This is a genomic window from Glaciecola petra (assembly GCF_031846345.1).
In the GTDB taxonomy this organism is placed as follows: domain Bacteria; phylum Pseudomonadota; class Gammaproteobacteria; order Enterobacterales; family Alteromonadaceae; genus Glaciecola; species Glaciecola petra.
Genome location: NZ_JAVRHX010000004.1, coordinates 115343 through 230685, shown reverse-complemented (window position 1 = coordinate 230685; position 115343 = coordinate 115343). Strand labels below are relative to the sequence as shown.

General features: G+C 41.2%; 87 protein-coding genes and 1 tRNA gene (1 of these 88 cut by a window edge). 59 read left to right on the top strand and 29 right to left on the bottom strand.

Annotation, left to right across the window (positions count from 1 at the left end):
• A protein-coding gene (locus tag RM552_RS13915) for an acyltransferase family protein (RefSeq protein ID WP_311369463.1) crosses the window boundary here: on the top strand, positions 1 to 1640 show its 3' portion. Its footprint begins 250 nt before the window's first position; only the last 1640 of its 1890 coding nucleotides appear in the window; the start codon falls outside the window, past its left edge; it ends in the stop codon at positions 1638 to 1640.
• A 10-nt stretch (positions 1641 to 1650) separates the two neighbouring features.
• Here the strand turns inward: RM552_RS13915 and RM552_RS13910 are convergent, their stop codons facing one another.
• Positions 1651 to 2691 carry an acyltransferase family protein gene (locus RM552_RS13910; protein ID WP_311369558.1) on the bottom strand — a complete coding sequence of 347 codons (1041 nt, stop codon included), beginning with the start codon at positions 2689 to 2691 and terminating at the stop codon, positions 1651 to 1653.
• Positions 2692 to 2774: 83 nt separating this feature from the next.
• Positions 2775 to 3902 (bottom strand): O-antigen ligase family protein, encoded by a 1128-nt coding sequence (locus tag RM552_RS13905; protein WP_311369462.1) that lies wholly within the window; start codon positions 3900 to 3902, stop codon positions 2775 to 2777.
• A 423-nt stretch (positions 3903 to 4325) separates the two neighbouring features.
• Between RM552_RS13905 and RM552_RS13900 the strand changes: the two genes are divergently transcribed.
• From RM552_RS13900 to RM552_RS13885, 4 genes are all read left to right on the top strand, one after another.
• Entirely contained in the window at positions 4326 to 4958 is a 633-nt protein-coding gene (locus RM552_RS13900) for a hypothetical protein (protein ID WP_311369461.1), read from the top strand.
• 206 nt (positions 4959 to 5164) lie between these two features.
• Positions 5165 to 6433: a lipopolysaccharide biosynthesis protein gene (locus tag RM552_RS13895; RefSeq protein WP_311369460.1), complete on the top strand. Its 1269-nt coding sequence runs from the start codon at positions 5165 to 5167 to the stop codon at positions 6431 to 6433.
• A gap of 8 nt (positions 6434 to 6441) precedes the next feature.
• Positions 6442 to 7566 carry a polysaccharide pyruvyl transferase family protein gene (locus RM552_RS13890; protein WP_311369459.1) on the top strand — a complete coding sequence of 375 codons (1125 nt, stop codon included), beginning with the start codon at positions 6442 to 6444 and terminating at the stop codon, positions 7564 to 7566.
• A gap of 189 nt (positions 7567 to 7755) precedes the next feature.
• On the top strand, positions 7756 to 10185 hold the full coding sequence (locus tag RM552_RS13885; protein WP_311369458.1) for a M12 family metallo-peptidase: 2430 nt from the start codon (positions 7756 to 7758) through the stop codon (positions 10183 to 10185).
• 85 nt (positions 10186 to 10270) lie between these two features.
• Here the strand turns inward: RM552_RS13885 and RM552_RS13880 are convergent, their stop codons facing one another.
• Both RM552_RS13880 and RM552_RS13875 read right to left on the bottom strand, forming a co-directional pair.
• Positions 10271 to 11683 carry a mannose-1-phosphate guanylyltransferase/mannose-6-phosphate isomerase gene (locus RM552_RS13880; RefSeq protein ID WP_311369557.1) on the bottom strand — a complete coding sequence of 471 codons (1413 nt, stop codon included), beginning with the start codon at positions 11681 to 11683 and terminating at the stop codon, positions 10271 to 10273.
• Between the two features lie 186 nt (positions 11684 to 11869).
• Positions 11870 to 14227: a bifunctional diguanylate cyclase/phosphodiesterase gene (locus RM552_RS13875; protein WP_311369457.1), complete on the bottom strand. Its 2358-nt coding sequence runs from the start codon at positions 14225 to 14227 to the stop codon at positions 11870 to 11872.
• A 218-nt stretch (positions 14228 to 14445) separates the two neighbouring features.
• Here RM552_RS13875 and moaB point away from each other — a divergent pair, with 218 nt between their 5' ends.
• From moaB to RM552_RS13855, 4 genes are read left to right on the top strand one after another with little or no spacing between them, the layout of a single operon-like run.
• A complete protein-coding gene (gene moaB, locus RM552_RS13870) occupies positions 14446 to 14991 on the top strand; it encodes a molybdenum cofactor biosynthesis protein B (protein WP_311369456.1) in 546 nt (181 codons plus the stop codon).
• Positions 14988 to 15473 (top strand): cyclic pyranopterin monophosphate synthase MoaC, encoded by a 486-nt coding sequence (moaC, locus tag RM552_RS13865; RefSeq protein ID WP_311369455.1) that lies wholly within the window; start codon positions 14988 to 14990, stop codon positions 15471 to 15473. Before moaB ends, moaC begins: the two co-directional genes overlap by 4 nt.
• 23 nt (positions 15474 to 15496) lie before the next feature.
• Entirely contained in the window at positions 15497 to 15745 is a 249-nt protein-coding gene (locus tag RM552_RS13860) for a MoaD/ThiS family protein (protein WP_311369454.1), read from the top strand.
• Positions 15745 to 17988 (top strand): tetratricopeptide repeat protein, encoded by a 2244-nt coding sequence (locus RM552_RS13855; protein WP_311369453.1) that lies wholly within the window; start codon positions 15745 to 15747, stop codon positions 17986 to 17988. Before RM552_RS13860 ends, RM552_RS13855 begins: the two co-directional genes overlap by 1 nt.
• A 177-nt stretch (positions 17989 to 18165) precedes the next feature.
• On the opposite strand, the gene RM552_RS13850 is transcribed toward RM552_RS13855, so the two are convergent.
• Entirely contained in the window at positions 18166 to 21198 is a 3033-nt protein-coding gene (locus RM552_RS13850) for a TonB-dependent receptor domain-containing protein (RefSeq protein WP_311369452.1), read from the bottom strand.
• Between the two features lie 406 nt (positions 21199 to 21604).
• Here RM552_RS13850 and RM552_RS13845 point away from each other — a divergent pair, with 406 nt between their 5' ends.
• Positions 21605 to 23002 carry a 2OG-Fe(II) oxygenase family protein gene (locus RM552_RS13845; RefSeq protein WP_311369451.1) on the top strand — a complete coding sequence of 466 codons (1398 nt, stop codon included), beginning with the start codon at positions 21605 to 21607 and terminating at the stop codon, positions 23000 to 23002.
• 17 nt (positions 23003 to 23019) lie between these two features.
• Here the strand turns inward: RM552_RS13845 and RM552_RS13840 are convergent, their stop codons facing one another.
• Complete coding sequence (locus tag RM552_RS13840) at positions 23020 to 25302, bottom strand: winged helix-turn-helix domain-containing protein (protein WP_311369450.1); 2283 nt, start codon at positions 25300 to 25302, stop codon at positions 23020 to 23022.
• A 328-nt stretch (positions 25303 to 25630) separates the two neighbouring features.
• On the opposite strand from RM552_RS13840, the gene RM552_RS13835 reads away from it, so the two are divergent.
• From RM552_RS13835 to RM552_RS13820, 4 genes are read left to right on the top strand one after another with little or no spacing between them, the layout of a single operon-like run.
• On the top strand, positions 25631 to 32131 hold the full coding sequence (locus RM552_RS13835; RefSeq protein ID WP_311369449.1) for a Calx-beta domain-containing protein: 6501 nt from the start codon (positions 25631 to 25633) through the stop codon (positions 32129 to 32131).
• A gap of 11 nt (positions 32132 to 32142) precedes the next feature.
• The gene (locus RM552_RS13830; protein WP_311369448.1) at positions 32143 to 35427 is read left to right on the top strand and encodes a hypothetical protein; all 3285 of its coding nucleotides are present in this window, start codon (positions 32143 to 32145) and stop codon (positions 35425 to 35427) included.
• A complete protein-coding gene (locus RM552_RS13825) occupies positions 35427 to 39752 on the top strand; it encodes a PKD domain-containing protein (RefSeq protein WP_311369447.1) in 4326 nt (1441 codons plus the stop codon). The genes RM552_RS13830 and RM552_RS13825 overlap by 1 nt, the downstream gene beginning before the upstream one ends.
• Complete coding sequence (locus RM552_RS13820; protein WP_311369446.1) at positions 39752 to 43102, top strand: hypothetical protein; 3351 nt, start codon at positions 39752 to 39754, stop codon at positions 43100 to 43102. Before RM552_RS13825 ends, RM552_RS13820 begins: the two co-directional genes overlap by 1 nt.
• 23 nt (positions 43103 to 43125) lie before the next feature.
• Here RM552_RS13820 and RM552_RS13815 read toward each other — a convergent pair whose 3' ends face one another.
• The 4 genes from RM552_RS13815 to RM552_RS13800 all read right to left on the bottom strand — a co-directional run bounded on the left by RM552_RS13815 (position 43126) and on the right by RM552_RS13800 (position 44936).
• Entirely contained in the window at positions 43126 to 43551 is a 426-nt protein-coding gene (locus RM552_RS13815; protein ID WP_311369445.1) for a type II toxin-antitoxin system VapC family toxin, read from the bottom strand.
• Entirely contained in the window at positions 43548 to 43781 is a 234-nt protein-coding gene (locus RM552_RS13810) for a type II toxin-antitoxin system Phd/YefM family antitoxin (RefSeq protein WP_311369444.1), read from the bottom strand. The genes RM552_RS13815 and RM552_RS13810 overlap by 4 nt, the downstream gene beginning before the upstream one ends.
• A 92-nt stretch (positions 43782 to 43873) precedes the next feature.
• A complete protein-coding gene (locus RM552_RS13805; protein WP_311369443.1) occupies positions 43874 to 44773 on the bottom strand; it encodes a DMT family transporter in 900 nt (299 codons plus the stop codon).
• An 86-nt stretch (positions 44774 to 44859) separates the two neighbouring features.
• Positions 44860 to 44936, bottom strand: a tRNA-Ile gene (locus RM552_RS13800).
• A gap of 214 nt (positions 44937 to 45150) precedes the next feature.
• Here RM552_RS13800 and RM552_RS13795 point away from each other — a divergent pair.
• The 7 genes from RM552_RS13795 to RM552_RS13765 all read left to right on the top strand — a co-directional run bounded on the left by RM552_RS13795 (position 45151) and on the right by RM552_RS13765 (position 50607).
• Positions 45151 to 45480 carry a hypothetical protein gene (locus RM552_RS13795; RefSeq protein ID WP_311369442.1) on the top strand — a complete coding sequence of 110 codons (330 nt, stop codon included), beginning with the start codon at positions 45151 to 45153 and terminating at the stop codon, positions 45478 to 45480.
• Positions 45437 to 45874 (top strand): CidA/LrgA family protein, encoded by a 438-nt coding sequence (locus RM552_RS13790; RefSeq protein WP_311369556.1) that lies wholly within the window; start codon positions 45437 to 45439, stop codon positions 45872 to 45874. The genes RM552_RS13795 and RM552_RS13790 overlap by 44 nt, the downstream gene beginning before the upstream one ends.
• Positions 45875 to 45876: 2 nt before the next feature.
• On the top strand, positions 45877 to 46578 hold the full coding sequence (locus RM552_RS13785) for an LrgB family protein (protein ID WP_311369441.1): 702 nt from the start codon (positions 45877 to 45879) through the stop codon (positions 46576 to 46578).
• Positions 46579 to 46659: 81 nt separating this feature from the next.
• Positions 46660 to 47652 carry a response regulator gene (locus tag RM552_RS13780; protein WP_311369440.1) on the top strand — a complete coding sequence of 331 codons (993 nt, stop codon included), beginning with the start codon at positions 46660 to 46662 and terminating at the stop codon, positions 47650 to 47652.
• Position 47653: 1 nt separating this feature from the next.
• Complete coding sequence (locus RM552_RS13775; protein ID WP_311369439.1) at positions 47654 to 48154, top strand: PAS domain-containing protein; 501 nt, start codon at positions 47654 to 47656, stop codon at positions 48152 to 48154.
• Between the two features lie 102 nt (positions 48155 to 48256).
• Positions 48257 to 50065 carry an Lcl C-terminal domain-containing protein gene (locus tag RM552_RS13770; RefSeq protein ID WP_311369438.1) on the top strand — a complete coding sequence of 603 codons (1809 nt, stop codon included), beginning with the start codon at positions 48257 to 48259 and terminating at the stop codon, positions 50063 to 50065.
• The gene (locus tag RM552_RS13765) at positions 50062 to 50607 is read left to right on the top strand and encodes an Lcl C-terminal domain-containing protein (protein WP_311369437.1); all 546 of its coding nucleotides are present in this window, start codon (positions 50062 to 50064) and stop codon (positions 50605 to 50607) included. The genes RM552_RS13770 and RM552_RS13765 overlap by 4 nt, the downstream gene beginning before the upstream one ends.
• Positions 50608 to 50897: 290 nt before the next feature.
• Here RM552_RS13765 and hemW read toward each other — a convergent pair whose 3' ends face one another.
• From hemW to srmB, 3 genes are read right to left on the bottom strand one after another with little or no spacing between them, the layout of a single operon-like run.
• Entirely contained in the window at positions 50898 to 52076 is a 1179-nt protein-coding gene (gene hemW, locus RM552_RS13760; RefSeq protein ID WP_311369436.1) for a radical SAM family heme chaperone HemW, read from the bottom strand.
• Between the two features lie 16 nt (positions 52077 to 52092).
• Positions 52093 to 52704, bottom strand: coding sequence for an XTP/dITP diphosphatase (locus RM552_RS13755; protein ID WP_311369435.1), 612 nt, complete (start codon positions 52702 to 52704; stop codon positions 52093 to 52095).
• Positions 52704 to 53933 carry an ATP-dependent RNA helicase SrmB gene (gene srmB, locus RM552_RS13750; RefSeq protein WP_311369434.1) on the bottom strand — a complete coding sequence of 410 codons (1230 nt, stop codon included), beginning with the start codon at positions 53931 to 53933 and terminating at the stop codon, positions 52704 to 52706. The genes RM552_RS13755 and srmB overlap by 1 nt, the downstream gene beginning before the upstream one ends.
• A 174-nt stretch (positions 53934 to 54107) precedes the next feature.
• On the opposite strand from srmB, the gene RM552_RS13745 reads away from it, so the two are divergent.
• Both RM552_RS13745 and RM552_RS13740 read left to right on the top strand, forming a co-directional pair.
• Positions 54108 to 55031 (top strand): ExeA family protein, encoded by a 924-nt coding sequence (locus RM552_RS13745; RefSeq protein WP_311369433.1) that lies wholly within the window; start codon positions 54108 to 54110, stop codon positions 55029 to 55031.
• Positions 55024 to 56253: a general secretion pathway protein GspB gene (locus RM552_RS13740; protein ID WP_311369432.1), complete on the top strand. Its 1230-nt coding sequence runs from the start codon at positions 55024 to 55026 to the stop codon at positions 56251 to 56253. The genes RM552_RS13745 and RM552_RS13740 overlap by 8 nt, the downstream gene beginning before the upstream one ends.
• A 13-nt stretch (positions 56254 to 56266) precedes the next feature.
• Here RM552_RS13740 and RM552_RS13735 read toward each other — a convergent pair whose 3' ends face one another.
• The 7 genes from RM552_RS13735 to RM552_RS13705 form a co-directional block, all read right to left on the bottom strand.
• The gene (locus RM552_RS13735) at positions 56267 to 57466 is read right to left on the bottom strand and encodes a cyclic di-GMP phosphodiesterase (RefSeq protein ID WP_311369431.1); all 1200 of its coding nucleotides are present in this window, start codon (positions 57464 to 57466) and stop codon (positions 56267 to 56269) included.
• A gap of 101 nt (positions 57467 to 57567) precedes the next feature.
• Positions 57568 to 58167 (bottom strand): 3-isopropylmalate dehydratase small subunit, encoded by a 600-nt coding sequence (gene leuD / locus RM552_RS13730; protein ID WP_311369430.1) that lies wholly within the window; start codon positions 58165 to 58167, stop codon positions 57568 to 57570.
• 10 nt (positions 58168 to 58177) lie between these two features.
• Positions 58178 to 59581, bottom strand: a complete 1404-nt coding sequence (gene leuC, locus RM552_RS13725) for a 3-isopropylmalate dehydratase large subunit (protein WP_311369429.1) — start codon at positions 59579 to 59581, stop codon at positions 58178 to 58180.
• A gap of 40 nt (positions 59582 to 59621) precedes the next feature.
• The gene (gene leuB, locus RM552_RS13720) at positions 59622 to 60716 is read right to left on the bottom strand and encodes a 3-isopropylmalate dehydrogenase (protein WP_311369428.1); all 1095 of its coding nucleotides are present in this window, start codon (positions 60714 to 60716) and stop codon (positions 59622 to 59624) included.
• A complete protein-coding gene (gene leuA / locus RM552_RS13715; protein WP_311369427.1) occupies positions 60717 to 62270 on the bottom strand; it encodes a 2-isopropylmalate synthase in 1554 nt (517 codons plus the stop codon).
• Positions 62271 to 62614: 344 nt separating this feature from the next.
• On the bottom strand, positions 62615 to 63565 hold the full coding sequence (locus RM552_RS13710; protein ID WP_311369426.1) for a LysR family transcriptional regulator: 951 nt from the start codon (positions 63563 to 63565) through the stop codon (positions 62615 to 62617).
• Positions 63566 to 63764: 199 nt separating this feature from the next.
• Complete coding sequence (locus RM552_RS13705; protein ID WP_311369425.1) at positions 63765 to 65366, bottom strand: isocitrate lyase; 1602 nt, start codon at positions 65364 to 65366, stop codon at positions 63765 to 63767.
• A 309-nt stretch (positions 65367 to 65675) separates the two neighbouring features.
• Here RM552_RS13705 and RM552_RS13700 point away from each other — a divergent pair, with 309 nt between their 5' ends.
• Entirely contained in the window at positions 65676 to 67076 is a 1401-nt protein-coding gene (locus tag RM552_RS13700) for an alkaline phosphatase (RefSeq protein WP_311369424.1), read from the top strand.
• A gap of 152 nt (positions 67077 to 67228) precedes the next feature.
• Here the strand turns inward: RM552_RS13700 and RM552_RS13695 are convergent, their stop codons facing one another.
• Genes RM552_RS13695 through RM552_RS13685 form a run of 3 tightly spaced genes read right to left on the bottom strand, consistent with a single transcriptional unit; the run spans position 67229 to position 70187 of the window.
• Complete coding sequence (locus tag RM552_RS13695) at positions 67229 to 68314, bottom strand: DUF2855 family protein (RefSeq protein WP_311369423.1); 1086 nt, start codon at positions 68312 to 68314, stop codon at positions 67229 to 67231.
• A 24-nt stretch (positions 68315 to 68338) separates the two neighbouring features.
• Entirely contained in the window at positions 68339 to 69082 is a 744-nt protein-coding gene (locus tag RM552_RS13690) for a VC0807 family protein (protein ID WP_311369422.1), read from the bottom strand.
• Positions 69083 to 69131: 49 nt separating this feature from the next.
• Entirely contained in the window at positions 69132 to 70187 is a 1056-nt protein-coding gene (locus tag RM552_RS13685) for an ion channel (protein ID WP_311369421.1), read from the bottom strand.
• A 418-nt stretch (positions 70188 to 70605) separates the two neighbouring features.
• Here RM552_RS13685 and queA point away from each other — a divergent pair, with 418 nt between their 5' ends.
• Positions 70606 to 71649, top strand: coding sequence for a tRNA preQ1(34) S-adenosylmethionine ribosyltransferase-isomerase QueA (gene queA, locus RM552_RS13680; protein WP_311369420.1), 1044 nt, complete (start codon positions 70606 to 70608; stop codon positions 71647 to 71649).
• Between the two features lie 59 nt (positions 71650 to 71708).
• On the opposite strand, the gene RM552_RS13675 is transcribed toward queA, so the two are convergent.
• A complete protein-coding gene (locus RM552_RS13675; RefSeq protein ID WP_311369419.1) occupies positions 71709 to 73403 on the bottom strand; it encodes a dipeptidyl-peptidase 3 family protein in 1695 nt (564 codons plus the stop codon).
• A 394-nt stretch (positions 73404 to 73797) separates the two neighbouring features.
• On the opposite strand from RM552_RS13675, the gene RM552_RS13670 reads away from it, so the two are divergent.
• The 4 genes from RM552_RS13670 to RM552_RS13655 all read left to right on the top strand — a co-directional run bounded on the left by RM552_RS13670 (position 73798) and on the right by RM552_RS13655 (position 79984).
• Positions 73798 to 75081 carry a hypothetical protein gene (locus RM552_RS13670; protein ID WP_311369418.1) on the top strand — a complete coding sequence of 428 codons (1284 nt, stop codon included), beginning with the start codon at positions 73798 to 73800 and terminating at the stop codon, positions 75079 to 75081.
• A gap of 390 nt (positions 75082 to 75471) precedes the next feature.
• Complete coding sequence (locus RM552_RS13665; RefSeq protein WP_311369417.1) at positions 75472 to 77079, top strand: alkaline phosphatase; 1608 nt, start codon at positions 75472 to 75474, stop codon at positions 77077 to 77079.
• Between the two features lie 11 nt (positions 77080 to 77090).
• Positions 77091 to 79037: an alkaline phosphatase gene (locus tag RM552_RS13660; protein WP_311369416.1), complete on the top strand. Its 1947-nt coding sequence runs from the start codon at positions 77091 to 77093 to the stop codon at positions 79035 to 79037.
• Positions 79038 to 79219: 182 nt separating this feature from the next.
• The gene (locus tag RM552_RS13655; protein WP_311369415.1) at positions 79220 to 79984 is read left to right on the top strand and encodes a hypothetical protein; all 765 of its coding nucleotides are present in this window, start codon (positions 79220 to 79222) and stop codon (positions 79982 to 79984) included.
• 162 nt (positions 79985 to 80146) lie between these two features.
• Here RM552_RS13655 and RM552_RS13650 read toward each other — a convergent pair whose 3' ends face one another.
• Both RM552_RS13650 and RM552_RS13645 read right to left on the bottom strand, forming a co-directional pair.
• Positions 80147 to 81370 carry a DUF1501 domain-containing protein gene (locus tag RM552_RS13650; protein WP_311369414.1) on the bottom strand — a complete coding sequence of 408 codons (1224 nt, stop codon included), beginning with the start codon at positions 81368 to 81370 and terminating at the stop codon, positions 80147 to 80149.
• A gap of 1 nt (position 81371) precedes the next feature.
• Positions 81372 to 82760, bottom strand: coding sequence for a DUF1800 domain-containing protein (locus RM552_RS13645; RefSeq protein WP_311369413.1), 1389 nt, complete (start codon positions 82758 to 82760; stop codon positions 81372 to 81374).
• Positions 82761 to 83160: 400 nt separating this feature from the next.
• Here RM552_RS13645 and RM552_RS13640 point away from each other — a divergent pair, with 400 nt between their 5' ends.
• The 11 genes from RM552_RS13640 to RM552_RS13590 all read left to right on the top strand — a co-directional run bounded on the left by RM552_RS13640 (position 83161) and on the right by RM552_RS13590 (position 92206).
• Positions 83161 to 84189 (top strand): catalase family peroxidase, encoded by a 1029-nt coding sequence (locus RM552_RS13640; protein ID WP_311369412.1) that lies wholly within the window; start codon positions 83161 to 83163, stop codon positions 84187 to 84189.
• A gap of 98 nt (positions 84190 to 84287) precedes the next feature.
• Entirely contained in the window at positions 84288 to 85400 is a 1113-nt protein-coding gene (gene tgt, locus RM552_RS13635) for a tRNA guanosine(34) transglycosylase Tgt (protein ID WP_311369411.1), read from the top strand.
• Positions 85401 to 85435: 35 nt separating this feature from the next.
• Positions 85436 to 85777 carry a preprotein translocase subunit YajC gene (gene yajC, locus RM552_RS13630; protein ID WP_311369410.1) on the top strand — a complete coding sequence of 114 codons (342 nt, stop codon included), beginning with the start codon at positions 85436 to 85438 and terminating at the stop codon, positions 85775 to 85777.
• Between the two features lie 70 nt (positions 85778 to 85847).
• Positions 85848 to 87692, top strand: coding sequence for a protein translocase subunit SecD (gene secD / locus RM552_RS13625; RefSeq protein WP_311369409.1), 1845 nt, complete (start codon positions 85848 to 85850; stop codon positions 87690 to 87692).
• A 10-nt stretch (positions 87693 to 87702) separates the two neighbouring features.
• Positions 87703 to 88650 carry a protein translocase subunit SecF gene (gene secF / locus RM552_RS13620; protein ID WP_311369408.1) on the top strand — a complete coding sequence of 316 codons (948 nt, stop codon included), beginning with the start codon at positions 87703 to 87705 and terminating at the stop codon, positions 88648 to 88650.
• A 19-nt stretch (positions 88651 to 88669) separates the two neighbouring features.
• Positions 88670 to 89458: an SDR family oxidoreductase gene (locus tag RM552_RS13615; protein ID WP_311369407.1), complete on the top strand. Its 789-nt coding sequence runs from the start codon at positions 88670 to 88672 to the stop codon at positions 89456 to 89458.
• 158 nt (positions 89459 to 89616) lie between these two features.
• Positions 89617 to 89868, top strand: a complete 252-nt coding sequence (locus RM552_RS13610) for a hypothetical protein (RefSeq protein ID WP_311369406.1) — start codon at positions 89617 to 89619, stop codon at positions 89866 to 89868.
• A 44-nt stretch (positions 89869 to 89912) separates the two neighbouring features.
• A complete protein-coding gene (locus tag RM552_RS13605; RefSeq protein WP_311369405.1) occupies positions 89913 to 90542 on the top strand; it encodes a YceI family protein in 630 nt (209 codons plus the stop codon).
• A 53-nt stretch (positions 90543 to 90595) separates the two neighbouring features.
• Positions 90596 to 91171 carry a cytochrome b gene (locus RM552_RS13600; RefSeq protein WP_311369404.1) on the top strand — a complete coding sequence of 192 codons (576 nt, stop codon included), beginning with the start codon at positions 90596 to 90598 and terminating at the stop codon, positions 91169 to 91171.
• On the top strand, positions 91158 to 91739 hold the full coding sequence (locus RM552_RS13595; protein WP_311369403.1) for a YceI family protein: 582 nt from the start codon (positions 91158 to 91160) through the stop codon (positions 91737 to 91739). Before RM552_RS13600 ends, RM552_RS13595 begins: the two co-directional genes overlap by 14 nt.
• 2 nt (positions 91740 to 91741) lie before the next feature.
• Complete coding sequence (locus tag RM552_RS13590) at positions 91742 to 92206, top strand: GNAT family N-acetyltransferase (protein ID WP_311369402.1); 465 nt, start codon at positions 91742 to 91744, stop codon at positions 92204 to 92206.
• A gap of 161 nt (positions 92207 to 92367) precedes the next feature.
• Here the strand turns inward: RM552_RS13590 and suhB are convergent, their stop codons facing one another.
• Both suhB and RM552_RS13580 read right to left on the bottom strand, forming a co-directional pair.
• Positions 92368 to 93165 carry an inositol-1-monophosphatase gene (gene suhB / locus RM552_RS13585; RefSeq protein WP_311369401.1) on the bottom strand — a complete coding sequence of 266 codons (798 nt, stop codon included), beginning with the start codon at positions 93163 to 93165 and terminating at the stop codon, positions 92368 to 92370.
• Positions 93166 to 93231: 66 nt separating this feature from the next.
• Positions 93232 to 94299 carry a phosphotransferase gene (locus RM552_RS13580; RefSeq protein ID WP_311369400.1) on the bottom strand — a complete coding sequence of 356 codons (1068 nt, stop codon included), beginning with the start codon at positions 94297 to 94299 and terminating at the stop codon, positions 93232 to 93234.
• Positions 94300 to 94811: 512 nt separating this feature from the next.
• On the opposite strand from RM552_RS13580, the gene trmJ reads away from it, so the two are divergent.
• The 19 genes from trmJ to RM552_RS13485 all read left to right on the top strand — a co-directional run bounded on the left by trmJ (position 94812) and on the right by RM552_RS13485 (position 114211).
• Complete coding sequence (trmJ, locus tag RM552_RS13575; protein WP_311369399.1) at positions 94812 to 95579, top strand: tRNA (cytosine(32)/uridine(32)-2'-O)-methyltransferase TrmJ; 768 nt, start codon at positions 94812 to 94814, stop codon at positions 95577 to 95579.
• Positions 95579 to 96394: a serine O-acetyltransferase gene (gene cysE, locus RM552_RS13570; RefSeq protein WP_311369398.1), complete on the top strand. Its 816-nt coding sequence runs from the start codon at positions 95579 to 95581 to the stop codon at positions 96392 to 96394. Before trmJ ends, cysE begins: the two co-directional genes overlap by 1 nt.
• Before the next feature lie 132 nt (positions 96395 to 96526).
• Complete coding sequence (iscR, locus tag RM552_RS13565; protein ID WP_311369397.1) at positions 96527 to 97006, top strand: Fe-S cluster assembly transcriptional regulator IscR; 480 nt, start codon at positions 96527 to 96529, stop codon at positions 97004 to 97006.
• 38 nt (positions 97007 to 97044) lie between these two features.
• Entirely contained in the window at positions 97045 to 98268 is a 1224-nt protein-coding gene (locus tag RM552_RS13560; RefSeq protein WP_311369396.1) for an IscS subfamily cysteine desulfurase, read from the top strand.
• Between the two features lie 47 nt (positions 98269 to 98315).
• Positions 98316 to 98696, top strand: a complete 381-nt coding sequence (gene iscU, locus RM552_RS13555; RefSeq protein WP_311369395.1) for a Fe-S cluster assembly scaffold IscU — start codon at positions 98316 to 98318, stop codon at positions 98694 to 98696.
• 22 nt (positions 98697 to 98718) lie between these two features.
• Positions 98719 to 99042: an iron-sulfur cluster assembly protein IscA gene (gene iscA, locus RM552_RS13550; RefSeq protein WP_311369394.1), complete on the top strand. Its 324-nt coding sequence runs from the start codon at positions 98719 to 98721 to the stop codon at positions 99040 to 99042.
• A gap of 75 nt (positions 99043 to 99117) precedes the next feature.
• Entirely contained in the window at positions 99118 to 99639 is a 522-nt protein-coding gene (gene hscB, locus RM552_RS13545; RefSeq protein WP_311369393.1) for a Fe-S protein assembly co-chaperone HscB, read from the top strand.
• Positions 99640 to 99642: 3 nt separating this feature from the next.
• A complete protein-coding gene (gene hscA / locus RM552_RS13540; protein WP_311369392.1) occupies positions 99643 to 101529 on the top strand; it encodes a Fe-S protein assembly chaperone HscA in 1887 nt (628 codons plus the stop codon).
• An 11-nt stretch (positions 101530 to 101540) separates the two neighbouring features.
• Entirely contained in the window at positions 101541 to 101879 is a 339-nt protein-coding gene (gene fdx, locus RM552_RS13535) for an ISC system 2Fe-2S type ferredoxin (RefSeq protein WP_311369391.1), read from the top strand.
• A gap of 99 nt (positions 101880 to 101978) precedes the next feature.
• The gene (gene ndk / locus RM552_RS13530; protein ID WP_311369390.1) at positions 101979 to 102410 is read left to right on the top strand and encodes a nucleoside-diphosphate kinase; all 432 of its coding nucleotides are present in this window, start codon (positions 101979 to 101981) and stop codon (positions 102408 to 102410) included.
• A 103-nt stretch (positions 102411 to 102513) separates the two neighbouring features.
• Entirely contained in the window at positions 102514 to 103692 is a 1179-nt protein-coding gene (gene rlmN / locus RM552_RS13525; protein ID WP_311369555.1) for a dual-specificity RNA methyltransferase RlmN, read from the top strand.
• 151 nt (positions 103693 to 103843) lie between these two features.
• Positions 103844 to 105106 (top strand): type IV pilus biogenesis/stability protein PilW, encoded by a 1263-nt coding sequence (gene pilW / locus RM552_RS13520; RefSeq protein ID WP_311369389.1) that lies wholly within the window; start codon positions 103844 to 103846, stop codon positions 105104 to 105106.
• Positions 105099 to 106196, top strand: a complete 1098-nt coding sequence (locus RM552_RS13515) for a RodZ domain-containing protein (protein ID WP_311369388.1) — start codon at positions 105099 to 105101, stop codon at positions 106194 to 106196. The genes pilW and RM552_RS13515 overlap by 8 nt, the downstream gene beginning before the upstream one ends.
• Entirely contained in the window at positions 106196 to 107341 is a 1146-nt protein-coding gene (ispG, locus tag RM552_RS13510; protein ID WP_311369387.1) for a flavodoxin-dependent (E)-4-hydroxy-3-methylbut-2-enyl-diphosphate synthase, read from the top strand. Before RM552_RS13515 ends, ispG begins: the two co-directional genes overlap by 1 nt.
• Positions 107342 to 107432: 91 nt before the next feature.
• The gene (gene hisS / locus RM552_RS13505) at positions 107433 to 108713 is read left to right on the top strand and encodes a histidine--tRNA ligase (RefSeq protein WP_311369386.1); all 1281 of its coding nucleotides are present in this window, start codon (positions 107433 to 107435) and stop codon (positions 108711 to 108713) included.
• Between the two features lie 42 nt (positions 108714 to 108755).
• Positions 108756 to 109478, top strand: coding sequence for a YfgM family protein (locus tag RM552_RS13500; RefSeq protein ID WP_311369385.1), 723 nt, complete (start codon positions 108756 to 108758; stop codon positions 109476 to 109478).
• Entirely contained in the window at positions 109456 to 110709 is a 1254-nt protein-coding gene (gene bamB / locus RM552_RS13495) for an outer membrane protein assembly factor BamB (protein WP_311369384.1), read from the top strand. Before RM552_RS13500 ends, bamB begins: the two co-directional genes overlap by 23 nt.
• Positions 110709 to 112154: a ribosome biogenesis GTPase Der gene (gene der / locus RM552_RS13490; protein WP_311369383.1), complete on the top strand. Its 1446-nt coding sequence runs from the start codon at positions 110709 to 110711 to the stop codon at positions 112152 to 112154. The genes bamB and der overlap by 1 nt, the downstream gene beginning before the upstream one ends.
• 215 nt (positions 112155 to 112369) lie before the next feature.
• Positions 112370 to 114211, top strand: a complete 1842-nt coding sequence (locus RM552_RS13485) for a choice-of-anchor I family protein (protein WP_432277229.1) — start codon at positions 112370 to 112372, stop codon at positions 114209 to 114211.
• A gap of 25 nt (positions 114212 to 114236) precedes the next feature.
• Here the strand turns inward: RM552_RS13485 and RM552_RS13480 are convergent, their stop codons facing one another.
• Positions 114237 to 115313: a hypothetical protein gene (locus RM552_RS13480; RefSeq protein WP_311369381.1), complete on the bottom strand. Its 1077-nt coding sequence runs from the start codon at positions 115311 to 115313 to the stop codon at positions 114237 to 114239.
• Positions 115314 to 115343 lie beyond the last annotated feature (30 nt).

Sequence of the window (115343 nt, the reverse complement as noted above, 5' to 3'; positions counted from 1 at the left end):
TGACTATCTTAGGTTTTATATTCCTTAATTTAGTTGATGCTAGTCAATTAGCAACACATGCTGCTAGTGCGATTTCGTTTCTGTCTAACATTGTATTCTGGTCGGAGTCGGGTTACTTTGATGAGGCATCGAAGTACAATTGGTTATTGCATACTTGGTCGCTATCGGTCGAATGGCAATTTTATATGATTTACCCTGTAATAATGTTGCTTGCGGCTAAAATATTTCCGTTAGAAATGTTCGCAAAATTGACATTATTGATGGCTCTTATATGTTTTGGTTATAGTATTTGGGCATCTACAACGATGCCTTCTGCCGCTTATTTTTTGTTCCCAACTAGAGCATGGGAGTTGCTTATAGGAGGGCTTGCTTTTTTCTATCCTTTGCGCGCGAGTGTTGCTTATTCTGCTCGAATAGGGCTGGAGCTATTTGGGGTTCTGTTGATAGTAGGTTCGACAATTTGGTTAAACAAAGATTATTCTTGGCCAGGTACTTTTGCGCTAATCCCTGTTCTAGGTGCTTTGTTGGTTTTACTCGCTAATAATCAAAAAAGTATACTAACTGGGCGAGCTATTGCACAAAAAATTGGGACCTGGTCGTACTCAGTTTATTTGTGGCATTGGCCATTAGTTGTGCTTATTAAATATTTTGAATTGCCAACTTACACATGGTTTGCAGGTATAGTGTTTAGCTTTATCTTGGGCTGGTTAAGTTATACATACATTGAAACTCGATTTGGGAAACAGGCTATTCCCAAAATAAAATATGGTCCAAAAACCATATATTTAGTTTTTGGCATATCGATAAGTGTTCTTGGGTGTTTTGTATTCTATAAAGGTACTTTATGGCAGAAAAATATAGAAAAAATAGAACCGTTCTTGGCTGGGCAAAAATATTTTGAAGGACGTCATGTAAGAGATGCTTCTGGAGGAAAAACCTATTTTCTTAATGGTGCAAGACAAGATGAATTTGACTTTCTTGCCATTGGTGACAGTAACCTTTCGCACTATGTTTATGGTATTACTAAAGCGAAGACGGCACGTGTGATTTTAAGTTGGGATGGTGCGTGTTTAAGCCTACCAAACTATATGACAAAGCCAACAGAAACCTTTATGAATATTAACTGGCAAGAATACTGCAAAAACAATATAGAGAATATTGAACGATATCCAAACAAACCTATTATATGGGCGCAACAATGGCAGCCTCGGGAAATGATTTGTACAAAAATACCTTGCGAAATTGTTCCGATTAAAGCGAATTATTTTGATATGCTTGAAAATCAAATCAAGGCAATGATCAACATAATAGGTAATGATCGTCAATTAATCCTAATTGGACAGGTGCCTGCTCCCACAAATAGCGTTTATCGTTGTATGAAAGGCTTCAATACTGATATATGCGCAAGGGTTTCAAATGAAAATGCGAATACTCGTATAAAAGTTAACCAGTTTTTGAGAAGTATGACGAGCTTATATCCCAATATACAATTTATAGATCCTTATAGTTTCAATTGCGACGAAGCTTTTAATTGTCGAAATATAATAGATGGCAAAAGTATATTTTATGATGAGGGTCACCTCTCTGCGTTTGGTTCTCATATGTTTTGGAAAGCAATTTCAAATAAGTTGGTCAATTGAGTGGAAAAGCTTATTCACAACAAGGCTTTCTTTTTTTACCCCACAGAAACATTTGCAGCAATGGTGTGGATGGAGCGATTGATTTATATAAAATAACAACAGTCATAAAGGTAAAAAATGGAGCGGACAAATAAAATACAATGTAGTACTCAGTTAGTTCTTTACCAAAAAACAATTGCCAAGCTCCCCAAAATATTGTCATCATGAAACTATGTGTTAAGAACAAAGGAAAGCAATAAACGTCAAAACGGCATATTTTTTTACCAATATTTGTTTGAGCTAGGTAAAAAGAAATAATCAAGAAAATCACAGCACAGGCTAACATAAAGAATGTCTGTTTGACCATAACCTCTCGGTACATTCCATTAATCAAATATTTAGAAATTAAAAGAGCTCCAACAACCGCTATCCCTATTTTGATAAAAGAAATTATTTTTCCTTTGAAAGTAGCGGGTGCATATAAAGATAAATAAACACCTATAGAGAAAAACATTAGTATTGATGGCCTAAGAATCAATGGTTCAAACCCATATGTGAAACCCAATAGCCAGATAAGAAAAATACTAAATACATTCAAGGTGCTCACAAAGATCCTAATTAAAGGGAAAAGTATTGAACAAACAAAAATATCTCTAAGAAAGTTAAGTGGTTCGGTTAGTGAACCGTATTGAAGAGCGAAAATATAATTAAAAATATTTGATAACGAAAAACTATTTTCTGTAAGTGTTCTAAACTGGCTTGTTTCCCTAGATGCAATCAAGAAAATCACAAGCGATAGTAAAATAATAAGAACATTCCATGTTAGCATTGGTAAGATAAGTGCTTGAAATTTTGATTTGAAAAGCGAAAACCAATTAGTTTTACGTTTATAAGCATTCCATGCAAGATAACCACTTATTAAGCTCAATGCCGGAACGCTACCCCTTCCTAATATGTCAGCTAAAACATAGTTTACAAGCTCAAGTGCTCTAGAAATATCTCCAGTCCAAGACGCTTTACCGGGGTTAATATGAACGAATGTCATTAAAAATATACATAAAAAGCGACAGATTTGTATTGTTTCAGATTTGATTTGGGGGATTTTAATATGCCTCAGTAATTCTGATTAAGAGATAACATGAATTACCAATATCTTTATTCACCTCTCGCTTCCAACCTATTATAAGCAAGAAAAGCACCTATGAAAAACCAAAAATACCAGTTGAATACTAAGTAATCAAAAACATTATCTGAGTAATGTATTAAACAATAGGCTAAGAATAAGGCGAAAACAATAATATTTTCGGGAGCTAGACGCCGAAGTTCCAATAGTTTTTTTAGAATAGGTATTAGCAACCACAAAAATGCTATAAATCCAATTATACCAATTTCGAAAAGCAACTGAACATATGTATTGTGTGCACCTGCGCCTTCATCTGATTCAATAACAAAAAAAGCACCAGAATAATATGTAAATCCTTCATATCCGAAACCCCACCAAGGTCGTTCCCAAAACTGCTCCATTGCGCTAGCCCATATTACTTTGCGCCAAGCATATGAGTTTAGTGCTTCATAATCATTTACAAATGCATCAACATCGTTACCCTGAAACAAGTCTAAAACTCTCTCTTGAATGCTTGGCACCAGCAAAGCTATTGTTGATGCAAGGGCAAGATAAGCTAAATAGCGTTTTTCAACGAATAGGCCATAAACTAATACTAATAAGCCCACAACTGCCCATGCTGATCTGGTTTTTGTGCCTAGAATGCACACTAAGCTAAACAACATGATAATCCAACACAGTCTTTTGAATTGAATTTCATATTTGAACATTTCACTTTTGATTGCAAAAAAACAAACACTGACAACAGTAACTAAATAAAATGCAAATATATTCGGGTGGGTAAAGGTAGAAAATAATCTAAATCCGTTTCTATTTGTGCTTCCTTCGGGAAAAGCGAACTCATAAAATACGGCGAGTAAAGGAATAAAAGAGGAGTAGACTATAATTTTTAAACATTCCATGAAGTGCTGTTGTGATTTTACAAAATGAAATGGAATCAAAAACATTGCCATATATGTGATAACGACTAATAAACTTCTTAAACCTAATACCGGATAAGGTGTGTATGCAATAGAAATAAGCATTATTAGAATGAGGGGAATCCATAGCATACTCATTCTATGAATCTTAAATCGTGTATGGTTATAAACTGCAAACAATACAACTAACATAAACAGATTCATCACAGCACCGAAACCAATACCTCCAACTTTAAACATGTTTAACAGAGGATCTAAAGAAGCCCTAATAAACAATATTGCCAATAAAATTGGGCTGTATATATATAGTCTGGGGAGAAATTGCATACAAGCACTGGTAAAAAAACTGTACCTTAATATTAACAGAACAATATTGTTAAATTAAGAAAAAGCTCAAATTATGTTATTCCTTATAAGACATAAAAATAGTATCATCAAAGTGTTTCAGTCGTGATCAAAAGATTAGTTTGGTGATCAGGGCTATATAGAGTGTCGCAAATTAGCACTTATTCATTTTGACACTGTCGCAAATTAGTGTCAGTATATTTTACATCAATATGCTCCTTTATAATATTTATTATTATATTCAAGCACTTAAAAGTTGGCACGAGTTGTGCTTTATTGATTCCAGCAGGGTAAATTTTTAATTCTTAAGGTGAGACAATGAGTAAAATGTTTAAAACGATAGCTGCTTTTGTAATGTTTAGTTGCATAGCTTCGGTAAACGCATCTGTAATTACAAACGCTGATATAGACGGTGGTGTGGTTGTAACACTACCTAATGGTTGGGTTCAAGAAAACGCAATTAGCCTTTTTGACGGCGTTGACGCTAATATCAGAAATGATAGATCTTCTGTTTTTAATACAAGAAGCGACAGATTGGACCCTGAAGGCGACCCACTTTCAGATACTAACTTCATTAGTATCGCTGGAAGCTTTACGACTTTGATTGATATCACAGCGTTGGGTTTAGCGAATGATTGGGGTTATTTGACGCAACAAGAGCTTAGCGATTTAAGAGTTATATTCACTGACGTGTCAAATAATGTTTTATTTGACCAAGAATTTAACGGCCTTAACGTAAACTCCTTTGCAGTTCAAAGTTTAGCAAGTAACTTGAATATTATAGGTGCTATGAACTTTGAATTTAGGCTTGTTGGGTCTGAAAACGTAAGTGTAGAAATACGAGAGTTTGTTATAGAGGCGTCAACTTCTATGTTGATGGTCCCAGCTCCTGCTATTTTCGTTTTAATACTTGCTGCTTTCGGATTTGTATTTGCTAGAAAACAGTCTTAGTAGTATCGCTAACATACTAAATTTAAAAACGGACCATTAAGTGGTCCGTTTTTTATTTAACATAAATAAAATCGAAAATATTCCCTCAATTTATCTTGTCACTATATTAGCTGGCCGTCATGTCTGGTAATATTTCTCCTAATACTCCAGCTGCCATTATTTTTTAATAATAGCGATATACTCCATTTCGGTTTTTGGAAAATTTAGTGCCAAATAATAATAGTTTGCTTAGAAACATACTTGTATTAGTAATGGGTTCAGGTACTGCAAAGCTAATTGGCTTTGCTAGTGTATTAGTCTTAACACGCCTTTATACTCCAGAGCAATTTGGTATGTTTAACGTCTATCTTTCTTTGGTTTTGTTGATAGGACCTCTTGTAGCGTTACGTTATCCACTTGCCATTCCTTTACCCAGAACCAACATAGCTGCGTCTAACTTGCTGATTCTATGCGTTTCGTTAGCAGCCGTTTTATCTTGTTGTGTTTTTTTACTTTTCAATTATGCGAAGCCCCTACAGCAACTCTTGAGCCTGAGTAGTTTTGATAGTACTTTTTTTATAATCTTATCTATTTCAATTTTTATTTATTCAATTCATGAAATTTTAGTTTCGTGGAATATTCGGAATAAAAGTTTCAAAAAAGTAGCTATTGCAGAAGCGCTTGTTTCTTTTTCTGCAGCGATTGTAAAAATAAGTATACCTTTTATTGGCTTAGGAATTACTTTTGGTTTGGTCTATGGGCATATATTAGGGGTTTTACTTGGTTTTCTGTTTTTACTGATCTCTTTGAAGATAAATAGCACAGCGGTGACAAGAGTATCGATGAAAAGAGTCGCTAAGATGTATTCTGATTTTCCCAAATTTCGACTTCCTTCACAATTTCTTATGATTTTATCTGCTCAGCTGCCAATACTAGTTTTCAATCATTATTTTGGTAAAGCTGAAACTGGGCAGTTGGGTCTTGCAATTTCTGTGATTGCAGTGCCGATGATGTTGATCGCAAATACGGCCTCTCAAGCTTATCATGGTGAAGTTGCGAAGATAGGGAAAAAGAAACCAGACGAAATTTATAAAGTGAGTTTGAATTTATGTAAAAAAATGGCATTGATTGGTATAGTGCCAGCGCTATTCCTTACTATAACTGGGAAGTATCTTTTTGCATTTTTCTTTGGTGAGATATGGTCAGATGCGGGAGTCTTTGCTTCGATATTATCAGTAATGTTGTTTTTCCAGTTTATTGCTAACCCTATTGGCCACGCACTAAGTGTGTTCAAACGAAATGATCTATTTTTAATATTGAACTTTATGCGAGCCTGCATGGTTGTTTCTTGTTTTTTAATGGGTTCTTGGTTAACGTTTACGCCCTTTGAGTTAATTTTGTTGTATTCAATTGCATTGGGTACTTTTTATGTAATGTATGCCATTTTCGTTTTGATATTCTTAAAGAAAGAGTCTAAGCGTATAGCAAAATCATAGAGGATGTAATGAAGAATATTATTTGCGTTGAAACGGTCACACAATTTGAAAATGCGGGTGACGAGTTGATTAATTTAGCATTAATAGATCTTATGCGGGTTCATGGCAATATCGTTTTGAATGATAGGCAAAGTCCTAAATGGTATTTAGACAGACTTATGTCGGAAGGTGACCAATACTATTCTGATTTCAATGGGCATGGTGGTTTTTATTTTGGAATACTGAAGCGCCAGTTTAAGCAGTTGTTCAGTGCAAAGACAGAGCAGTATTATATAGCCTTACCTCCAGGACATTTCAGTCAAAAAGGTAAAAAAGCAGCGATAGACATTTCAAAACTATTCATAAAACTGATTATGCTCAGGTTAGTTGGTGTAAGAGTGATGCGCGCAGGCTTTTCTATTGGGCCATTTGATAGAGCGAATCAATTAGCACAAAAAATTGGAAGTTATGCTTTTCATCTTTATGGTTTGCGTGACACTGTGACTTTGGAATATTCTAAAAAAATCGGGATTAATAAAGCAACACTTTTTCCTGATATGGCTTGGGCTTTAGATATAAGTAAATATGAAAAAGCATCACAAAATGAAAATAAAATTGTTATTTGTTTTAGATCTAATGCTTACGGAACTGAGCATAGTGAAACTTATTTACAGCCATTAATGCAGTCACTCAGCGCCATGTTAAGTGCGCCAGAATTTGCAAAGTCAAAATTGGTATTTTGTTATCAAGTTGAGTTTGATAAGGCAGCTTCAACTTATTTGTATAACAATTTAAAAGATAAATACAATTGCACAAATATTGAATATCGTTTAGGTATTTCAGAAGCATTTACTCTATATTCTGGCGCTAAGACGGTTATTAGTAACAGGCTTCATGTCCTATTGCTTGCAGCACAAGCGAGTTCTTTGCCATTGGCTTTAGTCAACAAGAAAGATAACGTGAAAATAACATCGATATTTAATGATAATCAACTTGGTGATTGTATTTTAGATCTTGATTTAAACGATAAAGAATTGAAAGATTCACTTGAGCACGTACTTAAAGTGAAATCAAATATACTGTCGACATTTAAGCAAAAACGCGAATCCAATTTTAAGGCAATGAAAGCGCTATTTTCCAAAGCATTTAACTAGTCGTAAGTTGCACCTTACATTACTGAATAATCTTTAACGATACGTCGCGAATTTAATACGTTGGTAAGATGGCAAAGTAGCTATTTTGAGACACTAGTAATGTGTATAAAATTAGTCTATCTTTTGCGTTAGAGAAAATACCAAAAAGCCGATAGAGCTTTTATAACATACACAACAGGATAGGCATCAATGTTTAACATTTTGCAAAAGTACAAGATTGCGTTAATCCCGATGGGTTTGACACTTATATTTGGGTTTAGCATAGCAGCTTATGCACAAGTCAATAATTCACAGCTTCATGATGGTCACACTCATGCTGTTATAAATAGCCTTCAAGTCTCTGATTCATTAGAGCTTACAATAAATCGAACTGACTCAACTGCCACTTTAAATTTGCAAATAGAGGGGAGACTATTATCTTTCGAATTAACAGAAAATGTAGAGTTGTATGAAAACGGCTCCGTAGGTTCACAGTTAGCAGTTGCATACTCTGGCACTTTGAATGGTTCAGAAGGAACATGGGCACGCTTTGTTAGCTTCAATAACAAAATCAAAGGGGCTTATTATAATGGCGAGAACTTGTTTATTGTTGAACAATTCAGTCGTGTTAGGCAATCAGTCTCGCCTTCGGCCATGAATAATTTGCCTAGCTCAATAGTTAACAGTCACCGCCTCGACAATGCTGTTGCCATATTCGCACTTGAAGATGTTGACCACAATGGTACATGCGCAGCCGAAGCACATGGTTTAACCGCTAATACAGGCTACCAAGCACTGGTTAATGAATTGCAAACATCATTGGCAGGTACAGCGTCGAAACAAATTAATATCGCATTAGTAGCGGATACGGAATTTGTAGCACAAACAACTAACTCTTCAGGCGATAGTGAAGCTTCAGCCGCTATGTTGAATGACCTAAATATTGCAAGTGGTATCTTTGAAAATCAATTTGACATCCGCATTAGTGCAACAATAGTCACTGAGTTAGAGTCGAACGTGCTTGCAGATGGTGTGAGTCTAGAATCAACAGATCCTGAAATACTAGTCAGAGCACTAAGAGATACTGACGCGATTCCTAACCCAGGTTTGCGTCATTTGTTTACAGGAAAAGATCTCGACGGGAATACCGTAGGAATAGCCTTTGTCGGTTCACTTTGTCGTAACTCTTCGGCAGGTATAACACAGCTCTTCGAACCTGTGACGTCAATTATTCTGGCGCATGAACTAGGTCATAATTTTGGTGCCAGACACGACACAAATACAACAGAATGTTTAGCACCAGATGGCGGCCGTTATATTATGTTCCCTTCTGTAAGTTCAACTGTTGTTCCTGAATTTTCTGCATGTTCCGAACCAGATATTCAAGATCAAATTGACAGCCAATTTAGCACCTGCATTGTTGATATTGCTGTTAATCCTCCAGTAATAAGTTCAACTCCAAATACTGAAGCTGAGGTAGGTGTCGCTTATGCTTATGACACTGATAATACAGTCGACGTCGATAATTTAGGCAGTGCTACTTTTGTGCTTGAAATTTCACCCCCTGGCATGTTGATAAGTTCAGAGGGTGAAATTACGTGGACACCAAGCGGAAATGACCTTGGAACTGTGACGGTACAAATACGAGTGGAAAATGCCGATGGCAGCGATACTCAGTTTTTTGAAATTGAAGTTAGCACTGACTTCATTAATATCGAAGCATTAGGATTAGATTCTTACGGCAGGAACCAAGATATTACCGGCGGCGCCAGTTTAGGCTCTCCACTAGAAGCAACGTTAACGGGTAACACTTGGAAGAGTATTCCTTTTGATTACTCGGTAACCGAAAATACTATTATTGAATTTGAATTTTCCAGTAGTGTAGAAGCTGAAATTCATGGAATTGGCTTTGATAATGACAACGAAATTAGTCAACAAACCTTTTTCAATCTTTATGGCTCGCAAGGGTGGGGGCGAACAACATTTGAATATACTAGAGCGGGTGAGACTCAATTAATTAGTATTCCTGTAGGTGAAATATTCACAGGTAACTTTAATCGCTTAGTGCTTACAACTGACAATGACAGGAATATTCCAGATGCCAATTCTACATTTTCAAATATAAGAGTGTATGAAAAAGATGTACCTGTTACTCCTGCATCGGCGATCGATTTTTCAACGCAGATTATTACTCCTTTCTTACCTGGCGCTCAAGATACAACTGGAACGGTAGAAATTTCTGGTGACGGTGCTTCGCTTGAATTGAATGGAAATAAATGGCAAAGGATTATCCTAGAAGGTGTTAATGTATCGCCAACAACGGTTTTAGAATTTGAATTCAGAAGTACCTCGGTTGGTGAAGTACATGGTATTGGATTTTTACCATATAATAGCGTTCAAAAGTCACGAACATTCCAGGTTTATGGCATACAGCGTTGGGCAATCCAAGACTTTATTTACACGCAAGTGGGTGAATATCAACAGTTTGTGATACCGGTTGGAACATATTTTACCCAATCTACAGACGCAAATGTAGTATTTATAATGGATGATGACAGGCCTGAGCCTAGCGGCAATAGCAGCTTCAGAAATGTTATATTACGCGAGACTGCGGTCTTAACTGCCACGCAGCAAGACTAAACATTTGTTAAAGCATCAATAAACAAAAGGCCTTCAATAGAAGGCCTTTTTTATTCGTGCTATCAGTTAATCACTTATCAAAGCTTTACTTTACCCGCCCATAACGGTCTGAAAACCTTACGATATCATCTTCACCCAAATAACCGCCTGACTGGACTTCAATTAATTCAAGTTGAATCTTGCCAGGGTTTTCCAGTGCATGCACTGCTCCAATAGGTATGTATACAGATTCATTCTCTGTGAGTAATTGCGTTTCGTCACCAATGGTGACATTGGCAGTGCCACTTACAACAATCCAATGTTCTGCTCGATGATGATGCATTTGAACCGATAGTTTTTCGCTGGGTTTAACGGTAATGCGCTTAACCTGATAACGTTCGCCATTATCAATTGAATCGTAACTGCCCCAAGGCCTAAACACTTCTCTATGAAACTCAAATTCACTGCGATGTTCAGCCTTAAGTTTATTAACCACGGCTTTTATGTCTTGCACTTTGTGTCGATTAGCAACCAGGACTGCGTCTTTAGTTTCAACAACTACTATATCATCGAGGCCGATAACCGATATCAAGCGTTCTTCAGAGTTTATATAACTGTTGTTAACACCTTCTAAGATCACATCACCTATGCAAGCATTGCCGTTGGCGTCTTTATTTTCGTTTGTTTCCCACAAAGAGCTCCATGAGCCGACATCGTTCCAACCTGCATCTAAAGGCACCATGCACGCGCTCTCTGTTTTTTCCATAACGGCATAATCAATTGAGTCATCGGGGCACTTTTCAAATGCTTCCTTTTTGATTCGTAAAAAGTCTAAATCACTTTCTAGTTCAGCAATTGAAGCTTCGCAAGCTTGATAAATCTCTGGATTAAACTTTTTAAGCTCAGCTAAATAAACACTGGCTTTAAACATAAACATACCGCTATTCCAAAAATGCTTTTTGCCTTCAAGGTAACTTTGAGCAGTAGGTAAATCTGGTTTTTCAACAAACTCAGCAACTTCAAAACCTACACTGTTGTCAATTGCGTTGCCAGCCTTGATGTATCCGTAACCGGTATGTGCTTCGTTCGGTACAATGCCAAAAGTGACCAGTTTGTCTTGTTCTGCTAAGTTCTTAGCGTGCGCAATGGCTGTCGCAAATGCATCATGATCGCCAATTAAGTGGTCAGCCGCAAGCACCAATAAAATACTGTCTTGTTCGGTTTTTAAGGCAATCATAGCTGCCACCGCTATTGCGGGCGCAGTGTTTCTGCCAACAGGCTCAAGCACTATGCCTGAATGTTCGATGTTGGCAGAGCGCAGTTGCTCCGCTGCCAAAAAGCGATGATCTTCATTGCAAATAAGCATAGGCGCGCCGCTTAAATCTTTAGGTAAGCGCGTTATGGTGTCTTGCAACATGGTATGTTCGCTGGTCAGTGACAAAAACTGTTTGGGCAATGCCGCCCGAGATTTTGGCCATAATCGGCTACCAGTGCCACCCGCCAGAACAATAGGCTTGATCATCTGTTGTTTTCCTTAAAACCGTTAAGTTAATAGCTTATTAGTTTATCAGCTATAAATTGAATGTATTACTAAAAAGTCAATTGGACGGTAAATAATCCAAATATGTTTACACCTAGTTAACACATTTAAAATCTTGATAAAATAGGACTAATCGCATCAAACAATGACCTTAATACAATAATGTTAGGTCATTGGAGAAAATGTTTTATGATGCCAGTCTTTTACCCACAACACAAAATCGTCCACAGGAATTGGGCGGCTTATGTAGTATCCTTGCGCATACTGACAGCCCCATTTTCGTAGCGTAGCGAGGGTCTCTTCGTCTTCAACGCCTTCAGCGGTAACCAGCTTTGAAAAACTGTCTGCCAGATTCAGTATTGCCCTACATATTGCCTGCTCACCTGTTTGGGTGGCAAACGGCATGACAAAACATTTATCTATTTTAATAATGTCACAAGGTAATTGTGTTAAATAAGATAAAGAGGAATAACCCGTACCAAAGTCATCAATGGAAAGAACAAAGCCTTGGTTCCGTAATAATTTCATGTGCGCGATTGCTTTATCGGCATCTTTAACTATAACGCTTTCTGTTAATTCAAGTTCTATCGCGTTGTCAGGTACATTGTTACTGCGCAACAAGTCTCTAGCTGACATAACAAAATTTTCGTTGAGTAAATCTTGAGCTGAGATATTGACTGCTACACAAATCTCAATATCATGCTTTGCAAAAACCTGTAGGTCACTTATGACCTGATTTAGTACCCACTCAGTAACGGAGTTAATAATACCCGCTTGTTCTGCAATATTAATAAACTCATCTGGTGGCACAAAACCAAGTTCTGGGTCGTTCCATCTAATTAAAGCTTCTGCATGATCCACTTGGTTATCTTGTAAATTAAGCTTAGGTTGATAATGCAATGATAAATGCTTAGAATTCCCTATTAGCGCTTGTTTCAGCTTATTTACAATTTTCAGGTTTCTTAAATATTTGTCTTCTAGGGCATTATTGAAGCTTACGATCATTGGCAAGGTTTCTTGAGCCTCATCAATAATGATACTCATTCTTCTAAATAGGTCTTCAGCGTTTGCTGTGTCTAATGGACCATCTATAATGCCCAAAGCGACTTTCATCGGAATTCTATTATTTTCAATAATAATATTGTTTTCTAACTCAGCTTTTATCCCAGCGATTTCGGGTAAAGTAAGTGAGTCCTCCGGCAACCATAATATTTCTCCGCCAGAAACACGCGCGGCTTTGCCACCTTTTGCAGTTATTCTATTGGATAATTGCATTAAACACATGTCACCGTATTCATAGCCAAAAATATCGTTTAAATTCCTAAATTGAACAATATTGATGCCAATTGCTTGAAATGCGATGCCTTTATTTAAATGATTATCGATAACTTCTTTGATGTAGTTTCTATTGTACAATTGCGTCAACATATCTCGCTGGGCTTGGAACACAATTTCGCTTTCACGCATTTGCACACCCGCTTGCATCGACGTGAATGCACCAAAGAGTTGGTCGATTTCGCGAGTGGAACTCTCTAATTTTACATCTTCACCATATTTGCCATTGGCTATTTCTTCAGCGTAGAGGGCCAAGCGCTCAATAGGCTGAGTAATTTGACGGGCCAATAAACGTGCCGCTAGAATTGCAAGAATTAATGCTACTAGGCTAATAATCGCGACCGTTATTTGTAAACTTAAAAAGTCACTTTTGTGTTTGCTTGCATTAACAGACACATAAACTGAACTCTTAACAGAACCTTCAGCTGGAAGGGTAAATTTTTGGCTAAATAGAGTATTTGTATTGAACAAAGGATTTAGATACAACAATGGATTCATTTGGTTATCGAGCAAGCTGGCTTCAAGATAGGCAAGGTTTTTTGGCGTATTTTCAAGACTTGAACGAATAAAAAACGCCTCGCTCTCTACTGCCATACTTACCTGTGCACCAACAAGGGCACTCAGATGGTCCATATACTGGTCGTTAAGCTCAAATCCGGCGGCTAAATACGAAGTAGATTTTTCGCCATTGTAATTAACAGGCAACCAAAGCATCCATACCAGTTTTTGATCAAACGTTAATAATTCTGAAGCTTGCCCATTGATGCGAACTTGTTCGATTTTGCTTGCATATTTTTTGTTAGAAATGGTGTTTGCTAATAAGCCGCTACTGGCAATAGTACTTCCGTCAAGTGCATTTAAACTTACAAAGGCAGCAGTTAGTTTTTGCTTATAGTTTGCTAAGGCTGAAGCAACATCTGCTTTGGCATATTGGTCGTTATTATAGTTGGCGATAACGCGTTGGAAGGAATAGTCGTTAACCAGAAGTTTGGCGTTTTGTACTAGTTCAAGTTGCCTATCAATCAACTCATTGTTAATAATATTTTCAGAAACCTGCAAAGTATTCACAATATTTTCGTGATAGCTTTTGCTGATGTTATTCCACACAACACCAAGCAAGACTAGTGTAATGATCAACACAATAGCCGCTATTAGTTTAAAAATTTTGTTGTTAAGGGTTTCGTTCATTAAATTTGCAAATCGCCAATAAAAAAGCATCCGTTCTAGTACTCCTCTTTATATCGGAAGTAAAAGCAGATTCTTTACTGGTTATATGCGGTATTAGGAATTGTTTTCTTATACAAACTTTACTATATGCCAATCTCGTGGATTATACTTAAAGGCATTTTTTGCTAACATAGCGTTTATACGCAACTTTTCACATAATTGAACGACGGAAGCCCTATATGTCAAGTCAACAACAAAGTGACTTCGTAAAGCTAAATATTGCGGTGTTAACCGTGTCAGATACTCGAAACGAAAGTAATGATACCAGCGGTGGATTTTTAGTCCAAGCTGCTCAGCAAGAAGGCCATAACATCGTAGACAAGGTTATTTTAAAAGACGATATCTATGATTTACGTGCTCAAGTATCGGCGTGGGTTGCGTCTAAGCATGTGCAAGCGGTATTGGTTACTGGGGGAACCGGTTTTACCTATCGAGATTCAACGCCTGAAGCGCTATCTGTGTTATTTGACAAACAAGTAGAGGGTTTTGGTGAATTGTTCAGAGCGGAATCATTTAAAGAAATCGGTAGCTCAACAATACAATCCAGAGCGCTTGCAGGGCTGGCCAACAAAACGGTTATTTTTTGCTGCCCGGGCTCAACAGGTGCATGTAGAACTGCCTGGGAAATTATTCGCCCGCAACTTGATTCTACTCATCGCCCATGTAATTTTGTTTCTCAATTAAAAGTAGCGCTGCTACCACAAGAAAGTATGGAGAAGCAATGACATCATTGACTCATCTTGATGCTGCAGGAGCTGCTAACATGGTCGACGTAGCAGAAAAAAAAGTCACTAGTCGTGTTGCTACAGCAGAGGGAAAAATTTCATTAAATGCCAAAGCAATGAGCGAAGTGCTGTCGCAACAAAATAAGAAAGGTGATGTGATATCTGTTGCTAGAATTGCAGGTATTATGGCGGCGAAACAAACCTCAACCTTAATTCCGCTTTGTCATACTTTGTTGCTAAGTAAAGTCAAAATAGAATTTGATGTACAGCCCCACAACGGACAGATTCTGGTTAGTTCTATGGTCAAATGTGAAGGAAAAACCGGTGTTGAAATGGAAGCACTAACGGCTGTTTCAGTGGCATGTTTAACCCTTTTCGATATGTGTAAAGCGGTTGATCCAAACATGATTATCAGCGACATTAAAGCGCTTACTAAACAAGGTGGTAAAAGTGGCGACTGGCAACACAAAAATGAAACTTAAGCATAGTAAAAAATATCAGCATTATGATTACCATTAAATTTTTTGCTTTTTTGCGTCAGCAGGTTGGTCAAGAGCAAACTACAATGGCCTTGGAAGCGCCTACAACCATCAAAGCTATTAAGCTAAAATTAATGGAGCAAGGAGAAGAATGGGAACTAGCATTGGGAGACGGTAAAGTATTATCTGCGCTCAACTTTGATATGGTTGATGACTCAACTATAGTAAATAATGGTGATGAGCTTGCCTTTTTTCCTCCAGTAACAGGTGGATGATGCGCTTATTAGTATTGTGCGTTGTTTGCGTACCGCTGCTATTAAGTATACAACTGATCATTACTAGCTTATTTTTAGGTCAAGTTTTTGCAACTCAAAGTAGTGAACATTCATTACCTCTAACCCAAAAAACATTTACTTCAACCGATTGTATTGGCTGTCACCAAGCACAAACTGATGACTGGCATAAATCGGATCACGCTAAAGCAATGTCTTTACCTAATGAAAGGAACGTGTTGGCCAATTTTAGTCAGCAGTACGCTCGACACTTTTCTCAGCTCGCATATTTTTTCACTGAAAATGGCCAATTCAAAGCAACCATTAAAGATAATGAAGTTGCCAACGGGCGTAATCTCGAAGGTGGGGAAACATTTACGGTTATATATACGTTTGGTCATTATCCGCTTCAACAATATTTGGTCGAAACCGACCCTGGACGATTACAAGTATTGCCGTTTGCGTGGGACGCGCGAACAAAAGAAGAGGGTGGGCAACGCTGGTATCATATATACACAGAAGATATTAAAGCCGAAGATCGACTGCATTGGCGCCAGCCTCTGCAAAATTGGAATGGCATGTGTGCCGATTGTCACTCTGACGAACTGAAGCGCAACTACCAACAAGATACCAATAAATTCACCTCTACATTTACTGGCATAAATGTGGGCTGTGTGTCTTGTCATGGTACAAAAAATAACGAAATTCATGCGCTTGATGCAACGGATAAAGCAGCTTCTTCCGGGCTATATGAACAAGTCTTATGGAAACTTGAGCCAGGTGATAAAACAGTGTCTTGGAGTGGGCCGGCACGTGATAATACTTTTATGGATGGTTGTTTTGCTTGTCACTCATTGCGTTCACCACTTACTGACGGTTTTGCTGCGAATACTCCCTTTTTAGATAACTTTAGTCCCCAGTTAATCACGCCACCCTTGTACCATCCCGATGGGCAAATTAAAGAAGAGGTTTATGTGTATGGTTCGTTTTTACAAAGTAAAATGTATGAACAAGGAGTGAACTGCCTTGATTGTCATGACCCTCACACCATGAAAATAAAGGTAGAAGGAAATGGTTTGTGCTTGCAATGTCATACTGCACAGTCGTTTGATACACCCAAACATCACAAGCACCCCGTAAACACTGCGGGAGCACAATGTGTAAACTGCCACATGCCTAGCGAAACATATATGGGTGTAGATGCTAGACGTGATCATAGCTTTAAAATTCCTCGCCCTGATTTGTCTGAGAGTTTTAACACACCCAATGCTTGTATTGCTTGTCATAAAGATGAATCGAATCAATGGGCTGCCGCTGCTTTAGAGAAGTGGAATGGTGCACCCAAGGATTTGAGTCAGACTCGTCAAACCCTATTGAAGCTCAGACACGGACAAGCTGTTAGCTTGCAAACCCATTTGCTTATTGGACACGATAGCAGCATAGACACTATTACTCGCGCAAGTGCCATTGAAATGCTCAACCGTTCTACCGACCACTTGTTACCCACGCAGTTGACAAGCTTTATAAATCATGAGGAAGCGCTCATTCGTCTGGCAGCGGCTAGGGTTGCTAACTTGGTGCCAGCGCAAGAGCGTACAAGTTTGCTGCAACCTTTATTAAATGATGCTGTGCGTGCCGTTAGAACTGCTGCAGTACAACAATTGGTTTCACTTGATATAGCACAAGCCGATATCAACGTTTATGCAGCAGCATTTAAAGAAATGCTAACAGCAAACGAAAATGTCGCTTGGCGCGGCGAAGGACGGGTTAATCAAGGTAACATCGCCCTACAAGAAGGGGATCAAATAGGCGCTGAAATAGCCTATGAGGGAGCGGTTAACATAGATCCTTACTTTCCAGTTGGCTACATGAATTTGGCAGATTTTTATCGAGCAAAACAGCGTGAAGATCTAGTCTCTGAAGTGCTAAAAAAGGGCTTAGAAAATCTACCCTTGTCAGCAGATATCGCCTATTCATATGGTCTACATATGGTTCGTCAGAAAAACTTACCCCAAGCCATTCAATACTTTTCTAAGAGTGTTTCTCTCGATCCGGCCAATCCACAACTAGCATATACCTATGCGCTTGCCATAGATGGCAGTGGTGACACTCGCGCAGCTATTAAGGCCTTAAAAACCCTAATGCCAAACTACCAAAACAAGCAACAACTTGTCGAACTTGGCATGTATTTGTCGCAAAAAGCAGCAAACCGCCGCGATTTTGATTGGTTTCAACAACTTCAGTAAGGTTATTATTTTTTGGCTGTTGTGTGGCGTATCTATTCCTTCGAAGGCTGTTGAGTAAATATTCATGCTTGATGAACAACAAGTTTTAGATATAAAGCAATACAAAAAAAACCGGTTTGAAATCATAAGACTTCAAACCGGTTTGTATAGATACTACTAATGTTTAACTGTTAATGCTTAGAAGCTTACAGTTACACCAGCGAACATGAATCTACCACCAGCGTCATAAACACCTGCGATAGTATTCGCTTCTACGTTAGTACCAGTACCTGGCTGACCAAAAGTAGTTACGATTGGTGGATCTTTGTCTAGCAAGTTATTGGCACCAGCTCTTAGTCTTACATTCTCTGTTAAGTCATAGAAGAATGTAAAGTCTAAATAGCTAACTGCATCTAACTCAGTAGAGATACCTGGGTCTGCTTTAGTAATGCTACCGTCGTCACCGTCAGCGATGAAACCATTTTCGATGCTACCAACTAAGTCAGTGCTACCGAATAGACGCCATACTAAAGATGCGCTGTAGTCAGAACCTGAATCCCAGCTAAATACCATATTATGACGATATTCTGGATTCGGGTTACCACATGAAGAACCATACCAGCCAGCACAATCAAATGAAGCGGTACCAGGAAGTGTGATTGTGTCAAGCGACGTTAAGAACGTTGCATTGTAGTTAACCATCAATTCGCCGTAATCACCAAAGTCATGAGTGTACATAACCTGAGTGTCAAGACCTGTGGTAGCAAATTCAGCGATGTTCGCATTAGTTGCTGCAATAAAGGCTTGCTCTCTTGGGAAGAACGTCAATGAACCGTCTGGACCACGCTGTATCAAGTTACAGAACGCTGGGTCACCATTGTCTAAACACTGTTGTAAAGTAGTTGCAGTAGGTACTGTTCCAATAGCGTCTTCAACACTAATGTCAAAGTAATCTAATGAAATAGTTAAGTTCTCTACAAAGCTAGGCGTCCATACTACACCAAAAGTAACAGTATCTGATTCTTCTGGTTGAAGGTCTGGGTTACCACCAGTAAGTGTATTCAACTGACCTGAATCAGGCGGTACACTACCATAAAGACCGCTAGACAAACCGGTGTTAGCACACGCTGCTGCTGATGCAGTTGGCGTAGAACCAGAACATGGGTCAGTTAATGAAGTTAGACCACTGTTTTGAGGTGCAAACAATTCATTAATGTTAGGAGCACGAGAAGCTTTTTGGAACTGAGCTCGTACGCGTACATCTTCGGTTGGAACCCAAGCTAAACCAATTGCATAGGTGCTTGAATCAAAAACACCACCAACAGTGTTGGTAAGCGCATTTTCTGACTCATAGTCAGAGTAACGATAAGCTGTTGTTAAGTTTAACTGCTCAATTCCAGGTGCGTCTGAAATCAAAGGCATTTGCGCTTCAACAAAAAACTCTGTTACGGTTGTTTCTGCGTTTACTGGCGTAGTTGCACCACCAGAACCTACCAAGTCACCAGCTGCTGCTATACCGTCAGCTTGTTGGAACAGTTCATCGCGACGCATTTCAAAACCAGCTACAAATGAAATACCTTCATCAGCCATTGGGCTCTTAATATCAAACTCACCCAAATCTGCACTGATAGTACCACCAACGATGGTTTGTGCGCCTGTACCTGTGGTAAGGGTAGGAGTATCAACATAAGAAACTAGTGCAGGATCAGATGGAATACCAATCTGATACGCAGAAGTAAATGGAATACATGCTGAATCACTACCGTCTACTACTGAACGACATGTAGGATTACCTGTAACTGGGTCAGTAACAATATCAAGTGCATTTTGTAGGTTAGACAATGTAACCTGATTAAACTGTACACGTGATAAACGAGTCTCTGAGTACTGAGCAAATAAGTCCCAATCCCAAACATCGTTAATCACACCACGAACACCAACGATGCTCATGAAGTTAGTTCTAGTTCTATCATCAGTTCTACCACCACCTTCTACGAAGCGACGACGAACGTTAGATTGACCATAGTAAGCGCCATTTGGATCTAAAGTAGCGCGTGGGAATGGACCGTTAATATCAGCGTTTCCACAAATTGCGTCTCTTAAGGTATCAAGTAACACAGGGTTGTCACAGTTAACTCTGTTAATTGTTGAACCGAATGCCGCTGAAGGAGCAATGATTTGTGGTGAACTAGACGAAGTGAAGGCAAAATCAGCATAAGCTGTTACGTCTTCGGCAATGTCATAGTAACCTTTGAAACCAATGTTGAAACGTTCTGTTGCACGTCTAATTGGGTTGAAAGGGTTAAAGTTATATGCGTTAGTAAACCCATCAGTAAGTGTGTCGTCAGTTTCTAAAGAGAACGTACCTACGTCAGTTACTACGAAAGTAGTAGGATATGGCCCCTGGTTCGAACCAAGACAGATTAAATCGTCTTCGCCCGTAGGGAATGTAGCACACTGTGAGAAATCACGATTAGCTTGCTGAATACCATTGTTTTTTGCATAGTTGAAGTAAGCAGTTACGTTACCTCTTCCATCATCAAAGCCAGAGCCCATGATCATGTTAACTTGCACAGTTTGGTTATCAGTCACTGAGCTAGCAGCAGGAGTCTCACCAATTGCTTCTAAACGCTCAGCCCAAAAACTATCTCCATTTGAGCTTTGGTTGACACCGTATTGAACGTCAACTTCAACGCCTTCAAAATCTTTACGAGTAATGAAGTTAACAACACCACCAATCGCGTCAGAACCATAAACCGCTGAAGCACCACCTGTTACCACATCAACTCTATCAACAAGTTGCGGGGCAATTAAGTTCAAATCCTGTGCGTAAGTCGCCAAAGGACCACCAGGAGGTAGACGTTTACCGTCAACAAGAACCAATGTACGTATTGCTCCCAAACCACGAAGGTTGGCAGTTGAAGTACCCGTTGCCCCGTTCGCAAACGCAGTTGTTTGTGAAGCAAAGAACGAAGGTAGAGTGTTTAATAAGTCAACAGTATCTGTCGTACCGCGAATATCAAACAATTCAGACTCGATTGTTACAACCGGGCTTGATGATTCAACGTTAGCGTTTTGAATACGCGAACCCGTCACCTGGATTTTTTCAACTTTCTCTTCAGTCTCTTCACTATCTTGTGCGAATGCAGCACCCGATAGTCCAAGGGTCGTCAAAGAACCGTAGGCAAGCGCTAAAGTAACCGCCCTAGCCAGTTTGTTTTTGATAAGCATTATATTGCTCCCATAAGTGTTTATAATTATTTATCTGCCGTCTTGTTTTTTGTAAAAATAAAGGGACGACTGCATCGATCTAATCATAAATGGGGGCTTTGGTCAATAAGTATATTAGTCCGACAAATCCTAGTATTTATCTGATAGACAAGCACATTAATGCGATGTTTTTTGATTGATTATAATATCGGTTTTATGTTGCTTATTTCATGACGCAACTATATTTGTAAATGAATTGTAAAATGCTAACTTAATAACTGAAGTATGCAGGCCATTTTGAAAATGATCATAAGTAATAATTGTGAATAAATCATCATAACTGGCTGGTATCTTAGTTTGTTTTTAGTTAATTTATCAGTGCTTAAAACTTTCCATATTTTGTGGGAATATGGCAAACAGGGTGGAAATGTCCTTGCAAAAAGACTTAGTAAAAACAGCACTTGAATATAGAAAAAAAGGCGATAACGAAACCGCTATCAGCCTGTTGAAACAGCATCTTGCCAGTCAACCGAATGACCATGTTGCTAAACACAATTTAGCCGCCGCATTGGGTGATATTGGCGAGCATCTTGACGCGGTAAAAGTGCTGAAGAGCGCTATTAACAAGGGTCTGAATAAAGCACCTTCTTGGTTAGTTTATGCAAGGTCTTTAGCCCAAATTAATAAATATGAACGCGCTGTACAAGCGTATAAAAAAGTCCTTTCCTCTCACCCAACAGATGCAGATGCACAACGAGAATTAGCACAGCTCATTTGGATGTCACAAGGAGATTATGAAAAAGCATTAAGCGGATTAACCCAAGCAATCTCCAAGCATCCCAGCGCTTTAAATTTAAAAATACTTCGAGCTGAACTGGCAGGGCAAATGGAAAATCATGAAGATAGGTATAAATGGTTAAAATTATGTTACGAAGCATCTGACAAACAAGCGTCTATTCAGTTTTATATGAGTAAAGCAGCTTTGGCTATTGGCAAATACGATGAGGCCCTTCATCTTGCAGAAGTTGCCGCGCAAGCCTTCCCTACAGATATAAATTGCGGTATTCATACCGTCAACTGTTATTTAGCCAAGTCATTTCCCGAAAAAGCAGTGCCACTTATTGAACGAATGCTGACCACTCATCCTACTAATCAGCATTTGATTGCCTTGTTATCTACTTGTTGGCGATTGCTGGGAGACGCCCGTTACGAAGAATATTATGATTATGATCGATTTGTTAAACAACTACCTTTGGGGGTACCCAAAGGCTGGGAAAACCTCGATTCATATATCCAAGATTTAGAGTCTGGACTTGAAGAGGCGCATCGTTATAAGGAGCATCCCTTCTTTTTATCAGTTAGACACGGTAGTCAAATTCCCTCAATCACCGGGTCGATAAACCCTGCAATGCGTGCTTTCACGGAGGCTTGTAAAGAGCCACTTCAAACATATTTGTCTGGACTTTGTTCAGGCACTTCTCCGCTATTGTTTAGAAATACCGGGAGCGCTAAATTATTTTCATCTTGGTCTGTAAAACTTCACAAAACCGGTCATCACGTGAATCATGTGCATCAGGAAGGGTGGTTATCTTCTGCCTGTCACATTCGTCATGCTCAAACGAGCAATAATAAAGGCGATAAGTCAGGATGGCTTAAACTAGGAGAGCCTGGCTCTGTTTGCGCACCAAAACTAAAAGCTGAGCGATACATTCAACCGCAAAGAGGGATGATCGTGTTTTTCCCATCATATATGTGGCATGGTACTGTGCCTTTTACAGAAGACACAAATCGATTAACGGTAGCTGCTGATTTTCAACCTATCTAACATCCAATCATTTATGCTCAATTGTTGAGCGCAATATTACTTGAGTTTATTGCACTTAAAATAGGATCTTCTTTAATTAACCATTTTAGTTGCCAGTTAGAGGCTCGCAATTTTGCAAGCAAACGCTCAGCTTGTTCGACATCGCCTTTGACCATAGCGGTTTGCGCTGCGGTATATAAAAAACCACCAATATTCTGTGAAGTCTCAGGTATATTGCCAATTACTTTTTCAGATAGTGCAACACTAGTTGCATGTTTGTTTGCCAGTCCTTCCTGTTGATAGCAATAAGCCAGCATTGCCGAATAATTATAAGCAGTAACCAGTGCCTCGAGTTCTTCGAACAAATGCGGCCTATATTTTAATACTTTCTCAAATGTTTCGATAGCAGGTTTGCATTGCTGATTATAATACGCGCTCACAGCATAACTTAAGTGCACCGACACATTTGCTTTGTTGTCAGTGTTATTTGCTAAGCGTGTTTCTAATCGCTTAGTCCAGTCGTCTATTTCATTTAGCCATAGCTTGAGTGTAGGCATGCTCAATACAAAATCATTATTTAAACCATACTGCGAAATCATATTTTCGTAATTTGTATTGGCAGCTTCAAAATTACCTTGCCACAAATTGTGAAACCCAGTGATTGATTGAAACCAAAAGTCGTCAGGGTTAGCTAAATCGGAGAGCTTTACCAATATCTTGTCAGCCTCTTTACTTTTATCAGAAAGACGCAACGTATAGGCATACCCATAATGACAATTTACATGGTCGGTTAGCAACGATATACACTGTTTGTATTGGTCTACACTGTCCTCCAAACGGCCTAACCTTAATAACACGCTACCCAAACCCCATTGAGCTGCACCCGACAATGGTGCTACTTCTTTGGCGCGCTCATAATGCGCTAGCGCATCTTGATAACGAGAAAAATTACGAAAGAAATTGGCATAGTTGATAAGGGCTAAATAAAGGTCGGGATTTATCTCAAGCGCCTTTTTAAAAGCACTTTGTGCGGCATCAATTTGGTTATTCATTTGATGCATAACGCCTTTTGCGGCATAGGCTGAATCTAAATTAGGGTCTAATTCTAGCGCTCTAGCTATCGCCTTTGTAGCGTGCTCCATCGCGTCTTCTTTTTTGAGTCGATTTTGCTTGATCAATAACAAATAGCTCACACCTAAGTTGACATAAGCGTCAGCATATTCGGGCTCTAACAAAGTAGCCATTAAAAACTCATCTCTGGCTTGAATATGAGCGTCGGGTGTACCTTTTTGATTCAATTTCCTGCCTTTTAATACTCTTAAATAGGCTTCACTTGAATTAGGAGCAAAAATTCGTTTTTCTAAAGGGATCTCTATAAAAGATGCGTCGATACTGTGGGCGACTTCGGTAGAGATTTCATGTTGAATACTAAATCGGTTTCGTTTGCTAGCGGTAAATACTTTAGACCAAACATGGGTATCGTCCTTTGCTTTTATCAGCTGCAAGGTAACACGCATGGTGTCGCCCGCTTTTCGAACCGAGCCTTCCAAGACGTATGACACATCAAGTTTTTCAGCAATGTCGGTTAGCGGTAGGTCTTTGTCGCGAAAATAAAATGACGATGTGCGAGAAATGACCTTTAAGTTTTGCAAAACCGTGAGTTGGTGAATGATTTCTTCAGCTAAACCATCTGCGAAATACCCAATGTCTTCATCGCTATCAAACACGTCAAATGGCAAAACCACAATAGATGGACTAAGTGTTTCTTTTGATACTTCGGTGTTTGACCACCACGTAAAAGTGGCAAACACTATTAAAACAATTGCTATAGAAGGAATTAAATAGGACTTCTTCTTTGTGTTTTTGACTGTAGTATTGCCCGCGACTACTTGTTCGCTGCTATTTGATTGCAAAGTATTCGTAGTGGATGACGTGCTATTGCTCTCAACAGATTTATGAGCTTTTGCGCTTGGCTCTTGACTTAAGCTTTCATCAATAAACTCACAAACAGGTGCAATAAGTTGATACCCGAGTTTTGGTTTAGTGGCAATGTATGCTTCTGGTGTGCCTTTCTCATTTAAGTGTTTGCGCAAGCCCGAAATAAGATTGTTAAGTGCATATTCGGTTACCACTCTATCTTTCCACACCACATCCATAATTTGTTTACGGGTAACTAAGTCACCTTTTGCATGCGCTAAAAGTAAAAGCAATTCCATGCTTTTAGGTTCTAAATGTATCGTTTTTTCACCATCAAATAATTCACAAAGATGCGGAGAAAGCGTCCACTTACCGACTTTTATTTTACTGTCCATTTTTTCCATTATTAACTCATCACAGAGCAATCAAAGCAAAATTATATGTTGTTAACGCAGAATACAATTTAAGCACTGACAGGTCAATTTGCCTATGTAAATCGTCACAAAAAGAGTATCAAAGGTGTAAAAATATATGGAAATATATTTTTTATATATGGTTTTTGTGAATCCATTTATTTTCTTTTATTCACTCTGTAGTTTAGCGGCATCTCATTAAGTTTTTAAGGTGGCGCTTTGTATTTTTGGATGGCTTGTCTGTTATAAAATACATTGCCAATAGAGTATGGAAACACTAAAAATATTAACAAGAAAAACGAAGGACTTTTCCTTCCAAATGTGCAAACTGTTATGCATTACACTGGTTATTATCTTGAGTGCCTGCTCGTCGGGGGATGACGACAGTGCACCTAGCAACCCTCCGCAGCCACCACCCGAACCGCAAATAACAATTAGCGGAAAGGTACAAAAAGGAGAGTTTAATGACCTCCAAGTAGACGTTTATCCTATTGACGAAAATGGCCAATTTGGTGCGCCATTATCTGCACAAATTAATGGCAGCGAATATAGTTTTGAGTCACTGCCAAACCAAATAGTGAATGTGCGAGCGCACGGCACTTATGTTGATGAAATTTCGGGAGAAGAGAGAATTGTTCCTGTTAGTCAGCCCTTACAAAGTATTTTCGAAATCAATGCTGAATCTCAAAATACACCGCACAATGTAAATATTCTGACCACAATAACAACTCAGTTATGGCGACAAAACGAAGGACAAAATAATAGTGCAGCAAGTAATGTCATATCGGATTATGAAGCACAACAAAGTAACTTGGCACAAGGTTTAGGGTTTGCACCAGAGCAAGATTTTGCTCAGCTTGATATTACCAATGTCGAATCAACTGACGATCCTTCTTTTACCCTATTAATGCTAGGTGGCGCACTTTTACAACAAGATCCTAATGGGCAAAATTTGCCAATAGCACTGACAAATGTTTTAGATCTGATTGAAACAGGAGTGCCTTTACAAGAAACCTTAGATGTTTTCAATGGTATCGATGTTGGTGCTGTATATAACGCTATTCAAGATGCTAACATTATTGCCGACTTGCCTGAATTAACTATCAGTGACGGCTCTATATTCTTGTGTGAGCCCTTATGTAACATAGTGGTAGATTTGTCTCCTTCCGTAACCATCAATAATATGTATGTTTACGAAGGTCAAGGCAAGGCTTATGTTCGTTTAACTCGTACCGGAAATAGTTTTTCAGATCTTACCGTAAATATAAGTGTCAGCGACATGAGTGCTGAGCTCAACAAAGATTTTGCAAGCATAGAGACATCAATTACATTCAGAGGTGTTAATCGGTCTGTCGATATTGAAATTGATCCTATTATCGACAACATTACAGAAGGCGATGAGCAACTCACAATTACTCTTTCACTACCTGAGGGTTCTAATTATGCACTGAGGAGAACTAGCGCTACAGTAACCATCAAAGACGGTATGCCAGCATCGGCCAGCCTTCCCGAGCAATTAGCCTTAACAAGCTCAGGCTGTTTTGTGGCTATTGGTTTACCTACTGAACTGCTGCAAAACAACTCTGAACTAGCTTGTGCCAGTAGTATTGACCAGGGGCTGGCCATAAATCCTGCGAATAGTGATAGCGCTAATGAAAGCAAAGAAGCATTGCAGTTTTTAGCGATGGTCGATGCTGATTGTAGCGATAATGCCTGCAATGGAGGCCAGCTTTGGCCATTTGATGTTGTACTAGAAGCCGTAGATACACTGAACAATACTGTTGCTGATTCTGAGCGCCTTGGACAGTTGTTATACGACATTAATCAAGTCGCTGCTAATGATGAAGATGTTATTTCACAATCACGTTTTGCTAGGGTGACAGCCGATATAATCAATAATTTTATTGGCACAGCCACTGCGAACAATCATGCCTTAAGGTTGCGTTTGGTCGCACCAAATAATATTACGGCGAACCTTAACCCTGAAAATATAGATTTGCCCAAGCTGGCACCCGCGGGTGATATCCGATTTGGTGAGACTGACTTTGAACTTTTAGCCGGCGCAATATTGACCGATGGTGATACTTGCCCTAATGAAGGTGATGTTCGTATTAATGGCACGTATCAGCAACGCACCACTATCGAGGGTGTAGAGTTGGTGTCAGATTATTCTGGCGAAGTTTGTGCTGCATATGTCCAGAGCGCCGATGGTGGCAATTGGCAAGTTACAGAAAGTGATATTGACATTACTGGCGAAGACGCTGTATTGCCAGAGGGCGCTTACTTTTTTGCCGAAGTATCGAACAGTGCAGGGCAATCACAACGCATTACCAGCGCGTTACCATTAGTGATTCTTGGCAGTGTGGCAGTAACACCAGAATTCACCTTAGATGCTTTCATCACTTCAGACGATTTACCCTTTGGTTTTCGAATTAATGGTGCTCGCCTCACCGAAAATGGTTTGCTTGTTAGTTATGACCGAACCACACTATTAGAGCAAACAAGTTTTGAAGCAAGCGATCCACGCATTCAAAATACCGAGTCAAACACCAATATTTACAGTAATGTCAGCCCTGGTGAGTTAATGATAAGCAACTTTGGCTTGTCAGGGACACTCAATATTGCAAATGGCAGCGCAAAAACGGCGTGGCCAAGAGGAGACATAAACTGGCAGAGTTTTTCTATTGAGCTTATTGACGGTCAACTACAAGATCATAACGTACAGATTGATTTTAGTATGGAGCAAAGCCTTGATTGCACAAGCGTTGCGTGTAGCCAAGGTAATAAGCAAATACACGAAGTTTCAGGTGTTTTACATGTTGATGCACAAGGTACGGGTATTGGTGACACCCAGTACTCAACAACAAGCAGTTTATCTTGGGGTGCATTTGCGGCAAACAACGGCGATACAGCCAATGCGTGGGAGTTACTAAGTGCGCTTGAACAAAACGCTGAAGCGATAGTAGTACTACCAGGCTTTATTCAACGTTATTTGCCCAATACCGCCGAAAATGCCGCTGATGGATTAATTGCACATCGTCGTCAAAGTGCTTTCATTCACAATACGTTTGGGCCAGAAAGTGACGAATTTAAGCTCGGAAACTTCTTTGCAACTGGGATTAATATTGGACCAGAGTTATATGTTGATGGCAGCGGACAACCTCAAACATTAGAGGGTGCATCCTTGGCGGGATTGGATTTTGCGTTAAAAAATGGACCATCACAAACAAGCCTGCAAAGTGTCACCTCGCATGAGGCGACCAAATTTGTGATTCAAAACGCAGGTGTTAGTGGCGTAATTAATGCTGACCCTAGTGCAATGCCCAGTGCTTTTAATGCTTCTGGCTTTAGTATTGATTTAGACCGTTTTGCTTTGCGAACTCAAAGTAATACCAACGACAGTTTTAACTGGATAGACGGTAGCTTGCGCTTAGAAGGTGATGCCAAAATAGGTATGGCGTTTAACAACTTGGCGTTATCCTGTGATGGCAGTTTAAGCGATGCTCAAATGCTGACAGAAGCATGTGGAGAGCAGTGTCGACTAGACAGTTGGCGCGCTGACATTAATATATTTAATTTTGGGTTTTCTGATGCTAGTGGCGAAGCCTTAGCATGTTCAAGTGAGCAAGCAAACCTTAGCCTCGAACACGATATTAGTTTTAAAGCGCTCGATAAAAACATAGCCATGCGCACGCGCTGGAACACACAGGGCCAACTCCAAAATTCATCTGCCAATGGGCAAACTCAATATCGCCTTGATTCTCGCGATACTAAAGCGGGGTATCCGATTATTGTTGATTCGGTCGCACTTAAAGCACCAATAGACCTAACAGAACCTGAAATAATTAGGTATGGCACGCTAGAAATGAGCGCAGATATTGGCGTACCGTTTTGGCTAGCACTTGAGTCAGATTTACGACTTGCCAATACTACCAGTTTTGGCAATACCGTAGCAGAAGCAACAGTAGTAGTGCCGCGAGCGACTTTTGATACTGCCTCATACCAAGCTTTAGAGGCGTCTTTAAACTTTGAATTGCAAGCACAAATATTAGAAGACGAACAGTTTGATTTTGATGCTAGATACGAATGGGGCAGAACAGGGTTTGGTTTTCAATTGCCGGTATTTTACGATGTTGCGCTTGCTAACCAAGAAGTCAGTTTTCTGGGACGACGCCAAGAAATTGATTTATTTGTACTTGACGCAGGTGCGGGTATCGATTTTATCCAACCTGATCGCACAAAACTGAGCTTTGGAGCCAGTGCTGACTTTGCGGCACTAAAAAAAGTACGCTTTCAAGTAGATCTTACCAACACCGATGGCTTGGCCAAAATCGATGAGTTGTTGGTACAAGCAAAGATTGTGCAAGAGCCTATTATCACGCCCACTTTTGAAAATATTGCTAATGCGGTGTCTTTCGTTAACGACATAGCAGGGCGCGGACTAGACCCAATCATGGAAAAACTCTTACTCGACGCAGTAACAAATGTGGGTATTGCCGCTATTCCAGCTATGCCAAACCAGCGAGACCCTTTCGATACACTTGCTGACACTATGGCTGAGATAAAAAATTTCCCTAATCATTTGATTGCGCAAACCGACCAAGTGGTTTTTGATCCAATCAATCATTTACTTGATGAACAGGAAACCTTTTTACGAGCTGAATTATTGAGTATTGTGCAAGACGTTGAAGCACTTGATCCCGGTGAGCAATTACAGGCGCCTTTACAGCAAAAAATCGAAGAAGTTGGCAACTTGATAGCACTTGCTGAAAACCAAATAAATAGCGTTTTTAATCCTGTTGATGAAGTACTAACGAATATAAGCACGCAAGTCACTCAAATTGACGAATCGGTTGAGCAAGTGCAAGCCGCCCGAAATGAAGTAGAAGCGATATTTAACGAAGTAACATCTGTAGTCGCAACACAGTGCGGCATTCAGGGATCAGTTATCGGCTCAGAATCAGCCGGTTATTTACAAGCGGCTTTCCAACAACTTAACGACATTAAGGGTTTAGTTGAATTGCTCTCAAATAGCGATGCTTTGGGCGTTTTAGCGGATTTAGTAGTTGACGACCCAATGGTTAAAGAAACCATTAACGATACTCAAGATACCCTCCGAGAAGGCGCTACAGCATTACTCACAAAAGTCGCTGAAGCCGAAGTCGCGTTACGTGACAGTTTGTGTCAACCAGGCTTAGCCTCTTTAACCGACCAGGTAAGGACACTATTGCAGCAAATAGACAGCAATATTGCCCAGATGGATCAACTTATTATGCGAGTCGACAACGACATCAGAATTGTTCAAGCCGACGTGAAGAACCTGAAAGCAGTTATTAGTGAGCCTCTTGGTGATATTCAAGCTCTGGTCAATGATATAGAAAGACAAATAAATGATAGAGCGGCAAACGTGAATGGCACCGCAATAATAGAAGCAATTAATGAGAGTTTGGCCGATATTCCGCAGAGTGAAATTACTACGCTAGTTGCAAGGCAAGCATCAGACACTGATGTGTTTAATGTCAGCTTTGATTTTGTGCGAGAAAAGCTAGTCGTTATAAGAACCACATTAGTTGAACAACTGAAACAAGAAACAGACGGCTTATTTCCCTATGGAGATGTTAGCGCCGATCAGTTACGAAGGCAGTTAGTAAACTTAGTAATGGCCTCAGAACCAGTCAGTGCATTGCGTGAAGAATTAAATACTAATCTTGTTGAGATTATACGCCAAGCCAATAGTCAAGTATTAGTAATTACTGACCAAGCAAATGCCATTGTGCAAGAGGCACTGGCTAAAGTAGAAAACGAAGCCAACAAAGTACTCGAGGATGCAACTGCGCCAATACGCGATATTCCCCTTGATAGTGGCAAATTAGATGGCTTTGCAGTAATTGCTGGTAACGAACTTGAACGAGCTCATGTGGGTGCTGAATGGACGATGAGCTCAAGTGATGAAAGTGAGCCAGGAAATACATTTGGTGCTGCCCTGGATGCAGTTAGCTGGGCCGCTAATGGAAAAGCCGAGGGTTGCTCCGCGCCGGGTGCAGAGTCAAACCTTGATGTGACCATTTCGGCCTTAGGTATTCCTGCCAAAATAGGTCAGTCGGAAATCACCATTAAGAAGGTTTACTTAGGATTTACGCTAGGAAGTGGAGAAGATGGTTTTGCGTTTAAACCAATTGGTGTAAACGGAGGTATCTCGACGACCGGCAACATCGGGTTTACTGAATTTGTAATATACGACCCTGCTTTTGCCGCTGGGATTGGTTTGCAAGAAGTGTACTTAGGTGCCGCCGCAGGCGCAGTATTTAGCGATATTCAAGCAGAGGTTGCCTTTTTAGTGGGTAAAACCTGTAATCAAGATGTTTTATTAGAGCTCGACCCTAAAGTGGCTCAATACATTCCTATACCAGAAACCGGGTTTACCGGAGCATACGTGAGAGGTGCAGCTTCTGTACCCGTTTATACAAATGGTTGCCCATTAACAATAGGTGTTGCAGCAGACATTGGTGCTTGGATATTGAAAGGGCCACCAGTCACCTTAGGTGGATTAGTAGGTGGTGGCGCATACGGCAAAGTTGGATGTGTAGGTGCTCTGCGCGGACAAATAAGAGCCTTGGGCCAAGTCAACACAGATGGTGATATTACCTTTGTTGGAGAAGGGTTTGGCATAGCAGGTCTTGGTTTGTGCGAGCCAGCCGGGTGGACTTCGGTTGAACGGAGTCGACAAGATACGTTTTGTGGCACGGCCGACGCAATATTTACCGCCGGATATATCGATGGCTGGTCGGTATTTAATTTATCTGTTAGCGCTATTCATTAAAGGGACGTTATATGAAAATTTTAAATTTATTGAATCAAAAAATAGCCTTAAGCGCATGTAAGAAGCTTTTAAGCTCGCTTAAAAAAACGGTTTCACATTTCGCAAGGCATGTACTTACCTTAGCTATATTCACCACAAGTTTTTGCGCTAGCGCTAACCAACCTTTTTACTTTGTTGCCAAACAAGCACCTGAAGGTTCGTTAACCTTACAAGGCTCGCAAAATCAAGTAGTGTATTTACGTTGGGATATTTTAGAAGGTAATATCCCAAGCGATATTACCCAATTTAATTTGTACCGTGACGGCACATTGATAGGGCAGTTTTCCGCCCAACAATTACTCACTGCGCAAGACCTTACCGCCTTGTATCAGGGGCAGTCGCAATCACGCAGACTGTTAGAAACCATAAGCTTGTTGAAAGAAGAGTCTGTGCTTGATCCAAACTTGGTCGAAATTGACGCGAATAATTATGGGGCAGAAATCATTGCTCGCATAGCGCGTGATAATTATTGGGCTCAACTCGCATCAAAACGTGATTTTAATGTTGCTATCGCCCGCAACCGTGGCGCAATTGATAAACCCGGCACAGGCGTATTTAGTTATGAATTGCGGGCGCTTAACAATACAAATGAGATGCGCAGAATTGGCTTGGTAAGTGTTGACACCAGACAAACTCAAGCTTTACTGCCAATGCTTTCATTTGAGCAACTTTCCTTGTCACAATGTGATGTTCCTGACATTAAAGATCATTATTCAGTTGCCCTAAACTGGGCGGGCGCAGGTGAACAAAATATGGCTGATAGAGTAGCCAACCAATTATTTGTGGGTGGATATGACCTCTATCGAAGCAAAGAAAACATTGCAGATAAATTATCAGATGCGCCATTACGAGACTTGGCCAAGGAAGCCGCTTCACTGGGTTTTAACAATAAAGGGCAAATTGATTTTACAGATCTTGAACGCGTCAACGATACCTTAATTACTGTATCGGCAGATTTTGATCCAAACACACCAGAATGGCTAGAAACCCATGCCGACCTCGATGCAGCTGGCCTTGTTCCTGGCGATCGCAGAGCATATTACCTTGTCGCCCGCGATTTTACCGGTAATTTTGGCCCAACTATTGGCACTATTGTAACAGTGGGAGATCTTTCAAGGCCACCAGCACCTTGGGATATTGACGTATATTTGTCGGAAGAAAACCAACAAGTAGAGCTCAGTTTTGAAAAAATAGATCAAGACAGTTACTTGGAGAGTTTCGGCAATTCAAAGCGTGTTTGTGGCGTGAGTGAAGATGGCACGATAAGTTTTGTTGCGCGTAATGAGTCCTGTGCCGAGCAACGTCATAAAATGATACAAACTAATGTGAGTGATTATTTGCTCTATCGCTTTGACAACTTTGCTGACGCCTCACGCTTTAAAGACAGCGACGGGGACGGGTTTAGCGACCGCCTTGAGCGTCCAAATAATTTGCAGTGTCGAGCTGCTGCGCAAATGGGTGGAAGCATCGTAGAATCTGAGTTTAATGCGCTAGAATTAGACAATCACACTCGTATTATAGTGGCCGATAAACAACCTGCTTTGCAAAAAGGAGATATTTATTGGTATAGATTAGCCGCAAAGAGCAATGCCGGTCGTTTAAGCTTTTTATCAGAACCTGTAAGAGTTAATTTTCCTGACCGAGACTTACCTGAACCGCCTATCGTAAGCGTTTCTTACCCAGGTGATGGCACTGAGACTTGTGGTTGCGAACTTGATTACCAAGCCGCTAGTACCCCATGGTCATTCGCGGTTGAAAACGGTTTACCAAATTCAGTGAATTTTACATGTAATGGCACTGACTACTCATTGTCTAATAAAGATATCGTCGACAGCAAAGCGGCTGCTTGTCGGGCCGATTATCCTCCGGGCAAATTGGCTAGTGATTGTGCATTAGGTGGTCAAATAAGCGCCAATACAAGTGGTTTTTCATGTAGCGATAGTATTCCAGCAGGCACAGACTTTTGTGGCAGTGGCACATTAACCTTAAAAAAATTAGCTTGTGACAGTGTGCCTGCACCAGCTGGGGTTTTAGTAGGGCCTGTCACGCACACCGTACAAACTGAAAATCCTGACGAATGCGTGAGTATTTATCAACAGGTAGCGGGTGATTTAGTAAAAGTGTCATCTAGTTGTGGCGAGGAGAATAGCCAAACTCACACCTTCGTAGTTGAAAAAGGCGAATTTTGTGGGCAAGCAGTAAGCCACGATTCAAACAACAATGTGTCGGTTGCAACACATATTGATTGCCGCCAAGTGATTGAAAATATTGACAGAGACAACTTGCTAGCGCCGCGCATTAATAATGTTGCATTGGGAACAGACTTTGCGTCCGTGAATATTTCATTGCCAACTCAGCAGCAAAGTATTGTAGAAGTTGAGTTTTACAGAAAGCTACCAACACAAAGTGAGGTAAGTATTTCGCGTACGGGCATTGCTAGCAATGCAGATGAGATATCGACCATAAACTTTGATTTACCTGCCTTAGTAGGAGCAAATGATCAATGGTGTGCCCGCGCCCGAATTCATGGTGCGAGCGAAAATGCAGGCTCTCCCGACTTATCTTCTTGGTCAAAACAAATATGTGAAGTGCGCGCAAGTTCACCCGCAACTGAACCAAAATGGTTAAGCTGGCCCGGTTTAAAAACCGCTAACCAAGAAAGCGATTTAAGTATTCAGCAAAATGTTGATTTTGGCTTTACCCCCACTAGTTCCCCTATTAGTGCGGGCCTTCATATTCCCTTAACAACAGCTGAAACCCAATGCACGGTTACACCCAATAGCATTACCGTATTTGGTGAAGTGACGCAACAACCCCTTATTCAAGGTGCTGCTTTGGTTAACCTAGACTGTAATGCCAGTGACCGAACTCAGTTAATTGGTGAATACTCCTCAGAGCTTGGTTTTATGGTGTTTAGACAAAGCCGACAAGACAATATCATTTCAAACTTTAAGCAGGTATCGCCGTTTATTGATTATGCCCATTGGGTGGAAACCAGCAACAGTAAAAATGAATTACGTTTTGTGTTGAAAGACCCTTACATTTGGGCATCGGTAGATAACATAGCTACACGTTCACAAGTAAACTTTAGCTATGTGGACCGTTCTCCTTTGCTAGTCGGAAGAGAATACCGCTATCAGTTGGTTTATTTTAATGCCAAGCACGAGGTGGTGAGCTGGCGACAAACGCCATGGATCGATATTGGCAGTGCTTCAGGTAACGCTGTTACTCAGCAAATTGTAAGAGGAGCCCGCTAATGACTCATATAATATTCGCTGTATTAACATTAACTTTTTCAATATGGAAGTCTTTGAAGTCTTTGGCTAACCGAAGCATCATAATTGTCTTGGCATGTTGCAGTGCTAACCTTAGTGCATCTTCTATTTTTTCTGACCAGTTTATTAATGTTTGGGTGGTGGACCCCGAGACACAAGCGGTGACCACATACTCGGTAGGAGACTGGGTTAAACAATACGGTGATTTACAAGGTTTTAATGTGGCTTCACCTTTGCAAGTATTGGTTAATGGCCTGCCTGATAGCTCTTTACCGATGACGCCTATGCAAGCTGGTGTATCTATTGTCGGATTTGGTCAGGCCGACCGTAGCGACTCCTCTTTTAGTGGCACTTCTCAGTTGTATCTATTACCAGGGTCGTTGAGTAGCAATGACACAATCGAAGTCCTCATGCAGGTCGATGCAGACATTGTAGCGCAAGGACAAGCGCAGTTAAGTTGGCAAATAAACGGTGGGGCGATAGAAGAGTTTAGCTTTTCAAGCGAGCAAAAGCCAGATGCCAACGGACTGTATAGTAAACGCATTTATTTGATAGAAGACGGCGTTTATGAGCTAGTAGTCAGCCTCAATCAGGCCGGTCAGGTACTAGGTGAACAACGCGCTACCTACAATATTACTAACACCGACCCATTGAAAGAAAAGCGAGATTCTGACGGCGACGGCGTACCTGATATGGTAGAAGCGGCTATTGGCCTTGATCCACTTAATTCTGAACTATTTACAGATACAAACGGCGATGGTTGGAGCGAATTTGATGTATGGCTCAGATGCGAAGAACTTGATATCGAAAATTGCAGTATACCCAACGATACAGACGGTGATGGGTGGAGTGACTTTGACGAAAACCTTCGTGGGACCCGGCATGACGACATTGTGTTAACTGTTCCTAGTGGTGAACTGCCAGATGACGAAGCATATAACGAAAACAAACTCCTGCTACAACAAAAACCAGCTGCGCGTCGCTTATACGAAATAGAGTATACCTTTAGAGATAAATTAGGCGTCGATAAACTTGAAAACATTCAGGCTGCGCAGCTTGACGGTACCAAACTATTTGAATTAGATGATTTAGTTGGCGAAGACGATTTACTGACAATGTCGGTAGAGCCATCACTTTTGGCACCGGCAATATTGCGCAGTAATGCGAGTAAAAGTATGGAGGCATCACAATGGCCAGAAATACGAGTTGCTGCTGGCAAAACTTTAGCTGTTCGTGCAAGTAAAACGGTTAATGTACCAAGTGATTTAATTAATGAGCTTGGCAACCCAAGCCAAGAAATCTCATTGTTATTATTTGAGGGTAAGGGTGACGTCAATATCCAAGATTTCCCGACAACCCATAGCGGACAATGGCAAGATATTGGCCAGTGGCGCAGCTTACTCATTGATTGGCTTGAGGCTAAACTAGTGATTGAGCAACAGATACCGTTTAGCGACGATAAATCTTTAGCGGCACTATTATTTGAAAGCTCGTTACGCGAAGAAGCTCGCATAGCCGGAGAAGACGAAGCAGTGCGTTTGGGTGTTGAACGTTTACCTGCATCTTGGATTAACGTGTTGGAGCAGTCAATGATGGACCGCGAGCAACGTAGTTTGTTCGACTGGTACACAAGTATTGGTAACACCTTAAATGAAAATCCTAGTTATGTTGGTTTGTCGCTAATAGGAGAGGTATTTATTGGAGCCTTGCCAATGAGTGGCACTAGCACAAGTGAGTGGTTAATTGAACGTTTACGCATGCCGGTCATTTTAGAAGAGCAAGGTTGTTTTATTAGTTCTGCCGATTTGGCGGTGATCCAAGCTGATGCCGACTATTTTGCCCAGTGGCAACGAGATTGCCCAAACTATTACACCGATGTTGAACTTGCACAATGGCAAGCGCAAGCCAGTGACCTGCGTTATTTATTGCGAATGACAATATTTGCTGAAGGCGCACAACGCATTGCACAAAATGACTCGTTAGCCGATTTTTCACAAGATACAGACAGCGATACTTTATCTAACCTAAGCGAGACCTTACAGTCCCCTTTTGATACATCTACCTACCCATGGCTCGAAGACTCCGATGGAGATAGTGTTAGCGACTCAGTTGACGAATGTCGCAACGACCCGCTTAACTTATGCGCAGGTGACCCAATCGAGCCTTTATTAGCGCTTGGCTCTGATATTAGTGTGAATGTTGGCAATCAGGGAGGTATTGCATTTCTTGAGCTTGTGCTGAGCTCGCCTGCCTTGCAAGAAATAAGTTTTAATTATTTCTTGGAAGCGGTTGAAAGTGATGGTGACAACGCAGTTGGCGGTGTCGATTTTGAAGCACTAAGCGGTTTTTTGACTTTTATACCGGGTCAACAATCGATGATCATTCCGGCATCTTTGCTAGCGAATGATGTGGCGGGTAATACTCGTTTTCGTTTACGCATTGAAGACTTATTAGGGGCAACACTTGCCGCTAGTGATAACGTGCAATTAGTGAATATCAATCGTTCGGTGTCTAGTCCGCCTAACATAATGTTGGCGGCTGATGCTTATACAATAGACGAAAGAGCGCAAGTATCTTTTGACGCTTCGGCTACTACAAGTGGCATTGGTGACCCTAGTGTGACTTATGCTTGGGTGCAAACTTCAGGAACTTTGGTAAATATTAGCGGCGCCAATACTCCTTCTCCCATCATTGTGGCTCCCGTGACCATTAATATTGCCAATTTGTCATTTGATGTGACTGCCCAAAATGCGGAAGGAGCCGTATCGACGGCCAGTGTCACAGTAACGGTCAATCCAGTTGATGATCCACCTGTCATTAATGGAATGCCCAGTTACACCGTTGCCCAGGGTGAAAACCTATTGATTGGCTACGACGAGTTACTCACCTTTATTGAAGAGCCTGACGGCGAGACATTACGGTTGACTCAAGTAGTGCAAACAACCGACAGCGGTACACTTATCGAAAGTACCGAGGGTTACGATTATACTCCTGAATTGGCGTCTGGTAGAGAAGTTTTAGCGCTCGAAAATGACCCTCTTGATATTAGGCCTTGGAAAGATAACGGTGTGGCATACAGGACAGCCAATTTTAATGCCGACCCCCGCGTTTATAAAATCCATACATGGACACCTCAAGAAGGTAGCCAAGTGATTGACGAAAATTCCACAGGTTACTCGGGTATCGTGACCAGTATTGAACAAGAAATCATTTATTACAGTTACACTAATCAAGACACCAGTTCTACCTTTATCAAATGGCAATTGCCCGATAATACTTTTGGTGAGATTGACACCGGTGGCTTTGCAAGTTTGTTTGGCGCCCAAGTGAATGAAAGCAATGGCGTGCTGTATCACTGCATGGATAGCCAATGGGAAAGAATCGATGTAAAAAACAATGAAGCAGTTAGTATTTTGCTCTCTTGTGACCGATTTAGCGCAGGGCAAGCCACGATAGATGGACAATTTTGTTTAACCGGTGGGGATGGTCTTTATTGTAGCGCAAACGGTTTTGACTTTGAGCAAGTGTTTAGGCTGCCTGTGAGCTTTGCCAGAATTGATAGGATCTTCTCTAGCGAAATTGGTACTTTGGTGCTCTACAACGACATTACTAATCAATTTATTGCACATGTAGACGGTCAGCCCAATGGACAGCTTTTATATACCCTAGACAATTACTTCAATTCTATTCAAGGTTTATGGATAGAAGATGCCTTTTACACCTTGTTGCCGGTAAACGGCGAGGGCAACAACGAGGGCGTACAAATATTCATATGGAAAAATGGCGATACTGAACTAACGCCGGTGGGCGAACCTGATTTATTTTCTGATCAAATTAGCCGAAACGAGCTCAATCAGCTCATTCCCCTGGGTGACAACTTGTTGTGGTTTGGTCAAAAATCACTGTTTGGCAACGCTAAATTTCTTATCAATAGAGAGACGGGAGATTTTACTCAAGTAGGTGATGATATTCCAGACAATAGAACACTATTCGCTTGGCGTGATACGGCCTTATTTAGCAGTGCACGTTTGGAGTCATTTTGTCAGTGGTTTGAATTGGGTTTGGACGGACAAATTCTTGATATTAATTCGCCAGAACTGCCAATGGCCGGTTGTTTTGGACAAATAGTGTATGGCGATACTCTGGCCTATACCTTGTTTGACTCTGACAGAGGTTTAAATGAGTTTTTTGTCAAATACGGCACATCTGGCCCAACGCAAACTCAATTTACAGTGCGAGTGGAAGACGAAAATGGTAATGGAGTTGACCTTGTCGTCACAATAAACATCACCGAGGGAGTGAACTGATGATGATTAACACGAAAACCACGAATAGCTTATTTAAGTCTGCTTTGCTATGCACTGTGGCAGCTACCTTGCTAGTTGCTTGTGGTGGCGGCAATAGTGATACCGCGGCGCCAGCCATTCCTGCGGCACCAGCCGAACCGACAGGCGAAGCGTCACCACCGTCGGTTGCCACAGACCAAACGCAAATTGGTAAAAGTGTGATGAGTGCTGACTTTGATGAAGCCACTTTTCTTCAAGACCAAGACAAAGATGGCTTGAACGATACAATAGATAACGACCCATTTACGCCTCTGCGTAAGGTGAGTGGCGAAGGTGTTTTGTCTCTCGCAATGGTGGCAAGCGATATTAATGGCAGTCTTCAAAACAATGTTGTGATTACGGGTAATACTGTTACCGGTAGACTCGACAATAGCCACAAATATAGCCCGCCCTTTTATTTAATGTGGCACGGTCAAGCTGGCATTCAGGCACAAGAAATTGCAGTGGATGAGCATGGCGGATTTGTGACATCCCTGAACGAGGCGCTACCTACCGGCGTTTCTGTTGCGGCGCAGGGAATTGAAAGTGAAGCTCTCATTGTACAGGCATACACAGCCCATTCACCCATACTGTTTAAACATCAAACACCCATTTACACGGGTGAGCAGGCAGTATTGGAAGGTGTGCATTTGGAGGCAATCAGTGAATTGTTTTTAGGTGATGTTGCGTTAAATTTTAGTGTAGAAAACAAGCAAATTGTGACTCATTTACCGCAAGTTACTAGTTCGAACGTATTGAGCTGGAAAACCGACACAACAACATCGTCAATAGTGTTACCTTTAATGCGCGAAATTGAACTTTTTGCCACTAATTCACTGGAAGTGCCGAGTGAATGGTCAGCACTGAGTGAGCAAGGTAAAATTGTGTTGTCAGCGCCACATACTGGTGTCATGGCGCCCGTGACAATATCACTACCGGTGAATAATAAACCCTCTTATTTACGTTTTTATCATGCCAACAACAGAAGCGTAGAAGCGGTTGTTTGGCCACATTCTCAACGAATTGAATTAGGTGTGCAAAGCACCTTGGAAAGCTTGATGGTAAAACGCTTATCGGATTCATTGCCTCTAGACCAACAATCGTCAATTAAAAACTTGATTGACTATTCTTTTAGTCTTGACGCAGGTGAAGATTCTCTTGCCCGCATCAGTGAACTACATGAATATGCCTATTCACTAGAAAGCGAAAACAAGCTAATACAAGAAGTCGACAAGATGCTGGCTGTTTTATCAGCTCAAAGCGACGCCATACAATCGCGTTCATTTAATTCGTTTGTTGTAAACAACCAAAGCTCATCTAGCCTATTTGATTACCTCGACGATACATTTGCCGCTGTTTTTGCTGGTGATGTAATGTACGAACCTATATCCAAAGTTGTTGGATTTAAAACTGAGTTCGGGGCAAATTCATATTCGGGCATGAAAATTAGTTTCTATCGCGACGCTTTTACTTGTTTAGGCCTAGAATCAGTCAATAAGCCCGCTGGTATCTGGCCTTCTGACTTGTGCGCTCGAAATGAAGGCGTTTATTTTGCCAGCTTGCAAGTGACTAACGCTTTAACCAATAAAGTACTTAAAAGTCACGCAAAAGAGTTTTTAGATACTGGCATGATAGGGGCCTCGGGGTGGGGGCTTCTTAGCCTTGACCAAATTGCTTATGTGGCCTCTGACAGCGGCGCACCTTTATGTCATATGCAGGTGTGTAAGCTTGAGTTTTTAACCGGCGGTCTTGGCGTAGGCACTAACGTAACTTTGACCAAAGCGCAGCAGAAGGCGCAAAACATAGTGCTAGGACGCACCATGCTGGAGCGAGTAGTGTTGCCTATTGTTGGTTCTTTGCTAGGACAAGCCAATGTAGATGGAGCAACGGGCCAATGTTTAGCGAAGTTTATTGCGACCAGTGCGCCTACTTCTTTAGTGAGTTATGGCACCATGGTGGCCGAATTTAAGAAAAAGATTGATGCTGCAAACAACCCCGTAGAAATTGAAAATATTGTGAAAGAAACCATAGCTAAATACGCATACGATATCGCAGGCAGTATGTTGGTCACAAATAAATTGCCTGATTGTTTGCCCAAGGCATTAAGCGATAATTTTTTTGCTAGTTTAAAAGAAAAAGTCAAAGACTTTGCAGAAAAAGCCGCTATTCCAATCCGTGTTGCCAGTATCGCTACCAATGCGTTTCAGGGTTTTCAAGCCGTATACACACCAGAAAAGTTTACTTTTGAGGTGGCACCAAGAGCATCGATTACACGCATTAGTACAAGTAATAGCGGTATTGACGATGATATTCCCGAGCTCTTTTCTACCGTTGATAGTAATAAATTATTTATACGCGGTACCAAGTTTGTTTATCTGCAATCTGATGGTGAAAACTATTGGCCGAAACTGCGCTTAACAGATCGCTTTGGTAACAAACAAACCTTGCAATTAAACGAATCCCACAAAATTGATATTTCAGACCTTTCGTGGGTGGATATTGGCATTCCTATTAGTGATTTAGCCCCACTAATGAAAAAGTTAAGAGGGGAAATTATAAATGTCAGTATTATTATGGATGACAACGACTATTCTGACTTTTCTAGCGAAGGCTTACCTTTGCCTGGTCGCGACATTCGCTGGGTGGGACAACCTAAGATATTTAAAGCGACACCGCAAAATGCAAGGTTAGGGCGCTTGATCACTATTCGCGGAGAAAACCTACAGTCTTTTGCTGCTCGTTACGACTTAAAGCTAAAGCTCATTCAAGTTAACGATGCAAGTAAAACTGGCGAAATATTTAAGGTTGAGTCAGCCACAGACAGTAAGATTAAGTTCCGGTTGCCACGAGCCTTACCATTGAATTTTTATAAACTTAGGCTTGAAACGTCTGATCCAAATGTACAATTAGAGGTGCCAGACGATATTAAAATAGGCAATGCAACGGGCGCGCTTAATGTGATACCCAACGATGCTTCTTTGGTCGAATTGTATGATTCAGGTGCGAAAATTGATGACGCTATCATTATCTATATCGCAAATGCCGATGGAGATTTAATAAGCCAAAGCAATGATCTCCTGCGCTTAGAATTATTGGAAAATAACCCTTTACCGGCAGTAAGTATGTGGTGGAACAAAGATAATCTGTCGGCTCAAAACGGGGGTACTACAGTGCCTGGACAAGTGCTGATAACCTGTGACAGTGGCGGTACTGACCAAATATGTACATATCGTATAAAAGGTGAAGTATTGGTTGGCACTAACTTTAAGACCATTAACTTTCGTGGAAAGTTAGAAACAGGTGAGGACAGAGTGCATGTTATTCCTCAGTAGAAGGCGTCTTTAAATGACCTAGTTTAAGCATGATAAAGCGCTACTCCATGACTTTTACATGCTTTCATTAGGTTTTTATCGAGGGTTGCTAGAGGAATACTATGTCGTGCTGCTAATTCGAGATAAGCAGCATCGTAACTGCTTAATTTATATTGTGTGGCTAAATTGTAGGTATCACCAAAGGCGTGAATGTTTGTAGTATTGTCGGTGCTAATGGGCAGCAACTGTAATTTTTGCATAAAGGTTTTAGCGAGGCTATTTTCAAGACCAGATTTACACACTGCATTGAGAAATACATTCGCGACTTCTAAGTGCCATAAATTAGGCACCAGTGCGCTATTATTATTCAAGGATGTAAGAACTCTAGCGGCGTAGTCTTGATCTTTTGCTTTCTCAGTAGGTAACAACCAACACATACACACAGAAGTATCTAATATGAATCGCATCATTTTTTACCATCTTCTTTGTAAGCTCTCAACTCATTACTTGTTAAATACTGACCCCGAAGCTCTTGTATTTCATTGATAATCTGCTCTGTCGCTTTTTCTTCTTGCACAGGCACTATTTGCGCTACAGGTTTACCTCTGTTGGTGATCGTAAAACTTTCACCGCGTTCAGCCCTTCTAAGTAATTCAGGCAATTTTGTTTTTGCGTCGTAAGCGCCAATTTCAGTGTTCATAACACCCTCCTTATTAGACTGGTTTAATAGACTGGTTGTAACTTGCAAGGGAGAATTACTACGAATAGAAAAGAAGAAGGCTTACTTTGAAACTAAGCCTTGATGCTCAAAAGCGAGTTAAGTTTACCCATAGCAATTGCGTTACCTATTAGCACAATAAACACGCCTATTACGGCCAAATAAGTCCATTGATAGCCTTCAAAAACTGTTGAAATAGCGAGCGCGACAATTGGGTAAACTAAAACGACATAAGCGGATTTATCAGAGCCAATCTGCTTTAATAAACGCATATAAGCACCAAAGGCGATAACAGAGCCAAACACACTTAAATACAACAAGGAGGCATAATAAGAAGTGTTTGAAGGCAAGCTTACACTGGCCCCGCTCAAAAATGCGATACAGCTTGTAATTACCACACCATAAGACATACACCAAAAATTCATTTGCATCACCCTAACAGGCCCCTGCAGTATTTTTTCAGATACTACGTTGCCAAGTGCTGCTGATAAAAACGAAGCGGTAGCAAACAATAAACCTACAATAATGCCTTGTTGTAGACTAAATGCTTCAAACTCGGGCAAAAATATTAGTACAATACCGATTAACCCTATCGTTGCGCCCAGCACAACCTCTAAGCGCATTGGCACACCCATTATTAAGCGCCTAAGCACCACATTAAAATAGATAACACTGCTGCTGAGCACTGCCAATAGGGCGCTAATCATATGTGCTTGGGCGGCATATAAAAAAGAGTAATCTAAGGTATAGAGCAAAATACCGGCCAAGAAAAACCATTTGTGAAGCCGTATATCTACCCTAAGTGTGATCCCTTTTACAACACAAATGCCACCGATAATAAGCGCTGCTATCGCAAATCGTAAGGCGACAGAGAGCATCACATGCATTTCGCCCACTTGGTAAGTAACCGCTATCCAAGTTGAGCCCCACACCAATGTGCAAATTAAAAATAGAAAAGTGTTAGAGGAAAACAAAAGGCGATCCGAATGGTGATGCTTGATGCCGAGTATTTTGATAGCTTGAAAGGTAAAAAGCTAGGTATTTTTTGATAGCGTAAAAATGGTGGCCCGTCCCTGACTTGAACAGGGGACCTACCGATTATGAGTCGGGTGCTCTAACCAACTGAGCTAACGGGCCACATATGAAGCGGAGCGCAGTATAAATAGTTTTTGATGTAATGTCATTAGCGCTTTAGCTATTTTTTTCGATTTTTATACAAATTTACACCTTAAGTCCTTGCTTAAATTAAAGTTTGGCGAGTTTCTGCCGTCAACCACTATAGAAGTGAATTAATGACTTTGCTGAGCAATGCATCGGCAAGTGGACCAACGACAAAGGTTGAAAAGAAAGTATGAAAGAAGATCCGTATATTTTAAGTGGTCGTAACACAATCATTCATAAAACGCGCAAAGTAGATTTAGTGCTTGTGAATAGCCGTCAAGATCCGGTGCTTTTAATTATGCATAACGGAATCGAAGAGTATAAGGGACCCGTACCCAAAAATAAATTAGAAGCAAAACGCATGGACGTTTGTATCGTCGATATTGCGTCATCTGACAACTTTGGTGATTTTAAAAGCTTACTTTTTGTGCAGACTCTGAATAACAAAGAGTATAAAATAGACTACACAAAAAAGGATTCGAACTATTTCGTTACTACCCATCAAGAGAGCACATTTTAATTTAAGTAATATAGGCCAGGCTCTTGTTGGCCTGCTTATTCTTGTTAGTGTTTTTTCTGTTGCGGTTTATATAAGTAATCTATTTTCACTGCGCACGCCTCCTGCATTATTGGGGATATTAGGCATATTCCTTGTTTTTATTAGCTTACAATGTGTGCCCAAACCTATCGATAAAGTAGGCAAGTCACTCACTAAGCACATGTCGCTTTTTTTTGTTCCCGCAATTGTCGCGATTATAGAATATTTTGATGTGATTTTGGCTAACGCCTATGCCATTTTTGGAGCAGTGATTGTTAGTACTATGTTGAGCTTAGCGATTACTGCTTGGTTGAGTCAAAAGTTGTTGTATGCGTTAAATCCCCGCAAAAAACCTTCTTCTGAAAGTACTTCCTAATTATGTTGGGCTACTTAAGTGAATTTATAAGCCTACCAGCACTGCTTTGGACATTAACCAGCGTGGTTTTTTACTTTATCAGTTTGCGCATTTATGACGTTTGCAATCGTTTAGCTTTGCTACACCCTTTAATTCTTACTGCGTCACTTTTAATTAGTCTACTTTATTTGTTTGACCAGTCATTAACGCAGTTTCAAACCAATACACAGGTGTTAAGCATGTTACTCGGGCCTGCCACTGTCGCACTGGCCATCCCGCTTTACTCACAATTGAAAGTGCTACTACAAATGAATTGGCGGGTATTATTACCAGTCATTGTTGCGGGGATAATCGCTCCATTGCTTTCATGGACGAGTTTGTATTTACTAGATGCCCCTCTGGATTTACAAATGACTATTTTGGTGAAATCTATTACCGCACCATTGGCCATGGATACCGCACATTCAATTGGCGGATTGCCAGCTCTTGCCGCGGTGTTAGTAGTAAGTACTGGCATTGTGGGCGCAATTGTTGGGCCTTCTATATTTCGGATTATCAAGGTAAACAACGAGGCAGCGCAAGGGCTAGCAATGGGCAGTATAAGTCATGCAATTGGCACTGCGCGTGCTATTAGTATTAGCGAACAATGTGCTGCTTTCTCAACCTTAGCCTTGTGCATTAATGGTATGGTTACGAGCATCGTATTGCCACTTCTATTTACCTAGGGTTTTACCCTAAAGAAACAAGCCAATTCTCCGATACCTTTATATACCTTTAATACCTCGCTTACCGGAGAATTTTCTTTAATGATATCTGTGCTGATTTGTGACGATTCGCTAGTGGCTAGAAAGCAGGTTGCAAAATGTTTGCCCCAAGACATAGAAGCTTCGGTGCACTTTGCTAAACACGGTGAAGAAGCACTCAGCGCAATTAAAGATGGAAAGGGTGACGTGTTGCTGCTCGATTTGAACATGCCCGTGTTAGATGGCTACGGTACGTTAAAAGCGATTAAAGAACAAAACTTGCCCATAAAGACGATTGTTATTTCAGGGGATATACAGGAACAAGCAAAAACTCGCGTACTAGCACTCGATGCAATAGATTTTATTCAAAAACCGGTTAGTGCAGAAGAATTAACCGGCATATTGCACAAGCATAGTCTTTTTAGTCAAGAACCACAAACACCAGCGCTAGCAAGCGAGCTTGATGAGTTAGTAAGAGATTGCTACCAAGAAGTTGTCAATGTTGCCATGGGGCAGGCAGGTGACCACTTGTCGCGAGTAATGGACGTGTTTGTGCAATTGCCTATTCCAAACGTGAATTTAATAGAAGTATCAGAACTTCATATGATGTTGTCGGATTTAGCCGATACCGAAAGTACCTCAGGGGTTTGCCAAGGTTTTTTAGGCGATGGTATAAGCGGTGAGGCTTTATTTATATTGAGCGATTCTAGCTTTGCCGATGTCGCAAAGATTTTAAAAGTAGAAGGCGAAATTGACGACAGATTGCAGCTCGAAATGCTAATGGATGCTGCTAGCTTATTAATTGGCACTTGTTTAGCAGGTATTGCAAACCAACTCGATATGAAATTCAGACAAGGCCATCCGGTTGTGTTAGGGCAACATCAAAGCGTGCAAGAATTGATTAAAGCAAATAAAAATTCGTGGAAGAAGACCTTAGCTATCGAAGTCAGTTATGGCTTAGAAGGATTTAATATTCAATGTGACTTAGTTTTGTTATTTACTGAAGAATCAATGGGTATGATGAACGCAAAATTAGCGCATTTGATGGAAGATTAAAATGACCAAAACAATCAAAAATGAAGTGGTTGAAGAATTATTAGAATTTCATTGGATGATGGACATGATCCAGACAGTGGATGTGGGGATTGTGGTTTTCAATCGTAAATTTGAAATTAAAGTCTGGAATGGCTTTATGGAAGCGCACTCCGGCTTACTGCCTTCGGATGCAAGAGATCAATCGCTATTTTCTTTGTTTCCAAGTATCAACAAAAAGTGGATAACGAACAAAACCTACCCTGTGTTCCATTTAGCAACGCGTGCTTTTGTGACTTGGGAACAGCGACCTTATCTTTTTAAGTTCAGAAATTACCGACCTATTACCAGCAATGCTCCATATATGTATCAAAATTTGGTTTTTTCTCCATTGGTATCGGCAACTGGCTCGGTAGAACATGTATGCATGATGATTTACGACATGACTGATGCAGCGACCGCTAAAAAACAGTTATTATCCTTACAAGTCTCACAAAATGAGATAAATGAAAGAGCAAACTTTTAGGCAATTATTTTCTCTTCACAACTTATAAATTTGGTATAGCTTTTGCTATCTCTTTAACAACAGGTATGAATGTTGTGATGAGGAAAGGTTTTTAAATTAGCTATGCGTGAACATATTTATTTTGTATTTAAATATTGGAAATTCATTTGTTTAGTGGCGCTCACTATGCTCATCTTGACCGGCTGTGGCGGTGGTGGTTCGGATAACGGCGAAGAAATTACGCCACCATCAGCTCCCGTTGATCCCATAATTGTTAATGCAGGCGCCAATATTTCGTTGAATGAACAAGAAAGTGTCGCTATTTTTGGCGGTAGTAGTGGCGGCAATGGCGCAATCACTTACACATGGCAAGCATCCTCTGAAATAAGCATAGACCACCCTGATACTAGCGTCACAAATGCAACTTTAACTGCCCCTATTTTGACTCAACAAAGCGATTTCGAAATAAGCTTAATCGCCACCGATAGTGCGAATAATCAGCAGTCTGACACCTTCATACTGACGGTTAGTCCGGTTAATTTAGATCCAACGGCAATCGTCAGTGTCAATCAAATACCAAATTATGATATTGCTAGTTTTCCAGTTACCAGCTCAATTGTTTTGGATGGTAGCGCCAGCAGTGATGCTGATACACCTGATGGGCAAGCGGCGATAAAAGGCTTTTTGTGGCAACAAATTACCGGTCCAAATTTAATAGCTGGCATAAATAGCAATTTGGCAACGCTTTCGCTTACTGCTCCTTCATTAGACACGAGCCAAGAAGCCGTTTTTAGACTCACCGTTACCGACCAAGAAAACGCCACAAACTCTATCGACTTTAGCATAAACTTGCTTGCAGAAAGTCAAACAAAACCTGAAGTCACGGTGGCAGCAATCAATAATGTTTTTGTGGGTGAGCGTGTTGTACTCAAAGCGAATGCAACTAGTTTGTCGAGCGCTGCTGACCCTTTTACCGTGCTTTGGCAAGATGTATCTGCCACCAATATGAATATTCACATTAATGACAATGCAAACTTTGACACCTTCGCGGTCGCGACCAATACAAGTCAATCAAATGCAACTACTGAAATAACTATCCAAGCAAGCGTGACTGACAGTTTCAGAAATACTGTATTGGGCACGACGAGCGCACAAATATTCCCGGCTATTACGCCGCGGCTTAATGATACTGGCGTACTTGATTTTGCCCAAGCGGGGCTAATTGGAGAAGACTACCAGTCAATTTATGCCGGCCAAGACGCCGATTATGGTGCCGACCGGCAATCCATAGAGCAAGTCTTAAATAAAGTGGGTAGTGGACAGCAAGGTTTTGATTTTAGCAGTTTAGATGGCAATGGTAATCCAGTCGATGATGTTCAAAACGCTAGCTGTATTCGAGATAATATTACCGGTTTGATTTGGCAAAGCCAAACTTTCAATCAAAGCATTTCGGTCGACCCTAATGATCAGCAAAATAGCGATTTAAATCAAAGTAATCAGTTATTTACGTGGTATTTTGAAGAAAACACCGGAGGATTTAATGGTGAGATAAATGCCAATAGTGCCTCTTGTAATATCGACAGCGGTCAATGCAATACCAAAGAATACATCGACGCGATAAATACTCAGGGTTTATGTGGATTTTTTGATTGGCGTCTGCCTAGCCCCGAAGAATTGCAGTCAATAATCCATTACGGGAAAAAAGAGGGGGCGATGGTTGACGATATTTATTTTCCGCAGATGGCCGCGACTACTGCAGGTGGAGGTATGCAAACCTCAGAGCTTTGGTATTGGACATCACAAGCAAGCGCCGACGGCATAAGTAACGACCAGGCACAAAATGCATGGGCGATAGACTTCAGCTCAGGTGAAGACGGTTTTTTGCTTAAATCACAAGCTTTACGGGCAATTTTAGTGAGGGCAGGTCGATGAAAAAAGTAAGCTTCAAAGTCATTCTCGTACTCATGCTTTTTACCTTAAGCTCTATCAAGGTCATAGCGCAAACCGCAGTATGTGCTAGTGATATTTCCCCAACCACAGATTCTGAAGAATTTACTATTTTGGATAGCGGAAATGTGTGGCATATTCCGAGCAATTTGGTTTTTATGCGTTGTTCCATCGGCCAAACATTTGATGGCACCACATGTACTGGCGAATCAAGGTCTTTAAGTTGGCAGCAAGCACTTGTTAGTAGCATCCAAGTGAACATCGACAGTACTGCAAACTTACCAAGTTGGCGATTACCCAATATAAAGGAGCTCGCAGTAATAAGTGAGCGTGCATGTGTTAGACCTGCTATCAATGAAGAAGTATTTCCCAACACTCCACCTGATGCTTTTTGGACTTCAACACCGTCAGTAAAAACAACCGATATGGCGTGGTCAATTACTTATACTAATGCTAGTCAATCTTTGTTGCCCACAAATAGTAGTTTGTTTGTTCGCTTGGTTCGTTCGCGATTGGCGACTGAATAGCTGCGCTGTTTGCCAAGGTGCTGACGCAATGCGGATCGGGTAAAGGTTTTACTTCAACAGCCATCTCAGCGGAAGCTGAGATCTCCTTAAAGATCCTCCATTTATGGAATGCAAAAGGTAGTAAGAAGCAGATTCCTGCTTCCGCAGGAAAGACGATTCGCCTAATCGAACAGCATTATGTCTCCGCAGGAAAGACGATTCGCCTAATCGAACAGCGTTATGTCTTAGCAGGAAACACGGTTCGCCTAATCAAACAGCATTGCGTCGTCGCGATAATGATTAAAGTGTCCTTAGACAAATACTTCTAGCAAACTATTTAAATAGCGTTTACCAAGCTCACTTACTTGCCAATGTGTGTCAGTGTAAATGAGCAAATCTCGCTCTGCTAAACCTTTGAGTTTGCCTAATTCGCTGGCGTAAAGGGCTCGACCAGTATAACGCTCAAATTCAACTATAGGGCAGGGCTCTACTAACCTAAAACGATTCATAAAAAACTCAAAACATAAGTCGCTGTCTTCTACTTTAGAGCTCTCATATAAGTAGGGTTTAGCGATATTCATATAACCTTTGGGATGCTTTGTTTTGACAGTGCGGATTATTTTATGAATACCCATTTTGTTTTTGCCAGTGTCAGAATTTGTTTGGGTAATTTTACCATGTGCGCCACAACCAATACCCAAATAGTCACCATAGCGCCAATAATTAAGATTGTGCTGACACTGGTGCCCCTCTTTTGCGTACGCTGATACCTCGTATTGTCGATAGCCCTTGCTTGCCAGTTTTGTTTGGCCTTCAGTTTGAATATCCCAGAGTAAATCGTCTGGCGGTAGGCTTGGTGGTTTTGAATAGAAGAGTGTATTGGGTTCTATAGTGAGCTGATACCAAGAGATATGCGGGGGTTGATGAGACATCGCTTGGCTTAAATCATCAAGCGCGTTGCTCAATGATTGCGCCGGCAAACCATGCATAATGTCGGTGTTAAAAGAATTTAAACCTAATTCTTTTGCGTAGCCAATGGCATTATGTGACTGCTGACTATCGTGGATACGTCCCAATATACTTAAATGCTGTTGCTGAAAGCTCTGTATACCCATAGAAATACGGTTTATTCCCGCTTGCTTAAAACCAATGAATTTGGCTGCTTCAACTGTTCCGGGATTAGCTTCCATGGTAATTTCAGCATTGCCTGCTATGGGAATGCGTTTGCCAATTTCATGCAGAAGAGTATGCATGGCATCAACGCTTAATAAACTTGGCGTGCCGCCACCAATAAAAATGCTATTAACCTCGCGGATAATCCCATTATGCGTAATTAGCGGGATATCTTGCTCTAGATCTGCCAATAAATGAGCAATATATTCTTTTTCTGGAATCGCCCCTTTTAACTGATGAGAATTAAAATCGCAGTATGGGCACTTTTGAACACACCATGGAACATGAATATACAGGGCTAGTGGTATGCCATTCATAGCTGTGGGCTGACCATTATATAAGCTTTAAATCTTGCATGCTTTGCATTAACAACTTAAGTGCCTGACCACGATGACTAATAGTGTTTTTAATGTCCTTACCTAGCTCTGCTGCCGTCGCATTGTGCTCGGGCACATAAAAAATTGGGTCATATCCAAAGCCTCCTTCACCGCAGGGAGCATGCGCTATGCTGCCGTGCCATTCACCTTGGCAAATGACGGGGCTTGGGTCGCTGGCATTGCGCATAAACACCAGTACACACAAAAACTTTGCTGTACGCAATGGATTGCCTTGTAGAGCAGCTAATACTTTATGCGAATTTGCCCCATCGTTACCATGCTCTCCTGCATAGCGAGCAGAGTAAATCCCCGGTTCGCCATTTAATGCATCCACCACTAACCCGCTGTCGTCGGCAATAGCAGGCAAACCGGTTAATGTAGCGGCATGCCGCGCTTTAATGATGGCATTTTCAACAAATGTAGTGCCAGTTTCAGGTACATCGGGCACTTCAAATTCTGATTGGGGTGCAATGTCTATTTGGTAGTCGGCAAATAATTCGGAAAACTCTTTTACTTTGCCTTTGTTGCCGGTGGCTAAAACAATTTTTTGCATGTTAGAAGCTAGCATTACTTACCTTTTCGCTTTTTTGCCACGGCTTTGTTTTTCGGACGCCCCTTTTTTTTGGGCTTCTTTTTTTTATTCAGCGTAGGCGCTTTATTTTGCGGTTTTAAACTTTCAATCACGCGTGACTTAAAGCTTTCTTTAGTATATCTGGCAATTTTGTCTACCCACCGATAATCGTGCGCTTCTATTAATGAAATGGCTAAACCTTTTGCGCCAGCTCGGCCCGTTCGACCTATTCGATGCACGTAAACATCAGCGCTTCTGGGCATATCAAAATTAATCACATGGGATACGTCGGGTACATCAATACCACGAGCGGCAACATCGGTTGCAACCAATATGTTTACTTCTTTATTTCTGAAGCTAGTTAGTGCTGCAAGTCGTTTGTCCTGTGGCATTTCGCCTTGCAAATAAGCCACTTTATAACCTTCGCTAAACAAATGGTCCTTTAAGGCATGCAAGCGCTCTCTGGTCTTAACAAACACAATACAAGAGTCAACAGTATGGCTTAAATGATATTCTAATAATGCTGTTTTATGTGCCATGGAATCGCACAAGTGATACCACTGTAAGGTTTTAGCTTTCTCTTTGCGCGATGGCACCGCATCGTGCTCTTTAGGATCTTTGAGAATATCACGAGCAAAATTGCGCACACCTTTACCTTCGAGTGTGGCAGAAAATAACATCGTTTGTTTACGCCACTTCGCTTCTTCGGCTATTTGATTAACAACCGTCGAAAAACCCATGTCTAACATACGGTCAGCTTCATCTAGTACTAATGATTCTATGTCTCTACAATCAAAGCTTTCATTTTGAATATGTTCAAGTAAACGCCCAGGGGTCGCGATTAAAATATCAACCTTATTTGTCAGGGTTTCTTTGTCGGTACCATAGTTGATGCCGCCGGTAATAACGCCGCAGCTCAATTGGGTAAATTGACACAATAATTTAGCTTGTTCATACACTTGGACTGCGAGTTCGCGTGTAGGCACCAATACTAATGCTCGTGCCGACAATTTACTCTTGTTTGGATAATCCAATAGGTATTGGCAAAGCGGCAGAATAAAAGCTGCTGTTTTCCCTGTGCCAGTGGGCGCACTGGCCATAATATCAGCTCCATCCATTGCATCAGGTATCACTAATGCTTGTATGCTGGTAGGCTGCAAGTATCCCATCTTATGCGCAGCGGCGACGAGGTCATCATCAAGCTCTAATGCTTCAAAACTGCTCAATTGTAGTTGCCTTGTATTAAATAAATCATTTATGGCTCCAAGTTTACCTTATTGTTGCGGCGCATAATAATCATAATTTACCCTTGTGTTGAATCATGTTAATTTAGAGCCATAATAAAGGTACTTATTGCTTAACAAGCGTAAACATTCAAACCACATTAGAAGAATAAACACGTGTATTTAAATTACTATGGATTGGTAGATAATCCATTCTCTATAGCACCAAACCCTGATTATTTGTTTATGAGCACTCGCCATAAGCAAGCACTTGCACACTTAACCTTTGGGTTAAACGAAACTGGTGGATTTGTCATGTTAACCGGTGAAGTTGGCACCGGTAAAACAACTGTATCTCGCAAGCTCATGCAAGAATTAGGTGACGACACACAAATGGCAGTGATTCTAAATCCAACGTTGTCGGCCCTAGAACTATTGGCCACCGTATGCGATGAACTGGGTATTCGTTATCAAGCAGAAAGCGCTAGCCTAAAAACCTTTACCGATAAAATACTGGCTAAACTTGCAAGTAATCATGAAAACGGGATTAATACGGTTCTATTAATTGACGAAGCTCAGCATTTATTGCCAGAAGTATTAGAGCAATTGCGTTTGTTAACTAACTTAGAAACAAACACCGAAAAATTACTAAAGGTTGTTTTGATTGGGCAACCCGAACTGCAACAGTTATTACGCCGTAATGAACTGCGCCAATTAGCTCAACGAGTTACCGCGCGCTATCATTTATTGCCCTTAACACAGCAAGAAGTTGCGCAATATGTAGAACACCGATGGACGGTTGCAGGTGGCGTTGCGAGCTGTTTCAATAAGTCGGCTTTGTCAGAGCTATTTACCATTAGTGGGGGCATTCCCCGCGTAATAAATTTGCTTTGCGACAGAGCGCTTAGCTTAGGTTACTCATTACAAAAACCTTTTGTTAATTATCAAATTATTGTATCTGCTAGTTTTCAAGTGCTGGGAGACGAAATAGTCGTGCAGCGTCAACAGCAGTATTGGCGACCCATTTACATCGGTGTGTTTATTACCGCTGTTGTTTTAGGGGCTATTGCTGCTGGCTATGCAGGAGGACTTCATGCTTAAAACTCTCAATGTTGAAGAGCTTGTTCCTGGCATGATGGTAACCCAAGTTGTTCGTCAGTCGGGGCCTGTAAGAATAAGAAAAGTAGGTATTATCCGCTCGCCAGATATGATCAAAGGCTTGGTTGAGATGGGGGTTGAGGAGCTTGAAGTTGATTTAGCGCAGAGCTTAGGCATTGATGATGAAGCACAAGAAGATTCGCCTACAGCTACACAGCGTTTAGTGGCTTCCAATAAACAAATAGAAGATGTAGATCGTCAATTGTCGCAACAGTTTCATCGCAGTTTGTTTTTGCCCGCTGTGGATCAAATGCCATCCAAATGGGCTTTATATGGTAAACCTTATTCAATCGTTTTAGGCTTGCTGGTTTTGGGCTTAACAATTGGCTGGTTTATAGTCACATTACCTCTGGTTTATTTAAATGGTAATCAAAGCGAGGCCCTTACAATAAATGCAATCGAAGCAGCGAACAATAAACCAACTACCATTGTAGATGACGCGTCAAGTCAGACTAGTACCAGTGACATAACTGAAAGCGAAGATTCAAATAAGCTTGCATCTACAAATCTATCGATTGATGAACCAATTTCAGGTACGGATGCAGAGCAAGGGATATCCCTAGAAAACAGCAATAACCTGAGCACTAATGACGCCAGCAATAATGGGCTAGCAAATGAGAGCGCTGCTCCCACCAGTGACACCAACACTGATGATGTGCAAATTAATACCTTTCAAGGAGTGGTGTTAGAAGAAGGTCAACAAGTACTCGGGTATCAAGCACCTGCAAGCTCGCAAGACGCGAACACTCTCGATTCTTCGAATACTGATCGGCAAGATTCTGGCAATTCAAATGAGGGGTCAGGCAACAATCTAAGTGATGCTGAATTAATGCGCCGGTTGCAACAAGCCATTCAAGAGGTTGATAATCAAGAACGAGATGAGCAAGCTGCTTCTGCATCGGCAAATGAGCAAGTCGAAACAAGTGATTTACCGCGCATTGATCAGCTGTCAGCTGCCACGCTAACACAAATGCCTGCGATGAGTTTTAGTGCACATATGTATTCGTCTAACTCAATAGACAGATGGGTGCGAGTGAATGGTCGTCGATTAGGTGAAGGCGAGATCATTGGTGATGGCGTCACGCTAAAAGGCATCGAACCAGAAATAGTAGTGCTCGAGTTTAAAGGCCAAACATTTACCATGAATGCGTTATCAGATTGGTAATATTAAAGGCTAATTAATTAGGCAGAGTAAATGCGCTTTTTAAGAACCTAGATAAGTCTAAATCGAATACCTCAGGGTTAACACTATCAATGATGGGATCGTCTTGCTGAGTGGCTAAATCAATTTCTTCTGGCGAGCAATAGCTTTGGTTTTTTACGTCATAAAACACCATTACCTTTGGTAACAGAGGGTCTGTTTTGTTTTTGAATAATACCATTGCAATACGATTACTTTGCAAACAAACAAGTGAACCTACTGGATACACTCCTAGCGCAATAATAAACTCGTTAATAAGTTCATGGGCATGACATTGATTGCTCAATAGCATGTCTAGCGCTTGTTGTGGGCGCATTTTTTGTTGTTTGTTTGTGCCATATAAGCAGTCTAAGTAAGCATCTACTAAACCTGCCATTTGCGCGACTAAACTAATATCTTGTTTTAGCTTTTGTTTCGGGTATCCGCTACCGTCGGCGCGTTCATGATGGTTGCTTATAATATCGAGTAGCATTTCGGGCAAATCACTAAATCGCTCAGCAATTTCGTAGCCAATGTCTATATGCGTGCGCAATAGTACATCGTCACTAGCATTGAGTTTTGCCCCTGGCCCGACTATCTCTTTGGGTAATAAAGACATTCCGCAGTCCATCAAAAGTCCCGACATCGTAACATTTTCAATTTTTTCTTGATCAAAGCCCATCTGCTTGGCAAATAAACACAGGAGCATAGACGTTTTTACGCAGCGTTCAATTAGATAGTTACTCGATTCTTGCAACATGACTAAGCAACTCAATGCATTTTCATTATTATGTATGTCTATACAAATATCTTGCGAAGCATTACTTAATGCAGAAAAATCAGGTTTGTTTCCAGTTGTTAATTCTTTGATAAATTGAGCCTTGACATCAAAAGTTTTTGCATAAAGTTTTTCGGCTCTTTCTATTTTTTTTATTGAATAGTGTTCGTCAATGTTTGTGCTTGTATTATGTTCTGTACTATCGCAGTGAGTTAGTTTTTCTAGTATTTGTTGCTCGGCACGATTACTTTTAGCGATGTCGACTTCTACAAATTCTACGCCCGCGCTTTTTAATGATTGTATGGTGGATTCAGATTTTAAAATCCCTTTTTTCTTAACACCTAGGTTTCCGTTACTGGTTTTTATTCCAATGATATACATACCAAGGGAGAGTTCTTCGATAGAAATATTCTTTATCATTTTTACACTTGTTTGAAAGACAAAGCAGATAGATGCTAACTAAAGTCAGCATCGTCTTAGGTAATATTTTATCGACCGTAACTTTCTAAATTAAAGAAAAATTATAACCATTGAGGACGATTATTTTCATAAGCACTAATTTTATTGTCTAACTCAAGGGTTTGTCCAATAGCATCCAACCCTTTTAACAAATTATTTTTATGATGAGGCGCAATGTCAAAATTAAAACTCAACTCTTCGCAAGTCACTTGTTGAGTAGGCAAATCTATATATATATCAGAGTTTGCATTGGCATTGACCTTAGCTATCAGCTGGTCAATTTGTGCATTATTTAAACATATTGGTAGGAGTTGATTATTAATACTATTGCCATAAAAAATATCAGCAAAGCTAGTTGCGATTATGGCTCTAAAACCATAATCAGCAAGTGCCCAAGGAGCATGTTCTCGGCTAGAGCCACAGCCAAAGTTTTCGCGTGTGAGTAGAATACTAGCGCCTTTAAATTTGGCATCATTTAATGGAAAATCAGGGTCGGGCTTTTTTTCTGGGCCAGGTAAATACCGCCAATCATGAAATAGATTTATGCCATAGCCAGAGCGCGTCACACCAGTCAAAAACTGTTTAGGAATAATTTGGTCTGTATCTATATTTGCTTGATCTAAAGGAGCGGCAGTTCCGCTTATAGTGTTAATTCCTGTCATTTTGGTCTCCTCAAGACTTTGCTAGTTGTCTAACGTCGGCAAATTTGCCATGAATAGCGGCAGCCGCTGCCATTTCTGGGCTTACTAGGTGGGTGCGGGCGCCGCGACCCTGTCTTCCTTCGAAGTTTCGGTTGCTGGTTGAGGCACAACGATCGCCTGGCTGGAGGACATCATCGTTCATGCCCAAACACATTGAACACCCCGGTAAGCGCCATTCAAAGCCAGCTTGAATGAATATTTGATCGAGTGCTTCTTGTTCAGCTTGTTTTTTTACCGCAACAGAGCCAGGTACAACAATAGCGGTAACGCCTTCAGCAACCTTGCCTAATTCGGCAATTTTTGCAGCTGCACGCAAATCTTCTATACGACTGTTAGTACAAGAGCCAATAAACACATGTGAAATAGCCACATCACTTAGGGCTTGACCTGGTTTAAGGTCCATATATTTAAGGGCTTTGTTTGCTGAGTCGCGTACTACATTATCGGCATAATCATTTGGTTCTGGCACGGTTTGGTTAATACCCACGACTTGCCCTGGGTTAGTCCCCCAAGTGACCTGTGGTTCTATGTCTTTCGCATGCAGAGTTACAACCGTATCGAATTGTGCATCGTCATCAGAAAACAGGGTATTCCAATAGGCAACAGCCTGTTCCCAATACTCATTTTTTGGCGCAAACTCCTTACCTTTTATATAATCGATAGTTTTTTGATCAGGAGCGATAAGTCCTGCTTTTGCGCCTGCTTCAATACTCATATTGCAGATGGTCATTCTTTGTTCCATCGACAATTGGCTGATGGCTTCACCACAATACTCAATAACATGGCCAGTAGCACCTGCATGGCCAATTTTGCCAATAATGGCTAAAATAATATCTTTTGCTGTTAATCCTAAAGGTAAGTCGCCTTTTACTTCTACTTTCATGCTTTTGGCACGCGATTGCTTTAAGGTTTGAGAGGCCAACACGTGCTCAACTTGCGAGGTACCAATGCCAAATGCCAAAGCACCAAACGCGCCATGAGTGGCAGTATGAGAATCGCCGCATACAACTGTCATACCTGGATGGATTAAACCAAGTTGCGGTCCTATAACATGCACAATCCCCTGGTTTTTGTGTCCTACGGGATATAGTTTAATGCCATGTTGCGCGCAATTAGTTGCGAGTGTATTTAATTGCAATTCATTTTGAGGGCCACAAGCATCTAGGGCCAATGACTTAGTAGAGATACTATGGTCCATGGTACCGAAGGTAAGATCAGGTCGACGCACTTTACGGTTTTTTTCTGCCAAACCAGCAAAAGCTTGTGGGGTTGTCACTTCGTGTATTAAGTGCCTATCGATATAAAGCAGTATATCTTCCCCTACTTGGTCAATTAAGTGAGCATCGACAATTTTTTCATATAAAGTAGCGGGCATTTTTGATTCCTTATGTTTAGCTAACTTGTTAAGTACAAACTTAATGCTCTGACAATTGACTTATTATGTAATCACCCACATCTTGGGTACTTTTCGCATTTTGTTTTTGATCTGCGGGCAATAGCTCGCCTGTGAGCACACCATCACTGAGTGTTTTTAGCACAGCATTGTCTATGCAATCCGCAGCTTCAGTTAAATTGAGGCTATGTCGAAGCATCATACTGGCCGATAGTATTTGTGCCACTGGGTTTGCGATACCTAAACCTGCTATATCTGGTGCTGAACCACCAGCAGGTTCAAACATGCCAAAGCCGGCTTCGTTAATACTAGCGGAAGGTAAAAGGCCCATTGAGCCGGTAATCATGGCGCATTCGTCTGACACAATATCACCAAACAGGTTAGAACAAAGCATTACATCAAACTGTCCGGGATTAGCTACCAATTGCATTGTTGCGTTATCTATATACAAATGTTCTAGTTCAATGTCTGGGTAGTCTGTCGCTACTTCTTCGACTATTTCACGCCATAGACGGCTCGTAACCAATACGTTGGCTTTGTCCACTGACGTCACTTTGTTTTTGCGTTTGCTGGCGGCAATAAAAGCTGTTTTTGCTATGCGCCGAATTTCTGCTTTTGAATATCGCATGGTATCAAATGCATTCGTTTGTTCGCCTTCGCCTTCAATACCTTTTGGCTGACCAAAGTAAATACCCGACGTTAATTCGCGAACCACTAATACATCAACGTTGTTTTTAGCAATATCAGGCCTTAGTGGAGACAAATGAGCCAGGCTTTCGTAAATTTTTGCTGGGCGTAAGTTACTGAATAAATCAAAATGACTGCGTAATTTAAGCAAGGCCGCTCTTTCAGGACGCAAGTCTAAGGGTAGCGTGTCCCATTTAGGTCCACCAATAGACCCAAATAAAATAGCGTCTGCAGCCTCACAACCGGCGAGTGTTTCTTTTGGTAAAGCCTCGCCACATGTGTCGATAGCAAAGCCACCCACAGGATATTCTTTGTATGCGAGTTCAAAGTCATACTTGCTACTTACGACTGAAAGTGCCCGCAGAGCTTGCTCCATGACCTCAGGTCCAATGCCGTCCCCGGCTAGTACTGCTATAGAATGTTTGCTCATTTAAACTCCAGCAATTTTTTCTTGTTTTTGTTGGTCTATTTGGTCAGCCAAATAGGTGTTATTTAATACAAAGATCAGGGCTTTCACACCTGCTTCGACAATATCTGTTGCTAAGCCAATACCATTAAAGCGCCGGCCATTATACTCCACAACAACTCCAACACTTGCTAATGCGTTAGCGCCTTCACCTTTTGAGTCGAGTTTAAAGTCCACAACTTCAATATTATGTCCATCAATAGCTTTGATAATAGCGTTAAAGGCAGCATCGACAGGGCCATTTCCAGTGGAGGCTTGGGTTAGTTCTTTATCGCCCATCTTTATAGAAACGGTCGCCGAAGGCACTATTTTATGCCCAGAAGTAGCATGTAAATAAGTCAATTTATAATAAGCCTGCTCATGCTTTTGCTGATCAAAAAACAATAAAGCTTCAAGATCATAATCAAAAACTTGGCCTTTTTTGTCGGCGAGTCGTAAAAAAGAGGTGTATATATTGTCTAAATCGTATTCGTCTGCACCATAGCCTAATTCTGCTAATCGATGTTTAATAACGTGACGACCAGAACGAGAGGTTAAATTGAGTACATTCTTGTTAATCCCAACGCTTTCCGGGGTCATAATTTCGTAGGTGTTTTCGCCTTTAAGTACACCGTCTTGATGAATACCTGATGAATGACTAAATGCGTTAGCCCCCACAATGGCCTTATTTGATTGTACGGGCATATTACACAATTGACTGACAAGCTTTGACGATTTTGAAATTTCGTGACTATTAATATTCGTATTTAAGCCAAGGCTTTGATAGCGTGTCTTTAAGGTCATCACTATTTCTTCTAAAGAGCAGTTACCGGCACGTTCACCTATACCGTTAATAGTACATTCCACTTGTCGGGCACCATGTTCAAGCGCACTTAGCGAGTTTGCCACAGCAAGGCCTAAGTCGTTATGACAATGCACCGATATGATCGCTTTATCTATATTGGGGACACGATTAAATAAATTTTGGATAATCCCGCCAAACTCTGAAGGGATGGTATACCCAACGGTGTCAGGAATATTCACGGTGGTAGCGCCGGCGTTTATGGCTGACTCTACCATTCTGCATAAATAGTCAATATGAGTACGCCCTGCATCTTCACACGAAAACTCGACATCATCGGTGTATTTTCGGGCGTGTTTTATGGCCGATACCGCCATTTCTACGACTTCATCTTGAGATTTGCGCAATTTAGTATCGACATGAATATCGGAAGTTGCGATGAAGGTATGTATTCGGAACGCGTCGGCAACCGACATTGCTTGACCACAAGCGTCAATATCAGGCTTGAGGGCACGAGACAAACCGCAGACGCGTGCATTTTTGACTTCTTTAGCAATAAGTTGCACCGACTCAAAATCACCTGGCGAAGACACCGGAAACCCTGCTTCAATCACATCCACACCCAAACGCTCAAGCATGAGAGCGATCTGGAGCTTTTCTTTAACACTTAGGCTGGCGGCTAATGCTTGTTCACCGTCTCTTAAGCTTGTATCGAAAATGATCACTTGATTATTCATGTTGACACCTTTTTGTCTGTTGTGATTAATGGCATAAAAAAACCCGTGCGGTGCACGGGTTTAGTATGTATTCGCTTATAGCTACCCGTACCTTGTTGAGTATAATGGTAAGAGCAGCAGAATTGAAAAACAGGCACTACGTTTTGCGCAAGGCGACGTATTGCTGTAATTTTTATGACTTAAAGCTGCTGATAGCAAGGTCACGACAATTCCTCTTAATAAGTATGGTATGGAATGTAACTTCCTTTCGAATATGCGTCAAGCCTGCAGAGCGATTAATATGAATAAAAAATTGATATTAATGGTCTAAGTTATTAGCTGAAGTCATAACTAGCACAAAAACGCTATTGAATGTTGAGTTGCATATTTTCGGCTACTTCACTAATTAAGCGACGCAACCAGATATGCCCAGCGTCATGTTGCAGAAGGGCGCTCCACGCCATTTTTAATGCGATAGGCGGAATATCGAAAGGCGGTGGTACCACTTTTATCAGGGGGTCGTCTGCAAAAATTTTTGCAGCCTTGCTTGGTAAGGTGGCAATGAGTTTTTGATTTTTAGCCATTTGCAAAGCTGCATGATAATGGCGGGTGAAGACACGAATATCTCGTTTTTTGCCCAGCTTAGTCAACTCTGCATCGACCCACCCAAGCTTTTGCACTTCTGTAGGGTCAATACCCACACCCACACCGAAACCGGTTTTACTTACCCAAATGTGTTGCCCAGCCAAATAACGAGCAAGTGTAAAATCGTGAGCGCCTGGGTAATCAGCGCCAATGACACAAGAAAATGAATCATACCAAATGACTTTTTGATGGAAAGACAAGGGGAGTTCGTCAAACCGATTAATTGCCATGTCCACTTTGCCTTGTTCTACATCGTGAAATGTGACATCACTTGGGGTAATAAGGTCGAGTGTAATGTTAGGTGCTAGTTTAGCGAGCTTGCCTATTAGGCCCAGTAGTAGAGTGGATTCAGCGTAATCACTGGTCATTATTCTAAATGTTCTACTGCTAGATTCGGGTTCAAAGTCGACTTCTGGCTGTATGCTCGATTCGAGCTGCCCTAGTACGTCTCTTATAACAGGTTGCAATTCCAAAGCGCGTTTGGTGGGGGTCATTCCATCGCTCGTGCGAACAAGCAAGGGGTCTTTAAATAAATCACGCAGGCGTTTGAGACCATTACTCATTGCTGGCTGAGTAATACTTAGCTGATTCGCAGCTTTAGTGACGCTGCCTTCACGTAAAAGTACATCTAAATACACTAATAAATTTAGATCTACTTTGGCAATATTCAATGAAAACTCCCTATTCAATTATTTGCGACTAACACGGTCTTGATATAACCATAGCATTATATGAATATTTTTTGGAATATTAATTTGGCTATTAGTCTTATGAATGTGTTAAATATAGACATTTTTTTAATTGCTACAAAAAAAACACCCCGAAGGGTGTTTATATTTTACCTTTTTTCAGCGGAATACTAAACGTAATTTATGCTACCACATCAAATTGATTCATGGTGTTGTCGTCGCCTGACGCCTTCAATGCTTGTTCGCCAGAAAAATATTCTTTATGGGTGTCACCCAAGTCTGAACCAGCCATTGCCTGATGTTTGACACATGCTAAGCCTTGTCTAATCTCTTGTCGTTGTACACCTTTTACATAAGCTAACATGCCGTCTTCTCCATAATAGCCTTTTGCTAAATTGTCGGTTGAAAGTGCTGCAGTATGATAAGTGGGCAAAGTAATTAAGTGATGGAAGATACCAGCTTGTTTTGCAGCATCAGCTTGGAAGGACTTGATTTTTTCATCGGCCTCAATGGCTAATTCAGTATCATCAAAAATGCTCGACATGAGCGCGTCGCGGTCATAGCCAGAAAGCGCTTTACCTTGTTCCTCCCAAGCATCAAATACTTGCTGGCGGAAATTAAGTGTCCAATTAAATGACGGAGAATTGTTATAGACTAATTTGGCGTTTGGTACTTCTTCGCGTATCGCATCGACCATGCTAGCAATTTGTCCTACGTGTGGTTTTTCGGTTTCTATCCACAATAAATCTGCACCATTTTGTAGAGAAGTAATGCAATCGAGAACTACTCTTTGTTCGCCTGTATTTGCCTTGAATTTATATAAACCATTAGGTAGGCGAGTTGGCTTCACAATTTTACCGTCAATTTTCATGATTGAATCGCCGTCCTTTAAGCTATTCAAATCATGTACTTCTTCTGTTTCTAAAAAGCGATTGTATTGCTGAGCCAAATCACCTTCATTTTGCGATACGGGTATTTTTTGTGTTAAGCCAGCACCTAAAGAGTCTGTGCGCGCTACAATGATGCCATCATCAACACCTAACTCTAAAAAAGCATAGCGCACAGCGTTAATCTTGGCTAAAAAATCTTCATGAGGAACGGTCACTTTACCGTCTTGATGACCACATTGCTTTGCATCAGATACTTGGTTTTCAATCTGAATACAGCAAGCGCCAGCTTCAATCATTTTTTTTGCCAATAAATACGTTGCTTCTTCGTTGCCAAACCCAGCATCAATATCGGCAATAATAGGGACTATATGTGATTCGAAATTATCTATTTGAGCTCTAATATGGCTGGTATCGCGACCATTTTCCTTCGCGCTATCTAGCTTATGAAATAAGTCACCTAATTCACGTGCATCTGCTTGTCGTAAGAAGGTATAAAGTTCTTCAATAAGCGCCGGGACAGAGGTTTTTTCATGCATGGATTGGTCGGGTAAAGGTCCAAAATCTGATCGCATTGCAGCAACCATCCATCCTGAAAGATACAAATAACTTTTATTTGTGGTCCCCTGATGTTTTTTTACCGAGAGCATCTTTTGTTGTCCTATAAAGCCGTGCCAGCAGCCCAGGGACTGAGTATACTTGGATGAATCTGCATCGTAATCTGCCATGTCTTGGCGCATTATTTTGGCCGTATATTTGGCTATATCTAAACCGGTGCGAAACTTATTTTGTAGCTTCATGCGTGCGGCGTATTCCGGGCTAATGGCTGCCCATGCACTCCCTTGAGCTTGAGTTATGTGCCGGATGTTTTGAATTTCCTGTTGATAATGTGACATGTGTTCTTCCTCTTTGCTCTTATTTTTAAAAATTTTATAAAGTTTAAAACAGTGTGTAGCGTTATTGAATTGTGACTGCCACTTGATAATAGAACAGCAGGTTGAATTAATTAAATTTATGTTAAGTATTTTTAATATTCATATGGTGAATATTTGGTGAGAATTGTCGTTAATAATAAGGCTTAAAAAGTATCAAAATTTGTAAAAATAAAGCGTGCAAACCACAGGATTGTGTATAATTTACTTATGCACAGATTTATCTGTTACAGCTCCTATCCAATAAGATAAAAGAATATAAAAAGGATCTTCATGAATCGTAATAAGCTTGATGAATCGAGCAAGTATGTCGTATTAATATTGCTCGTTACCTTGTTAAACGCTTGTATTATTGTGGATGTTGACGCCGACCGTGAGGCTAAAAAATATGATAAAGCCGACGCAAGCACATTTGAAAACGCAACCAGCAGTAAACCTAAAAACATTATTATGGTAGTTGCAGACGGCATGGGGCCGGCGTTTGTTAGTGCTTATCGCTATTACAATGACAACCCTGATACGGCGTACATCGAAACCACTATTTTTGATGATATATTAGTAGGTAGTGCGCAAACTTATCCGCATCCTCAATCTGGGTTAATTACCGATTCGGCTGCTAGTGCCACCGCTTTAGCGACAGGCGTAAAGTCGTACAACACGGCTATTGGTGTAGATGTTAATAAACAAGCGCTAGAAACGGTTTTACACCGAGCGCATAAATTAGGCAAAAATACGGGTATTGCTGTGACTTCACATATCGCTCATGCCACTCCAGCGTCTTATTTAGTTGCAAATGAATCACGACACAATTATCAACAAATAGCTGACAGTATGTATGATGATCGAATCAACGGAGAACATCTAGCTGATATTATGCTGGGCGCCGGTTGGGGATATTTTATTCGTGAGGATCGTAATTTAGTTGAAGCTTTTAAACGTGATGGGTATCAGTATATTGATAACTATACTGGCTTAAATGATTTGGATAAATCAAAACCCGCGCTTGGATTGTTTGGTGATAATAGTGTGCCCTGGGCGCTAGATGATACCGATCCGCTCCGTCTTAGCACGATGACGCAAGCGGCGGTCCCATTTTTAGAAAGCGAAGATGGCTTCTTCTTATTGGTAGAAGCAAGCATGGTTGATTGGGCCGGTCATGCTAACGATATAGCGTCAGCAATGGCTGAAATGCACGACTTGGCGAAAACAATGGAATACCTTTACCAGTATGTTCAAGAAAACCCCGATACATTGGTTGTTTTAACAGCTGACCACAGTACTGGAGGTTTATCAATCGGAGCAAATGGTGACTACAAATGGGAGCCTAGTTATTTGCATAATATGCGTGTATCTACACAAAAAATGGCGACCGATATATTGAGTGAAGAAGACAGAGTAGCTTACGTTGAAGGTGCTTTTGGATTTACGCTGACCGACGAAGAAAAGGCAAGTCTTGATCAAATTACCGCCGATATGAAAGAACGTCCAAGGGCTGCAGTATTAAAGAAAATTGTAGATGATAGAACCAATACAGGGTGGACCACATCGGGCCATACAGGCCTCGATGTTCAAGTGTTTGCTTTCGGCCCTGGTGCAAATGTATTTGTAGGTAGTCAAAACAATACACAAATTGCACATAAACTATTTGCCCTGCTAGAAGAAGCAAACGATTAGAGTGACGGCAAGCAGAATGTAGCTATTTGCCTATGAGGTCTATCGGGAATTAAAAGAGCGCCAAAGGCGTGAATCCATATACTGGCTCAGACGTTTCGTCCTTGAAACGCTTGCTTTAATTTCCAAATAGGCCTTATACACGGGGCTTAAACCTAAGGTTTTAGTATCAGCATTTGTTGAGGATTAATCTCGCCTTTTAGTGCTTTTTGATATTGCACTTGCATATCATCAAAGCCAATAACATTGACTTCTTCTATCTTATCCTGGACTTGGTTCAAAAACATTTCCCATGCTTGTTGATACTTGCCAAAGAACATGGCAGGGCCCCATTCTTTTTGTCTGAGTTTTACTTGAGAGGGGGCAAAGAAAACGTCACCATTAACATGCTCATCAACTTCAACATTGCGGCCTTCGACATCGGTAGCGCCAATTAAAATACTTTTTAAACTGCTTGTGGCAAAGTGTTTTTGTAAGCTGAGTAGTGTTTGCTTATTGCCTGCAAAATCAAGTACAACTGCTGGTTTTTCAGCGGCGATTTCACCAATATTAGAATATTCGACAACTTGGTCATAGCAGTCTAACTGTTCAACAAATTCAGTATTTCTTGAAGAAGTTAGGCCAATCACTTTAATTCGTTCACCGGATGAATTGCACAAATTTTCGTTCGCTCTGAAGAGCATGGCCGTGCCAAAAGCAGTTTTACTAGATGCACTAGTTAAAATGATGGTATCTATGTTTTCGTCTAACGATTCAACAAAGTCGGCTAATACAAACGATGTCATGAAAAGTGGCCTGAATGTAATCTGCCAACTTTCTAATTTAGGTCTATATCCAGGATCTGTATCGCAAAAAACATACTGGTCATAAACGGGAGAAATACTCTTTCGTTGCGGATGGGTATCCATAAAACCATTGGCAGTTATACTCGACGCTTGCACAAGTAAATGACTCGCAAACGGCAAATAACCAAATACTCTTTTTCCGACCTCAATGCCTGGGCAAGTCGATTCAGCAACTTCTGCAAAGCCCCATACAGGCATCACTCCTTTATTGTTTTCTGCAGGGAAAAACCCCCAGTATCCAAATGCATCACCTAAAACGGCATAAGTAATATTATTTGCTGACAAACCAAAGCTATCAATTTTTAATAGTACTTGATTATCTGCTAGAGGTACTTTGCTTAGAGTTTCAGAGCTAATGTCGTTAAGGTTTGCTTTGTCAATTAATAAGCGTTGCATGTGTTTCACCTTTTAATATGGTTATTATTGTCTGAGGTATTCTTCTACTGGGTCACCTGTGACTTTAGAAATTTGTTTAAATAAATATACTAACGCAGTTATTAGCAAAATCATGCTGGGGATAACAATTACAGGGTAACTGAGTGCGGTCATTCGACCCAATTCTTCGGTGTAGGCAGAGGTGCCAGGTTCAGATACTAAAATCCATTTTGCTAAGCCGTAATTTAAGCAAGCCGATAAAAAAAACGAACCAGCAACAATATACGAACTGATCGCCACTTTTGAATTAAATAAGGCTGTCGCGTTTTTTTCTTCAAGTTTAGCGTCGAGTTTCTCCCAGTTGACCAAAGCGTCACTTAAAATAAGCGCTTTTACTAGGGGCTTTTTAGTAAATTGTGTGATTAACACTGCTAGCCCAATAGCAGCAGGTATTGTTGCTTCTTTGATGGCCATATATTCTGCCGGTAGTTTTAGTAAACTAATCCCACCTGTCAGTAATACACTAACAATGCCTAAGACTGAAAATAAATTAACCTTTTTGGTTTTTTTTAACTCAATTAAACCATAAGTTAATGGAAACGCTAACGCGACAACAATACTCCATGCTGGACCCAAATATTCATCTGAACTCGCATAAGTCATAATGAGCACAGGAATTGCAATATTGAAGACTAAATTACCAAAAAACCCCGACTGCTGGTTGTCAGATGGTTTTTTAGGTGAGGGATCGGATACTTGTTCTTTTACAGATGACTCGGTTTCGGACACGACTTAACCTCGAAGAAAAAATTTATTATACAGCAAAGAGTAAGATATCCTAAGTTTTATGAAACTCGTGCCAATCGATATTGTTGATTCGGTTATCGGCAATATAAAAGACTTTGTCACCCGCATTTAAAAATGTATTAAGGGGCGGATTTACCACAATTTTATGAATGTCTTTGTTACCTGCTAGCCCAATAAAAATGGCGTCATACTTTTCTTTTAAATGGAAAAATAAATTTCTGGCGCTTATGCTTTCTATACCCTCTGGAATGGTAGATGAAAATTGTGCTTGTCCTTCGTATACATCGAGCAAATCGTGATGCAACAAGCTAGAACCAGGGTCAAATGCAGATTTTGCCAGCATTTCTACGGCAACGCTTGGTGTACATTCAATTTCTGGGCAGTGTTTTTGCAGCAGACCAACTAAACTTTCGTCTTCAAAATAGGCAACTTTGTGGGCCTTTTTGTTACGTTGTGAGCAATACAAGGCTGTTGTCATAGTCAAATCGTCTTGAGGATTGTCTATTAAAATAGTCGACGCATTCGCTACGCAAGCTCTGTCCATATCGGCGTCTTGATTGAAGGAGTCGACTTTTACAAACTCAATGTCACCTGGTATGGGATTGCTAATATCAGCGCGGACACAAAGCACAATATCAGGGTCGTTGATGAGATGCTTTTTTTCTATCATAAGCAGTCTTATTAACTGCTCAGTGCGTTTGCCGTTCCAACCAATTATCAAAACATGCTCTTTCACATTTAATGTGTTCAAACCTTTCGCTCCTTTTTGCCATTGTTGGCTAACCCAACTTGCCATTCTGCCAACTACAAGGGCAAAAATAGATAAACCCATGGGAATGACATATATCGATACAATAAGTTTTCCTGCCGGTGTGGTCGGCGACATATCTCCATAACCAACGGTCGAACCTGTTACTATAAGCCAATAAACAAAGTCATGAAATTGCAACAGGCCGTCTTCGCCAGCAATATACAATAACAAGTAACTGGTCAGGGAGTAAAACAGCAACATCGCCACAACGATATACCACCGCATGTATGAAAAATACTGCAGCATGAGCTTTCTAACTTTTATCCAAGCTTGCATGTGAGCTTCTTATATATATTAGTGTACAAAATTACGATGCCTAAAGTGTGGGAAAAAATGCTCGCGAAGTCAAACATAAAAAACCCGGCATTAAAGCCGGGCAAAAAGTTTGACATATAGGGAGATGTCGGAAGTGTGTCGTTGAGGCAATAAATCCTCAAAACGAGTAGCGATATTACGTCATTCCCTTATACTGCGCATCTGATTTGAGGTATGGCCTGCACCTAATAAGTATGCAAAAAAATACCTTAAATTACCGTATTCACCCCATTTTAAGCCTTAATAATTGGGCTAAGACATTGAATATTCGATAATAAAATCGTAGTAGGAAGATATTTTGTGGTAAGCGTTAGCAAAAACGATAACAATATTTACACCACAAAGAGCCACTTGATTGGAGTTAAAAGAGAAGAAAGGCATGAAAATTAGTGATTTTGATTTTGAATTACCCGAGCAACTGATTGCAAAATACCCGACACAACAACGCAGTGCCTCTAGAATGTTGTGCTTAGATGGTAAAACGGGATCGATACATCATAGCAACTTTGTTGACGTAGTTGGACTGATCAACGAAGGTGACTTACTCATTTTCAACAATACTCGAGTAATACCTGCAAGGCTTTTTGGGCAAAAAGAAAGCGGTGGTAAAATTGAAGTTATGCTTGAAAGAGTACTCGCTGACAATTCAGCTCTGGCTCATATTAAAGCAAGTAAATCGCCAAAAGAGGGCAGTAGACTGCTATTAGAGGGCGGGTTATCAGCTACTATGCTAGGCCGTCAAGGAGCCTTGTTTCATATTATATTTGATGGTGATGATAGTGTATTTGATTTGTTAGAAAGGCATGGTCATATGCCTTTACCGCCCTATATTGATAGGCCTGATGAAGATGCCGATAAAGAGCGATACCAAACGGTATATAACAAAAAACCAGGCGCCGTTGCAGCACCAACAGCAGGCTTACATTTTGATGATGAGATATTAGATAAACTAAAAAACAAAGGTGTTAACTTTGCCTTTGTTACCTTGCATGTAGGGGCAGGAACCTTTCAACCGGTTAGAGTCGAAAATATTGAAGATCATCAAATGCACGCCGAATATGCAGAAGTTAGCCAAGACGTTGTCGATTTAATCATTCAAACCAAAGCGTCTGGCAAACGCGTAATCGCAGTGGGGACAACCTCTGTGCGCTCAATTGAGTCGGCTGCCCATGCAAGCGACACAGACTTGCTTGTTCCATTTTTGTCTGACACCAGCATTTTTATTTACCCTGGTTTTAATTTTAAAGTTATCGATTGCATGCTCACCAACTTTCATTTGCCGCAGTCTACGTTAATGTTGCTGATTAGTGCTTTTGCAAAACGCGATCATGTGATGCAGGCATATGCCGAAGCAATCGAAAAGGAATATCGATTTTTTAGCTATGGTGACGCTATGTTTATTGAGTCAGCAGATCCAAAGTAAAAGCGATACTAGCCATCCCACGAAAATGGGAATGAATATTGTGCGCAGCCCTTAGCGTGCTACAGGTCTAGCACGTCCTTGCCTTGCACAAAGGTGATATCTACTGGTATTTTTGCTTTAGTTAATTTGGCTAAATCACTTTGGAGGTTGTCTTTAATCAGACCGTAGTCTGCTACTAGAGTAGCCACACCTTGGTAGTCGCCGTCTCCCTGAAGGGTCAAAATTTTGTTAGAAAGAGCATCAATGGCTTTTTCCATATTTGCCATGTTAACCGAATATAAACCATTCTCATCACGGGCAAATGCGCCTTGCTTTTGGAAGAAGTTGAATCGAATCATATTTGCCTTGCCATGCGCACTCGAGGCACCAAAGCGCACTGAACGAAATATACCTGCCATAAAGGTCACATAGTAGTCTGCTAATACGCCTTCGGTAATTTCGCCTTTTTCCAACAATTGCTGCACCATGTACAAACCTAGAATATCGGCTTTGCCTTCTTCCAATGCTGAAGCATGTTCTTTCAAAGCGCTACGCACTGTTTGATTACTATCTAAGACTGTTTTTATACCTAAACCATGGGCAACTTCATGGAACATAGTATTACTGAAGAATGCATTAAAAGTAATGTGCTTGCGCTGTTCTTCAACGATAAGCTGGTCGGCAATAGGCAGTAATATATGGTCGAATTTCGCTTGCATGGCATTTTTCAATTGTAAACGACGCGTACCTTTTTCAAGTTGCACTTGTTCATCATTGGGTAAATTAATTGCAATTGTTTTACTGCCAGCATTTGAATGCCCTGCATAATAGATTACATCGTAAGCATTGAGATCGGCGTCGGTGCCTGGCATTTGCGCTTTATACGCTTCTGATACAGGTAATCCGCGCTGTAGTTCTGGTAAAAAGGCAGCATATTTAGCAAGTCTTTGACTCCACGCCATGTCTTTTAAAAGTACATAAGACTCAAATGCTGTTCGATATCCGTAGAGTTGGTCTTCATAGGTTTCAATCGGGCCAATTACCACATCGATGGTATTTGATTTCATGTCCATCCATGCTAAGTCCGATGCCTGATATTCGTTAGTTAAAAGGGCATTTGCACGCATGAGGAGGTAGTTTGTAAATTGAGCGTTTTCGGCTAATTCGGCAGCTTGCACCAGTAATTCAGAGGCTTTTACTAATTCCTTGCGGAAAATCTTATTGTACGGCACTGCAACCAGCGACCCATCTGCAGCCCTTTGTACCATTGAGTAGAGGCCTTCTTTGTCTGCAAAAGTCGCTAAATCAAACTCTTGTTTTGTCATATCGACAGGATAGAACTGAGCTCCCAGTGGTTTATCTTTTACGTTAGGCAGAAAGGGTGTATCACCATTTAATCTATCCCAAGGGCCGTAATTGATATCAGCAAACTGACGGACATTGTCATCAGTTATGCTACTTAAAAAATCTGCTTTATTGCCGCCATAAGCTTGTTGCCAGAATAAGTCATCCATAATGACAGACGCATCAATTAGTAGAGCTAGCATGCGTTTTTGATTGTCTGAATAAGAGGACAAATCAGCACTTAAATCTACTGAGTGATAAATGTTTAAACGCTCCCGCTCAATTAAAATTTCTGTAGTTGCAAGCTCTTGCGCTGGCGCTTCAGTTTCAGGCTCTTGCTTAGGCGCTTCACTGCAGGCAGAAAGACTTAAAATAGCAAGTGCACTTAGTGCCACGCCCGCAGACTTAATAGAAATATTTTGTAAACGCATATGGATACCCTTTTGAACAATTGCGACAGCATGGCCTATTATGCGCTTACCTTGCTAGCAAATGTCAACTACGTATTTTGTGTAATGGTATTAAAAAGGAGTGATAGACAAGGCGGCGTTTGGTGAACTTGTAGCCGCCTATGTTTCATTGCTATACAGTGGCGATGTAATCACAAAATTAAAACTATAAGAGTGGCGATAAAAATGAATAATCAATATTTGAAAAGACTACTTTTGGCCGTTGCGTTAATATTAACGGCCTCAGTAAATGCTGGAGTAGGCAGTAACTGGTTCAGACTGACAAGCTGTTTATTTTGATAATCAAAAATCAGTTACTGTGGTAAAAGCGCTGTCACAGCTTCTATTGTCAGGTTTCAACTTGGATATATCGTTATTGTCTGCAAAATTAGCTGCAAAAGTTGCAGAAAACTATCACCAAGGCGATAAAGCGTTATTGTGCGTTATAATAATTACTAAATTAACTATCCACTTGACCATGAAAAACACGCTTTCTCTAATTATTGTCGTTACTTTTATTGCTTTATTATCATATTTATTTTTCTTCAATAAATCTGCGACAGACAGAGCCTTTCAGAATAGCGTTAATGATAATGCTAGGACTAGCGACAACTTCAAGGTCTCTAAAAAAGGAGCAAATGCAGCGATTAAAAGTGATACTAAAAACCCACCATCTCCAAGCAATGACTTCAATATAAACGATTCAGCACAATTCTTTAATTATGGCGAATGTTTTTATCATGACCCAGAACTAGAAAGCAGACTTGATGAAAAGCGTGAGAATTATTTGGATACATTAGGTAAATCATCAGTTAAAGATGACAAAATTGCTTACGTCCTTTTTAAAAACATGATCTATGATTTGCCGTCAGAGCTTCAAAAAGAAAATCGATTAAAAATAGATGCTCTATCGGAATTAAATTTATTTGAAGAGCCTTTAATTGCTCTAGAAATAATGCATACATGCACTATTTATTTAGAAAGCGAACATTGCAATAATCAGCTTTTTGAAGAGATCACTTCACAACATAGAGATGATAGTGAAATTTGGTTGCGAGCCCTCGGTTATTATCTGAAGACTGGACAAGACGAGTTAGTATTTAATGCTATCGAGCAACTGAAACAAAGCAAATACTCAAGCTCATACTCTCATCTATTCATAAATGCTTATACACAAACAATGGAAAATGCGGGTATTGAGAATTATAATAGTCATGTTTTTAGAGCACTGCTTTATTACAACTTCGCAAAATTACCAATGTATAATGAAGCGACTGCTTGGTGTAGAGACAATCTAGACAAAGATAAATATGCACAAGGCTGTTTAGATATGGGCACAGCGTTAGAGAAGTTGTCACACGATAGATTATCTAAGCACATAGGAATTTCATTTCAAGGGCTTGTGTATTCAGCAGAAGGAAATACTGATTCAGTCAAAATCTTGAAGCAACGCGCACAAGAATTACAGCCAGAATATTTGTCCGATGACTGGAAGAAAGAAATCGAAGTGTCAAAAACCGTATACCAATACGAGAATTTACTCAGATCTTATATCGCAAATACAGCGATATTGGGCGAACGAGGCGCATTTAAACCTCTTGAAGACGAAGTGATGGCATTTCGAGAGTCTGACCAATACGTTGACTGCGGAGGCTTTTAACTCTATTGGTTTGCTGTGGCTATGACCGCTTGGATGCCCAAATACAATTTCCTTATAGAGAGAAGGCTTTCGAGCGGACGCTCGAAAAATATCGTAGAGTTATTTGTTAGTTGTGTTTGAGATTTTGCAGTCAGCAAAGCATAGAAACGCTATCCCCCAGTTTTATTGCTCCTGGCGGCACACCGTCACATTTCCTTTATAAAACTGTCAATTTTATTAAATTAATTGTTCATTTAAATGTTAACTAATTGTCACATTTTGACACTAGGATTTCTCGTGCTTTCAAAGGATCGCGGGCCGAGAGCGCTATGGTTAATGTATTACTAGTCATCGGCATTCAACTTACATTCAAACGTTGTCAAACCCCAATTTTAAAAATATGGAACTACTATGACATTATTTATCAAGGCTAAATTTTCAAAGCTTGGCGCCCTGGTTGCATTGGCACTTTCTAGTGCATGCATACCCGCTATAGCAAACGACCTACCAGAGCATCAAACCAGTAACCCATGGTATAGCGATGCGCAAAGTCAGCTCATGCAAAAGCTCAACACTAACAATAACTTCAAAGCAAAAAATGTCATTTTGTTTGTCGGCGATGGCATGGGTATTTCAACGCTTACCGCAGCTCGTATTCTGCAAGGTCAGCAAAACAATATGCTCGGTGAAGAGAATAATTTAAGTTTTGAAGTATTTCCTCATTCAGCTTTAGTTAAAACCTACAACGTTGACGCGCAAACACCAGACTCTGCAGGTACCATGACAGCAATGGTTGCAGGCCTCAAAACCGATGTGGGTGTGATTGGTGTTGATGAAGATATCGAACGCGGCGATTGCAGCACATTGCAGGGTAATGAGGTGACTACCGCTTTAGAACTTGCAGAAATTAAAGGCATGTCTACAGGTATTATCTCAACAGCTCGCATTACCCATGCTACGCCTGCGGCAACCTATGCAAAATCTCCCGATCGTAACTGGGAAGACGTATCCGATATGCCTGAAGATGCAGTAACGGCTGGTTGCACTGATATTGCCGATCAGTTGATTAACTTTGAACGCAACCTTGAGTCTCGATTCACAGGCGTAGACGTTGACGGTATTGAAGTCGCGTTTGGCGGTGGCAGAAGACACTTTTTACCCCGCGACGAAGCATTTAACAGCCCAGATGCTGCCAGTTCGACAGAGGGTGATCGCACAGATGGACGTGACTTAACCGCAGAATGGCAAGAAAAATACCCACAAGGTGCTTACATATTTGATGCAGCCGGATTTGATTCGGTAGACGCAGCATCGACCGAACGCGTATTTGGTTTATTTAACGAGTCACATATGCAGTACGAAGCAGACCGCGAAAACGACATCGCTGGCGAACCTTCTTTGACTCAACTCACCGAAAAAGCAATTGATATCTTGGATAACAACAACAAAGGCTTTTTCCTGATGGTTGAATCGGGCCGTATCGATCACGGTCACCATGCTGGCAGCGCATACAACGCGCTTACTGATACGATTGAGTTTTCAAACGCTGTACAAAAAGCAATGGACATGACCAACGATGAAGACACACTGATTTTGGTTACTGCTGACCACGGCCACGTGTTTACGATTGCTGGGTATCCTAAGCGCGGCAATCCAATCTTAGGCAAAGTAGTGGGCGTAAACTCTGAAGACGCTGCAACGGATGCAAACGGCTTACCTTACACGACTTTGGGTTATACCAATGGTCGCGGCATGATGGATCTAGGAAGCGAAACAAACGCTGATGTGGCTTACGGCATGGATATTAACGCTGGCCGCATAGATTTAACGCTTGTTGATACAAACGCATCTGGCTTTCACCAAGAGGCTTTGGTGCCTTTAACAAGTGAAACCCACTCTGGCGAAGACATTTCGCTACATGCTTCAGGCCCTGGCGCTCAGTTAGTGCAAGGCACTGTTGAACAAAATATGGTCTTTCATGTGATTGACCAAGCACTTAATTTAACCGGTTCAAACTAAGGAGACCCACCATGAAATTATTAAAATTAAGTTTGATTGCTACTGCGGTAATGGGTTTAAACGGATGCTTTTTAGATGGCGATGACGGCCAAGACGGTGTGAATGGTGCCACAGGTGCAGCAGGCGCTGACGGCGCTGCAGGCACTAACGGTGCCTCAGGGTTTAACAGCTTGATTGTACAAACAAGCTTAGCGACAGGTGATACAAATTGTCCAAACGGTGGTGTTCAGTTTGATTCTGGCTTAGATACCGACCGCGATGGCAATCTATCTACCAGTGAGATAGAAGATACTAGCTATAGCTGTACGCCGGGCGTTACCTCAGTGGGTAGCTCTGAATTGTTGACTAATTTAAACAATAGCTGGTTTACACAAGCTCAGGCCGAAATTGCCGAAGCAAAACAGACGTGGACAAATAGCACGTCGGTTACCAGCAGCGCCAATGCCAGCACTGCTTCTGTGAAATCATACAAAACTGATTCAGCTGCTTCTCAACAGGCCTTAATTGAAGAGCTTCGTGGTAAAGCAAAAAATGTCATTTTGTTTGTTGGCGACGGTATGGGTGTATCAACCGTAACCGCTGCTCGTATCTTAGAGGGTCAGATGCTAGGTAAAGAAGGTGAAGAACATCAGCTTTCTTTTGATACTTTTCCGTTTGCCGGACTTGCTAAAACCTATAATGTGGATGCACAAACGCCTGACTCTGCTGGCACAATGACAGCCATGGTGTCGGGAATCAAAACCGATGTTGGTGTAATTGGCGTAGATGAAGATATTGAGCGAGGAAATTGCGCCACCGTTGCTGGTAATGAAGTTGTGACCGCGCTTGAGTTGGCTGAGCTACGTGGCAAGTCAACAGGCATAATCTCAACAGCAAGAATCACTCATGCAACGCCTGCAGCCACCTATGCAAAATCTGCAGATCGCAACTGGGAAGATATCTCTGATATGCCAGAAGATGCTATCACTGACGGATGTATAGATATTGCTGATCAACTCGTGAACTTTGAAGCAAATCTAGAAGCTCGTTTTGAAGGTGTAGATATAGATGGCATTGAAGTGGTCTTTGGTGGGGGTCGTAGACACTTCTTGCCTAGAGATGCTGCTTTTAATTCTGCCGATGCAGCAAGCTCGGTAGAGGGGGATCGTACAGACAATCGCGACCTTACCGCAGAATGGCAAACCACGTATCCTAATGGCGTTTATGTCATGGATGAAACGGGTTTTAACGGCATCAACCCTGCCACTACAGAGCGCGTGTTTGGTTTATTTAACGAGTCGCACATGCAGTACGACGCTGATCGCGGTAATGATATTGCTGGCGAGCCGAGCATCGCAGAAATGACGCAAACAGCGATTGATATTCTCGATAACAATCAAGATGGGTTTTTCTTAATGGTTGAATCGGGTCGTATTGATCACTCTCATCATGCGGGCTCAGCTTACGGCGCGCTCACCGACACTATGGCTTTTGCAGAAGCGGTTCGCACAGCCGATGCGATGACTAGCGATGACGACACACTTATCATCGTAACCGCAGACCACGGACACGTGTTTACCATTGCGGGTTATCCGAAACGCGGTAACCCAATTTTGGGCAAAGTAGTGGGTGTTGGCTCTGATGAAGAAGCCACTGATGCTGAAGGAATGCCGTATACCACACTTGGTTACACTAACGGACGCGGGTTTAGAGACTTTGGCGATAGCGTGACCAATGCAGATGCGACATATGCACTAGACGCTGATACTGGACGCAAAGACTTGACTGACATTAACACTGCGTCTCCTGGCTATCACCAAGAAGCGCTAGTACCGCTTAGCTCAGAAACACACTCTGGCGAAGACATTGGTATTTATGCTAAAGGTCCGGGTGCGTTTTTAGTCAACGGCACTAACGAACAAAATATGATTTATCATATCATTGATTTTGCCGGTGACCTGAACGCAACATCTAACTAATAGGATGTAAGTTTACGCATTAAGCAAAGCGTGGATTGAGTTTAAACGTTTGTTTTAAATTCAGCCGGCTTTGCTTTTTTGTAAACACCCTAATTTGCAGATACACGAATTTACATCGCAACTTTAGTTGAGACCGTTTTGTTTGTTTTATCTGTTTAGCTATACACCTAAGGATTTTCAACATGAAAAACAGACTCAGTTATATTACCCTTATTTTTTTTATCAGCGTTTTATCGAGCGTCTCAAGCGCTGCAACAAAAACCACGCCAACACGTTGCGCCGTTAACAACATTACTGCTCAATACACTATCGAGCACCCGACCAAGCAATCAAAACTTAAACTCACCTTGGTTCGCGAAGAAAACAAAGTGGCGCATCATTATCCCCAAACCAAAATCACCGAAGCATGGGAACAAAATCATAAAGACCAAATTAAGCCAACACGATATTTCGATGCACATGCCAGAGCGATTGAGTATCAACCTACCGAACGTGTGCACGGAAAAATTGAAAAAGACTGGAGCTATCGTTATCAATTAGTAAGCCAGTCTCTAATTGACAAATATGGTGACAATGAGCAAACCTTCGCAACATGCGACTCACAACAAGCGCTTTCTATCAGTTGGAAAAATCAACGTTTTGACATTGTCTTTCTACCCAATCAAAAGTTGGTTAAAGAGTTTTCTGTGTTTAACAACGACAATCAACTGCTTGAGCGCTGGGCGCTGCAAAGTGTCAATGATGATGACGAAGCAGTGGAGCGTTTTTTCAGCGAACGTCTGGCTTACAAATCAACAGATTTTGCTGATATTGGAGACGATCACACCGACCCTTTTTTAACACAAATGGTTACAGTTGGGTTTATTGAAGCCGGCGCCAGTGGTTTTTATCAAGCGCATGAAAATGGCGAAGTTAGCTCACTTGGTCATGGTCATCAGCATGACTGATAAGCGCCTTTAATTATTCGTAAGTATAGTCAATCTAGTGATCATTATTTTATAAGAAGCGTGTACCTCTATTATACTTTGTATATCTTATGAGGTCGCGCAAGCCCAGCTGAGCTCTGGTAGAAAGTAAAATCTCGATTAAGATGTTCAGACTTTATTATCCTAGGATAATAAATCTGGAAAAACGCGTTGAATTTGAAGGCTCGATAATCCCCAGTGAGCACTAAGTGCGCGGGCCATCCATTGTCTAACATCTGAAGTTGGCATAAGGTCGCGGTTTTTGTACAACTGCTCTGGCGATAAACCAGGCCATTGACCAAGCACCTTACCGCCTTGTAATGTCGAATTCATGGCCGGTAATGCACCACCTAACACAAACATATTTGACGCGGTTCCGTGGTCTGTTCCTTGAGTACCGTTAGCAGCAGCTGTGCGTCCAAATTCGGTTGAAACAATAACAAGTGTATCATTCCAACGTTCACCAAGGGTGTTTTGCATGTGCTCCAAACCACCATCAAGTTGGGCAAATAAGCGCGCTAATCGACCAACTTGATTATTATGCGTATCCCAACCATTTAACTCTAGCATGGCACAGTTAGCGTTTTCATTCGTTAATAGTTCGGCACAACGTTCCGCTAAATAACGGAAATTTGGCCGATTCTTTTCCTTCATTTGCATACTGGGCATTTCTTTTTGCTTAATCACTTTTGACAATGAGTCTTCTAAGGACTTGTCACCTTGGTACAAATTATGTAGTTGACTCAGCAAATCGGGACTTGCTTCAGGTAAGGTTGAGGGGTACCAAGTTTCGATGTTTGAAGACATGCCTCGCATGGCAATTGGCACGCTTCTAGACAACGCATAAGCAGATGCATTTTCAGAACTATTGCTCTGCGCTTGTTGCAAGGCTCTGGCAATCCAACCACTGTCATGATTAGTTATATCAAGGCCCGATTCCATTTGGTCTTGTGCGTCAAAATGTGATCTCTCTCGATACCCGCTGGCAACTGCTACAATTGGCGACATTTGTTTTCTAGTATAGAGCTTATGCAAATGTTTAAGCGCTGGATGCAGACCAAAATCATTATTTAAGGACAAAAGCTTAGGTTTTAATGCATTGTACAAATGTGGGCGTAGTATCGTCATTTGCTTATCATGCTTTGGTACAACAGTGTGGAGACTATCCATCGCGCCTCTTAAAAATACCCAGACTAACTTTTTGTTTCCAATCGTATTTGTTGATGCCGCATTACTTGCTAAGGTGGTTGCCGCTGCAACATTTGTATTGAGCCATACATAAGCGCTGGCGCCACCCATTAACATGGCGCTTTTTCGAAGAAAGCTTCTGCGCGATGATGTTTTGTTGTATTGTTTTTTAGTCATCATCTTATCTCCTTTGAAACTCTGGGCTAAGCAACATCACGGCCAGAGCCATCTCTTTACTCTCAGCACGCTTAATAGCGTTTAAAGTGGCGCTAGTTAAAAATGGACCCAAAGCAGTTTTCGCCGCGGAAACCGGATCTAATTGTTTACGTTTTGCCAGGAAGGACGCAAAATGACTCGCCCATTCTATGCGTGTATTTAAAGCGCTAGTACTTAGCCAAGCATCTTCAACATCGGCATAGCCAGCGGGTGAACCTGAATTAAAAAATCCTTGCCCCATCAATTCAAGGGTTTGGTAAAGCCTTGGAGCAGATTTTTTAACATTAAACGCTCGCATACTCGACACAACAAATTCGCGAGGGGTTTTATACTTATTTTGATTCTTATTCCAGCTATCTTTATGCATGATCATTGCTCCCATAACACTCGGAATATGCCCGTCTGTGTTGAGCCATTTTTCTACCATGGCATTAACAATGGTCATCGGCGGAGAATCTGCAATAAAATGCCTAACAAGTTTAGTACTAAGGTGCTTAGCAGTCGCTTTTTGTTTGGCTAAATCCTTAAGTACTAAATAACCGGTTTGGACTCTTTCCCTCAAGGGCATTTGTTTGTATTTTTTTCCTAATATAAATCGGTCACCAAGCTCGTGGGCTTGCGCTCTAAAAACAAAACCAGGCTCTTCGCCTCTGCGCACGGACGCGACACTCCAGCCTGTAATAGCTTTTGCCAATTCTGTGACATCGGCTTGGGTATAACCACCGTTAACGCCGAGTGTATGTAGCTCTAAAATTTCGCGTGATAAGTTTTCATTTAATCCGCTGCGTGCTTTTTTTCCTTTACGTTTTTTACCTAAATTACTATTGGGTCCTATAGAAGCCTCATTGTTTAGGTAAATTAGCATGGCAGGATGTTTTGTAACCGCAACCAAGATATCAGAAAAGCGCATATGCAAATTAGGCCCTATGGCCTCTGCTTCTAAGGTAGGCGCCAGCATGGTCATAGGTAAATTGTTACGTGAAACACTAAAATGATTCGAAAAAAAATCGAGTAAACGGGCTTGCATAGGCTGAAGATGATTAAGATTGTGAACAGCAGTTTGTTCCGCCATTTGACGCACTTCGTTAATAAATGCTCTTCTGGTTTTTGTGTAAGCCTGCTGTTTGGATTCATTATTGCCGGTGTTATCGCGTTGTTTGCGCAATTCGACGTGACTACGCATCGCTTTATTACTGGTCCATTTGTAAGCGGGAAGTTTGTATTCAGAAAGTTGATTAATCAGCCATGACTGCACAACTGGTAAATCAGAGTTGGCGTTAAGCGTATTCACGCTTTTATTGTCGGCGCCCAAGCCAAACCTATTCATCCCAATATAAGCATATTCACTGGACATAATGAACCTTGCCTCCCATTATTGTTGCAGTATATAGACAACTAATTATTGCTTCGCAAAATAAGTGCCTCGCCACATCTAAACCATAACTATTTAATAGCTAATCAATAGCCACACCTCAATAATAACCTTAACCACTGCAAATAAAAGGTACAATTTGATTTACGTATTCTTTACACAATATACTTTTCGTGAGTTGTTTCGCGATCTATTGGGTGCAAATAGGCTGGACTAATTGATATAAATTGTTCATTAAAATGTTTGCATCGGAAATCAAGTGTTATGCTTTGTCACATAATTGGACGTGTGGAATGGGTTTGAAACTTAACACATCACGCTTTTAACACACACGATAAGATATAGATTGTTCGTTTGATAAACAAAATATGGAACATAAACCATGAAAAAACATACCTTAATTGCAAGTTCTTTAGCGCTTTCAGGCGCATTATTTTTAAATGCATCAGCCTTTGCCGATGGACAAAAACAGCCGGCAGACACTGCGCCGCCTGAAACAGCCACTGCAGTTGATTTTATCAATGCATTTGAAAAATTAAGCGGCGCGCATCCTGGTTTTCGTAAAGCGCATGCAAAAGGTGTATGTGTGCAAGCCACCTTCAGTCCAAATACGGATTCTCCTTTTGCTGGGTCACCACTTTTTAGCAACGGTGATTTGCCCGCAAGCATTCGTTTTTCAGTTGGTGGCGGCAATCCCGTTAGTGATGAGAGAACACCAGGCGTAAGAGGTATGGGAACACAAATTAAATTGCCAGGCGGAGGTATGCATACTTTCACCGGTAATAGCACGCCCGTTTTTGCCGCAAAAGATCCTGAAACATTTTTAGGTTTGCTGCAACGATTAATGCCAGATGAAAGTGGCCGCCCAAATATGGCGAGGTTAGGGGCATATATTGCAGCGAATCCAAGTACTCAAGCAGGCGCAATGTGGTCACGCACGACTCCGGCTCCAGCTTCTTATGCCAATACGCCTTACTTTGGTTTACATACTTTTTTCTATCAAGCAGATGATGCGCAAGAACAAGTTAAATTTAGATGGCATATTGAACCTAGTTTGGGAAACAAAGGTTTAGATGCTGAAGCTTCTGCAACACTTCCAGCGCTATTTTTAGAAGATACCTTAAAGGAACAAGTGGCGAATGAAGAAACGCCAGTAACTTTTACTATCATTGCAACATTGGGTGAAGAAAACGATACAAATATCGACCCGTCGGTGCAGTGGCCTAAAGAAAGACCGCAGGTTAATATGGGTACTCTAACCTTAAATTCTGTTGGCACTCAAAGTTGTGACAAAACAAATTACGATCCAAACCTTTTGTCATCAGGTTTTACACCTAGTGATGACCCAGTATTAAGAATGCGCTCACCTGCCTATGGTATATCGTTTGGTAAACGCTTGAGTGGGCAATAAAGACTGTCATTTCGTTGTGAAATTTTGCTATAATCCGCGCACTTTTTGAGTCGTGCACTTTTTTAAAAAAGTGCACCGTATAGCGCAGCGTTGTTTTAATGAAGTTTAATTTACTCAATACCGATGGTCTTGCTCGTCGTGGGCAACTAGTATTTGACAGAGGAGTGGTCGAAACACCCGCTTTTATGCCTGTTGGTACTTATGGCACAGTGAAAGGAATGACACCTGAAGAACTGGCTGAAACCAACGCTCATATATGTTTAGGTAATACCTTTCATTTAATGCTCAGACCCGGAACCGACATCATAAAGCAGCACGGTGATTTGCATGACTTTATGCATTGGGATAAACCCATATTAACCGACTCTGGTGGGTTTCAGGTTTTTTCCTTGGGCGCTATGAGCAAAATTAATGAAGAGGGTGTTACTTTTCGCTCTCCAATAAACGGCGAAAAAATTCTACTTACCCCTGAAAAATCGATGCAAGTGCAGCGTGACTTAGGCTCTGATATTGTCATGATTTTTGATGAGTGCACGCCATTTCCAGCCACGGTTGAAGAAGCCGAGCGTTCAATGCAATTGTCTTTACGCTGGGCAAAGCGCAGCAAAGACGAACACGGTGATAGTCAAAGTGCACTTTTTGGCATCATTCAGGGTGGAATGTACGAAAATTTACGCGACGAATCTCTTGCAGGCTTGGAAGAAATTGGTTTTGATGGTTACGCGATTGGCGGCCTATCGGTAGGCGAGCCTAAACCAGATATGATGCGCATTGTTAAGCACACTGCTCCGCAAATCAATCCGCAGAAGCCTCGTTATTTAATGGGCGTAGGTAAACCCGAAGATATTGTGGAGTCGGTCAGGCGCGGCATAGATATGTTTGATTGTGTCATGCCGACAAGAAATGCTCGCAATGGACACTTGTTTGTTAGCGAAGGTGTTATTAAGATTCGTAATGCCAAACATAAAACCGATGTTTCACCCTTGGACGACAAATGTGATTGTTACACTTGTAAAAATTATTCTCGGTCATACTTACATCATTTAGATAAGTGCAACGAGATACTGGGCGCCCGTTTAAATACCATACACAATTTGCGGTATTATCAGATTGTGATGGAGGGATTGCGAGCTGCAATCGCAGAAAATCGCCTAGACGACTTTGTAAACGACTTTTATGCTCAAAAGGGCATGCAAGTACCCGATTTGTAGATTTTATAAAAATAATTAATTAAAAGGAAAATAATATGAGCTTTTTTATTTCAGCTGCACAAGCACAAGAAGCAGGCGGTGCGGCTTCTCCAGGTTTTGGTTTCGAACCCCTAATCATGCTTGCGGTCTTTGGTTTGATTTTTTACTTTTTGCTATATCGTCCTCAAGCAAAGCGCGTTAAAGAGCATAAAAACTTGGTTTCATCTTTGGCAAAAAACGATGAGGTACTTACTCAGGGCGGTATCGTCGGCAAAGTGACAAAAGTCTCTGACGACAAAGATTTTATTGAAGTTATGCTGAATGAAAACAACCATATTATGGTGCAAAAATCAGCAGTTAGTGCGGTGTTGCCAAAAGGCACCATGAAGTCAATTTAAAACAAAATCCGCAAGTAAGAATTATCATTTATTAATAATTCATTACACTGCGGCTTATTAGGATTTTACTGTGTTAAACCAAACGCCTATTTGGAAATACATTTTAGTTATTTTCGTGCTCGCAATGTGCGGCTTGTATGCTTTGCCAAATCTTTATGGTGAAGATCATGCTGTCCAGATATCTTCTGGCAGAAACACTACCGTTACGGAAGATATGATCCCTTCAATTGAAGCGACCATGACCTCAGCAGGCATAGAAACCAAAGCTATTGAGTTCCGAGATGAGCGCATATTAGTGCGCTTAAACGACCCTGACAAACAGCTCATTGCGCGCGAGAAACTCGACGCACAAATGGGCGATGAATATTTTGTCGCAATGAACCTTGCGCCTGACACGCCTGACTGGCTTGAAGCCTTGAACGCTGAGCCAATGAAGTTAGGCTTGGATTTAAGAGGTGGTGTTCACTTTCTGATGGAAGTTGACATGAAGCAGGCGCTCGACAAAGCATTTGAAGATGTCATCGGCGCATTCAGAGCGCAGCTACGAGAAGAAAAAATACGCTACAGAAGCGTGCGTCAGGCAGGTGACCAAGTAGAAATTACCTTTCGAGACCCTGACGTACTAGAACGTGCACAATTTTTTCTGCGTGGTCGTTATCCCGATATGGTATTTAATGAGCGTGACGATTTAACACTACGAGCTACATTTACGGAAATTAAGCTATCTGAGGTCCGTGATAATGCAGTGAGACAAAACATTACGATCATTCGTAATCGAGTAAATCAATTAGGGGTTGCAGAACCACTTGTTCAAAAACAAGGTGCAGACCGCATTGTTGTGCAACTGCCTGGTATTCAAGATACCGCTAAAGCAAAAGAGATTTTGAATGCAACAGCGACCCTAGAATTCCGCTTAGTTGATCAAACTAACGATGTTAATGATGCAATTAACGGCCGTGTACCTGCCCGTTCACAACTCTTGTATGACCGCAATGGGCGCCCTGTATTATTACAAAAGAATATCATGCTGCGTGGTAATCACATTATTGATGCAAACAGCAGTACCGATGAAAACGGCTTTCCGCAAGTTAATATTTCTCTCGATTCTGAGGGCGGCAGTAAAATGTCGGCAAACACTAAAAACAATATTGGTAAGCCAATGGCGACCGTGTTTATCGAATATAAAGCGACCGATAAAAGAGGCCCTGACGGGAAATTAGTGTTTGAGAAAAAAGAAGAAGTCATCAACGTGGCGACTATCCAAGCACAATTAGGCAGCTCATTCAGGATTACCGGAATTGACAGTGCATCCGAAGCTCGCGACCTGAGTTTATTGTTAAGAGCAGGTGCATTGATAGCCCCTATTCAGATTGTTGAAGAGCGTACGGTTGGTCCAAGTTTAGGTAAAGAAAATATAGAGCTAGGTTATCAGGCAATAATGTATGGCTTAGCCGGCGTGCTTGTATTCATGCTGATTTATTATCGAGCCTTTGGTGTAGTTGCCAATATTGCGTTAATCACCAACGTGATTATGATCGTCGGCATTATATCAATGGTACCGGGAGCCACTTTAACTCTACCTGGAATGGCGGGGATAGTGTTAACGGTTGGTATGGCAGTAGACGCTAACGTATTAATATTTGAACGAATACGGGAAGAAATCCGGGAAGGAAGGAGCCCTCAGCAGGCTATTCATTTTGGCTATGACAATGCCTTCTCAACCATTTTAGATGCAAATATAACGACGTTTATCGCAGGGTTGATTTTGTTTGCAATAGGAACTGGGCCCATTAAAGGGTTCTCGATTACCCTGATGATAGGTATTGTTACTTCGATGTTCACGGCAATAGTTGTCACGCGCGTCTTAGTCAATTTAATTTGGGGCGGTAAACGCGTCAAATCACTGGCGATTTAAGGAGAAGGACATGGCGTTTCAACTGTTACGAATAAAAGAAACAATCAAGTTCATGAAACTTAGGGTGCCGGCTATGGTATTTTCAGCCGTGCTCGTTTTAGCTTCAATTACATCATTAGCTATTAACCAACTTAATTGGGGCTTAGATTTTACTGGAGGGACGGTAGTACAAGTGCAGTATCCCAGTGGAGCTGACTTGGATGGTGTGCGCAAAGAGTTATCAGATGCGTCTTTTGCTGATGCAGTAGTACAAAATTTTGGCAGCAGCCAAGATGTATTAATTCGCATAGCACCACGTGATGATATTAAAGCTGAAACAATTGGTGATACGGTCTACAAAGTGCTGCAAGATGCAGATGCAAGCGTGATTTTGCAAAGAGTCGAGTTTGTTGGTCCCACAGTCGGACAAGAACTTACCGAGCAGGGCGGTTTAGCGATGCTAGTGGCCCTGATATGTATATTGATATACGTGGCAATGCGATTTGAATATCGTTTTGCCTTGGGTTCGGTAGCTGCCCTAATGCATGATGTGCTTATTACATTGGGTTTGTTTTCAGTGTTACAGCTAGAGTTTGATTTAACAGTCTTGGCGGCTTTGTTAGCGGTAATTGGTTATTCACTTAACGATACTATTGTTGTGTCAGACCGAATCCGCGAAAATTTCCGCAAAGTACGCAAAGGTACACCGGAAGAAATCATTAATATTTCGCTAACACAAACCCTCAACAGAACCATCATTACTTCTTTAACTACTATATTAGTATTGCTGGCTTTGTTCTTTAAAGGCGGTGCGCTCATTCATGGTTTTGCAACTGCTTTGTTGTTTGGCGTGTTTATTGGTACTTATTCTTCGGTCTATATTGCAAGTGCTGTTGCATTAGCCTTAGGCATTAGCAAAGAAGACTTAATGCAACCTGAGGTCGAAAAAGAAGGTGAAGACTTAGAGCCCTTGCTGTAACAATTTAGGAAAATTCAACATGAATATACCAGCACTTTTTTCGTTGGAAGGCAAAATAGCCCTTGTGACCGGTGGCTCAAGAAATTTAGGTAAAACGATTGCAAAAGCATATATTGCTCAGGGCGCAAAGGTTTATATCACCTCGCGAAAGGCTGATGATTGTGCAGCAACAGCTGAAGAGTTGGGGCCAAATTGCCATGCTTTACCACAAGATTTATCAACGGTAGAAGGTGCTCGTGCTTTGGCAGCTATGTTTGCCGAAAAAGAAGAAAAGCTTGATATATTAGTTAATAATGCTGGTGCTGCTTGGGGAGCTTCATTTGAAGACTTTCCTGAATCGGGTTGGGACAAAGTGATGGACCTTAATTTAAAGTCTCCGTTTTTTCTAACTCAAGCCCTATATAAATTACTGAAAGTTGGAGCAAGTAAAGGTGCACCCGCTAAAGTTATTAATATTACATCTATCGATGGACAGCGCTTAAATCCCTGGGAAACGTATAGTTACCACGCGTCTAAATCGGGTCTTATATACTTGACTAAGCGACTTGCAGCCAGGCTGGTTCGCGACAATATTGTGGTAAGCTCTATTGCGCCAGGTGCGTTCGCTTCCGACATGAATACTGCCGCTCGAGATAATGCCGACGAAGTAGGCAAACACATACCAATGGGTCGTATTGGCACTGAAGACGATTTAGCGGGAACGGCTATATATTTGGCAAGTCGCGCGGGTGACTATGTGGTGGGCGATACTATTTCTTTGGACGGCGGCATTGTGCATGCGTCATTGGGTCAAACCACCGACACGTAGAGCAAAAATAACCGCTGCTTAAACATCTCTTATTCATCTTAAACCCGAGTGTGCCTCGGGTTTTTTGTGTTGAAATGAAACAAAAATCGAAATCTAATCGTATCTGTAAGCAAGAAGTTTAAAAAGCATTAAGATTCAGTGTTTTCTTGGAGAAGTCGATGGATTTAAAAAAATTGATGGGTGGGTTATCTAAGTCAGGCGCACTTAGTGGATTCGCCGGTGGCGTTGCTGGTGGTGGTTTAACTAGTATGATTGCAAGTAAAAAGGGGCATAAAGATGGTAAGTCGGTGCTTAAAGTGGGCGCCCTTGCTGCTGTTGGGGGCTTGCATGGAAAGCTTATCAAGCTTATTCAGCGCAGCCGCAAATGCACAATTCACCAGCTCAGCAAGGCAAGGCGCAACGTTATTTAAGTCCAGCTAAAATTAATTATCATCAACAAAATTGAACATTCATTATGAAAACTTTAAAAATTGTATTTATTTTATTCGTGCTGACAAGCGCAGGTTGTATATCTTGGGTATTTGCTAAAAGTCCGTTTAACGATATGCCCGAAGGGCAATATCAACTCGATTTAAGTCATGCATCTATTGTTTGGAAAGTATCCCATCTTGGTTTATCAAATTATGTAGCTAGATTTGCTGATTTTGATGCTAGTATTAACTTCGATCCGAATGACATAAGTAAAAGTTCGGTTACCGCAACGATTAACCCTTTGTCAGTGCAAACGGCTTACCCGAATGCTGACCAAAAGGACTTTGATAAAGTGCTCGCGACCGACAAAAGTTGGTTTAATGGAAATAAATTTACCAGTATTACATTTACGTCACGCAGCATTGACATGAAAAGTGATAAAACCGGCGAGATGGTCGGCGATTTAACATTTTTAGGTGTTACTAAGCCGGTTACGCTAAATGTTATATTTAACGGTGCTATGCAAAGACAACCTTTTAGTGGGAAACCTACAATGGGATTTTCCGCCAACACAACGATAACACGTTCTGAGTGGGGAATGAGTAAATATGCGCCCAGTATTGGTGATCAAGTTGAGGTCATGATTGAAGGTGAGTTTTTTAAAGCAGATTAGTGAGTTGACGCATAAAGCAAATAACTTCCTGTTAAAAATAGTGCAGATAAACCATGCTGATAAATAATGTAATGCCTAATCGATACCATAGCGTGGCTATTTTGCTCCATTGGTTAATGGCCCTAGGCTTGATTTTTATGTTCGCAAGTGGCATTTATATGGTGTACGGTGACATAACTAAAGCTGAGCAATACAAGTTATTTCAAATTCATAAAGCTTCTGGCGTTATCATGCTTTGGGCAATTATGGCTCGTATATTGGTACGGATCCTAGTGACGTCTCCTGCACCTAGCCAAAGCATTAGCAGTTCTAACGCTAAGAAAGCTAAAATAGGACATGTCATGTTGTATGGCGCACTGGTGCTCATGCCGCTAAGTGGATGGGTAATGGTATCGGCAAGTCCCTTTGGCTTGCCAACGTTTGTGTTTGTGGATTGGATTGAATGGCCTCATATTCCTGGCCTTGCCAGAAATAAAACAGTTGAGACGGCAGCAAACAATGTGCACTGGATAAGCGCGATTGTTTTAATACTGCTAGTGTTTGGTCATGTTGCAGCAGTATTGGTTCATAAGCGCGTGCACAAAGTAAACCTTTTAACTCGAATGTGGTGGAAAAATGCCAAAAATTAGTCAGGCGAGAAAATTACATGGTCGATTGTGCATTTTTTTGATGCTGTTTACAGTATTTTCAGTAAGTAATTTAGGCTATGCCTTTGATACTTTTAAGGCAAATAACCAATCTAGTAGTGTGTCGTTTTCCGGAGAGCATGCGGGGATGAAATTTGAAGGTGAATTTACTTCTTGGCAAGCCACCTTGAACCTTCCACCCAGTGCCGACCCCAGTGCCGACCCCAGTGTAACAGCCAGTTTTGATATGCAGAGCGCTAAAACAGGTGACAGTGTCTATGATTCAACTCTACCTGAAGCTGATTGGTTTGATACTGAGAATCACCCCAAAGGCACGTTTACAAGTGAAAGCGTTATTGTTGTTGGTGACGCCTTTGAAGTCACGGGTAGTCTAACCATTAAAGGCATTTCAAATCCTGTCTCGTTCACGTTAATAGACGATGGAGCCTGGTTAAGTGCGGCATTTTCTATCGACCGTATTGCGCATAATATTGGTGTAGAGTCAGACCCAGATGCTGAATGGGTTAGTCGCCAAATTGCTATGAAACTACGTATAAAAAAGTCTGCATAATTATGGCAATAACCAAAAGCGAGCTTGATTTTGTTTGCCTACCTTTTAGTAAACTAAATGGTGACTATCTATACCGCTTGCTACAGCTTCGTAGTGAAGTGTTTGTGGTTGAACAAACCTGCATTTATCAAGACTTAGATGGCAAAGATACCCACCCTGATGCACTGCATTTATTAGTGTTTAAGAAATCTAGCTTGCTAGCATATGCGCGGATGTTACCAAGTGGTCTAAGTTATGCCACGCCAAGTATTGGTCGAATTGTAGTTAGCCCCTTAGCTAGAGGCATAAATATGGGACGCTTGGTGATAAAAGAAGCGATAGTAAAAACCCAACAAACTTGGCCGAACGAAAAAATAACGATAGGCGCCCAAGCTCATTTAATTAATTTATATACAGAATTTGGCTTTGAGTGCATATCCAAAGAATATCTAGAAGATGGTATTCCTCATATCGATATGCAACTATGAAATGTGAAAAGCATTACCTCAGCAGGTGAGAATAATAATATAAAGGCCTGCATTGCAGGGCAAAAAAACTGATAAGGTTTTTAGTGCCCGCGAACGTGTTGCTGTATTAAATATTAAGCAAATACTTAAAGTAAAATACAGCCCCAGATAATGCAGTTTGATTATTTTATTCGTTTAACGATGTTTTGCACAACGCGTGGGTTTCCGGCAACAATGCCATTAGAACTTCCAGCTTGTTTTATTTCGTCGTAGAGGGGATCGTTATTACCAGCATAATCAGTGACCAATCCACCTGCTTCTTTAACCAATAATTCGCCAGCGGCCATATCCCAAGATTGTAGTCCTTTTTCCCAGTAACCATCGTAGCGTCCAGCAGCAACATAGGCTAAATCGAGCGCGGCAGAGCCGGAGCGCCTAACATCACCCGCGTCTTTAAATACTTTTGCAAAGTTTGCAAGGTCGGCGTCTAAATTTGATTTATCTCTGAATGGAATAGCGGTGGCTAAAATTGTATTACTTAAGTCTTTGGCTTTAGAGCAGCGTAAACGATAGCCATTTAATTGAGCTCCACTGCCTTTAGTGGCTGCGAACAATTCACCTCTAATTGGGTCAAATACGACACCTTGGTCTAACTTGCCTTTGTGCAACAGCGCAATCGAAACAGCAAAGTGCGGGATACCGGCAATAAAGTTACTGGTGCCATCTAATGGATCAATTACCCATACAAATTCATTATTACCTTCAACACGGCCGCCTTCTTCACCAATAAACGCATGGTCAGGATACGATTTTTTGATTTTTTCGATAATAGTAAGCTCTGCTTCTTTATCGATTTTTGTAACGTAATCTTGTGCGCCTTTCGATTGAATATCTAAATCGTCACGATTTTCATAGCCGCGCGTTATCACGCTGCCTGCCGCACGCGCTGCGCGTACCGCAATATTAAGCATAGGATGCATACTAACCACCAAGTTGTAAAAAGAACAATGTTGAAAACGTGCGCATTGTAACAGACCACGGTTACTTTATAAACCAGACAAGGCTATTTGTGTTTGCATTTGAGAATACTGAGTCAGCTTTTTATGTTGTGGTGACCAGCCTTGTAAAAAGCGTTCAAAATCGGCCCAAGCAAATGCATATAAATCGCGCCATTCTTTTTCTAATGTTTGTTTTTGATTTGTGTCTAAGACGTCATCGATAGCAGATGCCAATTGTTCAAAATAAAAATTAAGTAGTGCGGCTGCATTTTTGCTCAGGTCGTCGTCGTCAAAACAACTTCCTAAAAAATACACGACATCGATTATGCCTGCGCCTTTTCCGGTATATTGAAAGTCAACGGCAGCTACATTTTTGTTGTTTTTATGAAAACAAAAATTGGCAAGTTTAGCATCACCATGCAATAAGCACTGATATTGTGTTTGCCGCAGTTTTTCATCTATATGTTTAGCCGCATTTTTAAGCTCACCTTCTGGCATAGCGGTGAATTCGTCGGGTCGTGTTTTTAAATGCCAATAGTTGCCATGTGGCCAAACCAAACTCAAGTCTGGACTAATTGAAATTGCTTTGTTGTCGGTATACTTACCATTATTTTTACCGCTAGACCCACACTGCAAAAATGCGGCATGAAAATATGCCAACCACGTTAAACCTATTTTGGCATTTTGCATATTTCCAATACTATGCCTGACAACATACTTTCGACAATCTAAGTCTTCGAGTATTAAAAAAATACTGTCTTCATTTGTATGAGAGTCAATTAGAGTTGGGACTTTGCAAATGGGCACTTTTTGCTTGTTTATAGTCGTACTGCTTATTAATGAATTACTTATTGAAGAGAAGTGCCGATAAAAATTCAGCTCATTTTGGTAAGACGATAGTTTTCGTTGGTGCGAAATGTCAGTGTTCCACCCTCGTGGATGGTTATTTTGTTGCTGTATATTGATGACCTTCACAATAATAGAACTATCTATTGATGGTACCCAGTAGCGAGCAATTTCGCCATAGTCACTCCACAATGACTGTACTTTCTCTAATTTTGATATCTTCGAATCGGTATAGAAGTCTTGAAGATAGTGGAGAACATTAAATTTCATCGATCGCAAAATACAGCATTCCAAGCTTAGATGCTTGGAATGCTATAACAATTTAAGCTAGATTTCCTTAAATTTTCTCTAAGACTTTCTCGATAATCTTAAGCCCAAAATGCTTAGGAAAGTTAGTAGCAATATTGTACTAGGTGCAGACACATTAGTTGGCGTAAAAGCAGTAGTGTTCCCCATCCACACTAAATTATCAATTTGAAAAGTGCCTCTCGAACTTCCTGGTGCACCTGTTTGGTTTGTAATGCGTATATCAGACGCGCTGGGCGAGGTATAAATTTTTGACAATTTTCTACTGAACTGAGCTTTCTAACACGATCAAAAGCAATTAGTGGAATAAATGATACGTATTCGTTTTATACGCAACAGAATCAATGTGCTAAAATATGCCGTCAAAAAATCGCACACAATAAATTGAGCACAAATATGTGCCGCAAAAAGAAAAATAAAGTAAATATAAAAGAGTGTCACTACACGTTTCTGCTCAACACACTAAGGAAGCATACATGCTCGACAATATTCGAATTGTGCTCGTTAATACCTCACACACCGGCAATATGGGCTCTGCAGCCAGAGCCATGAAAACAATGGGTCTAAAAGATTTTTATCTTGTAGACCCAGTAGATATACCTGATGGAAAAGCAAGTGCTCTTGCTGCTGGAGCGACCGACGTGTTAGGTAACGCTAAAATAGTGCCTACCTTGGCTGAGGCAATAAAAGATTGTGGTTTAGTGGTTGGCACATCAGCACGTTCACGCACATTGTCTTGGCCAATGTTAGATTCGCGTGAGTGCGGAGCAAAGCTGATAAAAGAAGCTGCTCAATATCCAGTTGCGCTTGTCTTTGGCCGAGAAAGTAGTGGTTTGACGAACGAAGAACTACAACAATGCCACTTTCATGTTTGCATTGATGCAAACCCAGAATATAGTTCACTTAATTTGGCAGCAGCTGTCCAAACACTCTGTTATGAAATTCGCATGCATTATTTAGAAATAAATAAACACCCAAAAGCTATTGCGGCAGCAAAAGCACCACCAAGTGATGACTTAGTTAATTATCCTTTGAGCAACGAATTAGAAAATTTTTATCAACATTTCCAAGATACTTTTCTTAGTACAGGGTTTATTAGGCCAAAACACCCTGGTGTGATCATGTCGAAAGTGCGCAGAATGTTTAATAGAACACGCCTAGAGTCCCAAGAGCTTTCAATATTGCGGGGAATGCTCTCTTCAGTTGACAAAACCGTGATGAATAAACCGAACGAGGAAAAATAATGTTCAGTCGTATTAGGGAAGACATTAATAGTGTTTTTGATAGAGACCCAGCCGCTCGAAATGCATGGGAGGTATTCTTCAATTATCCTGGTTTACATGCACTCTGGATGCATAGGCTGAGTCATAAGCTTTGGTCTATTGGACTTAAATGGCTAGCACGCTTTGTTTCAAACGTGAGTCGATTTATTACTGGCATAGAAATACATCCTGGTGCCCAAATGGGCAGGCGTGTTTTTATCGATCATGGCATGGGAGTTGTTATTGGCGAAACAGCTATACTTGGTGATGATGTTACGCTTTATCACGGAGTCACCCTTGGCGGAACAAGTTGGGAGTCGGCTAAACGTCATCCTACTTTGGGCAATCGAGTTGTAGTAGGTGCAGGCGCAAAAGTGCTCGGGCCAATTGAAATAGGTGAGGATGCACGCATCGGATCAAACTCCGTCGTAGTAAAAAGTGTACCCGATAAAGCAACTTGTGTCGGCGTGCCAGGACGCATTATTTTAGCGAAAGTTGAGAAAGAGAATGCCGCGCGCAACGGAAAAAGACAGGCTATTGCTGAGAAATATGGTTTTGATGCATACGCCATTGCGGATGATAATCCAGACCCTGTTGCTAACGCTCTCGGTATTATGCTTGAACATGTCCATCTGATGGATAATAAAGTCGAGGAAATGTGCAAAGTTATTCAATCCCTTGGTGGTGATGTGTGCACAGAATCTATTCCGAAACTTCTTGCTGAAGATTTTGCCAAAACAGGTATATCGCCAACCGTGAGAGACGAGGAAGTGGAAGCATTTGACCCTCATATTTAGGGGTATGTTAGCTCGCTAGCGGCAAAGTTTACAGATAAAATGAATACTTGACTAAAATAGTCGGGTAAATACTTGACAATTTTAGTCAAGTATATAGAATTCACCGCAGTTAACGCAGACAAGAGGCCAAATATGAAGCTGACATCAAAAGGAAGATATGCCGTTACGGCAATGTTGGACGTCGCTTTGCATGCCAAAGACGGGCCTGTTGCTTTGGCTGATATTTCGGAACGCCAAGAGATATCATTGTCTTACTTAGAGCAACTTTTCGCACGTTTACGCAAACATGAATTAGTCAATAGTGTGCGCGGTCCAGGTGGCGGTTACAAATTAGGTAAGCTCCCTAGCGAAATCGCAATAGGAGAAGTTATCAGGGCCGTAGATGAAAGTGTAGATGCCACAAGGTGCCAAGGCATGGCAGATTGTCAAGGCGGCGAAAAGTGTTTAACACACAGTTTATGGCAAGACTTGAGCGATAGAATTGCCGGATTTTTAAACAGTATATCGCTCGACGACCTGATGCAAAAAGGCGACGTAAAAGAGGTTGCCGGTCGACAAAATAAAGCAGTTAGTAGCGCTTTAAACAATATTGAAATTAGCTTGCAGCATTGATTTGCAAAGCTGACTTGTACAACTCAGCGGAGAACATGATGAGTGAAATTAATTTACCAATTTATTTAGATTATTCGTCCACGACACCTGTGGACCCACGTGTTGCTGAAAAAATGAAAGAGTGCCTGTCGCTTGAGGGCAACTTTGGTAACCCTGCGTCGCGCTCCCATCAGTTTGGTTGGGTTGCTGAAGAAGCTGTTGATATTGCTCGAAACAACATCGCAGACCTAGTTAATGCAGACCCAAGAGAGATTGTTTTTACGTCGGGCGCTACTGAGTCTAATAACCTAGCAATAAAAGGCGCTGCAACTTTTTACAGCAAACGTGGCAAGCATATAATTACACTTAAAACAGAACACAAAGCCGTACTTGATACGACCAGACAATTAGAACGCGAAGGTTTTGAAGTAACTTATATGTTGCCAAAAGCCAATGGTCTAGTGGATTTGAGCGAGCTACAGGCCGCCATGCGTGACGACACCGTGTTGGTGTCTATAATGCATGTAAATAACGAGATTGGCGTGATACAAGATATTGCGGCAATTGGTGAAATATGCCGACAACGTAAAATCATTTTTCATGTTGATGCTGCGCAAAGCACAGGAAAAGTGCCTATTGACTTGCAGGCGCTGAAAGTAGACTTGATGTCTTTTTCTGCTCATAAAACATACGGTCCAAAAGGCATTGGTGCCCTATACGTGCGTCGTAAACCACGCATAAGACTTGAAGCACAAATCCACGGTGGTGGCCACGAAAGAGGCATGCGCTCAGGTACCTTAGCGACTCACCAGATTGTGGGCATGGGTGAAGCATTCAGACTCGCCAAAGAAGAAATGGCGACAGAAAATGATAGAATCAAAATGTTGCGTGATAAACTTTGGAATGGCATTAAGGACATGGAAGAAGTGTACTTAAATGGTGATTTAGAGCAACGTGTCGCGCATAACTTAAATGTAAGTTTTAACTATGTTGAAGGCGAGTCATTAATCATGGCTTTGAAAGACATGGCCGTGTCGTCTGGCTCTGCATGCACGTCGGCAAGTTTAGAACCTTCTTATGTGCTGAGAGCACTTGGTTTGAATGATGAGCTTGCACATAGTTCTATTCGTTTTAGCATTGGGCGTTTTACCACAGAACAAGAAATTGAGTATGTGATTGACGTTATTCAAAACAAGATAGATAAATTACGCGAAATGTCTCCTTTATGGGACATGTTCAAAGAAGGTATAGATTTAGAGTCTGTTGAATGGGCACACCATTAAGAAGCGACTCGTCAGAATATTAACGATTTTTAAATGAGGATTTAAACATGGCCTATAGTGAAAAAGTGATTGACCATTACGAAAACCCAAGAAATGTGGGCGCATTTGATAAAAATGATCCGAATATTGCGACCGGTATGGTCGGTGCACCAGCTTGTGGTGACGTGATGCGTTTGCAGCTTAAAGTGGGTGACAACGGCATTATTGAAGATGCAAAGTTTAAAACTTATGGATGTGGTTCGGCGATTGCCTCAAGTTCATTGGTTACGGAATGGGTAAAAGGTAAGTCAATACACGAAGCAACGGATATTAAAAATACCGATATTGCAAAAGAGTTAGCTCTGCCACCTGTAAAAATTCACTGCTCGATTTTGGCCGAAGATGCCATAAAAGCGGCTGTCGAAGATTATAAAAAGAAGCAAAGTTAATCTGAGTTAAGGGAGTATTCACATGGCAATTACAGTGACTGAATCTGCTGCAGCAAGAGCAAATGCTTTTTTGCAAAATAGAGGTTCCGGCATTGGCCTAAGACTGGGTGTGAAAACAACGGGTTGTTCAGGCCTCGCCTACGTATTAGAGTTTGTTGATGACCTCAATGAAGACGATACTGTGTTTGAAGATAATGGTGTAAAAGTTATCGTTGATGGTAAAAGTTTGTCTTATTTGGATGGTACTCAGCTCGATTTTGTGAAAGAAGGCCTGAATGAAGGTTTTCAATTCACTAACCCTAACGTTAATGGTGAATGTGGTTGTGGCGAGAGTTTCACTGTATAAGCAGTGATTATTTGGCGGTCATTTTTTTCAAGAATATAGCTAGGCCTATGGTCCAAGTGTAAACATAGAGTGCTCATGAACTATTTTTCTTTATTCAATCTGCCCGTTCAATTTGATCTCAACCTTGAAGTACTTGAGCAAAAATATCAGGTTTTGCAAAAGATTACGCATCCTGACAGATATGCAAGCGCTAGTGAACAAGAGCAACGTTTATATTTACAGAAAAATACTCAAATTAACGATGCGTATCATGTGTTGGGTTCTGCTGTATCGCGAGGTGAACACATATTAGATGTGCGCAAGGTACCTCGTGCCAGCGAACAGGAAACCATCGGTGATACCGAGTTTCTGATGCAACAAATGGAATTAAGAGAACAACTCGCAAGTGCCCACGATGTGGTTCAGCTTGAAATACTAAACAAAACGATACAAGCAACAACCGCTGATTATAACGAACGTATTACATTATTATTAAATGAAAATACCGATGACAGCAACGCTAAAGCGGCAGTTGAACTTAACAAATTAAAATTTGTGGTAAAGCTCTCAATCGAAACCAGAGAAAGAGAAAAACACATAGAAAAAAGTCAAGGGTAAGCAATGGCATTATTGCAGATAGCCGAGCCTGGTCAGAGTGCGGCTCCTCACGAGAAGAAAATTGGTATTGGTATAGATTTAGGCACAACCAATTCCTTGGTTGCTATTGTGCAAAGTGGTGAAGCGAAAACGATTGCTGACCAGACTAATGCGCACTTAATGCCATCTGTTGTTCAATATCAACCTGATCAAGTGATTGTTGGACAGCATGCTAAGTTGGCGGCTGATAACGACCCCAAAAACACGATAGTGTCAGTAAAAAGATTTATGGGAAGAAGCCTACAAGATGTCACTCAGCATTGGCAACATCTTCCATATGAATTTACTCAAGACGAAAAAAATCCTGCATTTATCACTGCGCAAGGTGTGAAAAACCCGATCCAAGTCTCCGCTGATATTTTGATAGCATTAAAAATCCGAGCCGAGCAAAGTGTTGCTGATGACATAACCGGCGTTGTGATTACTGTTCCTGCTTATTATGATGACGCGCAAAGACAAAGCACAAAAGATGCGGCTAAATTAGCCGGTTTAAACGTTTTACGTTTACTTAATGAGCCGACTGCTGCTGCCATCGCATACGGTTTAGACCAGAATACTGCACAAAACAATTTAGGTACAAACGATGGCGTGATAGCGGTTTATGATTTAGGAGGGGGTACGTTTGATGTATCTATCCTTAAGTTAAATAAAGGTGTATTTGAAGTTAAGGCTACTGCTGGCGATACGGCCTTAGGTGGAGATGATTTTGATTTAGCTATCGTAAATTACGTTGGTGAAAAAGTAGCGCTTAATGATCAACAAATGACTCGTTTTCATCGGCAATTAATGAGCGAGGCTAAACGGGTTAAAGAATTACTTTCTACCGAAGAATCGACACTGTTTACGAGTGACATTGAGGGGCATTTACATAGTGTTGAAATAACTAAAACACTTTTAGATACATTAATATCAACAACGATTAAACGTACCATTGAAACATGTAGTCAAGCACTTGATGATGCTAAATTAGGTATCGAAAATATCGATAAGGTTGTTATGGTAGGGGGTTCGACTCGTGTTCCATTAGTAAGAAATATGGTCTCTCAATTTTTTCAAGCAGAGCCCTTAACTAGCATAGACCCTGATCGTGTTGTGGCTATTGGCGCAGGCATACAAGCTGATATTTTGGTGGGGAATAAACCCGGTAACGATATGTTGTTGTTAGACGTATTGCCATTATCCTTAGGCATCGAAACAATGGGTGGATTAGTAGAAAAAATCATCCCTCGCAATACCACGATTCCAGTGGCAAGAGCCCAAGAATTTACTACTTTTAAAGATGGTCAAACAGCGATGATGGTGCATGTATTACAAGGTGAAAGAGAACTTGTTGATCACTGTCGTTCGCTGGCTAAATTCGATCTGACTGACATGCCGCCAATGGCAGCAGGTGCCGCTCACATTCGGGTTACTTTTCAGGTTGATGCTGATGGATTACTGAGTGTTACGGCTATGGAAAAGTCGAGTAAGGTACAAGCACATATTGAGGTTAAACCATCTTATGGTTTAGAAGAATCAGAAATTTTAGAGATGCTGACAGCGTCGATGCAAAATGCTAACACTGATATGCAAGCTAGAATGCTGCGCGAAAAACAAGTCGAAGCACAGCGAGTATTAGAGTCATTGTATACAGCGATAGAAGCTGATGGTGACGAGCTGCTATCTGCGGAAGAACGAGATGTGATCGAATTTAGTTTGAATGAACTAAAAAAGGCATCAGAAGGCGATAACGAGTCGCTTATTACTCAACAAATTGAAAAAGTTGATGCGCTTAGCCAAGCTTTTGCTAGCCGGCGTATGGACAAAGCAATAAATTTAGCCCTCTCGGGTCAATCAGTCGATAACTTGTAGGAAATTGATAGATGCCACAAATTATATTTTTACCTCATCAAGACTTATGCCCTGATGGCGCAGTACTTGAAGCTGAAACTGGCACAAGCGTGTTAGATGTTGCACTTAGTAATGGAATTGGCATTGAGCACGCTTGTGAAAAAGTATGTGCATGCACAACATGCCACGTGATCATAAAAGAAGGGATAGATTCGCTAGATGAGTCAGATGAATTAGAAGACGACTTACTTGATAAAGCTTGGGGGCTCGAACCAGAATCTCGTTTAGGCTGTCAGGCGATTATCAAAGATGAAGATTTGGTGGTCGAAATTCCTAAATATTCTATTAATCATGCATCGGAACAACATTAAATAAAAATTGATTAGTCTTTTGTCGCAGACTTGCTTATAATCGCGCGCTCACCTCGAATAGAAAGACAGACATACTCGATACATAGACAGGACAACAACATGGCTTTAGAACGTACATTTTCGATAATCAAACCTGACGCGGTTGCTAAAAATGCAATTGGTGCAATTTATAACCGTTTTGAATCAGCAGGCTTACGCATTGTTGCTTCGAAAATGGTTCACTTAAGCAAAGAAAAAGCTGAAGGCTTTTACGCAGAACATAAAGAACGGCCATTTTTTGGTGCTTTGGTGTCTTTTATGACATCAGGTCCTGTTATGGTTCAAGTATTAGAGGGCGATAACGCGGTTGTTCGTCATCGTGAAATAATGGGTGCAACAAACCCGGCTGAAGCAGCAGCAGGTACTTTACGGTCAGACTATGCGGCTTCTATTGATGAGAATGCGGTTCATGGTTCAGATGCACCAGAATCAGCTGCACGTGAAATTGCATATTTCTTTTCTGATGAAGAGATTTGCCCACGCACTCGATAAGCTATTATTTACACCGAAAAGGGAGCAGCCGCTCCCTTTTTTGCCTTTTTGTGTATACATTATATTGAACTAATAACAGCCTAAAAAATGAGAGCTAGTGAACATGCCTACTGAAGTCGACGTCTCTGCCAAGGCAATTATCGCCGAAGCAAACAGTGCAAAGATAAAGAAGCAAAACTTACTAAATTTTAATCGCCAAGGTTTGCGTGATTATTTTTCTAGTATAGGTGAAAAGCCATTTAGAGCTGACCAATTGATGAAATGGATTTACCAAGAAGGTGAATCTGATTTTAATAATATGACCAATCTCAATAAGGCGCTTAGAGCTAAACTAAATGAGTTGTGCGAGGTAAGAGCGCCCGAGATTAGCGAACATCAACAAGCCTCGGATGGCACTATCAAATTTGCCATAATGCTTGATGGTGGGCAAGAAGTAGAAACTGTTTGGATTCCAGAAACCGATCGAGCGACTCTTTGTGTTTCATCACAAGTGGGTTGTGCCTTAGAATGTACTTTCTGTTCAACTGCGCAGCAAGGCTTTAACCGAAACTTATCTGTTGCTGAAATTATTGGACAAGTATGGCGAGTCGCAACATTCATTGGCTTATCTAAAGATACCTCGCAACGGCCTATTACAAATGTTGTGATGATGGGTATGGGTGAACCCCTATTAAATCTGAAAAACGTTGTCCCTGCTATGGATATCATGATGGATGACTTTGGATTTGGATTGTCAAAGAGACGTGTTACTTTATCAACTTCTGGAGTAGTGCCGGCTTTAGATTTATTGGGTGATCAAATTGATGTCGCTCTAGCAATATCACTGCATGCAGCAGACAACACATTACGTGATGAAATTGTGCCGGTGAATAAAAAATATCCTATTGAGACTTTTTTGGCAGCCGTAAGACGTTATTTAGATAAATCAAAAGCGAATCAAGGCAAAGTAACAGTAGAATATGTAATGCTCAATGGCATCAACGATAGTACCGATCAAGCACATGAATTAGCGAAAGTATTAAAAGATACACCCAGCAAAATAAACTTGATTCCTTTTAACCCTTATCCCGGCTCACCTTATACTTGCTCTAGCAATTCAAGAATTGATCGTTTTTGCAAAGTGTTAATGAGTTATGGGTTTACTACCGTTGTGCGTAAAACAAGAGGCGACGACATTGATGCTGCTTGTGGACAGTTGGTAGGCGATGTTGTTGATAGAACAAAACGGTTATTGAAAAAACAAATGCGTGGGAAAGGTATTTCAGTCAAGGTATCGGACTAGTATTGTTGTTGAGTAAACTAAGTTGTACATTAAGGCAAGAATATTGCTTGTGAACCAATCAGTGCTCGCAATGGTGTGAGTGAAAAATGGTCATAATGATGCAGCAAATATTAAAAACCTTAATGAATAGCAACCACAAAGGCAAAAATTGATGATAACAATGAAACATATTGGACTAATTGTATTTCTCGTTTTTCTGAGTGCTTGTGCTTCAGAGCCTGCCAATAAGAGTTATGTTGGTACGGGACAATTCGATCAAACTGAGGCGGCTAAAACACGAGTAAGCTTAGGATTAACCTATCTCAAAAACGGTAACTTTAGTCAGGCTAAATTCAACTTAGATAAGGCCTTGGAGTTTGATCCTCGCTCAGGGCAGGCCAATTTTGCAATGGCGTTTTATTATCAACAGGTCGAAGAGTTTGAACGAGCAGAAGAATACTATCAACAAGCTATAGGATACTCCCGAAACGACCCTGATGTATTAAATAGCTACGGTGCTTTTTTGTGTAAACAGGGTAAATACAATAAAGCTAAAACTTATTTTTTACAGGCTGTCGACGACAAAAGCTATATTTCCACTGCCGAGACATACGAAAATTTAGCCATTTGTATGCAAAGTCAGGGTAATGATGTTGAAGCAATTGAATACTTTAATAGTGCTTTAAATCACCAGCCTTCAAGGGCCTCAAGTTTATTATATATCTCAGAACTTTACGTTAAACAACAAAACTGGGACGAAGCTAAAAAGGCACTTTGGAAATACGAACGCAATGCCACTGTTAGCGCCGAAAGTCTTTATTTGTCGTATCAAATTGCGCAGGGGCAAGGTGATTTAAGAGCTTCATTAGAATACGTAGATTTACTAAAAAGACTGCATCCAAATCATGGCAATACTAAGCAGGCATTGGCCGAACTCGGCAAATTTAAGCCGCAATCTACAATTACGCAAAAAGCAAGGCCACAAACAACAAGGCCACAAACAGCACCACCCACAATCACCCAACCGGCGACAACTGTTGTGACAGAACCAGCGGAGGCTGATACGGTTGTAAATGCGTCGGTTACTACTACGCCATCGATAGAAGATATTGATTCGCCAACTGCTCAGGACATAACTGAAGACACAGAAAAAGTAGTAGATGTAGTTGAACCTGAAACGAGTGTAGATAGTCCAATGGGACTGAGTGACGATGAAACTGGCAATAAAATTGACGATAAAATTGACGAAAAAGTACTGTCGATAGAAGTGCCAGACGGTTATCATTTAGTATTACCAAAAGAAAACTTGTATCGGATTTCGTTGCAATACAATGTTAAAATGAACAAACTATTATTGTGGAACCAATTAGATGATGCGTCATCTATTCAAAAGGGCTCTTTATTAAGAGTGAAGGCACCTGAACAGGATGAGTGATAATCACATGCCAGAACAAGATAAATCTGGTCAGCAACAAGCGGAACAAGAGCAAGATGTAAATCAGTCGTCTGGCGGTCCAGGCGCAGCGCTTGCTGCTGGCCGCGAAAAACTGGGCTTAACACAAAAACAGGTGGCTCAAAGTTTGCGCTTGCGGTTAACTAGTATTCAGGCCATTGAAAACAATGAGTTAGAAGAAGGAGTTTCGCTTACCTTCACGAAAGGCTACGTAAGACTTTACGCAAAGTTGGTCAACCTTGAAGTACAACCATTGTTAGACGCTCATAACAAAATTTATGTTGAACAAACTCAACCTACCAAGCTGCAAAGCTTTTCACGCCGAACAACTCGTGAAACCACGGATTCTCGATGGAATATTGTTAGTATCATTGTTGTTTTTTTATTATTAGGCTCTCTAGTGGTTTGGTGGATAGACCGCGAGGGATATTTTGCTGATGATCAAACAGCTAATCCCAGCCAAACTAGATCAACGAATGAAAATACTGATAGTCGTAACGAGGATCTTATCAGTGAAAAAATTGAAGAGCCAAATATTCAAGGCCCTGATGAAGATGAAATCGATGTAGAGAATGACGCTGAGTTACCAGGCGAGTCGCCTGAACAGCAATCTGATGCTGATGTTCCTTTAGAAGCGCCATCAGAAGGCCCATCAACTGAGCCTGAACCATCACAAGTTTCATCAGAACAGCCTACAGAATTGCCTGATGAAATCGACAATAGTGCATTAGACGATAGCGATTTAATCGACACTTTAAATACAGAAATATCTGATGTCAGACAGTCACTATTAGACAGTGGTTATCAAGTGAATGATGATGGAACAGTTGAAGTCGTTTTTACCTTTGCAGATGATTGCTGGGTAAGTGTAAAAGACGCATACGGTGAAATTATGGCTATTGGTGTCAAAGACAAAGGTCGTGTAATGCAGGTATCAGGTGTGCCTCCAATCGCGCTTATTCTTGGTGCACCGCAAGCGGTATCCATAAATTTTGGCGGCGTTGAGGTTGATATGAGTCCCTATCCTTCGACTAATACTGCTAACTTTTCTTTACCTGAAGCGAGTAATTAATGTTTGCTGAATCTCCAATTAAACGTCGCCAATCGACACGAATTAATGTAGGCACAGTGCCTATTGGTGATGGAGCGCCAATAGCGGTGCAATCGATGACGAATACTGATACCTCTGATGTAGAAGCAACGGTCGCTCAGATTAAACGTATTCAGGCGGTTGGCGCTGATATTGTTAGGGTGTCAGTTCCTACTATGGACGCAGCAGAGGCGTTCAAAAAAATTAAACAGCAAGTTGATATTCCCTTGGTGGCCGACATTCATTTCGACTACAGAATAGCACTTAAAGTGGCTGAATATGGAGTGGATTGTTTGCGTATTAACCCAGGAAACATCGGCAATATTGACAGAGTGAAATCGGTAGTTGATTGCGCTAGGGACAAAAATATTCCTATTCGAATTGGCGTAAATGGAGGCTCTTTAGAACGTGATTTGCAAGAAAAATACGGTGAACCTACTCCCGAAGCCTTGCTTGAGTCGGCAATGCGTCACGTCGATATTCTAGATAAACTTAACTTTGATCAGTTTAAAGTCTCGGTAAAAGCCTCCGATGTTTTTCTTGCAGTTGGTGCCTATCGTTTGTTAGCAAAGCAAATTGAACAACCGTTACATCTTGGTATTACCGAAGCGGGTGGTTTGCGCTCGGGCTCAGTAAAAAGTGCCGTCGGTCTTGGCATGCTTTTGGCTGAAGGTATTGGAGATACAATTCGTGTGTCTTTAGCTGCTGATCCAGTTGAAGAAATCAAAGTTGGCTTTGATATATTAAAATCGTTACGTATAAGATCTCGAGGCATTAACTTCATAGCTTGTCCAAGTTGCTCTCGGCAAGAGTTTGATGTAATAAACACTGTTAATGCCCTAGAACAAAGGCTAGAAGATATTATAACACCACTAGATGTGTCGATAATTGGCTGTGTAGTTAATGGGCCTGGTGAAGCAGAAGTATCTGATATTGGTTTAACCGGTGCACGTAACATGAGCGGGTTTTACGAAGACGGTGAGCGACAACGCGAACGCTTAGCAAACAATGAACTCGTCGACAAATTAGAGGCTAAAATCAGAAACAAAGTCGCTGCAAAACAAAGTATGTTGGATAGTAAAAATAGAATTGATGTACAAGTTGAGGGTTCATCGTCCGAGAGGTAAATAAAAGCAGGCGCAATCCTTTACCAAACCCGCTAAAATACTTATACTATCGCGCTTTTTACTTTTAACGAATGACTTGCAGAGTTTCTTAGTGGCTAAAACCATCCAAGCAATTAGAGGCATGAACGATTGCCTACCTTCACAGACACCCACATGGCAGTTTGTAGAGGCGCGTATTCGCGAGTTAGTGCAAAATTATCACTACCATGAAATAAGAACGCCTATTCTTGAAAGCACTGAACTTTTTAAACGCTCGGTGGGCGAAGCGACAGACATTGTCGAAAAAGAAATGTACGTATTTGATGATCGTAATGGCGATAGTTTAGCACTTAGGCCAGAAGGAACAGCATGTGCCGTTAGGGCCGGTTCACAACATGGTTTGTTATATAATCAACAACAACGTATTTGGTATATGGGACCGATGTTCCGCCATGAGCGCCCGCAAAAGGGCCGTTATAGACAATTTCATCAATTTGGCGCCGAGGCATTCGGATTTGATGGTCCTGACATAGACGTTGAAATAATCATGATGGGTGCTCGTCTATGGCAAGCGTTTGGCATAAGCGACAAAGTAGAACTGCAAATTAACTCTCTCGGTAATAATGAGGCCAGAGCCGCTTATAAACAAAAATTGGTCGACTATCTATTGCAAAGAGTTGAAGGTTTAGACGAAGACAGTAAACGTCGCCTTCATACAAATCCGTTGCGCGTTCTTGACTCTAAAGACCCAAATACACAAACGATTGTTGCTGATGCCCCCAAACTTATCGATCATCTAGATGAAGACTCTACCCAACATTTTTCACAATTATGTGAACGTTTAGACACATTAGGTATCAAATATCGAGTTAATCCATCTTTAGTGCGCGGATTAGATTATTATAACCGTACTGTTTTTGAATGGGTGACAACGCAACTGGGCGCTCAAGGCACAATTTGTGCCGGTGGGCGCTACGACGGATTAGTTGAACAACTAGGTGCAAAAGCAACACCAGCAGTAGGGTTTGCAATGGGCATTGAACGTTTAGTTTTATTAGTTGAGGCTTTACAAGAAGATAAAGCGACAACAATGCACGCCGCTGATATATACATAACAGCGATGGGCGATAAGGCTAGTCTTGCGGCTAATTTATTGGCTGAAGAAGTAAGAACTTTCTATCCAAACATGCGAGTACAAATGCATTGTGGTGGCGGAAACTTTAAGAAACAATTAAAAAAGGCAAACGCTAGTGGCGCTCATCTTGCTATTATAGTAGGTGATAACGAGGTTGAATCAGGTAAATTCGGGATCAAGTATTTGCGTGAAGACAAACCACAAGCGAGTGCTGATAAGCACGAATTAATCAAACAACTGGCTACGCTGATTGTTTAGGTAAAACATAGTATAAAAGCAGTATAGAGGACATATTTAAGCATGATAGGCTACGAAACCGAAGAACAACAAGTCCAAGCAATCAAGCAGTTTTGGAAAGATAACGGCATCGCAATTATACTTGGCGCTTTAATTGGCATTGGCGGTCTGTGGGGCTGGAGAGCATATACCGAAGCGACTATTACTGCTAAAGAAGAAGCGTCATCAGAATTTCAAGAAACAGTACAAAGCGTTGTTGAAAGTAAAGATACGGCAAAGTTAGCGTCTTTTTTAGAGGCTAAATCAGATACGGGTTATGGCCCACTAGCGGCTATGATTTTAGCTAACCAAGCGGCAGAGCAAGAAGATTATGCAGGCGCCAAAGAAGCATTGTTAAAGGTACTTGATGCCGACCCTGTTATTGCTGACGTTGTCAGCTTAAGACTAGCAGATTTGCACTTACAATTAGATGAATTCGACGATGCTTTAGCAGTATTATCGAAAGTATCATCGTCAGCGTTTGAAGCTCAAGCCGAAGAACTTAAAGGCGATGCGTTGTTAGCCAAAAGTGATTTTGATGCAGCGAAAGTTGCCTATACACAAGCACTGGCGCTTGCACCTAATGATACAAATGTGAAAATGAAACGTGACAATATTGCCTTTGCTAAAACTCGAGCTAACCAAATAGAAGCACTGCCAGTCACAGAGCCCTCAGTTGTGCAGCCTACTGCGACACAAGCAGAAGATGCCGCAGAACAAGTAAATGAGAGTGTTGACGGTGAGTAAGTCTTTTAAATTCCCAATTTTAGCACTTGTCCTTAGCTTATTGCTGAGTGGTTGCACCACGATGTCTAACTGGTTTAAAGACGATGAAGAAATCGAAATTCAAACCTTACCTGAAATTACGATGGCTTTTGAGCCTCAAATAATATGGCAAGAAAGTTTGGGTGACGGTATCGAAAATTATTATTCACAACTTTCACCTGCTATCGCTTATGGTAAAGTTTTCGCGTCAGACAGAGAAGGCAGCGTGATGGCCTTTGACCCTGAAACGGGTGATGACTTGTGGGAACGAGTTGTGAGTCGCAAAAGTCGTGAGCGTAAACTTACGAATTTATACGGTTTGTTTGCTGGCACTATATCGGCAAAAGTATCGGGCGGACTCATTGCCGCTTATGACTTAGTTTATTTTGGTACTGAAGATGGCGATATTTATGCGCTAAATCAAGAAGACGGCACAGTAAAATGGAAAACCACTTTAAGTAGTGAAGTAGTATCACATCCCGCCGTCGATGCAGGGATATTAGTTGTTAACACGGTTTCAGGCACCTTAGTCGGACTCGACGCTTATACGGGTGAAATTAAATGGCAAAACGAATCAGATGTTCCCCCGCTTACTTTGCGTGGCGTGTCGTCGCCTGCCGCTGCTGCCGGTGGTGCTATCGTTGGATTGGCTAACGGCCGATTGAGAGTGAGCATACTAGACTCTGGTTTGACCGCTTGGGAACAGGTTATTGCAAAACCCTCTGGTGCAACAGAACTAGAACGTATAGTCGATGTCGATGCCACACCATTAGTATTTGGACCGAATGTCTACACAGTATCATATGGCGGTGCTTTAGCGTCTGTCGAGCTGCGCACAGGGTCAGTAGTGTGGAGTCGAGATTATGCGTCATACAGAAATGTGACTATTGCAGGAAATCGTCTATTTGTGACCGACAACAAAAGCAATATGTTTGCAATAGACAGGCGGAACGGGGTTGAATTATGGTCAAATGGGCAATTAAGACGTCGTGACTTGACTGCTGCTACGCCTGTTGGCGATTATGTTGTGGCAGGTGATAAATTTGGCTTCTTACACTTTTTCACTCAGGACGAAGGTAAGTATGTCGCGCGCATTGAAGTGGGTGATGATGATGAAGATGAATCCTTGTATCATGCACCTGTATTTCAGGACGGTGTATTGATGGTGCAAACGCGAGATGGTGAGCTTACGCGAGTGAGCATACCAGAATAATGTTACCCGTCATCGCGCTTGTAGGCCGTCCTAATGTGGGTAAGTCTACGCTTTTTAATCGCTTAACCCGCAGCAGAGATGCTTTGGTAGCAGATTTTCCCGGTTTAACACGCGATCGTAAATATGGCACAGCAAGTTTTGAGCAGCGTCAGTTTATTGTAATTGATACGGGCGGCATTAGTGGTGACGAGGTTGGTATAGACGCAGCAATGGCAGAACAGTCTCTACTCGCCATTGACGAAGCTGATGTTGTTTTGTTTTTAGTCGATGCAAGAGATGGCGTAACATCGCCTGATATTGGTATTGCAAATCATTTGCGTAAACAACAAAAACCATGTTATTTGGTGGTCAATAAAGTTGACGGACTTGATGGTGACAGTGAAAGTGCCGACTTTTACACCTTAGGTTTAGGTGGTTTAATTCAAATCGCGGCCTCCCATGGACGTGGTGTGTCAAAGCTGATTGATGCAGTACTTTCTCCTCTCGATGAAGCGTTTGCCGATATGCATATTGAGCAAACAACAGCGCAAGATGAAGAGCTCGATGCCGAAGAGCAACTCAAACTTTTACAAGCATTACCAATTAAGTTGGCCATAGTGGGCAAGCCTAATGTAGGCAAATCCACCCTAACAAACCGTATATTAGGCGAAGAACGTGTTGTTGTTTATGATTTACCAGGCACTACACGCGACAGTATTTTTATTCCAATGCAACGTGATGAAAGGGACTATGTATTAATAGACACTGCGGGTGTTCGTAAAAGACGTAAAGTAGCTGACGCAGTTGAAAAGTTTTCTATTGTCAAAACACTACAAGCCATCGAAGAAGCCAATGTTGTGTTGTTAGTTGTAGACGCGCGCGAAGGTATTAGTGATCAAGATTTATCTTTGCTCGGTTTTATTTTGAATGCTGGCCGTTCTTTAGTGATGGCTGTCAATAAATGGGACGGCCTTGACCACGATATTAAAGAAGACATTAAGAGAGAATTGGATAGACGTTTAGGTTTTGTTGATTTTGCGCGTTTGCATTTTATCTCGGCTTTGCATGGCTCGGGTGTTGGCAATTTGTTCGAATCTGTGCAAGAAGCATATGCGTCCGCTACGAAACGGATAAATACTTCCTTACTGACTGAAATCATGGACATGGCACAAGCTGACCATCAACCACCTTTAGTGCGTGGTAGACGTATCAAGATGAAATATGCCCACGCTGGGGGTTACAATCCACCAGTGGTTGTAATACATGGTAACCAAGTAAAAGATATGCCCGATTCTTACAAACGTTACTTGACCAATTATTATCGCAAATCCCTCCAAGTTATGGGGACACCCATAAAAATAGAGTTTCGTGAAGGCGCTAACCCCTATGAAGGTAAAAAGAATAAACTTACCGTTTCGCAACAGCGCAAACGTAAACGTTTATTAGCATTTCAGAAAAAAAAATAGCATAGCGTTTGGTTTAGTAGAACGAATACCTATAAAGATGAGTTATTTGGCAACTTTGTTGCTGTCACAAAATAGTCATTGGATCGTAATGCCCTTGTCATCGTTCATTCATCTGAGTGTCAAGTGATTCTCTTAAGCTTCCAATTTTTACCATGGAGGCGATAATAATGAATAAAAAATATACATTCTGGAAAACCTTGTTCCTTGCAGGGGTGATGGCCACTGTAACAGCATGCACTTTAGACGGCGAAGATGGCGCAGTTGGTCCAACTGGTCCGCAAGGAGCAGATGGAACAGATGGTGCTGACGGAGGTGAAGGACCTGCGGGAACGCCGGGTGTTAGTGGTAAAGATTTACCTAGAGAGCTGAGTATTGAAGTGGTAGGTCGTTTCGCTACCGGCATTTATGGCAAAAGCGCAGCAGAAATTGTTCAATTTCATGCTACTTCCCAATCTATTTTTGCGGTCAATGCGGCAAACAATCAAATTGACGTTATCAATTTATCAAGTCTACCAACAGTCGCTGTTGCTAACCCGTTAAATGACGAAAGTTTGAGTTCAAGCGCTTTTACTTTTCCTGACACGGTAGACGTTACAGATAATAATAGTAGTACAACCATTAATTTAGGTGATGCAAATTCAATTGCTATATTCGGTGATATGCTTGCAATAGCCGTCGCTGCTGACCTTAAACAAGATAACGGCGCGGTATTATTCTATAGTTTAGATATGCAAGGACAAGGCAGTTTTGTAAAAGGTGTAGAAGTTGGTTCATTGCCTGATATGGTCACGTTTTCTCCAGATGGAAGTAAGTTACTAGTCGCTAATGAAGGTGAACCCACCAGCGACTATACTAACGATCCCGAGGGTAGCATCTCGGTGATAAGCCTTAATAACGGCGTACCCGACGACACCGCAAGTCACATCAACTTTACTAGCGATATGACTTTTAGCAGCGATTTAGTCGACCCAGAAGATTTTGATACCGACGAAAAACGTATGCAATTGCTTGCCAACGATGGTGTCAAGTTTGCTGGACCGGCGGGTAATACGGTAGCAAAAGATCTTGAACCAGAATACATTACAGTGAGTGCAGATGGCTCAAAAGCGTATGTTGCTCTACAAGAAAATAATGCAATCGCAATTGTTGACCTGGATGACATGAATGTTGAAGTAAGAGCCCTAGGATTTAAAAACTGGGCAGATTACGACATTGACTTTACAAACGAAGACGAACTCCCTTCATTTAGTCGTTTGCCTAATGTGTTTGGCATGTATCAGCCCGACAGCATTGCTTCGTATTCATGGAATGGTGCAAGCTTTATTTTATCTGCAAACGAAGGCGACTCACGAGACTATGATGCCTACTCAGAAGAAATCAGAGTAGAAGATATAATAGATCCTGACGAACTGAATCAGACGCTATCTCCGGCATTACAAGACTTATACGACGCCACTGGTGGTGACGATGGATTGGGACGACTCAAAATCACAACTGCTTTAGGTGATGCTGACAATAATGGTGAGTATGAGGCTCTTTATGCCTATGGTGCAAGGTCATTTTCAATATGGGATCAAAATATCAATCTGGTTTTCGATTCTGGTGATGATTTTGGCAAAATATCTTCCGCTATTTTGGGCGAGAATTTTAATAGTGCCCATACCGAGAACAAAGGTGACAACCGTTCTGACGACAAAGGCGGTGAGCCAGAGGCAATTGCCGTAGGGGATATAGAAGGGCGAACTTATGCGTTTATTGCCTCAGAACGTTCGGGAGACTTGTTTATTTATGATGTCACCAACCCTTTTCAGGTGGCGTTTGTGGCTCACTATAACAACCGAGATTTTGACGTCGAATTTGAATTAGATGACGATTTGGATAACCCTTGTGACACCAATGAAGGCCTTGACTGTACTGAAGTGCCAAACGCTGGAGATTTAGGTCCAGAAAGTATTACTTTTATTGATTCGGCTTCGAGTCCTAATGGTAACGCGCTTATTGTTATTGGAAACGAAGTAAGTGGCACGGTAACGGTTTATCAAATTACAGAGCTATAAAGGCAATTTACTCTTTTGTTAGCTGCTAACTCTTTCGCAAAGCCTGCATGAATTCAGATTCTTCAGGAACCTTAATCATGATCGGGCTTTGCGACACTATTTTATGCATAAAGCTTTCAGGCAAATTACCTGTAAATTTGATAATTTTATCATTTTGCAAAAACACGTATTGAGTACTAAAAACAGGATCATCGTTTGGATTGAGCGCAATGCTTAATTTGTAGCCCTCAGTAACTTCTCCATTTATGTGAATACTGGTTTTTTCTACGTCAGATATCGAATAATCATCAATGTTGGCTTGTTTGATTATTTGATTAATGTGCTCAGCTTCAGAATGCAGTTCTATTTTGAGTGGCCTTGTTTTTTCGAGCTTGGCATTTCTCGGCTCCAGATTGATATTACTTAAGCTTGCTGTATTGCTATGTTTAAACGGCGAGATAGGGAATACATTGATATCAATAATGGCATCTGAAAATTCCGGATGGCTATAACGGCTTATACTTCCTTGCATTGGGTCTCGATATAAAGCGCTTTCGCGTAATGTAAATTCACCAATACTTGAGGGGACTTGCAACATGTTTGTATAATCGCTGGCTTTAAGCTTTTTATATATAGTTGTAGCCTCAAGCACATGTTCCGCTTGAATAAAGCCAAGCCATTCGCTCAGGATTGACGTTGCAGTTTCAATGATATCGTTTGGATTGTTAATGGCATCGCTATCCAAATTCTTCGCTATGACCAAGTCATTTAAAGGAATATCACGCCAAGTAGTTGTAATTTCAAATATTAATTCTGGTGCGGTATCGGTATGTACAATTGCGGTAGCGATTAATACCTCGTACTCCGATAAGCTAAGGGCAGACTGTAATTCATCAACATTACTCATCTGCAGACTAGCACGTTGTAACTCATCACTCTGTAATACGTTTAAGTTACAGCTTATTTTTTCGCACTGCCGTTGTAGATTGTTGCTAGTATAAGCGGCAAAAATAGGCATAGCTGTGTCTGTTGCTTTACTATAAGCAGGGTTTGCTATAAGTGACGCAGAAACGGCGATAAAACCACTCATCAGCAAGCTAAAAAGAGGCACAGAAGTTGTCAAAAAAGACCTTGAACGCACTTTTAATAGATT

What these genes read in the sequence shown, in the direction of transcription:
- RM552_RS13905 (WP_311369462.1), bottom strand. Translation starts at nt 3,902, where the DNA reads ATGTTTAAAGTTGGAGGTATTGGTTTCGGTGCTGTGATGAATCTGTTT.
- RM552_RS13900 (WP_311369461.1), top strand. Translation starts at nt 4,326, where the DNA reads ATGAGTAAAATGTTTAAAACGATAGCTGCTTTTGTAATGTTTAGTTGC.
- RM552_RS13890 (WP_311369459.1), top strand. Translation starts at nt 6,442, where the DNA reads ATGAAGAATATTATTTGCGTTGAAACGGTCACACAATTTGAAAATGCG.
- RM552_RS13885 (WP_311369458.1), top strand. Translation starts at nt 7,756, where the DNA reads ATGTTTAACATTTTGCAAAAGTACAAGATTGCGTTAATCCCGATGGGT.
- RM552_RS13875 (WP_311369457.1), bottom strand. Translation starts at nt 14,227, where the DNA reads ATGAACGAAACCCTTAACAACAAAATTTTTAAACTAATAGCGGCTATT.
- moaB (WP_311369456.1), top strand. Translation starts at nt 14,446, where the DNA reads ATGTCAAGTCAACAACAAAGTGACTTCGTAAAGCTAAATATTGCGGTG.
- moaC (WP_311369455.1), top strand. Translation starts at nt 14,988, where the DNA reads ATGACATCATTGACTCATCTTGATGCTGCAGGAGCTGCTAACATGGTC.
- RM552_RS13860 (WP_311369454.1), top strand. Translation starts at nt 15,497, where the DNA reads ATGATTACCATTAAATTTTTTGCTTTTTTGCGTCAGCAGGTTGGTCAA.
- RM552_RS13855 (WP_311369453.1), top strand. Translation starts at nt 15,745, where the DNA reads ATGCGCTTATTAGTATTGTGCGTTGTTTGCGTACCGCTGCTATTAAGT.
- RM552_RS13850 (WP_311369452.1), bottom strand. Translation starts at nt 21,198, where the DNA reads ATGCTTATCAAAAACAAACTGGCTAGGGCGGTTACTTTAGCGCTTGCC.
- RM552_RS13845 (WP_311369451.1), top strand. Translation starts at nt 21,605, where the DNA reads ATGTCCTTGCAAAAAGACTTAGTAAAAACAGCACTTGAATATAGAAAA.
- RM552_RS13840 (WP_311369450.1), bottom strand. Translation starts at nt 25,302, where the DNA reads ATGGAAAAAATGGACAGTAAAATAAAAGTCGGTAAGTGGACGCTTTCT.
- RM552_RS13835 (WP_311369449.1), top strand. Translation starts at nt 25,631, where the DNA reads ATGTGCAAACTGTTATGCATTACACTGGTTATTATCTTGAGTGCCTGC.
- RM552_RS13830 (WP_311369448.1), top strand. Translation starts at nt 32,143, where the DNA reads ATGAAAATTTTAAATTTATTGAATCAAAAAATAGCCTTAAGCGCATGT.
- RM552_RS13825 (WP_311369447.1), top strand. Translation starts at nt 35,427, where the DNA reads ATGACTCATATAATATTCGCTGTATTAACATTAACTTTTTCAATATGG.
- RM552_RS13820 (WP_311369446.1), top strand. Translation starts at nt 39,752, where the DNA reads ATGATGATTAACACGAAAACCACGAATAGCTTATTTAAGTCTGCTTTG.
- RM552_RS13815 (WP_311369445.1), bottom strand. Translation starts at nt 43,551, where the DNA reads ATGATGCGATTCATATTAGATACTTCTGTGTGTATGTGTTGGTTGTTA.
- RM552_RS13810 (WP_311369444.1), bottom strand. Translation starts at nt 43,781, where the DNA reads ATGAACACTGAAATTGGCGCTTACGACGCAAAAACAAAATTGCCTGAA.
- RM552_RS13795 (WP_311369442.1), top strand. Translation starts at nt 45,151, where the DNA reads ATGAAAGAAGATCCGTATATTTTAAGTGGTCGTAACACAATCATTCAT.
- RM552_RS13785 (WP_311369441.1), top strand. Translation starts at nt 45,877, where the DNA reads ATGTTGGGCTACTTAAGTGAATTTATAAGCCTACCAGCACTGCTTTGG.
- RM552_RS13780 (WP_311369440.1), top strand. Translation starts at nt 46,660, where the DNA reads ATGATATCTGTGCTGATTTGTGACGATTCGCTAGTGGCTAGAAAGCAG.
- RM552_RS13775 (WP_311369439.1), top strand. Translation starts at nt 47,654, where the DNA reads ATGACCAAAACAATCAAAAATGAAGTGGTTGAAGAATTATTAGAATTT.
- RM552_RS13770 (WP_311369438.1), top strand. Translation starts at nt 48,257, where the DNA reads ATGCGTGAACATATTTATTTTGTATTTAAATATTGGAAATTCATTTGT.
- RM552_RS13765 (WP_311369437.1), top strand. Translation starts at nt 50,062, where the DNA reads ATGAAAAAAGTAAGCTTCAAAGTCATTCTCGTACTCATGCTTTTTACC.
- hemW (WP_311369436.1), bottom strand. Translation starts at nt 52,076, where the DNA reads ATGAATGGCATACCACTAGCCCTGTATATTCATGTTCCATGGTGTGTT.
- RM552_RS13755 (WP_311369435.1), bottom strand. Translation starts at nt 52,704, where the DNA reads ATGCTAGCTTCTAACATGCAAAAAATTGTTTTAGCCACCGGCAACAAA.
- RM552_RS13740 (WP_311369432.1), top strand. Translation starts at nt 55,024, where the DNA reads ATGCTTAAAACTCTCAATGTTGAAGAGCTTGTTCCTGGCATGATGGTA.
- RM552_RS13735 (WP_311369431.1), bottom strand. Translation starts at nt 57,466, where the DNA reads ATGATAAAGAATATTTCTATCGAAGAACTCTCCCTTGGTATGTATATC.
- leuD (WP_311369430.1), bottom strand. Translation starts at nt 58,167, where the DNA reads ATGACAGGAATTAACACTATAAGCGGAACTGCCGCTCCTTTAGATCAA.
- leuC (WP_311369429.1), bottom strand. Translation starts at nt 59,581, where the DNA reads ATGCCCGCTACTTTATATGAAAAAATTGTCGATGCTCACTTAATTGAC.
- leuB (WP_311369428.1), bottom strand. Translation starts at nt 60,716, where the DNA reads ATGAGCAAACATTCTATAGCAGTACTAGCCGGGGACGGCATTGGACCT.
- leuA (WP_311369427.1), bottom strand. Translation starts at nt 62,270, where the DNA reads ATGAATAATCAAGTGATCATTTTCGATACAAGCTTAAGAGACGGTGAA.
- RM552_RS13705 (WP_311369425.1), bottom strand. Translation starts at nt 65,366, where the DNA reads ATGTCACATTATCAACAGGAAATTCAAAACATCCGGCACATAACTCAA.
- RM552_RS13700 (WP_311369424.1), top strand. Translation starts at nt 65,676, where the DNA reads ATGAATCGTAATAAGCTTGATGAATCGAGCAAGTATGTCGTATTAATA.
- RM552_RS13695 (WP_311369423.1), bottom strand. Translation starts at nt 68,314, where the DNA reads ATGCAACGCTTATTAATTGACAAAGCAAACCTTAACGACATTAGCTCT.
- RM552_RS13685 (WP_311369421.1), bottom strand. Translation starts at nt 70,187, where the DNA reads ATGCAAGCTTGGATAAAAGTTAGAAAGCTCATGCTGCAGTATTTTTCA.
- queA (WP_311369420.1), top strand. Translation starts at nt 70,606, where the DNA reads ATGAAAATTAGTGATTTTGATTTTGAATTACCCGAGCAACTGATTGCA.
- RM552_RS13675 (WP_311369419.1), bottom strand. Translation starts at nt 73,403, where the DNA reads ATGCGTTTACAAAATATTTCTATTAAGTCTGCGGGCGTGGCACTAAGT.
- RM552_RS13665 (WP_311369417.1), top strand. Translation starts at nt 75,472, where the DNA reads ATGACATTATTTATCAAGGCTAAATTTTCAAAGCTTGGCGCCCTGGTT.
- RM552_RS13660 (WP_311369416.1), top strand. Translation starts at nt 77,091, where the DNA reads ATGAAATTATTAAAATTAAGTTTGATTGCTACTGCGGTAATGGGTTTA.
- RM552_RS13655 (WP_311369415.1), top strand. Translation starts at nt 79,220, where the DNA reads ATGAAAAACAGACTCAGTTATATTACCCTTATTTTTTTTATCAGCGTT.
- RM552_RS13650 (WP_311369414.1), bottom strand. Translation starts at nt 81,370, where the DNA reads ATGATGACTAAAAAACAATACAACAAAACATCATCGCGCAGAAGCTTT.
- RM552_RS13645 (WP_311369413.1), bottom strand. Translation starts at nt 82,760, where the DNA reads ATGTCCAGTGAATATGCTTATATTGGGATGAATAGGTTTGGCTTGGGC.
- RM552_RS13640 (WP_311369412.1), top strand. Translation starts at nt 83,161, where the DNA reads ATGAAAAAACATACCTTAATTGCAAGTTCTTTAGCGCTTTCAGGCGCA.
- tgt (WP_311369411.1), top strand. Translation starts at nt 84,288, where the DNA reads ATGAAGTTTAATTTACTCAATACCGATGGTCTTGCTCGTCGTGGGCAA.
- yajC (WP_311369410.1), top strand. Translation starts at nt 85,436, where the DNA reads ATGAGCTTTTTTATTTCAGCTGCACAAGCACAAGAAGCAGGCGGTGCG.
- secF (WP_311369408.1), top strand. Translation starts at nt 87,703, where the DNA reads ATGGCGTTTCAACTGTTACGAATAAAAGAAACAATCAAGTTCATGAAA.
- RM552_RS13615 (WP_311369407.1), top strand. Translation starts at nt 88,670, where the DNA reads ATGAATATACCAGCACTTTTTTCGTTGGAAGGCAAAATAGCCCTTGTG.
- RM552_RS13610 (WP_311369406.1), top strand. Translation starts at nt 89,617, where the DNA reads ATGGATTTAAAAAAATTGATGGGTGGGTTATCTAAGTCAGGCGCACTT.
- RM552_RS13605 (WP_311369405.1), top strand. Translation starts at nt 89,913, where the DNA reads ATGAAAACTTTAAAAATTGTATTTATTTTATTCGTGCTGACAAGCGCA.
- RM552_RS13600 (WP_311369404.1), top strand. Translation starts at nt 90,596, where the DNA reads ATGCTGATAAATAATGTAATGCCTAATCGATACCATAGCGTGGCTATT.
- RM552_RS13595 (WP_311369403.1), top strand. Translation starts at nt 91,158, where the DNA reads ATGCCAAAAATTAGTCAGGCGAGAAAATTACATGGTCGATTGTGCATT.
- RM552_RS13590 (WP_311369402.1), top strand. Translation starts at nt 91,742, where the DNA reads ATGGCAATAACCAAAAGCGAGCTTGATTTTGTTTGCCTACCTTTTAGT.
- suhB (WP_311369401.1), bottom strand. Translation starts at nt 93,165, where the DNA reads ATGCATCCTATGCTTAATATTGCGGTACGCGCAGCGCGTGCGGCAGGC.
- RM552_RS13580 (WP_311369400.1), bottom strand. Translation starts at nt 94,299, where the DNA reads ATGAAATTTAATGTTCTCCACTATCTTCAAGACTTCTATACCGATTCG.
- trmJ (WP_311369399.1), top strand. Translation starts at nt 94,812, where the DNA reads ATGCTCGACAATATTCGAATTGTGCTCGTTAATACCTCACACACCGGC.
- cysE (WP_311369398.1), top strand. Translation starts at nt 95,579, where the DNA reads ATGTTCAGTCGTATTAGGGAAGACATTAATAGTGTTTTTGATAGAGAC.
- iscR (WP_311369397.1), top strand. Translation starts at nt 96,527, where the DNA reads ATGAAGCTGACATCAAAAGGAAGATATGCCGTTACGGCAATGTTGGAC.
- RM552_RS13560 (WP_311369396.1), top strand. Translation starts at nt 97,045, where the DNA reads ATGAGTGAAATTAATTTACCAATTTATTTAGATTATTCGTCCACGACA.
- iscU (WP_311369395.1), top strand. Translation starts at nt 98,316, where the DNA reads ATGGCCTATAGTGAAAAAGTGATTGACCATTACGAAAACCCAAGAAAT.
- iscA (WP_311369394.1), top strand. Translation starts at nt 98,719, where the DNA reads ATGGCAATTACAGTGACTGAATCTGCTGCAGCAAGAGCAAATGCTTTT.
- hscB (WP_311369393.1), top strand. Translation starts at nt 99,118, where the DNA reads ATGAACTATTTTTCTTTATTCAATCTGCCCGTTCAATTTGATCTCAAC.
- hscA (WP_311369392.1), top strand. Translation starts at nt 99,643, where the DNA reads ATGGCATTATTGCAGATAGCCGAGCCTGGTCAGAGTGCGGCTCCTCAC.
- fdx (WP_311369391.1), top strand. Translation starts at nt 101,541, where the DNA reads ATGCCACAAATTATATTTTTACCTCATCAAGACTTATGCCCTGATGGC.
- ndk (WP_311369390.1), top strand. Translation starts at nt 101,979, where the DNA reads ATGGCTTTAGAACGTACATTTTCGATAATCAAACCTGACGCGGTTGCT.
- rlmN (WP_311369555.1), top strand. Translation starts at nt 102,514, where the DNA reads ATGCCTACTGAAGTCGACGTCTCTGCCAAGGCAATTATCGCCGAAGCA.
- pilW (WP_311369389.1), top strand. Translation starts at nt 103,844, where the DNA reads ATGATAACAATGAAACATATTGGACTAATTGTATTTCTCGTTTTTCTG.
- RM552_RS13515 (WP_311369388.1), top strand. Translation starts at nt 105,099, where the DNA reads ATGAGTGATAATCACATGCCAGAACAAGATAAATCTGGTCAGCAACAA.
- ispG (WP_311369387.1), top strand. Translation starts at nt 106,196, where the DNA reads ATGTTTGCTGAATCTCCAATTAAACGTCGCCAATCGACACGAATTAAT.
- RM552_RS13500 (WP_311369385.1), top strand. Translation starts at nt 108,756, where the DNA reads ATGATAGGCTACGAAACCGAAGAACAACAAGTCCAAGCAATCAAGCAG.
- bamB (WP_311369384.1), top strand. Translation starts at nt 109,456, where the DNA reads ATGAGAGTGTTGACGGTGAGTAAGTCTTTTAAATTCCCAATTTTAGCA.
- der (WP_311369383.1), top strand. Translation starts at nt 110,709, where the DNA reads ATGTTACCCGTCATCGCGCTTGTAGGCCGTCCTAATGTGGGTAAGTCT.
- RM552_RS13485 (WP_432277229.1), top strand. Translation starts at nt 112,370, where the DNA reads ATGGCCACTGTAACAGCATGCACTTTAGACGGCGAAGATGGCGCAGTT.